Genomic DNA, 115343 nt, shown 5'->3' with positions numbered 1-115343 from the left:
GTTTCGTCCTTCTCTGTATATAGACGATTTCGCGAGCAATTTGGTTCCCTGCCAATATGTCTTGTTCGTCACTGACTATAGTAGACGACATCTTTTCCTTGCTACTATCATACACGCACATATGTTCGAAAGAAAAGTGAAAAATAGTGTGAAAATAGCTACAATATTGGCGCCGAACTGCGGTTTAGAGATCGTTTCCAAATTCGCGTTCGATTGGAATTCGAAACTCTTCACAGATCGCACGCCAGACACCACTTGGATCAATGCCAGCTTCCAGCGCCTGAGCTGCCGTCATATTCAGCGACAACAACACATGCGAGTCCAACATCCACGTGCCTTGCAAACGTCCAAATTCGTCAGTCACAAGGCGATCAAATTCCGTCATACGCATTGTGCCAGTCTATGCCAGCACTCCCCCAAAGATCATCTTTTACATGCTCACACCTATAATTTTTCCAAGAACTCTTTTCTTGAACACTGATCAACCGCTACACTTGAACCATGTTCAATTCTTCTTCCCGCGTAAATGTTTATGATCTTGCATATATTGCAGTATTTGCTGCTTGCATCATCGTTTTGGCGTTTGTTGCTATTCCAGTAGGTGGCGCAGGTGTGCCAATTGTACTGCAAAACGCCGCTGTTATTCTTGCCGGCCTTGTGTTAGGCGGTAAACGCGGTCTGCTGGTCTCAATACTCTTCCTCGGCATCGGCATGCTGGGACTTCCGGTCCTTGCAGGTGGACGCTCTACCTTGGCAGCGATTGCTGGACCAACAGTTGGATACTTAGTTGGCTATATTTTTGCGCCACTCCTTGCAGGTACCGTTGCATATTTGGCACCAATCGGCGCGAGTAAAGCAAAGCTGGTGGCATTTTTATCAACCGGTGGTGTGCTTGGACTTCTTGCCCAGTATGGTTTCGGAATTATTGGCTTAATCATTCGCGCTGGCATGGATCTTCAATCCGCGTTGGTTGCGCAAACACCTTTTATTCCTATTGATATCATCAAACTTGTCGGCGTTGTGCTGATAGCAGCAGCTGTTCACGCTGCATTTCCTGACTTGCGCGCAGGCACTCGCACCCAGTAGCTGCACCCTGTGCGCACTCCAGCCAACCACCGCACGCAACCGCAACTGAAATCAATCAGCCCCGCGATACCAAGCACTTCACCAGAAAGGTCATCGATGAGTCAGATCCGTTTTGAACATGTGTGCTTGCAATATGATCAACGTCTGATTCTGGATAATATTTCCATCGAACTTAATGAACCACGTATCGGTATTATCGGCCGAAATGGTGGCGGTAAATCGAGTTTCATTCGCATGATCAACGGACTGACCAGGCCGACGTCAGGCACCGTGGAAGTGCTTGGTAAGGACGTCGCAAAGCAGGCAAAACAGATTCGCCAACAGGTGGGTTTTATCTTTTCGGATGCCGAAAACCAAATTATTATGCCGACAGTGCTTGACGACGTCATGTTTTCTCTCAAACAGCGAAAAATTCCTCGAGGACAGCGTCGTCAAGCTGCTGAGCGCATATTAGAGCAATTTCATCTTGCACAACACAACAATCAGTCACCGCATCTGCTTTCCGGCGGGGAAAAACAGCTGCTTGCATTAGCTTCTGTGCTGGCGTTAGAGCCTGAAATTATCATTGCCGATGAACCCACTACCCTGCTTGACCTTGGCAATCGCTTATATTTGCAAGATATTTTTGCAAATCTGTCGCAACAATTAATTGTGGTTAGCCATGACCTTGAGTTTTTACGCGGGTTTGACCGTATCCTGTGCATTGATAACCATCACATCGCAGCCGACGGCATGCCGCATGAAGTGATCAGGTTTTATCAAAACTCCTTTATCTCAGGTGGCCGATAATGCGTACGGTACCAATGGGGCTATTTGTCCCTGGCAATTCGATCGTGCATCGCGTGCCACCATTGCTAAAAATCCTCATACTGATTAGTTATATCGCAATTACAAGTATAGTTTCCATCACAATACCAATCGCACTTGTCTGCACCGTCGCATGTCTTGGCTGCTACGTGTTTGCCCGAATTCCTTGGAAAATCATGCGGGGACAACTCGGCCTTACACTGCCGTTGGTGCTGCTCATCGGCCTGTTCCACTGGTGGGCACATGACCGTACCACAGCAATTATTTTCACCTTGGTACTTTTCAGTGCTATCAGTCTGGCAATTCTAATTACGTTAACCACCGCTTTGCAGGCTATGACTGATGCCGTTGAAGCGCTCTTGCGGCCTCTGGCACGCTTTGGCCTCCCGGTTGAGACAATCACACTGACAGTTGCAATGACATTGCGATTACTACCACTAATCCTTGCAATGGTTTACGAGATCCTTGATGCACGCCGAGCACGAGGTGCAACGCTATCGTTGCAAGCCTTTGGCATCCCATTTATGATCCGGGCGATCCGTCGTGCGCGCGGGCTTGGCGACGCCCTGTATGCGCGCGGTGTTGGTTCTTAATACAACTGCTCATTGTTGCAAAATGCTCAACAGTTGCATTGCAACTTGTGAAAGGTTTCGAAAACCTTAAGTTCAAGTGACCGTGGAAACACCTCACTCTAATTAAGGTGTTTCTATGGATTCACGTTGGAAACCACATGAGGAAAAATTACTCAACTATGCGGCCTTGATCCAACAAGGCGAATCCGTACGATCTATAGCAGCATAATTGCACATAGCCTTATCAACGGCATATCGCATTGTCCATGAACGTGGTTTATCGTTGCACTCCAAAACCAGGATTAGTCCACAACAACGCACCAGCAGTGAACGAAACCAAGACCACCAAAGCTTCCCAGCACGGTGATTGTACTGGGCGCTTATGTCAGGGATTGGTTGCCAACTTTCATTTACTGCTACACACCGACAGACCACCACACGCGCTGCACGCCCTGATCAAGACACATATCTAGACATACGCAACTTACCCCTATATGGGTACACTAAGGGCGTTTATACAAATAGGTTTGTAGAAGTATTTTTTGCTTTTTGTTACCCTGTACCTACCCCCCTATCCGTCATCACAACTAACACAAGGAGTGAGCGTTCAGACAATGAATAAGAAACTCACCACCAACCTTGTGTCAGTTACCCTGGCGATAACAATTCCGTTCGCAGGCATGCACATTGCTCACGCGGAAGAAACCACACAACTACAACCAAACGCCGTCATCCAAAATCTACAAACTATCAAAGACCCAGCACTAGCCAATGAAGCTGACGACTTCGAGCAAGCGCTTGAACTCATATCAACTCCATCCCGGATAGCGTTCTACAACAGGGAGACGAAGTGATCCAAAAGTGGATCAAGGAACATCAAACAATATCCGTCCGCTCAAGCATTCCGGGTTGCACTGCCGCCCCCCCCCTATTCCTTGAAACCAACCTTGTTGGTGCTTCAAAGATTCTCAAGATCAAGCGTCTCATCAGGGACCTTGGAGGAGTTAAGCACACCGTTCAACTCATGTGGGGTGCCAGCTTCTCCTACGAAAAGATGCACGAAGCTGGTGCTGCCCTGGCCACACTGGTTGGAGAATTCTTCGGCATTACCAGCATCCGCAACGAATGCTTCAACTAATCCTTATACATCTACTTAGAATGGGAGTGAAATAGTGAAGAAGATACTCACCCTAAGCAGCGGATTCCTATTACTCATCGCAGCTTTATTATTCGGATTCACAGGAGAGTACCTCATTGCCTCGGGATGCTCACTGGCGGCAACGCTCATTTTCTGGTTCCCGAGGTTTTCCCCCGAAGCAAAGACGGGGGCGGCCAATGCAGCCGATATTCCCACTCCGCAGGAAGTTAAGCAGTATCGTCTAGACAATCCAGGAACTACCATCCATCAAGCTGTACTGAACCTCAAAGAACGGAAATAGTCTTATCTTTGGTTGGTTCCACCACCCACCAAGGTTCCTAGCCTGCCACAACACAGGCACCTGGGAACCTTTATTTTTTCCAGGAGTTGCAGTGGGGTTGCAGCAAGCGTTGTAGCAGTTTTTTGGGGTTCCTTGAAACCGCCCAATAGTCGTTGTAGTGAAAATCCCCATTGAGATACCTCAATGGGGATTTTCACAGTTATAAACGCTTATGCGTTATCGCGGAGCTCTTGAATCTTGCGCATGACGGCATCATCAGCAGCAGAATTTTCCTGCTTTGATGCTTCCAAAGACTCTTGTGTCGCACCCTGACCAGGGTTCAGTGCAGCGCCGCTCATTTCAGCACGGATCTGCTCCAAACGAGAATGACCAGCAAGCTGCATACCGGCTTGTTCAACTTCATTCATACGGCCGTGAACTGAAGTTTCTGCGAGTTCTGCGGTACCGAGTGCCTTGGAATAACGACGTTCAATCTTCTCACGTACTTGCTCCAAGCTTGGCGTATCGCGAGAAGTAATCGCATTCATAGATTGCAACGACTCAGCAACCTTTTCTTGCATCTTGGCCTGCTCAAGCTGGCTCAGCAACTTGGTACGTTCTGCAACCTTTTGCTGTAATGCCATGGAGTTGCGCTCCACAGCTTTCTTTGCAGCCGTTGCCTGCTGCAGAGCTTGGTCGTGCAGTAACTTGGTGTCTTCGACTGCTTGTTCTGCAGTCACAAGCTGTGCCGCGAATGCTTCTGCAGCATTTTCGTATTCAGTCGCTTTTTGAACATCGCCAGCGGTACGCGCATTATCAGCCAATTGAATTGCTTGGCGAGTATTGGCCTGCAACTTCTCAATTTCAGCCAAACGACGATTCAACTGCATTTCAAGCTGACGCTGGTTGCCGATAACTGCTGCAGCCTGCTGCGAAAGTTCTTGATGCTGACGCTGAGCTTCTTCGATAGCCTGCTGGATTTGGATCTTTGGATCGGCGTTCTCTTCGATTTTGCTATCGAAAAGCGCCATCAAATACTTCCACCCTTTAACAAACGGATTTGCCACGAAAAGCCCCTTTCAAAAAACTCTCATTAGGCTTGAGAAAAATATATATACACCAGTCTAGCCCATTAGAAGCAAAAACTAATATGCCAGCGATGAGATTATGTGCGATTACACACGCGCGAAGCTTACATCTGCATGATTAATAGCCATGGTGCCGGCTGCTTCAATGAGAACATCGGACACAGGAATACCAAGCGCCTGACATACACTTGCCAGAAGTTCTGATGAAACTTCTTTCCGACCGCGTTCAAGTTCCGAAAGATAGCCTGGTGAGACGCGCGACGCCTCGGCAAGTTCACGAAGTGTTATACCACGATCAGCACGAAACGCACGCAAAGCCGCACCAAGTGCCTGCCGAAGCAAGGGCTCAGGTGACTTGCGGGTAGATAAACCTACCGGCTTTTCTAAAACTGCTGTGTATTTCATCATCACTTTCTTTAACGAAAGATCTTCTAGTTTTGTTCCCACACGAACTACAATCTTGAGTCTGCTCGACTCAATTTTGTGGAAACTTAGCATAGCCTACCAATTTTTCCATGCAATGCAACTTCGCATTACCAACCGACGTCTTTACTCATATAACGAAATGTGCTCGCCCCATCGCTCCAACACCGCAGTTACAGCATCATTATTACAGAAAAACAACGATTAGCCGCACACCCGACGAACACGAACCTGACGAGTACGAGGTCACAGACTGGCTAATGTCTACTACCCGAAAGCTCGCATACGTGAGCGTGCTTATACACTGCGAATACAAAGATTCAAGCAAATTCACGATTCAATGCTTCGCTCAATAATAACAACGCAGCGTGGACACTCTTTTCTCGAATCTCGTGACGATTACCGGTCAAGAATGTTTCCATACCCAGCAATGAATGTGCTTGAAATGCTGCAGCCGATCCGTCTGGCTTACTGATTCCAACCCACACTTCGCCGATTTCATGGCCATCTTGTGGACTTGGACCCGCAACGCCTGTCAAAGAAACACCATAATCTGCATCACAGCGCAGCCTGGCTCCTTGTGCCATTTCAATTGCAGTCGCTTTGGCAACTGGCCCATAGGTTGTTAAGACCTTCAGATTGACGCCAGCTAAGCTATGTTTCAGATCAGTAGCATAGGTGATCAATCCACCACGAAACACTGCACTTGATCCTGGAATCTGAGTGATTTTCGCCCCAAGCAGTCCACCAGAAATTGATTCACATACGGCAACCGTGTGATTGTGTGCATGTAAAAGCCTCACTACATCTGCGGCAGCATTATCAAAGGCATGATCCATGCAGGTACTCCATTATTTCTTCAATTGCGCGGAATCATAGAGGTACTGCATACCCGTGACAGCAGTAATCACTACTGCCAGCAGCATGAATCCATATTGAATATTTGCAAACCCAACTGGTAGCGGAAGTAAATACAATGCGACGGCAAGAGTTTGGACCACTGTTTTTAACTTGCCGCCTTTCGATGCTGGTACCACATTTCCTTTGCGCAGCTCCACCATGCGCCAAAGCGTAATACCGATTTCTCGAACTAAAATCACAACGGTGATCCACACCGGCACGAGCCCGAGGATATTCAAGCTGATCAAGGCTGAGCCCATGAGTGCTTTATCAGCAATCGGATCCGCGATTTTACCGAATGTCGTGACAATATTATACTTTCGCGCAATATCGCCATCGAGTTTGTCGGTAATCATTAAACAGGCAAAACACGCAAATGCAGCCCATAGCCAAGAAGCTTTCGTACCTTGGCTGCTCAGCAGCAACCACACAAATAACGGAATTAAAATAATCCGAATACTGGTGAGAATATTAGGAATATTCACATTGCTGGTCGTAGCAGATTGGGTTGATGCATCACTCATAATGTCATAGCCTACCAGTGTTTGAACGTGATGCGCGGTACATTCCACCAATGTGATTCCTGCGCTACGATCAAATCATGACACATTTTGCTATTTTGTACAGCTATGATCCAAACAGTCCACTCATTGCAGAAATTCGCCCAGCACACCGTGAGTTTCTTGGGAAACTCAAAGAAGATGGCATTCTGGTTGGCTCCGGCCCATTTACCGATGGTGATGGCGGTGCGTTGATTGTCATTCGTTTGTCCGACACCGCAACCTTGGCAGACGCGCAGGCATTGATGGATCAAGATCCATTCTTTACTGGCGGCGCACTCGGAGAAGGCAACGATAATCGCCAATTCAATACTTGGAATCCGGTGCTCAACGTCTTCCAAGATTAATCACGATACATAAAACGTCGCGCATGTACTTCGAAAAGTATCATGCGCGACGCTTTTGGTTTTAGAGAAGCTTATCGACGCCGGTATGCATTTCGGTGTCGCTACGCCTCATGTACAGGTGATGATGCTTGATCTTCTCGAGACGATGAAAACAACGATGCCAATACTGAAATAACCAAGATACTGACAATTACAATCAGCGACCAAATCGTTGGAATCTCAAATACGTGCACTGGTTGGCCGTCATTTATGAAGAATAGTTTATTTTCATGCAGCGCGTGAAGTAAGAGTTTGACACCAATAAAGCCTAAGACGGCACCAAGTCCATATGGCAAGTACACCAGTTTGTCGAGCAAACCATCAAGAAGGAAGTACATTTGGCGTAGACCCAGAAGTGCAAATGCGTTCGTGGTGAACACGATATATGGTTCAGTTGTAATGCCATAAATAGCTGGGATCGAGTCGAACGCAAACATCAAATCGATCATGCCAACTGCCAGCAAGGCAACAAATAATGGAGTCAAGGCACGCTTATTGCCAACTTTGGCAAACAAATGATCATTGTCATACCCTGCGGTCACTGGAATAACTTTGCGGATGACGCGAATCACCAGCATATTATTTGGATCCTCTTCTGGCACATCACGGATCTCATCAACAATGAGCTTGACAGCGGTATAGAGCAAGAAGATACCAAAGAGGTAGAACACATCGGACCACAAGGAAATAACCGCAGCGCCTGCCAAAATAAAGATTAAGCGCAAGAACAATGCCAGACCGATACCGATGAGCAGGACTTTTTGCTGATATTCACGTGGGATTTTAAATGCTCCCATGATCAACGCGAAAACGAAAAGGTTATCAACGCTCAACGCTTTTTCAGTGATATAACCCGTCAAAAATTCAATGCCATGCTGATGCGGATTACCAGGCTCGCCCCATACTACCCACAATACCGCACCGAAAATCAGTGCTAAGACCACATAAAATAGCGACCAAAAAGCAGATTCTTTGAGTGTCGGTGCGTGCGGGGTGCGCACATGGGAGAAAAAGTCAAAGGCAAAAAAGCCGATGACAACAATAATTGTTAGAATCCAAGTAAAAAGAGTTACTTCCATAATAATATAAAGACCTCCGGTCTCATTCGTAAAAATTCTAGCGTTCGCGAATTGAGCCAGAGGTCTCTCCCAGTCCCAAGCAACGCACACCACCTGGGTGTTGTCGTTGTTGCAACCCAGCGCTACCGGATCGTCGTAAAGCTTGTTGTGCTCTACGCATCACGTGTTGACGATAGTCACTGATTATGGGGTACTCCCCTCCAACATCCTTGAATGCTACCACAGCTGAAATTTTTCGCCACTGAACTTGCATTGCGGCAAGAAAAAACGTGGTAGCACAGCGTTTTTCTGCACTACCACGCAAAGATCACGCAACAGGTGAACGATTATTGTTTAAAAGGCATTGCCCGTGGGATTATATGTTGCTTGAACCGTGGTTGGTTCGGCGCTGCCTGGATCATCTTGCTCTTTCGGGGCGTCTTTCGGATCTGCGCCTTTGAGCATCCACAAGATCGTATCAAGCTCTTCTGGGCGCACAAGCACTTCACGTGCTTTGGAGCCTTCCGAAGGGCCAACAATCTCACGGCTTTCCATCAGATCCATCAATCGACCTGCCTTTGCAAAACCGATGCGCATCTTGCGCTGCAGCATCGACGTTGAGCCAAGTTGTGCAGTAATCACCAATTCCACAGCTTGTAACAGGTCTTCTAAGTCGCCGCCGATATCGTCGTCAATCTCGCGCTTGTTTTCAGAAGCTTTATCCTCAGTGACACCTTCGGTATACACTGGCTCGCCTTGTGACTTCGCAGCTTCGACCACGGCTTGTACTTCTTCGTCAGTGACAAACGCACCCTGCAGACGTTGTGGGCGTCCACCTTGTGGAATGAATAAACCATCGCCCATACCAATGAGCTTTTCAGCACCAGCAGAATCGAGGATCACGCGAGAGTCTGTTAATGAGCTCGTCGCAAAGGCAAGACGTGATGGTACGTTAGTCTTAATTAAACCTGTCACCACATCCACGGATGGACGCTGTGTTGCCAAGACTAGGTGTATACCTGCAGCACGTGCTTTTTGGGTAATGCGCACAATAGAGTCTTCGATTTCTTTTGGCGCGGTCATCATCAAATCGGCAAGCTCATCGACGATACACACAATATACGGATACGCTTTGTATTCACGCTGCGAGCCTGGTGGGGTTTGGATTTCACCAGAATGGATCTTGCGATTGAAGTCCTTAATATGACGCACGCGAGCTGCCTGCATATCCATATAGCGCTGTTCCATTTCCTCAACCAACCACTGCAACGCTGCTGCAGCTTTTTTCGGTTGAGTAATAATTGGCGTAATCAAATGCGGGATACCCTCATATGGAGTAAGTTCCACCATCTTTGGATCAACCAGAATCAAACGCACTTCTTCAGGTGTTGCGCGCGTAAGCAAGGACACCAGCAAAGAGTTCACGAATGCAGATTTACCAGAACCGGTTGAACCTGCAACCAGCAGGTGTGGCATCTTCTGAATTGAGTGAGAGACGAATTCTCCTTCGATGTCTTTACCCAAGCCGATGAGCATTGGATCAGTATCATTACGAATCGCTGGATTATTCAGCACATCGGCGAGTCGTACCATCTCACGATCCAGATTTGGCACTTCAATACCAACTGCAGACTTACCAGGAATTGGAGTCAGCAAGCGCACATTATCGGTGGCAACCGCATAGGCCAGATTGGATTGCAGATTGGTAATTTTTTGCACCTTCACACCTGGACCAAGTTCCACTTCATACCGTGTTACTGTTGGGCCACGGCTAAAGCCTGTGACATGTGCATCGATCTTGAACTCATCAAAGACAGCACTAATTGCTTCGATCATACGATCGTTAGCATCCGAGCGTCCCTTTGGAGGTGCGCCAGGAATCAGTAATTCGGTCGAAGGTACTTCGTATTCAGCATCCACGCTCCGCACGGTTGCTGCTTGTGCAGTGGCGAATTCATCTTGTTCTTGGTCCTGGTGAGTTGGCGCAGGTTGCGCAGCAGCCTTTGTTGCACGTTGTGCCATACCTGCCGCAGCACCGACGATTCCAGCACCCACGGCACCAGCCACACCAGCGACGGCACCGATACCACGTGTGGTCTCAGACAACTGTGCAGTGTGCGACTCATTCGTTCGAGTATGTGAAACCGGTACAGACGGAAGGGCCACGTCTGTCTTGGCCGATTGTTGGTCTGTAAATTGATCCGCAACAAGGTCATGACTGACCGGAAGAACCATAGTGGAATCCACCACAGGAAATTCGTCAGTCTGGTAGTCCTGTTGTGCTCGACCGCGCGCTGGCGATATGCGAGAATCACGTGTTCCTGGCTGCAGCAATTGTCCGCGGCCAGCACTTGTTGGTTCATCTTCATCAACAGCTTGTGAGTGAGCCGTAGTGTCAAACATGACGTGCCCAGTCATCTCGACGGCATCATCAGTACCAATTTCCACTGGATACGGTATTGCACTTGATGCTTGTCGACGTGCTCTGGCAGGGCGTATCTCGGCAGAATAATCTTCCTCAAGGCTGTGTTCTGCTCCACGAGTGCCTGCTACACGAGGTTCTGCAATTCGACTCTTGGCAACTCCATGATTCTTCGGCCGACGTTGACCGCTTGCGATCGCATCAATTTCTGCATCTGCCGTGGCATAATCATCATCGTCCAGGTCTGCTTCATCGGCGCTTTGATGCGCGTCGAAAAACAGTTTGCAGGCGATAAATAATTCTTGCAGGCTAATGCCGGTGACCATCAAGGCGCCATAGACAATCACAAGCACCAACAGTGGTGTTGCGACATAGGCGCTAAAGCCGGTCGCCAACAGGCCACCTGCATAGGCACCAATTAATCCACCAGCTTCCATACGAGTTGGAAGATCAGTCGGCACACCTGCGAACACATGGATTAATCCCAACATCGCGATAACGATCAAACCACTACCGATGCCAACGTGAAGACTCCGCTCTTTCGGCGGCAGATAATCCACCATCAGTGCAATTGCTAGGCATACAAGCGCCACAGGCAATACGAGCGCACCTGCGCCGATGACCACATGCACGATTCTGTCAATAAATGCACCAACAGGCCCTGCCACGCTTAGCCATGTGGAACCACCAAGAATAATCGCCAATGCAATCATTACTAGGGCTAAGGTGTCGTACCGTCCAGCTCCAGCAGTGGCAGGTGTGGTTTGCTCGGTGTCAAAATCATCATCGTCATGCAATGCGTCTACCTCAACTTTGTATCGCGCGCCTTTACGACGTCGCCCAGCTGGCTCAGTCTCGTATTCGTCGAAACTGTCTCGAGCATCGACGAAGTGTTCATCATAGGAATCCGATTCACGACGCGAGGCCAAGGTTTGTGCTTTTCGAGTCAGCGCTCCCACACCATGGGAAATACTTTTAAACATTGCACTGATGCCGCTGCCAACGACTCGAAACGCACTACCGGTACGTTCATCGGCGGTTGTTGCAGCTCGAAGTGCGGCAGTTTGGGGTGAAACTTGGGGACGAGAGGTGTTGCTATGTCGGGCAAGTGACCCTGCTGCGGTTGGTCGAGTTTTTGCTCGATTCCGTGCAGCAGACCCTCGTGCTGGTGTTGAGGCTTTTTTGACAGACATGCCATCTAGCATAGTCTCATTAATCACATGCGTCGCATTAGGCACGCTGAAACACTATTCTTATTATGAGTCAAGCTTAGAAACTGGACAATTAAATCAATGACTCTTTCTATGAAACTCAATATGTGTCCGCTGCCAGTATCAAACCAAGACAATATTGCTTAAAGCATACTGATGAGTGACAGCGTCGATAAGCATTCTGCAGGCAGACATCGCCTGCTGCGACTCCTCCCCTGCACTACGAAAGATCCACTCATTTCCCTCTGTTCTGCGTTTGCTAATGTATGCGAGCCACATACCGTGCAGATTTGCAAGGCACGTGCGAATGACTCGAACATACACAAGAGGCTGGTCGCTTCAGACACGAAACGTCATAAGCAACCAGCCTCTTATGAGACTACAGAGCGTAGCAATGAGATTTTAGAGACTTGGACGACTCTTTCGAACGTCATCGTCATCAATTGGAGCATACTGATCAGAACTCATTGGTACGACCGTCGGCATGATCATTGGCTTGCGTCGCCACGTTTGCTCCACGAACCGTGAGACTTTGCGTCGTAAATGCTGCACCATGCGATATGGATCATTTTCGCCTTCGGCGGCAAGATCGTTCATGGTCTTTTCGACGATCTCCGTGACTTGCGGCATCATTTCCATTGCATCTTCAGAGAAGCCCTTTGCCTGAACAGCTGGGTGCTCCAGCAGGCGGCCGGTGCGGTTATCGATAACTGCAGTAATTGCAATCAAACCACCCTCGCCTAATGCAGTACGATCATCGAGCACTTCTTGATCAATATCGCCCATGGTGACACCATCAACGTAGAGATGGCCAATTGGAATCTGGCCAACCACACGTGCACGACCGTCGATCAGATCAACGACCACACCGTTTTGCGCTAACACACAGTTTTCAGCAGGCACACCCGTGGCAATTGCGAGCTCTTTATTTGCCCGCAGATGGCGCCACTCGCCGTGCACTGGCATGGCGTTCTTTGGACGCGCTGCATTATAAAGGAACAACAGTTCACCAGCATAGCCGTGACCAGAGGTGTGTACCTTTGCATCTTTGCCGGTGACCACTGTGGCACCAATTTGAGCAAGCATATTAATAACACCGAAAACGGCCTCTTCATTGCCCGGAACCAGCGAGGAAGACAGAATGATCAAGTCGCCATCACGCACCGTAATTTGACGGTGTTCGCGGCGTGCCATACGCGATAATGCGGCCATTGGCTCACCCTGAGTACCAGTGGTAATCAACATCACTTTATGCGGCGCCATCTTCGCAGCTTCGTCCATAGGCACGATCACGCCGCGAGGTGCTTGAAGGTAACCGAGCTTTTCTGCAATATCCATATTGCGAATCATGGAACGGCCATTAAAGGCGACTTTGCGACCAGATGCCACAGCAGCATCCACTGCTGCTTGCACGCGATCAACATTTGAGGCGAAGCAGGCAAGAATTACGCGTTGCTTTGCTTCACTAATAAGCCGTTTCAAGGTTGGGCCGATTTCTGATTCGGAACCAGAAATACCAGGTGTGGTTGCGTTGGTGGAATCGCAAAGGAACAGATCGATTCCTTCATCACCAAAGCGTGAAAGCGCAGGAAGATCAGTTGGACGACCAGAAGCAGGAGTTTGATCCAGCTTAATATCACCAGTCATCACGACTAAGCCGGCACCAGTTTTAATAGCAACGCCGAGGCAATCAGGAATAGAGTGGTTAACATTCCAGAAACGAACGTTAAATGGTCCGTGATTGATATTTGAATCAGCATTGACTTCAATCAACTTTGGACGTTGGCGATGCTCGCGACATTTCGCCGCAATTAAGGCACAGGTGAACTTCGATGCCACAATTGGCAGATCTGGGCGCATCTTGAGCAACCATGGGATTGCACCAATATGATCTTCGTGACCATGTGTAATCACCAAAGCCTCAACGGCTTGCAATTTATCTTCAATCGGACCGAAATCAGGCAGGATCAGATCCACACCAGGTTCATCGGACGACGGGAATAACACACCACAGTCAACGATCAGCAACTTGTTGTTGTATTCAAAAACGGTCATGTTACGACCAATTTCAGAAATACCGCCAAGTGCGTATAACCGCAGACCATTGCGTGGTGCTTTCGGTGGCAAAGGCAAACGCTGGGTAAGATCAGCGCCTTGCATCGACTTTACGACGTTGCGCTGTCCACGATTTTCCTTCGCTGCTTTGCCATTATTGTTGCTGGACTGGTTTCGTCCGTTAGTGCCCCCATTATTTGCACTCTCTTGAGACGAACGGCGACCACGGCCATTATTATTGCCGCGGCCTTGCTTGGTTGAACGACCCTGTGTTGGCTCTACAGCCTCTCGGGTGTTCTCTTGTGCAGCCTGGTTATTAGCATCAGTTGATGCCTGAAACACAGGTGCGTCTGCAGTCTCCGGCAGGCCAGCCTTTCGGGTAGCCCGACGGGTACGACTACGAGATTCACTCATTATTTAATACTCCAGCATTTTTCATATCATGGCGTAATGCTTCAAGCTCTTGTGCATTTGCCGCAAGTACTGGTAGTCGAGGTTGTCCAACCTCAATACCCTGTAAATGCAATCCTGCTTTGGCAAGCGTCACTCCACCGAGTCGTGCTTGGGCACGCATGAGCGGAGCTAAAGAAGCATGTATTTGGCGCGCTCGCACCAAATCGCCGTTGTTAAAACATTCATAAACTTCGCGTAACTGTCGTGGTGCCAAATGTCCAATAACTGAAATAAATCCAGTTGCACCGACAGATAGCCACGGTAAATTCAACGGATCGTCACCAGAAAACCATGCCAGCCCCAATGATTGAATCAAAGGAAGTGCTTGTGCAATATTGCCTTTGGCATCTTTCACCGCAGCTACCGTTTCAAATTCTGCGATCCGAGATAACGTATCTGGTTCGATTGCAATGCCTGCACGTCCTGGAATGTCATAGACGCAGATCGGCAAAGGCGTTGCTTTCGCAACAGCAGCGAAGTGTTGGTAAATACCTTCTTGGCTCGGTTTCGAGTAATACGGTGTTACCACTAAAAGCGCATCGGCACCTGCATCTGCAAATGCACATGCGCCTTCGATAGAACTACGAGTGTTATTCGTACCGCATCCCGCAATCAGCGGAATATCAGGACCAACTTCCTCGCGTACAGCTTTGAACAGATCAAGTTTTTCAGCAAGAGTTGTAGTCGGTGACTCACCAGTGGTTCCAGAAAGAACCAAGGAGTTCACACGATTGTCGACAAGATGCCGTGCGAGTTTGACGCCTGCATGTATATCAAGCGCACCGTCTTGCGTAAAGGGGGTGACCATTGCAACGGAGACTGTACCAAAGGTCTCAGCCCCCGTCTTCGTTGCCAAACCTGTGCTCATAACCTTCTAGACTACCTGTTTTCAGCGAAATAGTTTAATTCACAACGCAAGTTTGGCACGAATATGTCACAAGTTTGGGCAGTTTCATTACATATTTTGCCGCAAAAATTTAAGCGTTGTGGCGAAACTTTGACTGCCACAACGCTTATTGTTCCTATTATTTCTATCGCGTACTTTTATAAACTCGGTGGTTATCCTGTTAAAAGTCGGTCACATACGGGCTAATCGCCATTTGTGAACCATCAGCAAGTTGTGTGATCTCAAAATCGCCAAACACAGTCGGTGCTTGTTCTTGCAAAATTTTCAAGCATTCCACTGCAACTTGGCGAATTTCGACATCAGCATGTTCAGTTGCACGCATACCAATAAAGTGACGCCAACTTCTGAAATTGCCAGTAACCACGATTCGCGACTCGGTGGCGTTCGGCAAAATGGCTCGTGCCGCTTGACGTGCTTGTTTCTTGCGCAATAAGGCATTTGGTTCGTCGTCAAGCTTGTCAGCTAATGCCGATACCAGCTCATTGTAGGTAAAACGAGTCTCATCCACAGCGGCCATAAATAACCGCAGCAATTCCTCATCTGCAGCAATCATTGGTGGTACCACTACCTGCGCATCGTCAATATGGACAAAGCGTTGGCTTAATTGCGAAAAACTAAAGTGGCGATGGCGTACCAATTCATGTGTTGCCGAGCGTGAAATTCCGCGGATATACAGCGTCGCGGTTGGATGCTCCAGCAACGCAAGATGGCCGACTTCCATAATGTGGCGGATATAGGCTGCATTGGTTGCTGTACGAGGATTCGGTTTATCGAAAGTCTCATAGCAGGCTCGACCTGCAAATTCGATTAACGATTCGGCATCTTGTGCATCGGTGGACCATGCAATATCCGCTGGTGGATGAAAGGTGCTACATGCCAACAGTTCAACAGAAAGAGATGCTTCGACTGCCATTATACCAAGTCCAAATAGTGCTCGAGGCCAACGGTCAAACCTGGGTGCTCAGTAATATTACGCACGCCAACTAATACCCCTGGTACGAATGAAGAACGATCATAAGAATCCTGACGAATCGTCAGTGATTGCCCTTGGGAACCGAAAATGACTTCCTCATGCGCAACCATGCCACGCATACGCACTGCATGCACTGGAATACCAGCAACAAGAGCTCCGCGTGCACCTGGCAGGCTCTGATCGGTGGCATCTGGCATTGCACCAAGACCAGCTGCCGCACGAGCTTCGGCAATACCTTCGGCAGTATGAATTGCGGTACCAGAAGGAGCATCGAGTTTATTTGGGTGGTGATATTCCACAACTTCGGCAGTTTCAAAGAATTTGGCTGCAAGCTTTGCAAACTGCATGGTCAGAACTGCTGAAATAGCAAAATTTGGTGCGATGAGGCAGTGTGCTTTGCCTTCTTGGCACCACTTATCGACCTGATTCAAACGCTCTGCAGTAAAACCAGTTGTGCCGACGACGCAATGAATACCGCGTGTTAAACAAAACTGCAAGGTATCCATCACTGCATGAGGCGTGGTGAAATCAACAATGATCTCAGTGCCAGTGGACACCAGTTGTTCTAAAGAATCATCGCGATCGATGGTGCAGCTTAATTCCAGATCATCAGCTTGCTCGATACCAGCCACCACTGCTTGTCCCACACGGCCTTGTGCGCCGACGACGCCAACTTTGAAAGTCATGTTTTTACACCCTTCAGCATTCTTCACACAGCAACTCGCACCTTTGGTGCTCGCGCGAGTAGCATCTGTACTCGATTTGTTCTGTGCACCATTGTAGTCTGCGCAGTGGCAGAAGTGTTGCACGCTCATGCTGGCAAATGCGAACTGGTATGGCGAGTTTTATATTGCACTGGATGTTCCTGATTAGGGCGGCGTCAGAAGCGCTCAAAATACGTGGCAGAACTGGCACGGCGTTAGGAGCCAGCGCGGCGTTAGGCGGCAGTGCTGTGCGACGGCAGGTGCGGCGCCGGTACTGTGCTGCGTTAGGTGCGGCGCCAGCGCTGCGTGGCACAAGGCCAGCAAAGGCATCGTGACAGCCGCCAACGCTAAGCGCCAGCAACAATACACAGCAACCAGCTCCTCCGATAACCTAAACTACTACTCACCCACTCCATCTCGACGCTGCTATATGCCTGACTGCTATGTGTACATCACCTCTGACACTTACCCACGAGAATAAGCTCCACACAGCACAACGCCCTTGTGATGTTCAATGTTCATCACAAAGGCGTTGTAGGTTTCGAAGGTTTAATCCTTTACAAGTTTACTTCTCTTCTTCTTTTACCAGGCCAAGCGAGATCTTGCCGCGGTTGTCAATATCAAGGATTTCAACCTCAATCTTGTCACCAACGTTCACAACATCTTCAACCTTTTCGACACGCTTACCGTTGCCCAGCTTGGAGATATGTACCAAGCCGTCACGACCTGGAACCAGGGACACGAATGCGCCGAATGCGGTGGTCTTCACAACGGTTCCGAGGAATCGCTCGCCAACCTTTGGCAACTGTGGGTTAGCAATGCCGTTAATCAATTCGATCGCAGCATCGGCAGCTTCACCACCGGTTGCTGAGATATAGACGGTGCCGTCTTCTTCAATGGAGATATTTGCACCAGTCTTCTCGGTGATCTCATTGATGGTCTTACCCTTTGGACCAATGATTTCACCGATCTTCGAAACAGGAACCTTCACCGAGGTAATACGTGGTGCAAATGGGCTCATCTCATCTGGGGCGTCGATAACTTCTGCCATCGTGTTCAAGATTGCCAAACGAGCTTCCCGAGCCTGTGAAAGAGCTGCAGCCAAAACCTCAGAAGGAATACCATCAAGCTTGGTATCGAGCTGCAAAGCAGTCACGAACTCAGCGGTACCTGCAACCTTGAAGTCCATATCACCGAATGCATCTTCTGCACCCAAGATATCGGTCAACGCAACATAACGAGTTTCGCCATCGACCTCGTCAGATACCAAGCCCATTGCAATACCTGCAACTGGAGCCTTCAGCGGCACACCAGCGTTGTATAGCGACAAGGTGGAGGCGCAGACAGAGCCCATCGAGGTAGAACCGTTCGAACCAAGTGCTTCAGAAACCTGACGGATCGCGTATGGGAATTCTTCACGTGATGGGATCACTGGAATCAAGGCACGCTCAGCGAGGGCACCATGACCAATTTCGCGACGCTTTGGTGAACCCACACGACCTGTCTCACCTGTGGAATATGGTGGGAAATTGTAGTGGTGGATATAGCGCTTCGAGGTTGCTGGGGTCAGCGAATCAATTTGCTGCTCCATCTTGAGCATATCCAAAGTGGTCACACCCATGATTTGAGTTTCGCCGCGCTCGAATAAAGAGGAACCGTGTGCACGTGGAATCAGATCAACTTCCACACCTAGGTCACGAATATCCTTCACACCACGACCATCGATACGGAAGTGCTGCGTCAAAATCATGTGGCGCACAGTCGATTTCATAACCGCGTTATACGCTGCACGAATTTCCTTCGATGCGTTTTCATTATCCTCGAAGTCTGGCAACAACGCTGCTTCAACTTCTTCCATGTATGCGGTCGTAGCGTCGTCACGCTCTTGCTTAGACTTAATGGTCAAAAGCTTGCGCAGCTTATTCGCGCTGAGTTTGTTCACTGCCTCATAAATATCATCGGTATATGGTGGGAACAGTGGGAACTCTTGGGTTTCTTTTGCAGCACGCTTCGCTAAACCGGCCTGAGCACGGCAAAGTACTTCAATAAATGGTTTCGCAGCTTCCAAACCAGCTGCAACAACTTCTTCAGTTGGTGCAGGTTTGCCTTCGCCGATCTTTGCAACCACATTTTCCGTTGCGCCTGCTTCAACCATCATGATGGCAACGTCTTCAACGGTCTTGCCCTTTACCGTCTTTTCGACGATACGTCCGGCAACAACCAGTTCAAATAGTGCAGCCTCATGTTGTGCATGGGTTGGAAATGCCACCCATTGACCCTTTGGATGCTGCTCATCAGCAATCAATGCCACACGAACGCCACCGACTGGGCCAGAAACTGGCAAGCCAGACAATTGCGTTGCAGCAGAAGCACCGTTGATAGCAACTACGTCGTACATGTCTTCTGGGTCTACGGATAATACAGTGACAACAACCTGTACTTCGTTGCGCAGACCTTTGACAAAGGTTGGGCGCAATGGACGGTCGATCAAACGACAAGCCAAAATAGCTTCAGTCGATGGGCGACCTTCACGACGGAAGAAAGAGCCCGGAATACGTCCTGCGGCATACATGCGTTCTTCAACGTCAACAGTTAATGGGAAAAAATCAAAACCCTCACGTGGCTGCGAAGATGCAGTCACAGTTGAGAGCAGCATATTGTCATCATCTAAATAGGTGGTGACAGAACCGCCAGCTTGGCGTGCTAACTGACCAGTTTCAAAACGGATGGTACGAGTACCAAAATCACCATTATCAATGGTGGCGATAGCTTCGGTAATTCCGAATTCTTCATCGTGATTGAAAGAAATATTATTCTTCGCGTTGCTCATTCGTGCACGTTCTCCTCTTTGTTACGCGTGCTTATCGACGGTCTTCGGTGCCGTCTTGCTCAAATATTTTGATTTGTTTTCTTCATTAGAAAAACGCAACAGTTTGTAATCCTATCACGTTTCAGTATCCTAATCAGCTACTTATGAAAAATACTGTGGTTTTCTTTTTCTCATCCCATGTCTTTGTAGCTTTCAGCTTCTGCTATGAGACGTAAGCGCAGCTGATACCTTCCACCGAATGTTACTCAGCGTGTCTTGGTTCAAACCTTCTTAATACACTTCTCATCTATAAGCTGAGCTGGCTAAAAGGAATGCAATATGCAGTTTGCTGTTTCTCGCAGCGGTGACAGTCGGTGATAGCGTGTTCTTACATCATGGCTCACAATATTGCAGAAATACCCACAAGCCATGCCGCAGTAGTAATGACAAGAAAAATCCTGGTAAAGGACGAAAATTGTCTTTTACCAGGATTTTTTGAGAATAACGCGCGTGGCGCTGATTCTACAATCGCACTATTAGCGACGCAGACCCAGACGAGCGATGAGATCGCGGTAACGATCAACGTTATTTGCAGCCAAGTACTTCAACAGGCCACGACGACGACCAACCAGAAGCAGCAGGCCACGACGTGAGTGGTGATCATGCTTGTGGAACTTCAGGTGCTCGGTCAAGGTGTTGATACGAGAGGTCAGCAATGCAACCTGTGCTTCTGGTGATCCAGTGTCGGTCTCATGCAAACCGTACTCAGCCAAAATAGCTTTCTTCTGCTCAGCATTCAGAGCCATGGAATTCTCCTTGATATTTCAGTCCACATAAACAAATACCTCAAGTTCAAACTTGAGCGATTCTCAACTGCTGTGGACCGCAGTAAAAGAAACTTTCCAAACTATAGCACACCTTTTGTACACACGGCAGCACCATACATATAGCAACAAGCGTTCCCGGCGCGGCGCTTGCTCTTGGCAGCAACGCTTGACGACGCAGTCAAGCTTGCAGCGATACAAGCTACACCGGTGCAGTTTTAATGCTCAGGAGTGGTGTCAGCTTCCAAGCGCTGAAGAACTTCCTCGACATCTTGCTTAATAGTGGATACCAGTTCATCAATACTTGTAAACGTCACCATTTCGCGTATGAAGTCAACAAACTCCACCACAATAGAATGGCCATATAAGTCGGCATGTTTGCCAATTACATAACTTTCCACGCTGCGTCGTTTATCACCGAACGTGGGATTATCGCCAACCGAGATTGCTGCTGGATAGCGTGTTCCGCGTTGCATGTCTCCTTCAATTGGTGCTTGGGAGATAATCGTGAGCCATCCTGCATAGACACCATCTTTTGGTAGTGCCACGCTGTCTGGGAAATACAGGTTTGCTGTTGGGAAGCCGAGTTCTTTACCTCCTCGACCGGCGCCACGAATGACTTGCCCATCAATGCTAAATGTGCGCCCTAATGCCCAGTTGGCGTGGGCAACATTGCCAGCTGCGAGGCTTTGGCGAATCAGGGTGGAACAAATAATTTCACCGTCTTCGCTCAGTAATGGCTGTTTGATAACTTCAACACCATAGCGTTGTCCAAGTTCGTGCAAGGTGTCGACGTTGCCAGCGGCGTGTTTCCCAAAGGTGAAGTTCTCTCCTACCACTACAACTCGTGCATGCAGGACGTCTATCAAGATGGTTTTGAAAAACTCCTCCGGGCTTAACTGTGCCATATCGGCGTTAAAGCTCATTGGCCACATATAGTCAGCACCAAGTTCGTGGGCATGAGCTGCACGTTCTGCAACAGTTGCCAGCATTGGTGGCATCAAGTCTGGTCGTAGAATTGCAAGTGGGTGTGGATCAAATGTCAAGACAACCGTTGGGAGCATAAGTTTTTCACCCCAAGTTTTCGTCACATCTAATAAGCTGCGGTGACCTCGGTGCATACCGTCGAAGACACCGATAGTGACGACGGTTTGTCCGAGTGTTGTGGGAATGTCTTGAATGTTGCGCCAAATATTCACGGCTACCAGACTACGTTATTTTTTCTCAAACAGCATAGACTAAGCACTATGTCTTTTTCGCCTGTTGATTCTCTTGCTACTTCTGGCCTCGTGATCGTCGATAAACCCAGCGGCATGACCTCCCATGACGTCGTCGCAAAGCTGCGTCGGATTTTTGGTACTCGTAAAATTGGGCACGCCGGGACGTTGGATCCGATGGCTACCGGTGTGTTGATTTTAGGTATTGAGCGTGGCACCAAATTTATGGCCCATATGGTGCATGAAACCAAAGCCTATACCGCCACAATTTTGCTCGGCCAGGCTACGACCACCGATGATAAGGAAGGCGAAGTGCTTTGTACTGCAACGCCTGAGGAGCTCGCGGGTGTCACTGATGCGGCGATTGCACAAGCGGTAGCTGATTTAACTGGCGATATTTTGCAACGTCCTGCGTCGGTTTCGGCGATTAAGATCGATGGCAAGCGTGCGCATCAAAAAGTGCGCGACGGGGAAACTTTTGAAATTCCGCCTCGCCCGGTGCGTGTAATGCGTTTTGATGTGCTGGAGATGCGTCGGAATGCAGACAGCATTGAGCTTGATGTGGTTGTGGAGTGTTCTTCTGGCACCTATATTCGTGCGCTCGCGCGAGATCTTGGACAAGCGTTGCAGGTAGGTGGGCATTTAATTGCGTTACGACGCACTGAGGTCGGCCCGTTTTCATTAGCAGATGCCAAGACTTTAGAGCAGCTTGCTGAGCAGCCAAGTTTGTTAATGTCATTGGATCAAGCGTTGATTCGTACTCACCCGGTATTAGAGGTCACTGCTGAGGAAGCCTTTGCGCTTTCGCAGGGCAAGTGGTTAGCCCCGCGTAAGCTCAAAGGTGTCTATGCTGCAGTAGCACCGAATGGTCAGGCAGTAGCACTCGTGAAAGAACAGGGCAAGCGTTTAGCCACGGTCTTTGTTGCGCGTCCTTCAACTTTGTAATTGCTTGGTTTGAAAAAGTTTTCTAGGCGAACGTCTACAAGTCAAGCCACCTGCAGCGCATGGCAGGTGGCTTGATCTATATGGATTATAGAGGCGTGGATTATGCCTCAGGTTGATAGTTAGGATCGGCAAGCACGCTCGGTAGCTTCTTCGACCACTCTAAGGAATCGCGGATGCCATCTTCAATGCTTAAGGTTGTGTGCCATTGCAATAATTCACGCGATTTTTGGACATTCGCAAAGCCACCAACCACATCGCCTGGACGCGATGGTCCTTCACTGACCTGAATTGGGGTTGGTAGCACCTTATTCGCCAGCTCAACCATTTCGCGTACAGTGGTACCCTGCCCTGTACCGAGGTTAATCACTGCAAATTTTCCTTCTGCTGCAGCAATATCTGCTGCATGATGTAAGACCGCAACGTGCGCTGCGGCAAGATCCCACACATGGATATAGTCGCGGATACCTGAGCCATCACGAGTTGGCCAGTCGGTACCAGTGATCGTAAACGTACCACCTTGAGAATATGTTTCTAAGATCTTACCCAAGACGTGGCTTGGCTTTTCAATTTGCAAACCGGTGCGATAGTTCGGATCGGCACCAATTGGGTTGAAATAGCGAAGCGCTACGACTTGTAGGTCACTTGCAACAGAAACTGCCTTGAGCAAACGCTCAAAATCTGCCTTGGTTTGTGAATACGGGCTGTGTGGATCAGTCGCGGTGTGTTCATCAAATTCGTAGCCATCAGCTGCCGAATAGATTGAGCCAGAGGATGAGAATACAAAAGTCTTTACTCCGTGTGCCACGACTTCTTCAAGCAATACAATGCCTTGGGCAATATTATTTTCGTAATAGGCCAATGGCTGTTCGGTGGATTCTGGGACCACGATTTTGGCGGCACAGTGAATCACAGCGTCAATTGTGTGCTCGGAAAAAATCTTGCGGAGTAATTCCCTATCGCCGACTTGTCCTTGGTAAAAGGTACGACCGTGGGTGAACTGTACAACACCGGTAGAAAGATCATCGAGGATAATTGGCTCGAGACCTTCGTCTAAACACCGGCTGACAATTGTTGATCCAATAAAACCAGCACCACCAGTAATAAGTACAGCCATGAGTATCCTTTCTCGAACAACTTTTGATCTGACGTCGCTATTTTCCGAAATACTGCAACATGTGTGCAAGCGCTTGTCTTCGAAACATATTCTTGTACGTCTGTCGTTCACGGACGATGAGCATAGTCTCGAGATGTATACACGCAAACGGCAGGTATCAGATCCTTTGGTGTTTATGTTAGCCCACAATCAACATGTCACTGCGATAACATGCACCTTTATTATCTGAAAACTGCCCCCACTTGCACCACCTGTGGCAAAGAAGGATCGCATATCACAACGCACGACCATTTAGGTCACACTGGTCACAGCGATAATAAAACCATTGACAATCGCCCAGCGACCTTCAATGGCAGCAAGTGGTGTTGGGCGCGCTAAAAGATAGGACATAAACGTGCCATCACTGCGAAGATCAATTTCTGCTTGATCAAACCCCAACCAACGATGTGTCAGTGGAAACCACGCCTTATAGGTGGCTTCTTTGGCCGAAAACAACAGTCGATCCGCACACTCGAGTCCTTCAGCTTGCAATCGCTGAATTTGACTGCGCTCATTTTCTCGTGAAATCGATTCTAAGACCCCAGGTGGTAGCGGTAATGCCTGTTCAGCATCTAGCCCCATTGAGCGCACAATTAATCGAGGTGCCACGACAGCAGCGCGAAGACCTTTAGTATGTGTCAGAGATCCAGACACGGATGCCGGCCATAAAGGAACCCCACGTTCTCCTCGTAAAATTGGTTGCGAGGAATTGCGTCGTAAAGCTTGCAATGCTTGGTGAGCACACCAGCGAGCGTCGCCAAACTCTGCTTTCCGCAGATCTACGGCATGTGCCACCAGCGCACGCTCAAGCGGATGCAGCTGCTCGTATCGCCGTAAATCGACGCTATCGGGTTCGACTTGCAACGAAACACATTTCGCTGACGGTGGGAAGAGTTCGGCAGGTATCATACCACGCGCTCCGCCATAACAGGATACGGCCACTGCCCGAGATGGCCTTGCCGATTCCACTCGCGCGGATACCCTAAGGACACTTCGATATGGTCAATGCCATCGACGTTCGTAATCCCAGGAGTATGCAAATGCCCATACACAACCGCTTGCGCAGAATAGCGCTTCGCCCATTCCCTGGTATGCCGAGTGCCACACCACAATCCGATTTCGCTATAGCGCAGCTTAGTTACCGGCTCAATGACCAGCGGCCAGTGATTGACCAAGATTGTCGGGCCTTGAATACGACTGAGCCGCTTAATGGAATACGCAAGTCGGTCCCAACACCAGGCACGAACATCGACAAACGGCGCTATGGCAAATTCGTCGGTGAGCATAATGCCTTTATCACGTGCAGCCTGAATCGATTGTTCTACGCTGCTGTGTTGGCGAAACGAATAATCATACAGCGTAAACAAGGGCACGATTGTGACCCCATGAAAGATCGGATAGGGATCTTCCGGTGTCAGCACGCCAATGCGACGGCAACCACGAACGAGTTGCTCATATTTTTCTCTACCTTGGTAGCGATCTGTTGATCGCGAAAACAACTCATGATTGCCAGGTACCCAAATGACCTTGGCGAAACGCTTGCGCAAACTATTAAGAATCGACAATACGACTTCGGTTCGTTCCGCAACATCACCAGCAACAATCAGCCAATCAAAAGGGTCGCGTGGTTGAATGAGATCAATCATCCGCGCATTCTGTTTCACTGCGCCATGAAGGTCAGCCACTGCCCACAATGTTTGTGCCATTGTGCCTCCTTCCAGGTCCTGCTAGACCCTGCTAGTCGCGTGAACAAATATGCGTACGTTTTATCCTAGCTCACAGTTGCATGTGACGACGCTATCAGGTTGTCGCACATGCCAAATATTTAATATTTCAATCGAGTGTTGCCCATTTCATGGACTGAAAACGGTAGACCACAGCAACCAGGCGAATAGCCATAAATGCTAATAATCCCCACCATAATCCGACTAAACCAGTCTGCAAGAAATACGCCAACCACACACCAGGGATAAAGCCACCAAAGACGGCAAGTAAGGTAATCGAGCGCAAAAATTTACTATCAGATGCTCCCAACAACACCCCGTCGAAAGCAAACACGACTCCCCCTAGCACAACCAACGCCACCAGTTGCCACCATGGTCGAGCAAGTTCTGCAAGTAGAACCGGATCCGTACTAAACAGTGCAGGAATGTGAGAAGCGCCAATGCTTAATCCTGCGGCAAGGATGAGCGCAAAGACGGATGAATACAGCACAATTCGGTGGCCAATCATCCGAGCAGCTGTCACGCTATTGGCCCCAAGTGCCGCACCAACGAGTGTTTGAGCAGCGATTGCCAAAGAATCTAAAATCAGCGACATAAAATTTTGCAGTTGCATAAGCACTTGGTGTGCACCGAGCGCAGCTGGGCTGATTCTACCTGCAACAACGGCTGCAGAAATCATAGCAATTTGGAACGACAATGACCGCAAGATTAAATCTTTGCCCATACTCAGTTGGCTACGAATGATTGCTGTATCAAGCGCCCAACTTCCCTGATGCGCGCGAATAAGCGCAATAAGAAAACAAAGTGCGGTAATAGCTGTCCCGATCAGCGTGGCCCAAGCAGAGCCTAAAATACCAAACCGATTGACCAAAAGGACCACTAATATCGCGCCGGGAATCACTCCTGCCACCGTAAAATACAGTGGCAATTTGGTATTTTGAATCCCGCGCAGCCAACCGTTGCCAGCCATGTCCAGCAGTACCAGCGGAATCCCGAAACTCGTGATTCGAAGCCAAGCGGTGGCAAGTGTTGCAACTTGTGGATCATCTGCAATTAACAGCGTAAAGCTTGGCGCACCTAGCCACATTATCAGCGCTAATACACTACCAACGCACAGAGCGATCCAGGTAGCTTGCACTCCTTCGGCAATTGCGGCGGCACGTTGCCCCGCACCAAATAACCGTGCAGCGCGGGCAGTCGTGCCATAGGATAAAAACGTCAACTGCGTGGTGACAATCGAATACAACGTCGTACCAGTTGCAAGAGCGGCCAGTAAAACTGCACCACCATATTGGCCGACAGCTGCGGTATCAAGTAATAAAAAAATTGGGGTTGCTGCCAGCACCCCTAATGCAGGAAGTGCGAGAGCAAGAATGCCAGCCATGGTAGGTTGCGATGGTACCGCTGGCATTGAGGTTTCAGCTGAAGGATTCACAAGATTCTTTTCACATATATGGAGCTTAACTAGATCTGTACGCCACAAGCGCTTGGTTTTCTCACCTATGGCGGAAAATATCCAAGCGCTTGTCACTGTGCGAATTCGTGTGAGTCGATATCACTCATCATCAGTCTTATACGGATTTGCATCACCTGCAGGCACCGCATTCTTCCGCAATTCTTGCAGTTCCAGATCACGTTGGCGGGCGCGCGCAAGCAGATCTTCCATGCGTGCAGACGTCTCAGGAACCGTATCAAGTTCAAACTTTAACGTTGGAGTAAAGCGTACGGATAGTTGCTCACCGACGATACGCCGAAGTGAACCGCGTGCTTTTTCTAATCCGGCAGCTGCTTGTGCAGTATCGGCAGGCTGATCGATGCTTGTGCCTCGAACCGTGTAGAACACAGTTGCATCGTGTAGATCACCTGTGACGCGGCAATCAGTAATGGTGACAAATGCTAAACGCGGATCTTTGATTTCACGCTCGATCGCAAATGCGACGATTTGTAAAATACGCTTTGCCAAACGTTGAGCACGAGCATTATCGGCCATGAAACAATGACTCCTTCGTAGGATGATAGAGAATGTGATTTCTATCGTAGTCGGCTGTCTGGGAAAAACCCATTGGAGATGAACAAGACCCCAACATATGAGTCTGTTGATTCCTGATATGTTGGGGTCTTGGTTTGAATCAGCTTCAGATACGTAGGAATGGAATACTCCTACTCACCTTGGCTTATTTATTTCGAGGTACCTCGATTTGTTCGAAGGCTTCGATGATATCGCCGACCTGGATGTCAGGATACGACAAGACCATACCGCATTCGTAACCAGCTGAGACCTCGGTTGCATCGTCTTTTTCACGACGCAGCGAGACAATGGTGGCATCGGAGGTGATAACGTTGCCATCGCGTACCAAACGGATCGCAGCGCCACGCCGCATCTTGCCTTCTTCAACCTTACAACCAGCAATCAAGCCGATTGCAGACGCCTTGAAGAGGGCTCGAATTTCTGCCTTACCAACTTCGCGCTCCTCGAATACTGGTTTGAGCATACCGCGCAGGGCAGCCTCAACATCTTCAATGGCACGGTAGATGACGGTGTAGTAACGAACGTCGACACCCTCAGAATTGGCTTCTTCGGTAGCTTTACCTTCAGCGCGAACGTTAAAGGCAATGATGACAGCATCCGAAGCAGCAGCCAAGGAGACGTTGGTCTGCGTCACAGCACCAACACCACGATCGATGATGTTCAGTTGTACTTCATCGTCGATCTCGATCTTGAGCAATGCTTCTTCCAGAGCTTCCACAGAACCTGCATTATCACCCTTGAGGATGAGGTTGAGGGTGGAATGTTCCTTCAAAACTGCGTCCAGATCTTCCAGGGATACGCGCTTACGGCTACGTGCTGCTAATGCGTTACGTTTACGTGCATTGCGCTGGTTTGCAATCTGACGCGCCACACGGTCGTCTTCGACCACCATGAGATTATCGCCTGCACCTGGCACACCATTGAGGCCTTGCACCTGAACTGGACGTGATGGGCCAGCTTCTTCCACATCATGACCATGCTCATCAACCATGCGACGAACACGACCATAAGCGTCACCTGCAACAATGGAATCACCAACGCGCAAGGTACCGCGCTGCACAATAACGGTAGCCACTGGGCCACGACCACGGTCAAGATGGGCTTCAATTGCCACACCTTGAGCATCCATGTTTGGATTTGCACGCAAATCCAAGGATGCATCAGCAGTCAGCAGTACCGACTCTAACAGTCCATCGATATTGATATTTTCCTTTGCGGAAATATCAACGAACATGGTATCGCCGCCGTATTCTTCTGGCACCAAACCGTATTCAGTCAGCTGGCCGCGAATCTTATCCGGAGACGCACCTGGCTTATCGATCTTGTTTACAGCAACCACGATTGGCACATCTGCAGCCTTCGCGTGGTTAATTGCTTCCACGGTCTGTGGCATTACACCATCATCGGCTGCGACAACCAGCACTGCAATATCGGTAGATTTTGCACCACGAGCACGCATAGCAGTGAATGCCTCGTGACCTGGGGTATCCAAGAACGTAATCTTGCGGCTGGAGTCATCAACGGTGACCTTCACCTGGTATGCACCAATGCCCTGGGTAATACCGCCTGCTTCGCCGGAACCAACATTCGCAGAACGAATGGTATCCAGCAAACGGGTCTTACCGTGATCGACGTGGCCCATAACGGTAACAACTGGTGGACGGGAAGCCAAAGCTTCTTCGCCGCCTTCGTTTTCACCGAATTGCAAGTCGAAGGATTCCAACAGCTCGCGGTCTTCGTCTTCTGGGGAAACGACTTCCACAACATAGTTCATTTCATCGCCAAGCAGCATTAAGGTTTCTTCGCTGACCGATGCGGTCGCAGTTACCATTTCGCCTAAGTTGAACAATGCTTGTACTAATGCTGATGCTTCAGTATTGATTTTCTCGGCAAAGTCCGACAAAGATGCACCACGAGCGAGACGAACAGTTGCACCACCACCATCTGGCAAACGAATGCCACCAATGACGTTTGGCGCCTGCATTGCCTCATACTCATTACGCTTTTGACGCTTTGACTTACGGCCCTTACGTGGAGCACCACCTGGACGACCAAATGCGCCAGCAGTGCCACCGCGACGTCCACCGCGACCACCTGGGCCGCCACCTGGACGGTTGAATCCACCCTGGTTGTTATCACCAGATTGTCCACCGCGACCACCGCGACCACCATTACCACTTGCACGGGTTGGCATTGCACCTGGTGATGGACGCTCAGGCATCATTGCTGGTGATGGACGACGTCCTCCACCTTGACGCTCTGGAGCGCTCGTGCGCTCTTGATTACCGTGTGAACGTGGTGAACGCTCTGGGCGATTCGCGCCTTGACCGCCTCGTGCTGGACGTGCTGGACGCTCTCCATTATTGCTACCTTGACCTGGTCGTCCACCAGCGCGTCCACCTGGACGTGGTGCTGGGCGTTCCGAAGATCCGGTTGAGAATGGGTTATTTGCCACACGTGGTGCTCGACCACCTGGTTTTGGACCTGGCTTTGCCTGTGGACGTGGCATTGCACCAGGATTTGGCGCACTGCTCTTTGCCTTCTCAGGTGCCTGGAACGCAGGCTCTGCTGGCTTTGCTGCAGTGGTTTTCGCAGCTGGCTGAGTTGCCGCAGGCTTCGGTGCCGCTGGCTTTGGTGCAGCTGGCTTCGCAGCAGCTGCTGGCTTTGCGGCTACAGGCTTGGTTGCTGCAGGTTTCGCCGCAGCTGACTTCGCCGCAACAGGCTTTGCTGCAGCAGGCTTTGCTTCAGTAGTCTTTGCTGCTGGTTTTGCCGCAGCTGACTTCGCCGCAACAGGCTTTGCTGCAGCAGGCTTTGCTTCAGTAGTCTTTGCTGCTGGTTTTGCCGCAGCTGGTTGTGGTGCTTCATCGCTTGCTGGAATTCCGAGCGAAGCGTAGTGCTCCTTCATCTTCTTAATCACTGGTGGTTCAATGGTTGAAGATGCTGTTTTCACGAACTCGCCTTTGTCTTTCAAAGTTGCGAGTAGTTCTTTGCTGGTTACACCAAGCTGTTTTGCCAACTCGTGTACACGTAGCTTTCCGGGCACTTTTCTCCTTGTGTTGCGGTAGAAAAGTCATACGAGTTTTGCCCAATCAGCTTCCATGTTTCACAAGTTGTGAAAGGTGTTCTGCAGTGATTGAGAAAAATCAGGTATTCATTTCTACCTTGATTGCCATGACGTTCATCGCTGATGCTTCATCGTGTGCTCATCAGTGTTCGGTCTCTTTCTTATTCTCGTTCAGTGCTGTTCGTCAGTGTTGCAAGATACTTCCGCACAGCACCAGTATCAACGGGTGTTGATACCCTCAACGCACGCTCGAAAGCGAAACGTTGTTGTGCTATTTCCAATGCGCTCATGCTTGGAGTGATCCAACAACCCCTTCCGGGTAAACGCCGCTTGGGGTCGGGAATCAACTGCGTTGGAATTCCGGGAGCTGCAACTACTCGAAGGAGTTGAGCATCCGGGTACTGGGTACGAGTAGCAATACATGTTCGCATTCGAATATTCGAAGCTTTGCCCTTTGCATGAGGTGCAAATTTCGGAACTGGTACTACCAACGTACTCCCTTATAAGCGCAGTGATTCCTAGCTAACTTGAAAGATCGTGTATGTATACCTTCAGTTTCCAAGGCATGCGTGACACACAATACTACCCAAGTCCGTTACTCATCCTAGCCGATGAATGTTCAAAAGTTAAGTTTGACAAGCGTCAGGGGCAGAATCTCAACAAAACCAAACATCGACATTACAACTCATATTTCTCTAGAACCACAACAACCACATACTCCCCAACAGATGCTGGTTGGTACGTGGTTGTAAGGGTTCTTCTGAAGGACGTGCTTGTTAACTTTTAAGAGGCATCCGATCGAATATCGATCTTCCAACCGGTCAGACGTGCAGCCAATCGGGCATTTTGTCCTTCTTTACCAATTGCCAACGACAACTGGTAATCAGGAACGGTCACTCGCGCAGTTTGTTGTTCAAGATCTAGGATCTCCACAGCAACCACCTTAGAAGGTGCAAGCGCATTGCCAACATAGGTAGCTGGGTCATCGGAGAAATCAATAATATCGATCTTCTCGCCATTGAGTTCGCGCATCACGTTATTCACGCGCTGCCCGCGAGGACCAATGCAAGCACCTTTGGCATTTAAGCCTTTGACTGTGGCACGAACAGCAATTTTCGAACGATGACCTGCTTCACGCGCAATTGACAAGATTTCCACGCTGCCATCAGCAACTTCTGGAACTTCCAATTCAAATAAGCGGCGGACCAGTTCTGGGTGCGTACGCGAGAGATTAATATTCAGTGACCGTGGCGTGTGAGACACACCAACGACATAACTTTTCACCCGGTCACCATGCTTGAGGTTTTCGCCCGGAATCTGCTCAGCTGGTAATAAAATACCGTCTTGACCATCGATTTCGGTACCAAGCTGCACAACTACAATGCCACGTTCTTTGGCAATTGCATCTGCTTGCACGATACCAGAAACAACCGTACCTTCATGCTCAGCATAAGCAGTATATGCTTGGCGAGTTTCTGCTTCACGCAGGCGACGCACAATAGCATCGCGCACAGCTTGCGCACCCATACGGTCGAAATTACGCGGAGTGTCATCATACTCAGATTCAAGATTGCCATCTTCATCGAATTCCGAGATAATCACCGCAACAGAACCAGATGCAATATCAATGTCCACACGTGCTCGCGTATTTGGTGCTGCTGGTGCATCTTTAAATTCGCGGTAGGCATGCATCAAAGCATTCGCAATGGTCTCTACGAGGTCCCTTACCGCAATGCCTTTTTCAGATTCAATTGCCCGCAAAGCTTGTACATCGATATTCACTTGTAGAATATTCCTTTCTGGTTCTTCTTCATTGTTTTTCTTCGAGTCGGGAGTGAAGAAAAGACCACCCAACTCTATTTAATTATTGATAGCTTCGTCAAAACTGAGCTGTGAAATGGCGAATTCTTGCTCTGGTGGCGCGTTAAATTCGATCTCAACAACCGCTTGTGGATACTCTTGCCACGCGATTGGGACAACCGAAAGCTCTTTGCCTTGACGACGAATAGCGACAACTTGAGTCTCAGTTCCATCAACGGCACCAATTCGCACAACATCTTTTTTATTATCAGGCGAAAGGATGACCAACCGCCCCTGATTGCGCTTCCAGTGGCGCAGCAATGTCAGCGGCGAGCCAATTCCTGGCGTTCCAACTTCTAAGGTATACCCTGCCCCGAAATTTAATCGACCGGCTTCCTCTTCTGCGTCGAAAAGCTTGGAGATTTCTACGCTTAATACTTCCAAGACATCAGAATTTGGGCGAGTATCTGCATCGACGGCAATAATGACGGCAGATTTTTTGCCTGCGCGCGTAATGGTAATGCGTTCGAGATCCATGCCATAAGACTCGGCCAAAGGTGCGACGAAAGTGGTTAATTGTTCTACTGTGGGGAAAGCCATGCCTATATGCTAGTACACTTAACGACTATGAACCGCTTTTATTCGATGAGCATCCTTGTGTCGCTGTGCTGGTGTTTGGGTGCGTGCAGTGCGTCGCCAACACCAGAACCGAGTTTGTGGGGGCTGTATAACGTCTCTGAAGGTGAAGCAAAAACACAGCTTGCAGCGGAAATTTATCGACTCTGCGGTCATGATGAACACAATGCGGTTGCACCATCGTGTCAACTTGAACAAGCAGCGCAACGTGATGAAGATGCACCTGCACCGATTGCGTTTGCGAATGCTTCTGCTGCGGAAATTTTGGCGCATCTGGCAGAGTTTCCGCAAGCATCGATGCCAGTTATCATGCCGATTGTGCAACAAACTGCGCAGGCAACTCAGTTTCAGCCGGATTTGCAGGCCTACGAATTACAATTCTCAGAGGATGAGCGCTTAGCAGCGGCAGCCACAAGTGTGCAGGCCGCGGATGAAGAAACTGTACCATCGACAGCTCCTGCCCTGCCCGAATCAGATCTGCAATGGTATCGCACTGGTTTAAGTTATGAGTACGGAGTGCTCTATGGATTACAGGTCAGTCGCGCATACACCAATCCAGCACAAGATGCCCAAATTGATGCACTGATCAAGGTCCATGAGACGATCATTGATGCGCTCGAAACGCACGTAGCAACTACCGGTGCCACACCGATACCAGAGCCAGGTTATACATTTACCACTGCCGCACAGCCCACCGATGCACAGCAAGCAGAGGCATTTGTGCGCGAACTGCACACGACTATGGTCAATTGGTGGCTCAGTGTTCCAGCACATGTCACAGATCCACAGCATCGCGTGGTGGCTGCCGCAATCGCATTGCTGCTTGATGCTCATACCCCATAGCGCTTCACCTTTTTGACAGCTAGTAAACAAATTTTCGCATCACAGTGCTTGACGACGCTGCTTGGGACACAGCGTGTCATAATAGGCGCAACGCTGGCGCATCGAGTGTTTGATAGCACAAACGTGCTGGCCATCGTTATTCGTCGATGTCCAGCACGTTTGTTGTTATTGTTTTCGAATTCTCAGTGGGATGATCTTAGCTGCGAACCTTTTCAATGACAGTTGCAACGATCTGATCAGCAGGAACTTCAAGTGTTTCGCCATTGCGAATACGCAGCTCCACAATGCCATCTTGGAATGCGCGGCCAACGACAACCACAAATGGCATGCCCAGCAGCTCTGCATCTTTGAATTTCACACCTGGGCCAACTTTTGGACGATCATCGAAGAGCACTTCAATGCCCTTAGCATCAAGTGCTGCCACAATATCATCACCGGCTGCCAACGCAGCTGCATCTTTATTTGCCACAACTACATGTACATCGAATGGTGCAACTTCACGTGGCCAGTTCAATCCGTATTCATCATGACGCTGTTCTGCAAGCACTGCCATCAAACGCGACACACCAATACCGTATGAACCCATCGTTGGGATCGCACGCTTGCCATTTTCGTCCAGAATCTGAACGTCAAAAGCTTCCGTGTACTTGCGTCCAAGCTGGAAAATATGACCAATTTCGATGCCACGCTCAAGGGTCAAAACGCCTTCACCATCTGGTGCTGGATCGCCTTCACGAACTTCTGCAGCCTCAATGGTTGCGTCAATGGTGAAATCGCGGCCCGCAACCATGCCAACAGCATGCTTTTCAAACTCATCAGCACCTGTAATCCAAGCAGTACCTTCAGCAACGCGTGGATCAGCATACACTGGCACACCATTGGCCAGCAGTGCCTTTGGACCAACATAGCCTTTTACCAAGAAAGGATTGGCTGCAAAATCAGCCTCAGTTGCCAATTCCACTTCTTTTGGCTCAAACGATGCTTCCAGACGCTTATCATCAACTTCGCGATCGCCAGGTAATAAAATACCTGCCAATTCCCATTCTTCGGCACCAGGAGCACGGGTCTTGACAATTAAGCATTTCAGGGTGTCTTCTGCCGTAATGGCATGACCATCTAGTTCGATGCCTGCTGCATTCGCCCAGGCCACCAGATTGTCAATGCTTTCAGCTGCTGGAGTGTCATATACAGCTGCTTCTGGCTGACCTGCAATCTCACGTGGAGTGCCAGCTGGGGTGATCACAGCTTCGACGTTTGCGGCATAGTCACTTGCTGTGGAACGTACGAAAGTATCTTCGCCATTTGGTGAAACCGCCAAGAATTCTTCTGAAGCAGAGCCACCCATTGCACCTGAGGTTGCCTTACAAATGGCGTATTCCACACCGAGGCGATCGAAAATAGCTTGGTAAGCACGACGGTGTGCTTGGTAAGACTGCTCAAGACCTTCGTCGGTCATGTCGAAGGAGTAGGAATCCTTCATCACGAACTCTCGGCCACGCAGAATACCTGCGCGTGGACGTTCTTCGTCACGGTATTTGGTTTGAACTTGGTACAAGGTTACTGGGAAATCTTTGTACGAGGAGTACAAATCTTTGACCTGGGCAGTAAACATTTCCTCATGCGTTGGGCCAAGCAACATATCTTGGCCTTTGCGATCTTTCAAGCGGAACAGCGAGGCGCCATATTCGGTCCAGCGATCAGTTTGTTCATAAGGCTCGCGTGGCAATAGTGCAGGAAATAACAATTCTTGTGCGCCGATCGCGTCCATTTCTTCGCGTACGACTGCTTCGATCTTCCGCAAGGTGCGAAGACCCAATGGCAACCAGGTGTACACGCCTGGTGCAGTGCGGCGAATATATCCGGCACGAACGAGTAATTTGTGGCTTGGAACTTCAGCATCTGCTGGATCCTCACGCAAGGTGCGCAGGAACATGGTTGAAAGGCGTGTAATCATGGTTGGTTATTCTAGCAGCAACGGCACCGAAATTTCTGCTTGCCATTGCCACAGAACAATTCCGGGCTTACCAACGTGCAATATTTGCCACGAGTGAACGCACTGCTTCAGCATCAGTAACTTGGACTGGATCAGCCGCGCCACCGCCTGGGCCAGTCGGGCCACAATCTATGAATTTCGAGCATGATCCATGTACTGCATGCACACCTGTAGTCTTCAGAGCGTCAACGGTTTCTGGGCTAATACCACCACCTGCCATAATCTGCACTCCGTTACTTGCGGCAACCAATGCGGCCAATTCTGCGGCACCTTCAGGTGCTTTCGGAAATCCACCTGAAGTCAAGATTCTGGTAATACCCAAATCTCGGGCTACACGCAGTGCATGCTGCCGATCAGGAACCACATCAAACACGCGATGAAGGGTAACCTGTGCATCCCCTGCGGCTGCAATCAAGCGTCGCAAAGCAACGGTATCAAGGCTGTTATCCGCTAAGGCTGCGCCAATCACGACACCATGTGCGCCTAGTGCAACAGCGCGAGCGATATCATCAGCCATGATCGAAATTTCTTCATCTGAATAACAGAATCCGCCAGGACGAGTACGAATGAGCACATGCGTTTCGAGAATCTGTGCACATTGAGCGAGAGTTGCTGCTGATGGGGTCAAGCCACCTGTCGCACTTAACCCTGCACACAATTCAATTCGAGTTGCCCCAGCATCACGGGCAATCCGTGCACCTGCGGGATCTTGCACAGCAATTTCAACTGCTACGGCAGTCATGGATTCATCTCCTTTTCCAACAATGAATCGACATGCAGCTGCGTGAGCATCGAATCTCACACGCATCTTGCGCAACACTTAGCCATAGTACTTGGCACCAAGCTTGACGACGCTTACCGGTAGCTGGAATTGTGCTGGACAAATAAGCGAGCTTCACGCAATGTGATGCTTTGCGATGCTCTCGCGATACTGACTTAAGGTATCAGTTTTAAGCCTAATCTAGAAATGATGCTGTGCGAGACGACACTACAAAAATATGTCACGCGGCAGTTGTATCGATTGCGAGATGCTGGCACCACATACAACTGCCACCTTGGTAGACATCAGGCTCTCTACCAAGGTGGCAATCAAAATAATGGTGATAAACGTTGGTTAGTTACAAGAATCCGACTCAATGCGACGATGGTTTGCCCACTGCTGCAACGCATTTTCGATGGTATTAGTATAACGGATGACACCTTTATCATTTGGGTGAATACCGTCTGAATATAAAATGCTTGCATCACTTTGTGCTTGGCTACACCAGTCAGCCATATACACATTGGAATACTTTTGTAGAACTCCACGAATCGTGTCATGCGATTGTGAAATCCAACTGCGATCGCCATATGGCATCACGACAATTACCACACGCTGCTGGCCAATAGTCTGCATCATCTGATCAAATACATCTGGATCAAACCTAGCATTGGTACCAAACCCTAACACCACAAAAGGATCCAGAGCGCCTGCGTTATGCAGCTGCGTTACAAGATCAGGCGCAACGAGCAGAGTACGGGAAACTGCAGCATCAACATAGATGCCTGGGAAGCGCTGATCGAGTTCAGGCTTTGCGCCCAGCATCACTGAATCACCGAGTGCGGTAATTCGATCACCCGTTGGAAGCAATTGCGGACCTGGAATTGGTGTAGCCACATCAGCTAATTCAGCCACTGGCACGGCACTAATTTCTGGAATCTCAGCTTCTGATTGCGTTGCAATCTTTGTTAATCGTTCTTCCAAAGCAGTCGTTGTTGGAGCGCGGAAAATCGCAACGCCGCTCAACGCTGCTGCTACCACCACGCTGATGACAAGGAGAATTTTACGCATCACAAACTTCTTCGGCCATAATACGGAATAACCACGACGCCGGATTGGTGTTTCAATCCAAATAAAACTCATATGGGATAACGGCAGGCTGACGAGAAATGCTGCTGCTCCAACCAGCACTGGCGCATACCCATAGCTATACTCAAAGTTCAGTTGCTTCAGGAAAATCACAACTGGCCAGTGCCATAGGTAGAGCGAAAATGAACGCTCCCCTAACCAGCGAAGTACTTTCAGGCGCAAGAGCACATGAACGAAACCTGTTTCGCTGACCAACGCGGCAATTACAATGGCAGTCAAAAACGAGGCAATAAAGAGTCCACCTCGATAAGTAAATGCTGAAGTATCAGGCATCACCATGATCATAAACATCAGCAAACCAAGGCTAAGCACGCTGAGATAATTCAGTGTTGTACGCCAAGGGTGAAGTTTGTCTTTTGGCCAGGATTCAGCGGCCTGATCTGGAGAATTACTTGTCAGCAAAGCTGCTAAAGCCACGCCGATCAGCAACCCGAAGGAGTGCGTATCTGTACCGTAATACACGCGAGTCGGATCTTGTTGTGGATCAAAGGTATACAGCATCAACCCAAAGGACAAGACTGCCAACAAGGATGCCCAAACCACAATGCTTCGATTCGACTTTTTGCTCATACGCGCTAATACGATAAAAAGCAGTGGCCAAACTACATAAAACTGTTCTTCAACAGCCAAAGACCAGTAGTGGGCAAATAATTGCACGCCGGATTCAGCAAAATAGCTCTGACTGCTTGCAATTTGTGTCCAGTTATTCGCAAAAAACCAAGTGGATAGGAACTGTTGACCGAGTTGAACTGAATAGTCACCTGGGAGGAATCCTGCCACGATCGTACATATGACTAATACGGTAATTGCTGCTGGTAAGATACGCCTGACACGACGAATCCAGAATTGACGAAGCCGGATCTTTCCTTCCAAAGCACGTTCTCGGATAAGCAATGAGGTAATCAAAAAACCCGAGAGAACGAAGAAAATATCAACGCCTAGGAATCCACCTGGCACGCTTGTGCCAAAAAAGTGATAGAGCATCACCACAAGTACAGCAAACCCACGCAGCCCATCTAAGCCCGATACGCGAGCAACTCGAACCTGTTTCTCAGCAACCGTCACAGTCGAATTGGTCTGTTGTTTTTCGACAGCTAAACAACAAGGTCTTGTCATCGTAAGGGAAACCTCACCCAAATTTGTTGCTGAGTCCACACAATCAACGCTCTCCCATCGGACAAAAATCTGTTCTTATAATCTTGTAACACAAGATCGTGACACATTTGACGGCTGTGTATCATCGCAGCTACAAACATGAGTTTTCGCTCATCTCTGTATCGCGATTTCAATGTAGACTCAGCTCGTACTTTGCCATCCCGTGCAACCGTTTACATTGTCACACGCTTCGTGTCTGACAACATCTCACCGATCCTACAAGAGGATACCAGATGGGCTTGTTGAAACTCGACATGCATGCAAACTTTACAAGATTTTTTCAAAACTCAGAAAAACACAGCTTATTCTCCCCCACAAGTGGCGCATGTCTGTGAAAAACAGGTAGGTTTAGCACCATGTTAATCATTCTTCCTCCGTCTGAAACCAAAGCCCACGGTGGTCACGGTACGCCCTTAGATTTTTCGACGTTAGCGTTTCCTGAACTATCGCCCATCCGCGAGGATATTGCCGCCGATCTAGCGGCGTTAGATGAAGATGAAGCACTGATTGTACTGAAAATATCTGAAAAGCTTCGTCGCGAAGCAGCTTCGAATCGAATGGTGTTGCACTCCCCTACAATGCCTGCAATTGAGCGCTTCACGGGCGTATTGTACGACGCTTTGGATGCCTCTAGTCTTGACACTGCGGCGCGCAGTCGACTCGTAATTGGCGACGCATTCTTCGGACTTGTCATGGCAGAAGATTGCATTCCACATTATCGTCTTTCTGGCAGTACGAAATTGCCTCGACGAACTTCACGCGAACCTGCTCCAACGATGAAACGACGCTGGGGCACTGCAATTTATGATGTATTACACACCTATGAAGGGTTAATTGTGGATCTGCGTTCTGGCACATACCAGCAACTTGGTAAAGCGCCACAAGCCTTCACGGTGCGCGTAGAATCCATTCAGCCTGATGGTTCACGGAAGGTGATCAATCACTTCAATAAGCACTATAAAGGCGTGTTGGCACGTGTACTGGCGCAGGCTGAGAAACCGGCGCAAAATCAGGACGATATAATACAGATCGCCGCCGATGCAGGCTTAATCTTGGAAACAACAGGTAGCCAAGAACTTATTCTGGTGATTCCTAAACCATAAAGTATTGGAACATTTCATTATGATGCTTCAGCACAGCTATGCCGCTGCCATTCCTACTGCTGCAGTTGCATGGCAAGCCGATCAGTTTCCTGATCTCACTCAGGTGTTTTTCAATGATTCTTTAGCCACGCAGCTGGCAATCACTAACAAAGATATCGAGACATTACTCCAACAGCCTGGGTTCGCATTAGGCTATGCCGGTGATCAATTTGGCAACTATGTCCCACAGCTTGGAGACGGTCGAGCGATACTCTTAGGTGAATGCCAAACATCGAATGGGCTTATTGATTTGCACGCCAAAGGTTCTGGCCGTACGCCGTTTTCACGCGGCGGTGATGGAAAAGCACCAGCTCAAGCAATGCTGAAAGAGGTGCTCTATTCCGAGGCGCTGTTTCATCTACATGTGCCAACCACCAGAGTGTTGGCGATGTATCACACCGGTGAAACGATTCTGCGACAGCATCCTGAACCGGGAGCCTTGGTTGTTCGTACTGCTGCAAGCCATATTCGAGTCGGGACGTTCCAATACGTCAGCGCTCAAGGTGAGCAGCAGTTACAAGCACTGGCGGAATATGTTCGTAATCGGCATTTCCCAGATGCTGCTACCTATGCTGATATGTTTATCGAAATTGTTCAGCGCCAAGCATCGTTAGTTGCCAAATGGATGCGATTGGGATTCGTTCACGGCGTGCTGAATTCAGATAATACGCTTGTCTCTGGTGAGTCGATTGATTATGGTCCATGTGCGTTTACCGATTGGTATGATCCACACGCAGTATTTAGTTCAATTGATTACATTGGCCGTTATGCATTTGGCCGACAACCAGAAATGGTGGGCTGGAATCTTGCGCGTCTCGCACAAACCTTGATTCCACTTTGCGGGTCGGCCTGGGTGCAAGAAGCAATTCATCTTTTTGCAGCTGCCTATCGTGACGCTTTTACACAAGAGTTTGCCACAGCTCTTGGAATCACACATGTCGATCAAGGCATTCAAGCCGAGTTAATTGCCGATTGTCTTGCACTACTCACGCTCACACACGGCGATAGTGTGCAATCATTACGTGCCTTAAGCGAACAAAACTACGAGTATTTCCCATCTCAATGGCAGCCGTGGTTACAACGTTGGCGCTTCGTTTCACCTGATTTTGCGTTAATGTGCCGTATTAATCCAGTCTATATTCCACGCAATCATATCGTTTCCCAAGCCATGCATGATGCAACAGTGTGGGAAGACTTACTGACAGTCGTGCAAAACCCGTATACACGTAAAACTGGCAAGCGCTGGGAAAAATTTGAGCAACCCACTCCTGCTGAATTTGGTCCTTATACAACGGTATGCGGCACCTAGGAACGTTCATGTGGTAAGTAATGACTTTTTCCAACGGTAACATGAAAGCTTCGCCAACGCTTCTCATTCATATCGATGGCCTATTCATTTTTGCGTAGCAAAAACGGCCAATCTCACACCATCAAGCGTATGAGATTGGCCATTTTGCGCCTGAATCTTCTGCAGCTTAGTCTTCAAGCCGCAATGTTGTTTGGGTGTATTCCCACATCTTTTTAAACAACGCTTCGTCAGTAGAAAGTTTCACACCATACGAAGGCATCATTTCCTTAATCATTGGTGCCCATTTCACCATATATTCACCGAAACAGCGTTCTAGGACTTCCACCATTGCAGCTGGTGCAATAGACGCACCAGGGGAAGCACCAAGCAAGCCTGCTAGTGAACCATCAAAATGGTTGACCAACGTTGTACCGAATTCCAAACTTGCAAAGCGCGGACCAACTATTGGCTTAATCACCTGTACGCGCTGGCCGGCTGTGACTAACTCCCAATCCTCATCTTTGGCAGTTGGCATATACTCACGCAGCGATGCCATCTTTGCTTTTTGATCCTTCAAAAGCTCAGTAATCAGATACTTGGTCAGTCCCATTTCTTGCAAACCAACAGCTACCATCGCTGGCAAATTAGTCAGTTTCAAGGATCGGGGTAAATCAAACCATGATCCTTCTTTTAAGAACTTTGGCGTCCATCCAGCATAAGGGCCGAAAAGCAAACCTTTTTCACCATCAATCACACGAGTGTCAAGGTGCGGTACAGACATTGGCGGAGCACCAACGGAAGCTTTACCATAGACCTTTGCACGGTGCTGCTCAATAATCTCTGGATTGGTACAACGCAACCATTGACCTGAAACTGGGAATCCACCAAATCCACGAATCTCTGGAATACCTGACATTTGCAGCAGACGAATTGCCATGCCACCTGCGCCAACAAACACAAAGTTCGCGCGGAATACGGAAAGATCACCAGTATGGCGATTTTTCACCGTGATCTTCCACTTCTTGCCATCTTGACGTAATCCCACGACTTCATGTCCATAACGGATTTCCGTACCTTGTGCTGAAGCATCTGCCAAGAACTGCTTCGTTAATTCACCATAATTAATATCTGTGCCGGCATCGGTCCACGAAATTGCAACTTTGGTTGCGTGTGAACGGCCTTCACCCATAAGCGGAAGTTTCTCGTCAAAAACTTTTCGATCATCAGTATATTCCATGCCGACGAATAACGGATGTGCTGCCAATACTTCATAACGCTTACGCAAGTATTCAACTTGGTCATCACCGTGACCGAAAGAAACATGGGGAACTGGGTTGATAAAATCACGTGGAGTTGGAAGGACCCCTTTGCCTACTTGATACGCCCAGAATTGGCGCGAGAGCTGAAATTTCTCATTCACCCCAATTGCTTTGGAAATATCAATCTTGCCATTGCGTTCAGGAGTGTAATTCAATTCACAAAGTGCAGAGTGGCCAGTACCAGCATTATTCCAAGGTGAGGAAGATTCCTCCGCAGGAGCATCAAGACGTTCAAAAACAACTTGCGACCATTCTGGTTCCAAGGTACGTAGCATGGCGCCGAGCGTGGCACTCATAATACCGGCACCGATCAGGGCAACATCGACTTCATCAGTGACTAATTGTGCTTTTTTGGTGGAATCTGACATCTCAACTTCCCTATTTCCGCTTAAACCTGTGTATTGGTTGCTGTAGGACAACGCAGGTTTTGTACATTCCTCGCGGCCAACCATCACAAGCTGTGAGCTACAAAACACTGTGTTACAACAAACCAGAATAGAACGAGTCATTCATTCGTGCGAATTTTTTCATTGTGTATGAGTCTACGCCCGATTACTGGCACAATGCTTTGAATCTCAAAAGTTTTTGCATTTGCCCTCGTCCTCAAAACAAAACACCAGTTTATTATCAATGTGAGTTTTCTAACGTCCGAGGTGAATAAGCCGGAATCACTACCCCCATATGTGTGGATCGCACGGCCGTCAGTAATACATTCCACTCAATCCTTCGACTCCCACTAGCCTTCCAGTCTTCACTACCGCAGCTATCGTAAACACTTGTGTCATTTACAACCGCCCACGCATCCACTTTTGACAGTATTTCTGTTGAGAGTGAAACCGTAATTGAAAATAGTGTTCAATATCGTAATTGCAAGATTACCGTGAGGTGAATCAACCACGCGGAAATATAAATATTCACTAGAATATGAAAACATGACAGCATTGCCTGCAGATAAACACTTTTGGCAGCCAGACATTCTCGGTGCCGATTATCAATGCCATGAATTCGATCTCGGCACTGATCCCGATGGTGAATCCCCCATCGTTGCAACGCTTATACGTCATCAACCATCAGCAGAAGACGCCTCAAAACCTGCAATTTTATATATTCATGGCATGACTGACTATTTTTTCCAGTCTCATATGGCACAATATTTCGCGTCTCATGGTTACGCTTTTTACGCTGTTGATCTGCGAAAATGTGGTCGGTCACGCCGCGAAGCACAAACGTGGCACTACATTTCCGATATTCGTCTGTATCGAAAAGAGTTGTCCATCATTGCGACCCATCTTCACAATGCACATCCAGGTGTCATTGTACTTGGGCATTCAACTGGTGGACTCATTGCAGTTGATTGGGTTCATTCACTGCGAACAAATGATCCGAAGTTATATCACAGTATCCAGGCCATAGTATTAAACTCCCCATGGTTTGACTTAATGGGGCCAAAATATCTGGTGCCATTGATCAAGATATTGACTCAAATTGTAGGTAAGTTTCAGCCACTCCGGAAAATCAATGGTGGTCCACTTGGTGTCTACGGGCGCACCATGCATATTTCATTAAATGGCGAGTGGGAATACAACACCGAGTTCAAGCCAATTTCTGGGCACAACAAATATTTTGGCTGGTTAAGAGCAATTTTAATCGCACAGCGCCGCCTTCATAAAGGCGCTTTCACCACCGATCTTCCAGTACTGACCCTTTGTTCGGATGCATCGCGTTTGGCGAAGCCATATTCCCAGCAATCACATATTACCGATACCGTACTTGACGTCGATCAAATTATCCGCTGGTCGGCCAAGACTTCTACTGATGTCACCACGATTCGCATTCCACAGGCCACGCACGATGTCTTTTTGTCGCAACCTCACGTCCGTAAGCATGCCTTAGCTTTAACGATTCAGTGGCTGCAAGCGAAATTAGCACAGCCGGAATCATGAAAGTTGTTGTCTACCTACTCTAGGCACTTTCAGGAATAAAGTCCCACCATTTGCTGTTGTAGAAAGTAACACTTCCTCCCCTATGGAAGCCGAAACCTATAACAGCATTATTTTATAGAATCGAAACGAGTAAGGACACAGTTATGACCTCCCAGAAGCATTACGACATCATTATCATTGGTGGCGGATCCGGTAATTCCATTCCAACTGCTGACTATGCTGACAAGTCCATTGCCATTATTGAAAAGGCAAAATTCGGTGGCACCTGCTTAAATGTGGGCTGCATTCCAACCAAGATGTTCGTCTACGCTGCAGAAACAGCTGAGAATATTCGAAATGCGAAGAAACTAGGCATTCACGCCACTGTTGACCATGTCGATTGGCAAAGTATTGTCAGCCGTGTCTTTGACAATCTCATCGATCCGATTGCCGAGTCTGGCGCAGCTTATCGACGCGGGCCAGAAACCCCAAATATCGATGTGTATGACCAGCATGCCACCTTCATTGGCGAGAAGCTTATTCGCACTGGCAATGGTGATGAAGAAGTCATTATCTCTGCTGATCAGATCGTCTTAGCAGCTGGTGCTCGACCAATGATTCCGGATTACGTTGTGGAATCAGGTGTGCAGTACCACACCAATGAAACCATTATGCGGTTGCCAGCTTTACCAAAATCGATGTTGGTTCTCGGCGGCGGCTTTATTGCCTTGGAGTTTAGCCATGTATTCCAGGCATTAGGTGTGGATGTACATTTGGTCAATCGTTCTGCGAAGCTCTTACGCCAACTCGATGCTGATATTTCCGATCGCATTACCGATCTCACCAGCAAGAAAATGCATACCTATCTTGGTCAAACTGTTACTTCCTTAACCCAAGATGAGCACGGAGTCCATGCAGTACTGTCGAATGGTCAAACCATTGATGCTGAAATTGTATTGGTAGCAACTGGTCGTGTGCCAAATGGTGATCAGTTGAATCTTGCAGCTGGTGGTGTTGAAATGCGAAATGGTCGCGTAGTCGTGGATGAATTTGGCCGGACCACTGCTGATGGTGTGTTTGCCCTCGGTGATATCTCCTCCCCATACCAGCTCAAGCATGTGGCAAATGCAGAAGCACGTGCCATTAGCCACAACCTCTTGCACCCAGATGATCTGATTGCGTTTCCGCATAAGCATGTCCCAGCTGGTATTTTCACGCATCCACAAATTGCGACAGTAGGCCTGACTGAAGAACAAGCTCGCCAGCAAGGCTTCGATATTACCGTGAAAGTACAACAATATGGCGACGTAGCCTATGGTTGGGCAATGGTCGATACTGACCACTTTGCAAAGCTCATTGCGGATAAAGCAACCGGTAAATTGCTCGGTGCACATATCATTGGCCCGCAAGCTACCACCTTGATGCAGACACTCATTACCTTCATGGCCTATGACATTGATGTTCGCGAGGCAGTGCGCACTCAGTATTGGATTCACCCAGCATTACCTGAGTTGCTTGAAAATGCGTTACTCGGTTTGGACTTCTCTTAAGCCCGCACTGTCAGCTGCTAATTAGCTCATAGCTCTTCACGCCAAGATCGCTGGTTCATACCAGCGATCTTGGCGTTTGGTGTCTATTGACAGCAATACTCTGTGCTCATCAGGGCGTTATGCCAAAAACTCGTGACGGCTCGCACGTTCCCAGTGCTAAGCATCACGAGTTATGAATCTTTGGACGAGATTATGACAGATACTCTTGATCAGGCATGGTCAAAATTTCATTGCCGTCTTCGGTAATCACAATGGTGTGCTCGAATTGTGCAGTCCAACCACGATCTTTGGTTTGTACGGTCCAGCCGTCATCCCAAATTTCATAGTCAATAGTGCCAAGATTAATCATCGGCTCAATCGTTAAGGTCATGCCAGGTTCTAATACGGTGGTATACAGATCAGAATCAAAGTGCAACACCACTAAACCGTTATGGAAGGTTGGGCCAACCCCATGACCGGTGAAATCGCGCACCACATTATAACCAAAGCGCTTCGCGTAGGATTCAATTACACGACCAATCACATTGACTTCACGGCCTGGTTTTGCCGCACGAATTCCGCGCATGGTGGCCTCTTTCGTGCGCTCGACGAGCAAACGATGTTCTTCTGCGACATCACCGGCAAAGAAGGTGGCGTTGGTATCGCCATGCACACCATGTTTAAAGGCAGTGACGTCAATATTGACGATATCGCCATCTTGGATCACAGTGGAGTCTGGGATGCCGTGGCAGATAATTTCATTGAGCGAAGTACAGCACGACTTCGGGAATCCACGATAGCCCAAAGTGGAAGGGTACGCGCCATGATCCAGCATATATTCATGAGCAATACGATCAAGCTCATCGGTGGTCACTCCAGGTGCAACTGCCCGACCGGCTTCCATGAGAGCATTTGCGGCAATTTTTGATGTTTCCCGCATAGCTTCAATCACTTCTGGCGTTTGCACAAATGGCTCACCAATATTTTCTTGGACTGTTTTCTTCCAGGCATACTCTGGTCGTTGAATGTGCGCTGGCACAGTTCGAATCGGAGTTTGTTTACCTGGAACCAAAGGACTACGTACAGACATAGCAGTCATGGTACTGAAGAAATGAAGAAAATGATACCTGCAACACATGCAGGTGCGACTGGCATTACTGATTGAGCTCGTCGTACCGCACAAAGAAATGATTGGTTAATGCCACAGCCGATTCCGAACCGCCGCCTAAAACGATCAACGTGGCAAAAGCAATATCATCGCGATACCCAGTAAACCAGGCATGCGAGCCACCGTTGATTTCAGCTTCACCAGTTTTGGCAAAAATCTTACCACCAGCAGTTATCCCACCTGCGGTACCACCTGGCTCGGTCACCGCAGACATTAAACGACGCAGTTGTTCAATCGTTTCCGGTGCAGGTGGCGGGACTGTTTTACTCACTTTGGTATCAAATCCACTCAGCAAACTTGGCACTGGTGTTGATCCTCGTGCCGCCGTAGCAGATACCAGTGCTAGTCCAAACGGACTCACCAACGTAAGGCCCTGGCCATACCCTGCTTCAGTTTTTTCTAACGCAGTTTCTCCCGTCGGAATTTGACCAGTGACTGAAGAAATACCTGGAATTTCGTAGTCAATTCCTAACCCAAATTTCTCACCTATTGCTTGCAGCTGTCCTGCATCTAATTGGGTAGAAATATCTGCGAAGGTGGTATTACAGGAACGCGCAAATGCGCGTTCCAGTGGGACGTCACCTAGTGCGAACGTATTGTAGTTCGTCACCATTCGACCAAAAATATTCATCGTGCCAGGACATGGCACAATCGAATCTGCAGTTAAGCCACGATCTTGAATACCAGCTGCTGCCGTGATGATCTTAAAGGTTGAGCCTGGCGGGTATAAACCAGACATTGCCAGATCACCATGTTTGTCCGCTTCATCAGTCTGAGCCACTGCAAGGATTTCACCAGTCGAGACGCGCAATGCCACCATCACAGCCTGCATTTCCGGACGCAGATTCACGGCTTCTTCAGCTGCTTGCTGAACCTTATGATCCAAACTAATGCGAACAGCTGGGGCCACGAACGGTTCGTGATACTCAACGTCGTCGATAAGCGCTCCGTCGTGTGTGACTGCAGCAACTCGCCAACCATTATCACCATCAAGCCGTTCGTTGACAACAGTTGCCACACGGGAGACGATATCGGGCGCAAAACCTGGATCTTTACTGACCATCGCGCCTTCTTCGTTGAAGATCACGCCAGGTTTTCCAGCTAACAGCTCACGCACTTTCGCACCTGGCAACTTATTCACCGTGGTCACAGAGTATACGCCGCGAGCTTGTCGGAGTTGCTCGGCAAGCTCGTGTGGATTAAGCAACCGCACGGATTCATCAATGCGTTTAGCTTGTTCAAGCGCGCCTACAATAGCAAAGGCAAGACTATTCGGATCACCAATTTGCGTGACATCGACCAGTAATCGATCAACAACGCCCGGTACTAAAATTTCTGCACCATCGGAAGAAATCACACTTGCGCGCTGCGCTTGCACAGCACGCAGTTCCAAATGTTGATTCGCACCTAATTTTGGGTGCAAAGCAGTCGGCTGCCACCGAATCGACCATGCATCATTGATTTTATTCAATGTCATTTTGGCTTCGTAACTTAATTCGCGATCTTTTGGCAGATCCCAATTCAGTTTATAGGTGGCCGTAGCAATCGTATTACGCGCTTGAATATCGAGGATTTCAGCAGTCAAGCCTTCTGCCTGGAGTCCATTCCAGGTTTGTTCTAAAACTTGCGCAACAGTATCGGCTTGGTCAGTGCGCGCAGCGGCGGCATCAAATTCATGGTTGACCAAATCTGTTAAAAACAGTTCGACTTCTGGTTCTGCCGAGACTGGTTTGGGAGTACAGCCAGTAATGCTTGGCACTGCACAAACCATGGCCAACACCATAGCGCCGTTACGCAGGACTGCTCGCTTCATGTGGCAAACAGTATCACTTCCTCACCGTATTGGAGGGTTACCACACCGACGAGACCTGCTTATCGACGCTCCTTGCTACCCAACCGTGCCTGACGCTGACGGGTGCAGGCACGGTTAGCGAACATCAGGGGTGCAAAGCACTACCGCTATTTGGTAATCGAAACCTTCGCGGTTGCGCCTTCTTTGATTTCCAGGCCTTCAGCTTCGGCAATCTTCATGGCTTCTTCAATTAAGGTTTCCACAATTTGTGATTCTGGCACAGTCTTAATGACTTCACCTTTCACAAAGATCTGGCCTTTACCGTTACCTGAAGCCACACCAAGATCAGCATCGCGTGCTTCACCAGGACCATTGACCACACAACCCATCACGGCTACGCGCAATGGAAGATTCATACCTTCTAATGCCGCAGTGACTTCTTCTGCCAAGGTATACACATCAACTTGCGCACGACCACATGATGGGCACGATACGATTTCCAAGCCACGTTCACGCAGGTTCAACGATTGCAAGATCTGGTCGCCAACCTTGATCTCTTCTTTCGGATCTGCTGATAGAGAAACGCGAATAGTATCGCCAATGCCTTCAGAGAGCAACGCACCAAAAGCCACTGCTGATTTAATCGTGCCTTGGAACGCAGGACCTGCCTCAGTAACACCGAGGTGCAATGGATAATCGCACTGTGCAGCAAGTTGGCGGTAAGCCTCAACCATAATTACAGGGTCATTATGCTTGACAGAAATCTTAATATCGCCAAAGCCATGATCTTCAAAGAGCGATGCTTCCCACAAAGCAGATTCCACCAGTGCTTCTGGCGTGGCTTTGCCGTATTTTTCCAACAGACGTTTATCCAGCGAGCCAGCGTTTACTCCAATACGAATTGGAATACCAGCATCGCGAGCAGCGTGCGCAACTTCTTTGACGCGACCATCAAATTCCTTAATATTGCCAGGATTCACACGCACCGCAGCACAGCCTGCATCAATAGCTGCGAAAATGTACTTTGGCTGGAAGTGAATATCAGCAATCACTGGAATTGGTGATTTCTTCGCAATAAGTGGCAGTGCTTCTGCATCAATCGTTTTCGGACATGCCACACGAACAATGTCACAACCACTCGCGGTTAATTGTGCGATTTGCTGCAAGGTGGCATTGACATCATGGGTTTTTGTCGTGGTCATCGATTGCACAGAAATCGGATGATCTGAACCTACGCCAACGTTTCCGACTTTTAACTGACGTGTTTTCCGACGCGGAGCTAAAAGTGGTAGCGGTGCTTCTGGAAGGCCAAGACCAATTGGGGTAGACACGAAACAAAAACTCCTTGAACAAATGTAAATACCAACGAGATGCTGATCAGATGGTCGTCGTCAAGCAAGCGCCATTGAACAGGGGTTGGAACAGGTGCATGATCACTTGTATGCCACGATAGTACCACTGTTGGTGAGTCGAAGATCGCTAGGTGAACCTAAATTCTCCAACTCACCAACAAAACACTGCTGTTAAATAAACGTTCGCACCTTGGCGAAGATCTCTGGATAGTGCCCTTCTACTCGACGAATCGCAAGTTTCATTGCAAATGCGTAGAAAGCCAGCACAATGATCAACGAAACTATAATTGACACAGCAATGAACACGGTTTTTCCGGTGATGATCGCATAGATTCCAAGAGCGATACCAGGAATTAGCGGTGGCCAAATAGCAAATAACAAAATGAGGGCATTGAACAATGCAGATCCTGATGCACCCGAGCGGTCATGAAATGGATTTGTACCAGGAGTCGCCGTTGGGAACGGATTATACGTGCTGAGCAACAACCCAATGCTTCCACCAACAAGGCATGCAGCAATGCCATGGCCAATGACCATGATTGCGACCTTTGGTTCAAATAACGCAACCGTTGCCAGAAGATAGATGCAGGCATAGGTATACGGAATCACCACGGATGCGAAATGACGAGCTGGCACTAAAACTCGTGCTGGGACGCTACTGGTTAAATGGATCCAGTTTGCAGGGCCATCGTAGCCATAGTCGTTCATGGCCAGTGTTGCAGTGACATAGACCAACACAAACACGCCACTGAATCCAAAGGCTGCAGATTGGCTGAACCCGAAGTAGAAAAACACCATACTCATCGCACCTAGCATGAACAGCTGCGTGTTTTGCCTGGAATCGTGCAAGATATTGCGCAGCGATCGTGAGAAAATTGCACTACCTGGGGTGGCGGGTAATCCTGGGAGTAGCAATTTGCGCTGCTTGGCGCCACTGGTATGGGTGCTTCGCGTGGTTTCAACTGCAAGCGGGGCAATGAGATGACGTGCGGTATTCCAATAGAACACGATCACGATGGCGCAAACGGTGGCAAGTGTGAGGATAGTTCCATAAGCAGCGTGTCCATACTGCCCGTTGAGGATTCCCACAATGCTAAGCCCGGGTGCTCCAAGTGGTGTCCACTGCAAAATCGCGCCAATCTTGCTAAAAGATAAAAACGAAGATTGCGGATCTGCCACAACTTTCAAATACAACACGAATAACAGCAGCATTGCACCGATTGAGAGATAGCTGCGCTTATCTTTGACCGTTGAGGCGGTACTTGTGCTAGTCAAACTTCCAACTAAGACTTCACCTAATCCTAAAGTCAAAAAAGCGCTGGCGATCATAATCACAATCGCCCCAATGAGCAACGGCCAAGAAAATAAGCCTTGTGAAATGCTCAAGACTATGGTGAGCACAAGTGTTGCGGTCGTGCTGATAATCACCAGGACACTGCGAACTTGTAGCAGTTGAAGCAGCATTAATCGAGGTGCCAATTCGCGCACTGAAATTGGATATGGCGATAAAGCCTCGGGAGTAATTTGGGTTTCACCGGCTGGGTACATCACAGCGGCAATCAAATAAATAAGTATGCCAAATGCAATAATGCCTGGCAGCGCTTGATGCTCACCATTGAGGAATTCAGTGCTAAACGAAAAGAGGAAAAACGCAATGCCAATGCTGCCATAGAACAAGAGAATGCCAGCCATGACCATTGCGGAAGTATTCGAGCGCAATGAGCGCCAGAGTAGTTTCAGTTGCAGTGTGACTAAAAGTTTGGTCAGCCCCTGATGGCGCAAAGTGTTCGTGCGTGGCATTTATGATGCCTTTCCATCGTTGGAGTTTTCTTTCTGCAACCATTCCAAGGCTTGTGTATCAAGATCGTGGCCGCCAACTGCACGCACAAACAGATCAGTGAGTGAGCCTTCGCCACGCAGCTGCGCAACGGCACCGGTTACGCACACAGCACCTTGATGAATAATAGCCACATGGTCGCACAGGTTTTCCACCAGTTCCATGACATGCGAACTTAATACGACGGTGCCGCCACGTGCTGCGTAATTGCGCAGAATTTGTTGAATAATCCGGCTTGAAACGGGATCAACTGCTTCAAGTGGTTCATCGAGAATCAGGACTTCTGGATTATGCAGCAATGCACCAGCTAATAAAATCTTCTTTGTCATACCTGCTGAGTAGTCAGCTATACGACGATCGTGTGCTTCATCTAATTCCAGTGTGGCTAATAATTCAGCTGCTCGTGTCCTGGTTTCTGCTGGATCAAGGCTATACAGAGCACCAATATATTCCAGATATTCTTGGCCAGTCAGGCGATCAAATACCGGTAAACCGTCGGCAAGCAATCCCATTGCAGCCTTGGCAGGTATTGGATCAGTCCAGATATTATGTCCAGCGATAAATGCCTCACCTGCATCAGGGCGCATCAGTCCGGTTGCCATATTCAGCATGGTGGTTTTACCTGCACCATTTGGACCCACAATGCCAAAAAGTGAGCCGCGTGGCACGCTGAGATCAAGGTGATTCACAGCGATAAAACTGCCGAATTTTTTACACAGGCCGCGGACTTCAAACGCAGGGGTAGTCGCGTCGTTGATCATCGTTCAAGCTCCTTTTCAGACGCAAAACGGTGTTTGAGCATGTAGTTTTATGAGATGTTCGTGCTGTTGAGAGTGATTGTGAGCGCGTACAACAGGTGCGCATGAGGGGTCCTTTTGCGCCTCGTTGGTAAGCGACTGCAGCATCGGCGAGAGACTGCTTCGTCGGCAAGCTCTTACAACAGCAGAGCACCTACGAGACGCACTTTCTTATTGAACATCAACGCAAATTATACAATAGTCGCTGCGCAGCGCACTGTAGCTGCAGAGACGAAACGCTGTATTCCAAGCAATGTACCGTAGGTTCGCAGTAGTAAGAATTTGCTGCATCTTAGGCGTGCATCATGGCTACTTCACTGCGCATACGTGATGGCAGTAACGGTAACGTTGCAGAGAAGAACGCTACGGTTACTGTCATACGGTACACACGTACAAATATTTAGCCGAACATGCGAATTGGATTCACCAGGTCTGCCAAAATAACCAATACACCAACGCCCATGAGCAGTGCTACTGCAGCTACCGTTACCGGCATCAGCTTTTCGTAATTCACAGGTCCTGCTGGTGCAAGTCCTCGCAGCTTACGGAATTTATCGCGCACATATTCATAGAGCACAACGGTAATGTGCCCGCCATCGAGTGGCAGGACTGGTAATACGTTGAAAAATGCGAGGAAGAAGTTCAAACTCGCAAGCATGAGGAAGAACATCGGCCACATGGAGCGTTCAACAAGTTGTCCACCGACATGCGTTGCGCCAACAACACTAATTGGGCTTTCAGTGTCGCGTTCGCCACCGATGATACTTGCTACCACACCTGGAAGTTTTGCAGGGAATGCTGCTAAACCGCGTGCAGTGTCTTGCACTAAGGCACTGCTAAATTGAGCAGTCGCTCCAACTGCTTCGAGCGGATTATAACTCCGGAAGAACTCTATCTGTGCGCTGGTGACGCCGATCGTACCGATAGTGGTTGCCGTACCTTCAGGTGTTTGCAATTGGGTTCGATGCGGAGTCACGACCACCTGACGTTGTTCACCTTGGCGTTCAATGCGAAACGCGATTGGTGTGTCAGGGCGTTCACGCACATACATGACAAGATCGGCAAATGATTCAAGGTGTTGATCATCCGCTGCGAGAATGCGATCGCCAACGTGTAGACCGGCTTGTTGTGCAGGACTATCCTGCTGGCAACTCTGAGCTGCCGGATTACGTTGCTTGTCTTGCTGAGCTGCGATCGTATCGCGAACACAGCTAAACTCGCCGACCACTGGGGTGAGATCTGGATGAGGATCAGGTAATCCAGAACTTACAGCCAAGCCATATAAAATAGTAATGGCGAGCACCACATTCATAATGATGCCACCGAGTAAGACGATCACCCGCTGCCACCAGGGCTTATATAACATGGCAAATGGGCGTTCTGCCTCGGTGAGTTCATCTTGGTTTGTCATACCAGCGATATCGCAAAAGCCACCAAGAGGAATCAGTTTATACCCATAGACGGTTTCCCCGCGTCGCCAAGCAAACACGGTTGGACCAAAGCCGATGAAAAAGCGGCGAACTTTCATTCCGAAAAATCGTGCTGCAGAAAAATGCCCAAATTCATGCAGGCCGATGGTAAGCGCGATACCAACGGCGAACAGCACGACACCTAAGAGATATGACCACATAGCTGAGTTACACTCCTACGAAGCGATGCTGTCAAGGTATTGATCGGCAAGCAGACGCGCCTGCGTTTCACTGTGCAACACATCAGCGATCGACTTTGGCGCCACTGCAAAACTTTCAGCGTGTGACACGACGTATGCGACTGTATCGACGATTTGTGGGAAATGAATTCGACCAGCTAAAAATGCTGCTGCAGCCTGCTCATTTGCCGCGTTATAAATCGCAGGATATGTGCCGCCGCGTGCTGCGACAGTGCGGGCAAGTTCAACTGCTGGGAATGCTTCATTGTCTACTGGGGCAAATTCCCACGTCGCAGCCAATGAAAAATCCAAAGCTGGCTGGGATTCTGGCACACGTGCTGGCCAGTTCAAGGCAAGGGCAATTGGCAGTTTCATCGATGGCGGCGAGGCTTGTGCAATCGTCGCACCATCGACAAAGGTGGCCATTGAGTGCACGATCGACTGCGGATGGACCGTGACGTCAATGTCATAAGGATCAATATTAAACAGCAAGGTGGCTTCGATAAGCTCGAGGCCTTTATTGACTAAGGTCGCTGAGTTTAGGGTGTTCATCTGTCCCATTGACCAGGTTGGGTGCGCTGCTGCTTGTGCTGGGGTAACGTCCCACATCTGCTCGCGCGTCCAACCACGAAATGGTCCACCTGAGGCAGTTAATACCAAGCGTTGTAGCTCGCCGCGATCTCCTGATCGGAGGCACTGCGCCATCGCGGAGTGTTCAGAATCGACAGGAATAATTTGACCAGGTGCGGCTTGTTGCATGACCAGATCACCACCGGCCACCAGTGATTCTTTATTCGCCAACGCCAGATACGCACCAGATTCTAAGGTGGCCATAGTTGCAGCCAACCCAAGTGATCCAACAAGGGCATTTAATACGATGTCGGCCTGAATGGTTTGTACCAGCACTGTTGCAGCATCACTGCCACTGATCACTCCAGTTCCAAGCGCTGCTTCAACTTCGCGAGCTGCACCAGATTGTGCAACCGCAATCTGCGAAGGCGTTAAACCCAACGCCCTAGCTTGGGCAATAATTGCAGCAACATCGCGCCCACCAGCAGCAATACCCACGACTTCAAAACGATCAGGGTTAGCATGGATAACTTCCAACGCTTGCGTGCCAATCGAACCGGTTGAACCTAAAATCAGAATTTTTCGTGTCACAGTTTCTATTGTTCCATTATTTTGCCAATCATGTCAGCTAGCCGATCATAATTGCAGTAAGAACCTACTTCTGATGAAAGTTGGAAGTTCTCATACCTTCCTGCTTTTCGACGCCTGACGCCTCCACCTATCGCGGAAGGAATAACAGATAGCAAGATAGTTGCACCAAAGGCTTCACACTTACCCCCTTTCCGTGTATCAACTTTCGTAGCATGTTTCCAGAAAAATCGCGGAAAATGCAGCTTTTTACCATAAAATACCCTCGTTTAATGTGTGCTACAACACACATTAGAGTTTACAGTCACGTTATCTCGCATTTAATCTCGTGTTATGCCAAAATAGTAAAGGATTCTAGATGTGCTGATCATTGACAAACTTCGATCAGTTGGCATTATCAACCACACTTTTGTCTTGTGATAAGTTCTTATCCTTGACGAAAGCATGAGATAAGGAGAAGAACGTGGCAGGTTCCCACGCGATCGCCCCTGAAGTACATAATGGTGTCTCTACTTTGGATGAGCCTTCCGCAGCTTGGGGTTGGCACCATATTGGACTAGGCGCTACCCAAATTGCAGGTTGGGTTTCTGTATTCATCTTGCTCGGTTACAACTTTGGTAATCACAAGGGTCACGTCGAGACTGTCTTCTTGTTCCTGTTTGCAGCGTTGATTGCAGTTGGGTTGCTACTACAGATGTTCCCTCTCAGCGGAACCCAAGTCAAGACTGTGACTGCACGCAACAAGCCAGTTGGCCACAAGGAGCCAGATTGGACTTACCTGCAGGCTACCTGCACTGGCCCATATGCAGAACTTACCGATGATCAGCTGCGCGCATTAAACATCGACCCAGCTCGTGTCGCACATCTTCGTTCTTTGGAAGCATAAACTTCGACGTTTGTTCTTAACTTCCCTCTTTGCCATAGCGCAAAGAGGGATTTTATATCTATGTATACGCTTAAGTTGCCGACCTCTTAGGCCCTTATCACGTATTACAGCTGCCACTGATGACTGATACCCATACGCTGCTATCACTCAATACATAGGAGGGTTACTACTCACGATCACCATAATAATCGTGAGCATGTGCTCCTTAATATGCTGATTCAGTAGCCTTGTTCACCAAAATCTGAAAATAATTCAGACCGCTGTATTCAATCACGCTGAGCACTCGCTCACCACATGTAAACGCACAAGTTGCGCGAGTACTTCAGTATGCATCACAGTTGTTGTTGCGAGACGCGCACAGTTATCCGTCAGTTCGTTCTTCTGCTGCTAACTGACCACAAGCTGCCGCAATTTCTTGGCCTTTGGTATTACGAACAGTACACGTCACGCCTTGTGCACTCACCCGTCGCACAAACTCATCTTGCTGCGCTTGTGGCGAAGCGTCCCATTTCGAACCTGGGGTTGGATTCAGCGGAATCAGATTCACGTGAACCTTCGCCCCTAAAGCCTTGTGCAATTTTTTGCCAAGCATATCAGCACGCCAGCCTTGATCATTCACATCACGGATCAATGCATATTCAATCGAGACGCGTCTACCGGAACGATCAGCATAATATGCTGCCGCATCGAGAACTTCTGCAACCGACCAGCGATTATTCACCGGCACGAGAGTATCGCGAAGTTCATCATCAGGAGTATGCAGCGAAACTGCTAAGGTCACCGAGAGGTCTTCGTCGGCAAGCTTGCGAATTGCAGGCGCTAAGCCAACAGTCGAAACGGTAACATTGCGCTGTGAAATGCCGAAACCATCTGGTACCGGTGCAGTGATTTGGCGCACTGCGCTGACAACGCGCTTGTAATTGGCCAGTGGCTCACCCATACCCATGAAGACGATATTCGAAAGGCGACTTCCTTCTGCTTCCATGGTTGCTGCAGCAGCGCGTACCTGATCAACAATTTCGCCAGTCGAAAGGTTACGATCTAAGCCACCTTGGCCCGTGGCACAGAATGGGCACGCCATGCCGCAGCCGGCTTGGGAGGAGATGCATAATGTCGCACGATTTGGATAACGCATCAGAACGGATTCTAATAAGGTTCCGTCGTGAAGCTTCCATAAAGTTTTTTGGGTTTCTCCATCATCAGCTTCAACAACCCGAACTGGTTGCATAAGTTGTGGAAACAGTGCTTCAGCGACTTGCTCACGCGCTTGTGCTGGCAGATCCGTCATGGTGCGAGGATCTGCTTCCATCCTGCCGTAATAGTGTTTTGCGAGCTGATTCGCCCGAAACTTCGGAAAACCGAGTTCTTGGAGGGTCGCAATGCGCTCGTCTTTGGTGAGGTCAGCAAAATGTTTCGGCGGCATGCTGCGACGCGGAGTGGAAAAATTTAAAGGGATGGAAGTAGCCATAATCTTTACATCATTCCATGTTTAATCTGAAAAATCGATTTAGGATGGCCTTGGTTTGTACAGAAAATGTGAAAATACGAACTGCTGAGAGATTTGATAGGGCAAAAATATGATTTTCGTGTGACAAGGTTGTCTTTATGGATATTTTGCCGTTGAATAGAAGTTATGACTGAAAACATTCAAAGCAATAGCGATGACCATACTCCCGCAACACCTGAGGCAACTGAAGACGTCGTAGCTGTTCCAGCAGCCTCTGCTACTTCTCCAGCAGCCTCTGCTGCTTCTCCAACACCAGCTCTTGAGGAATTACAAGTCAAAACTAGCTTCGCTGGCGGCACTTGGATTGCGCTGATTGCTGGCGCATTACTGTTAATCGCGTTGTTGGTGTTTATCATGCAAAATCAGCAGCAGCTCGATCTTACAATTTTTGTGTGGCAGTTTACCTTGCCAGTTGGTATTGGCTTCCTCTTAGCTGCTGTAACAGGCGCACTGATCATGGCATTCGTTGGCGGTGTTCGTATGTTCCAGTTGCGACGCCAAATTAAGAAAATCCGCGTACAACTTGCCGCTACGCAAGATTAATCCACTATTTCGCACATCGAACGCATACAGCCGCATGATAGCACCGATACATACCGGTGCTATCATGCGGCTTGGCTGTACGTACACTGTTGCACAGGTTCTACGCGTATACCTTGCTGGATATGCCTTGCTTTACGACGCCGCTTCAGCGTTGTGAGCTGCTAAGGCTTCCATATTACTGTTGGACTAAGGTTGTAGCCATGCACGATATTCTTGCTTGAGCATGGCGTGCATTGCTCGAATTCACCACAGTCTTCATCCATGTACGCATACCATGAGCACATTGCAGTAGCAGCGTTACGCGGCAATAGCGCTCATGAGCAACCATGTCACCATTGCAGATGGCAGCATGCCATCGAGTCGATCCATCAGGCCACCGTGTCCTGGAATCATTGCAGACATGTCCTTAATACCAAGTTCTCGCTTAAATTGCGATTCGACCAGGTCTCCCAAGGTGGCACAAATAACTAATCCAAGGCCAAGTAACAGTCCTTCATACCATTGATGCCCGAGGAAATACCACACCATTCCAGCACCAGTGAGTGTGCCAAGAATTACTGATCCGGCAAATCCTTCCCAGCTCTTTTTCGGACTCACCGCTGGTGCCATCGGATGCGAACCAAACATCACCCCTGCAATATATCCGCCGGTATCTGATGCGATCACACAGGCAATAAAGCTGATGATAAACATCGTGCCGGTGACACCGTTTTTATCGGTTAGTTGCGACATCATGGCGGCAAACGAGCCAAATAACGGAATCCAGGTTAATACGAAGATACCGGTTGCAGTATCGCGTACGTAATTTTGTGGAGTTGCTGTTCGCCCTTGCACAAATAATCGGGAGAACATCAGCAACAACACTGCTGTGACGAATCCAGACACCAGGCCTTTTGCACCGAATGGCAAACTCATCCACACCATCAGCTGGCCACCAAGTAAGAGGTTCCAGCGCTGGATCACATAGCCGCGTTCATTGAGCCTGGATAAAACTTCCCACATTGCCAAAAAGATGCCAATTGAGACCAGTGGATACCAACCATGTGGAATCACAAAAATTGCGGCAAGCACGATCGCAACCAGCCCAATGCCTACAGGTATTGCGACTTTTAAATCCCTACCGGCGGAGTTTTTCGGACGTGGCAGATGCCTTGACTGTTTCGTCATAAAATACGAGTACTTTCTCATTCCTAATCCAAGCACAACGATTACGCGAACACTTGGCCAGGAGATGTATTCTCACTTCCCTATTTCAGCATTCAACTCTGATATAGGTATAACCTCACGCTTGTCACGTGAGGTTATAAGTGCAGCGGTCAAACTTTAAACTTCCAGCAGTTCCGCTTCTTTTTTCGAAACAACTTCGTCAATCATCGCAACATATTTCGCGGTGATTTTATCGAGTTCCTTCTCAGCTGCGTTGACTTCATCTTCACCAGCAGCGCCATCTTTTTGAATCTTCTTAAGCTGATCCATGCCTTTACGACGCACGTTGCGGATCGCAATCTTGCCATCCTCGCCTTTGGCTTTCGCAACTTTCACCATTTCTTTACGACGCTCTTCGGTCAGCTGTGGAATGGTCACACGCAACACATGGCCGTCGTTGGTTGGGTTAACACCAAGGTCGGAATTGCGGATAGCATTTTCGATCTCTTGCATCATGCTTTGCTCATATGGCTTGATCAGCAACATGCGTGCTTCAGGAACCGAGATGGTAGCCATTTGAGTAATTGGAGTTGGAACACCGTAGTAGTCGGCAATAACACCATTAAACATTGCTGGATTTGCACGTCCAGTACGAATGTTTACCAAGTCTTCACGAGTACGATCCACCGAGGTAGACATGTGTTCTTCGGACTCAAACAGCACTTCATCAATCATGAAATATCCTTATAGCTCAATACTTTTGCAAATTACGATCTACACCTGGCTGCTTCATTTATATCAGTGATATATTCCGACAGATATAAAGTTGCAAACCATCGCAAGAATACATAATTTACTTGGTTCTTTGTTAACAATATCAGTGCTGCCCAGTCTTTCCTACCTCCAGCACCTGGTTTGCTGGAGAAAAAAGACTGGACACCCCCTTTATATCAGCGTTTGGCCCAGTTTCACCTGAACATTTTTGCCGATATCAGACTGATATACGAAAACGTGAAATTCGATTAGGACTGAACCAGCGTACCAATACGTTCGCCAGAAACTGCACGTGCGATATTGCCTTCAGTGAGCAAATTAAACACCAAAATTGGCATATCGTTATCCATGCACAGTGAGAATGCGGTAGCATCTGCAACCTTGAGTCCACGCTCGATAACCTCACGTGGGGTAATCTCATGGAACAGCTCAGCATCTGGGTTCACACGTGGATCATCAGAGTATACGCCATCTACACCCTTGGCCATAAGCAAAACTTCGCAATCGATTTCCAAGGCGCGCTGTGCTGCAGTGGTATCAGTTGAAAAATATGGCATACCCATACCGGCACCGAAAATAACCACACGTCCCTTATCGAGGTGACGCTTGGCACGAAGTGGCAAATATGGCTCAGCAACCTGTGCCATATTAATTGCTGTTTGTACACGGCAGTCAATACCTTCCTGCTCTAAGAAGTCTTGGAGTGCCAAACAGTTCATCACAGTGCCGAGCATGCCCATATAGTCGGAGCGGTTACGGTCAAGGCCACGTTGTTGTAGTTGAGCGCCACGGAAGAAGTTACCGCCACCGATAACCACAGCTACTTGTACACCATCGCGTGCAACACTTGCGATCTGGCGTGCGACGTTGGACACTACATCAGGATCAATGCCTACAGCTCCACCGCCGAACATTTCTCCTCCGAGTTTAAGCATGACTCGCTTGTAGCCATTTCGTGTAGTGCTGGTATCAGACATCGTGCTTAGCCCTAGGCCTTTCTGAAATTGAAGGATTTTTTCGAACCTTTGTAGCTTGCAGATCACTGTCATGTCTATGACTGTCAGTCATGCCACAACAATAGGAGTCTGCATACGTGATCGCCACAACTGATCTCAAAGTCAATATTCTACCTTAGAACAACAGGAAAGTATGGTTTGCATTGGAGTACAACATAGGTTGTCATTCGAAATAACCTGCATAGATCTCTGGAGGTGTGAGAAACATCAAGCAGTACCGTAGAAACGTTAAAAGATTTTGGCATGCAAAAAGCCAGCAAGTGTTTTATTGCTTGCTGGCTTAATGGTTGAGCCTAATCCTGACTATAGAAACTCAGGCAGGCGCTATGAAATTAGTGCTGACCAACTTCGAAGCGAACGAAACCGGTGATGGTGACACCAGCTTCATCCATAAGCTGCTTGACGTTCTTCTTGCTGTCAGAAACAGAAGGCTGCTCAAGCAAGGTAGCATCCTTGTAGAAACCATTGAGGCGGCCTTCTACGATCTTTGCGATTGCAGCTTCTGGCTTGCCTTCCTGGCGGGTGATTTCCTCAGCGATGTTGCGCTCTTTTTCAACAACTTCAGCTGGAACATCTTCGCGAGACAGGTAAGCAGCCTTCAATGCAGCAACCTGCATTGCAGCGTTGTGTGCAGCAGCTTCAGCAGCTTCGCCTTCACCGGTGTATGCAACCAAAACGCCAACAGCTGGTGGCAGGTCAGCGGAACGGTGGTGCAAATATACCGAAAGCTTCTCGCCTTCCAAGGTTACTGCACGACGCAGCTCCAACTTCTCACCGATCTTTGCAGACAGTGCCAAGATAGCTTCACCAGCGGTGGTGCCATCGACCTCAGCTGCAAGCAACTCTTCCTGAGAATTAGCCTTAACAGCAGCAGCTGCCTCAGCAACCTTTTGTGCGAATGCCTTGAACTCAGCGTTCTTTGCAACGAAGTCAGTCTCAGCGTTGACCTCGATCATGGTGTTGCCAGAAACAGCAATCAGACCCTCGGAAGCATTACGCTCAGCGCGCTTTCCGACGTCCTTAGCACCCTTGATGCGCAAGATTTCAACAGCCTTTTCGAAATCGCCAGCGGTCTCTTCGAGAGCCTTCTTGCAGTCGATCATGCCGGAGCCGGTGATTTCGCGCAGCTTCTTAACGTCTGCAGCAGTGTAGTTCGCCATGTGGGGGCGACCCTCCTCTGATATTAGGGGTAAATGAAAGTTTTTCTCATTCAGAGTACTGAATTTTCATGTACTCCGCGCGCAATTCATAATCATGACAATTTTTTCGCTCATAATTATGCTGCGCTCGCAGGCAAAAAGACCTGCGATACCAAGCCTATGCAATGCAAGACTTTCACTGTTTAATTCGCATACCCTTGAAACAATTATGTGCAGAAAGCGCCCAATTCCCCTTAAAGACCCTCGCCTATGCGATAAGGGGCATTTTAAGAACGAACTGAGCGCTTCAACATAGCGTAAAGGTATACGTCAAACTAAAAAGTAGTGATGAAGTGCAGCACTTGTAGATAGAAGTATCACTGCTGCACATATCGTTATTTTACTTTTCAGCCTCAACAGCGGCCTCAGCAGCAACCTCAGCTGGTGCCTCAACCTTTGCAGCTACCTCAACAGTCTCGGTCTTAGGATCGCCAGCTGCTTCTTTTGCAGCAGCCAACGCGCGCTCTTCACGAGCTTTCTTGCCCTCGATAACAGCGTGAGAAATTACACGAGTCAAAACAGAGATGGAACGGATAGCGTCGTCGTTGCCTGGAACTGGGAAGTTCACGACATCTGGGTCACAGTTGGTGTCGAGCACAGCAACAACTGGGATGTTGAGCTTGTGTGCTTCGTTTACTGCAATGTGCTCTTTGTTGGTGTCAACAACCCACAAAGCGGAAGGAACCTTGGTCATCTCAGCAATACCACCGAGAACGCGCTCAAGCTTGGTGCGTTCGCGGGTCAGCATGAGGATTTCCTTCTTGGTACGACCGTCGTAACCGTTTTCAGCCGCATCCATTGCCTGAAGTTCCTTCATGCGGTGCAGACGCTTAGAAACGGTCTGGAAGTTGGTGAGCATGCCACCCAACCAGCGGTGGTTCACATATGGCATACCAACGCGCTCAGCCTCGGTAGCGATAGGCTCTTGAGCCTGCTTCTTGGTACCAACATACAAAATGGTGCCGCCGTGAGCAACAGTTTCTTTCACGAACTCGTATGCCTGATCAATGAAGGTCAAGGTCTGCTGCAAGTCAATGATGTAGATGCCGTTACGCTCAGTGAAGATGAAACGACGCATCTTTGGATTCCAACGACGGGTCTGGTGACCGAAGTGAACACCAGAATCGAGAAGCTCGCGCATGGTTACAACTGCCATGGTGCTTCCTTTCTATAGTAGGCTTTTGGTTTTCTTCTATCACAGGCTTTCCCTGTGTCCTAGCAATCAACACCGCCACATCACACCACAAACAACTTTCAAGCAAGAAGAGTGGACCACGTGATGCAGATATCGGCTCTGTACCAAACGCATCAAAAACGATGACGTTGAGGCACACGATCGTGACTGCGCGTAGTCAATGTATTCTTTTCACATTTGATCGAGACTGATAAATTGCGTCAAGACACACTGCCATCTGGGTATTCTAATGGAGAAATCCGCGGTGAACAAATGCACCACCATAGATCACAGAATTTCTTCATCGACAACAATCTACAAGGCTGTAATTTTCAATACACATCACGTCGCTCACAGTGGTATCAAATATGCTGCTCGCAACTTGAGTGAGTTTGACGTGAAATATATAACCATGCATCAGCGTCTCTGGTTTTCGTACATATTTATAGGCATCTGGCTTTTGTGCACTATACACATAGCTCTGATCTCACCCATTTCTGTTCATGCACAAGCACATCAGGTAGCCGAATTTGTCAATCCAGTAACTGGTACCCAACGCCGACCGGTAGTCTTACGTCGTTTTCAGAATCCTGCTCAGCGTTGGCTTACTGGACATCGAGGCGTTGATTTAGCAGCACCTCCTGGCAGTATCATATATGCAGCAGGAACCGGCACAGTACTGTTTGCAGGCGTGATTGCAGGTACTGGAACAGTTTCAATTTTGCATGCAAATGGTTTACGTACCACCTATCAACCGGTATCCCCTATGGTCGCCGCTGGTGATGCAGTTGCTGCAGGAGAGCCAATTGGATTGTTACTCGCTTCAACGACTTCGTGGCCTGGATTGCAATGGGGTGCAAAATACGGAGCAGAAGACTATATTAATCCCCTCTCACTGCTCCCGATTCCAATGATTCGTCTCAAACCTGTTGCAGGTTATGCTCGCGGGTGAGCTTGTTGGAAGGCTTGACTTAATCGCTGAGCAGACACATGCGTATAGATTTGGGTAGTTTGTAAGGACGCGTGTCCAAGCAGCTCTTGTACGATACGTAAATCTGCACCGCCGTCAAGCATATGCGTTGCAGCGCTATGGCGCAGTGCGTGTGGACCAAGACCATCAATATGAACTGCACTGCCAGCTTGTTCCACGATTGCTCGTACCACTCGAGGATTGATTCGACTGCCGCGAACCCCTAAGAAAAATGCTTGAGTGGGACGTTCTGGTTTGAGAAAGTGGCTGCGACTGTTGTCTTGCCATTGCAGCAGTGCTTGGCAGCACGTTTGTCCAAATGGTACCACTCGCTGCTTATTACCTTTACCGGTCACCACTACAACTTTGCGTGCGAAGTCAAAATCGCCAAGATCAATGCCACAAAGTTCGGAGACACGAATACCCGTGGCATAAAGTAACTCTAAAATGGCACGATTTCGGATATATTCTGGCCCTTCAGTGTCATGAGAGGCGTCCACGAGCGCGTCAATTTTGTCGACCGGAACGACTTTCGGCAAAGTTCGGCCAACTTTCGGGGTTTTCAATCGTGCTGCAATATCGACCTCGATATAACCTTGCCTCCTGCTCCACGCTGAAAATGCTCGTGCTGAAGCGCTCCGCCGTGCAATCGTGGCACGGGATTTGTGCGCTTCAACAGCGGTTGCCAACCAGTTGCGCAGATTTTCCAACGTGAAATCCGCATAGGTTGGATATTGCTGAGCAAAATCAAGTAAGTCTGTCCGATAACTATGAATTGTCGCGGGAGAACGTCCAACAATCAGTTCCAAGTGGCGTGCAAAATCTGCGATCGCTTCTTGTAGTTGTCCCGTGGCACATACAGCGTCATCAGGGCGGCTCTTGATCATGGTTGTTAGCTTAGTGGCGCATGCTTTCAAACCACAATTATTTGCTCACAGCACCAACTGCTGCCCAAGAAGATCTACAGTGCTGCATTATTCTTCTACGTGTTCCAAACGTTTCCAATATTCTTGTTCACGAATCACCAAACCTTTTCCAGCTAATTCCATTAGTATATGAACCGTTAAACCAATAGTTAGCCCACTCCTCGTTGCAATTTCGCTTGCTTTTGCAGGGCGCATGCTTGTTGCATCATAAACTTTGAGTTCTGTCTGAGTAAGTTTTTGCACATCACTTGCGGCGTAATCGAGCTCATACTGGCCATCGATATCTATGGCACCGATTTTATCCAGCAAGGCTACGATTTCTCGCGCACTCAGCACCATCGTCGCCTCACCATCACGAATTTTAACGAGACAGCCTAAACAATTGACATCTGTAATTGGACCTGGCACCGCCATTGTTACTTTGCCCAGTGCGGCAGCCCATTTCAAGGTGTTCAAGGCTCCAGAACGCCACGCGGCAGAGGTAATTACTGTTCCTTGACTCAAGGCAGCAATCAACCTGTTTCGTGTTAAAAATCGATGTCGTTGTGGTGGAGTTTGGGGAGGATATTCACTAATCAGTGCGCCTTTACCACTGGTTGCAATGCGTTGAAATAGGCGTGCGTTTCGAGTCGGGTACACACGATCAAGCCCATGCGCAAGCACAGCAATCGTCGTACCACCAGATTCCAAAGCTTCTTGATGCGCTGCACTATCAACACCAAATGCACCGCCTGAGACAATCGTATATTGTTGCTGAACAAGCTCATGAGTAATCTGGCGAGTCACGCCAAGACCATACTCACTTGCCGCACGTGTACCGACAATGCTGACACTTTGTTGGCATAAACTTGCAATATTTTCACCACGTACCCATAGAGCATGCGGCATTTCTGCATCGTATTGGTGTGTTTTGCTTTCCTCTTGACCTCGTAGTTTGGCAAAACCAAACGCCCGCTGAAACATCTCAGTGGGCCATTCTTGATCATCGGGAGTCACGAGCCTGCCACCTAATTTGTAATGTAACGCTAAATCTTGTTCGCAACGATCATAGGTATACCGTGCTTCGGTTGCTGCCAAAAGTGGCCCTAACCAAGATTCTCGTTTACGAATGGCATATGCCAACTCTGTTGCAGTTTTCCCTTGTTGGAGGTGCTGTTGCAGATGACGATTCGGACCTTCGATCACACGTGATAGATAAGCCCATGCAAGTAACTGTTCCATAGGTTATGCTTCTCCACTGTTTGTATTTGCGGTGCGTAGTTGTAAAGCGCGATAGACATGATCCAAGGTTGGAATTGCACAAGCTTCTAGATCTGCCAATGTCCAAGCAAGTTTGATGGCTCGATCAACGCCACGTTGCGTGACTGTACCTTGCGCTAAATAATGGCCAATCAGTGCCAATCCTTCATCATTCGGAGGGAAATTGCGCCTTAAGAAACTCGGAGAGACCTCGGCATTCAGCACGGTATCTTGGCCAGCGTTTTGCCAACGAAAACGAGCTCGATCACGTGCGGCTGCTGTACGTTGAGCGATCGTGGCTGAAGATTCGATGTCTTCATCAGTACCTAATGTGCCACGCGGATATGTCTTGGCGAAGATGTCGATTCTATCGCGTAGTGGTCCAGAAATATTGGCAAAATGAGTTTGCCGTTCGCGCGGTGAACAATGACATTGACTTGGATCTGATGCTTCACATCGACATGGGTTTGCAGCTAATACCAGTAAGAAATTTGCAGGAAAGACAATACATCGATGTTGCCGCTGCAACCTGACTTCACGTTGCTCAAGTGGTATACGTAGAGCGTCTAATACACGTGCTGGAATTTGGGTCACTTCATCTAAAAACAACACGCCGTGGTGCGCTAGGCTGACTGCACCTGGTTTCGCTTTACCACTGCCACCACCTATGAGCGCAGCTTCTGATAAACGATGATGTGGCGCAACAAATGGTGCCATTTCGCTTAAACTGTGCGTGCCCCATGCAATGCTTTGATGAATAATTGCGGTTTCTAATTGTTGCTGCTCTGCCAGCGGCGCCATAATCGTCGGTAAGCGTGCAGCAATCATAGACTTGCCGCTTCCGCGCGGACCGATAAAAAACACGTGATGGCCACCTGCTGCGGCAACTTCAGCTGCGTGTTTCGCTTCTGCTTGCCCTGAGATTTGATTCATATCCAGTTCTTTGGTGCGCATCATGTGCAAACTGCGCTGCTGACCTGGAGTAGGAAGATCTTCAGCGCCGCTAAGCCAACGAATCACACTTGCCAAATCAGGTGCTAAACGGACGTCAATTCCATGAAATCCCGCAACATCGGTTTCATTCGCTTGCGGTACAACGACGACGCGGCAGTGTTGCGCATGCGCGTGGACACATGCTGCCAATGCACCTGGCACACCGTGGAGCTTGCCGTCGAGACCAACTTCACCCATAAAAACAATTGAATCGAGATCGATCACAGGCGAAAGTCTTTGTTCTGCGACAATGATGCCAACAGCAATTGCAAGGTCAAAATGTGTGCCTTGTTTTGGTAAATCTCCTGGTACCAGGCTGACTATGACTTTGGTTTTCGGCCAGGCAAGTTTTTGGTTACGTGCTGCGGTTTTAATCCGGTCTTTTGCTTCATTGACGCCAGTCGAGGCCATGCCCACCATATAGACTCCTGGTAAGCCTTGACCGATATTAATTTCGACATGCACGCTATGAGTACCAATACCTTCAAATGCCACCGTTTGAGTTTTAGCAAGCATCTTGATCGACTCCTTGAAACCATTCCAATTGAGGAATCTGATAATCAGAAAACACAATGGTAATCAGATCAAAGCGCAGGTCGACGTATTCTTCATCCGCTAGCCACTGCATCGCGGCTTTGCGAAGATTGCGAAACTTGCGTGCATCGAAGGCTTCTGCCAATCCAAAAGCGGTGCTGCTACGAGTTTTCACCTCGACGAAGATGCGTTCATTACGATGAGGGCGTTTGACAATAATATCGATTTCACCGTTTGGGAATCGTGCGTTGCGTGCAAGGATTTCGTAGCCGTTATTCACCAGGTATTGCGCTGCAAATAGTTCTCCTCTTCTTCCAAGTTGATGAGCTTGGCGCGCGCGTTTGATTGTATAGTCACACAGTCGAGTTGCCGTCATAGATAATCACTCCACATAAAAGGCGAGAAAGGTGCATGCAACCGCAAATGCGATTACTACAAGCCGTTGTGTATTCAAGGGTGCGACGCAACAAGAAAACCGGCAAGCAGCACTTGTGCTACAAGTGGAAAACTGCACGGTATACGCATATTTCTGGAACGATTTCAGCAACAGTATCGTAGGCAGGAAAGTGAGATGAAAACGCACGTTGGGTGGGCAAAGAGAAAACCCTTTGGTTGGAATACCAAAGGGTTCTTAGGACAATACGTATGTATGTTTGAAGCTGGTGGACGACAGCAGCGTCGTCAAGCAGTCGCAGTTGATTATTCTGGAATCACAAATTCAGGTTTATCGAGCTCTTCGATATTGACGTCTTTGTAGGTGATCACGCGCACGTAGCGAACGAAACGCGCAGCGCGGTACATGTCCCACACCCATGCATCCGACATGCGGACCTCGTAATATACATCTGAACCATTGGTATGCGGAATCACTTCTACGGCATTTGCTAAGTAGAAACGGCGATCAGTTTCAACGACATAGGAAAACTGGCTTACCACATCACGATATTCGCGGTAGAGCGCGAGTTCGACTTCTGCCTCATAGTTTTCGAGATCTTCAGCACTCATATGGTGTGCTCCTCCCCTACCTTCATATCTTGCTTAAGGTTCGTCATGCGACAGCCAATGCGCATGTGCACTGGCGACATTGGCATAACTATATCTGTGATACGGGCTTGCGCCATGACGGCGCACCGCATCAAGGTGAATCTTCGTGCCATAGCCTTTATGTTTTGCGAAGCCATACTGTGGATATTGCTCATCAAGATCAATCATGAGCGTATCGCGGGAATGTTTCGCAAGTACTGAGGCTGCTGCAATACAGCGTGCTGTGTAGTCTCCACCGATGAGCGGTAAATGTGGTTGGACTAATCCTGGCACTTTCATAGCATCGGTTAACACGTATCCTGGGATCACCTCAAGCTGTGCGACGGCACGGCGCATACCGGAAATATTGGCATGTTGCAGGCCAAATGTATCAATATCGGCGGCACTAATATGGACGATTGACCATGCGAGGGCATGTTGTTGGATTATGGGAAATAGCTGTTCGCGTTTGCGCTCACTGAGCTTTTTCGAATCGGTTAAATCTGCCAGTTCGGCTATGGGTTTTGGCGGCAGAATGCATGCTGCAATCGTGATTGGCCCAGCGCAACTACCTCGCCCCGCTTCGTCGACGCCGGCAACTGGCCCAAATCCGGCTTTGTCTAAATAAACTTCAAAGGTTCGAAGCTGTTTGAGTTTTCTCATCGATAGATCCCTCTCTCAACTATTCACCGGATTTGGATGTATGTCACGGCAGGTTGCATATCGCGGTAGGTTGCGTGTTACGGCAAGTGGCTGATCGCAACTAGTGGCTCTCGTTCGTTCCTCAGAGAGCCACTGTCACACTACGCGCGACCTTCTCAACCGCCTGTATTTTCACACGCAGCAATGGCAGCACCTGCATACCGCAAAATGTACAACGTCCTTCATTACTGAGCTGGAGTAGCTTGAATGTCGAAGTCTTCGATAAAGCCGATTCTACTGAATGGATAGACAATCGCTTCAACTTTGCCACGAACATTTTCTATTGGAATCGTGCCGCTCGAAGTGTCATTGAGGTGATAGCGTGAGTCTGCGGAGTTCGTGCGGTTATCGCCCATCATGAACAGGTGACGATCAGGCACAGTAATCGGACCAAAATAATCACCACCGCAGGCTTCAGATCCATGATCAGGATTCACCGGATATTGTGACGGCTGCTCAATAAAGTGTGAATCAACTACAGCTCCGTCGACAGTAACACCAGCATCGCCTGGCAAACACTGTACGGTTTGTCCACCTGTTGCAATCACACGTTTGACCAAGATATTTTCGTCAGGAACTACCAAACCTGCGAAGGCACCAACAGTTTGGAGTCCACGAAGTACTGGATTCTCAGAACGTTGCGAAACATAGTTTTGGTTCCACGATTCAGTACCTTCAAAGACAATCACATCGCCTGGCTCAGGATCGGAAAAATAATAGCTGATCTTTTCCACGAAAATGCGATCACCGGTACAACCTGCACAGCCATGCAAGGTTGGTTCCATCGATTGCGAAGGAATGACGTAGACGCGACCGACGAGGCCTTGTACTAACGCCATAAAAATAAGTGTCAGAACAATGACCATTGGGATTTCTACATACCAAGGAGTTTGTTTCTTCTTCTCGTCTTGCGTACGACGCTGTTCAACTTCTCGTCGATGCTTATCCGATTGAATTGCACGGATATTCTCTGCGTTGTCCTTCTCATTCACAATAGTCCACCTTAGCAGTTCTTCAGCTCACCCCGCATGCACCAACGCACTACCCGCATGCACCGATATTCCTTGCCATATGGGCTCACGACCCGTGCAGCAAATCGAGTTGCCTTACGTATCAGATAAGGAAAACACCGCTTACGTAAATATTTACGTAAGCGGTGCCAAATTAAGAATTGGGGAAAAAGATTAGCGCTTTTCCTTGATCTTAGCAGCCTTACCACGCAGGTCGCGGAGGTAGTACAGCTTCGCACGACGTACAGCACCACGGGTTACAACTTCGATCTTCTCGATGTTTGGGGTGTGTACTGGGAAGGTACGCTCTACACCGATACCGAAGGAAACCTTACGGACGGTGAAAGTCTCAGAAATGCCTGCACCCTGGCGACGAATAACAACGCCCTTGAAAACCTGGATACGGGACTTGGAGCCTTCGATAACCTTTACGTGCACGTTGAGGGTATCGCCTGGGCGGAATGATGGAACATCATCGCGCAAGGAAGCTGCGTTTACTTTATCAAGAATGTTCATGGAACATAATCCTTTACTTTTCAGGAAAGAGGACCCGAGCGGCATTTCCTTGCATATAACAAGGCGCTTCGTGCTGGTTCATATCCATTACAATGTCTCGAAGCTGACATGAAGCCAGACAACTGAAAAATTATCCCACATCACCACTGGTATTTCAAACTTTTCAACATTTTGCGCCAGTAGACGGCGTCGTCAAGCTTAGAAGCTTCATTTTGATGCTCTACGTGCTGCAATTATCAAAAGTTGCGCCACCGCACAAACGGCTCTAGTGTAAAAGACAAAATTTAACCTCCACGGGTGCCCTTAAAAGCTAAGAAAAGGGCTGAGATCTGTTTTCAAGCACTGATGCTGTGCGCCAGAGACCGTCCGAACCTGCCCCAACGTTCATGTTGGGCGAAGGAAGTGAGTGCACATGACATCACCTCGTCAGCTGATTCGCGACCAGAAGATCATTGATCTGCGCACCTATTTAGTCACCGGCGAAAATCCTGTTGAGACTGTTCGTGGCGCAACCCATGCCACCTGCATTCAAGTTCGATCCAAACCAATTTCCAGCCGCGAACTCTACGCTTTAAGCGTTCGCATCGCAGAAATCATCCAACCTTGGCAAACCCTGCTCATTGACGACGATATAGGCGTTGCTCTAGCCCTGCATCACCAGGGATATCGCATCGATGGGGTGCATCTGGGACAAGATGACCTCCCGGCGCGGGTGGCTCGGCAGCTGCTCTGGCCTGGGGCGATTCTTGGGCTTACCACTGGCACTGCGGAATTGGTGGACAAGGCAAATGAGCTTGCCGATGTGGTGGATTATATTGGCGCCGGGCCTTTTCGACGCTCGCCCACGAAGCAATCTGCGCGTCCACCACTAGGAATCGATGGTTTGCAAGCGCTTGTGCAACGTTCTTGTCTGCCAGTTGTTGCTATTGGTGATATTTGGCCGGAGGATGCGCCTGCGGTTTTTGCAACTGGGGTTAGTGGTATTGCGATGGTGCGAGCCTTTGAGCGTGATCCAGGTTTGCAGCTGGCTGGCCCATGTTTGCCTGAAGTCGAACACTTGTAATCATGATGCGGATTTGTGCTTGGCTTCGGCGCAGGTAGCTGTTGCTGTCACTGTCGCAACCGTCACCGGCGCTGTGACCGAAACCGCCACTACAGTTCGACACAGCTGCAGGTAAGAACAACCCGCAACAGCCGCCGCACAGCAAACCGTCACTAACCTCACTCCCCTCACCTTGTACATTCTGCTGTTTACCTTCTTAAAGATTCCTATGACACAACCTTCTTCCCCGACGATCGTCGGCGCTGGCATCATTGGGCTCGCTACCGCCTTTGAACTCACCGAGTTAGGGTTCACGCCAACGATTTACGATCCTGATTTCGCAACGCGCCGCCAAGGTGCTTCTTATTTTGCAGGTGGCATGCTCGCACCTATTGCTGAAGTGCAGTATCAGCAGGAAGCGCTATTCCCCTTGATGGATGAAAGTGCGCGACTCTACCCTGATTTTTTGCAGCGTCTGCGCCAAGCAACAGATTGCCCATTCGGATACGACACCACCGGCACGTTGCTGGTAGGCGTCGATCAGGCCGATAAGCTGCATCTTTCGCAGTGGCAGTCCTACTACTCGCATACCGCTCGAACCTCTGAGCAGCTTACGATTCGCGAAGCGCGTGCGCTCGAGCCGGGTTTACATCCACAGATTTCTACAGCTTTGCGTATTCCGGGTGACCATCAACTGCATCCGCGCCTGCTGCTCGCGGCTCTTGAAGATGCTTTACGACGCCGCGGGGTGCGTTTTGTTGCTGAAGCTATCGCTGATGACCACATTGGTGATATTCGCTGTACTGGTTTAGGCGATTCTCATCGTTTTCCGCTTCGGCCTGTCTATGGCGATATTCTTCGCGTGCAAGCGCCTCGGCCACTGGTAAATCATGTGATTCGTGGTGTGGTGCGTGGTCGTCCGATTTATATTTTGCCGCGCCCAAATCTTGAAATTGCAATCGGTGCGACTTCTCGTGAAGATGGCATTTCACAGCCAACTGTTGCTGATATGTATCAATTACTGCATGATGCCCAAGAAGTGTTACCTGCATTGGAAACTTGTACCTTCCTTGAGGCCCATACCGGTGCCCGTCCTGGCACGTTTGATGATCTTCCGATTTTTGACATTGTGCATACCAATAGCGGCATGCAAGTAATTTCTAATGGCTATTTCCGTCATGGCATTCTTTTAGCTCCGCTTGCGGCGAAAGCTGGTGCTCATGCTTTCAGTACCGGTGAAATATTGCCAATTATGCACCGCTGCCAGATGTCTCGTTTCTCTTCTTCTCTCTCATCGAAAGGATCCTAACTTATGGCTCGAACTGTGGTGTGTAATGATCTGCCGCTGACAACTAACGCCACCACAATTGCGGAGTTTGTGATCACACATATTGGTCAGCGTGATGGCGTCGCGGTTGCCCAAAATGGTGTTGTGGTGCTGCGCTCTGCGTGGGACCACACGGATATCCATGATGGCGATCAACTCGATGTTTTAACGGCTGTTCAAGGAGGCTGATTGTCATGATTATTGCGCAGAAAACTTTTACGTCTTCGTTAATCATGGGCACTGGCGGTGCAACCAGTTTTGATATTTTAGAACAAGCATTACGCGCTTCAGGTACTGAAATGACAACTGTAGCCATGCGTCGTCACGCTTCTGGCACTGCTATTTTCCCGCTCTTGCAGCGCTTAAATATTGCACCATTGCCAAATACTGCAGGATGCCGCACCGCCCAAGATGCAGTTTTAACCGCGCAACTTGCTCGCGAAGCTTTGGGAACCAATTGGGTCAAAGCAGAAATCATTGCCGATGAACACACCTTATTACCTGATGTCACCGAACTGCTTGACGCTTGTGAGCAGCTAGTAGCCGATGATTTTGTGGTGCTGGCCTATACCAATGATGACCCGGTTGTTGCCAAGCGTTTAGAAGATTTGGGAGTTGCTGCGGTGATGCCACTCGGCTCACCAATTGGCACGGGTTTGGGAATATTAAATCCGCATAATATCGAACTGATTTGTAGCCGAGCACAGGTTCCGATCATTTTAGATGCCGGTGTTGGCACTGCAAGTGATGCAACATTTGCGATGGAACTTGGGTGCAGCGGTGTGCTGGCAGCTTCTGCAATTACTCGCGCGCAAGATCCTGTTGCAATGGCAACTGCGTTACGGCATGCGGTCATTGCAGGTCAACATGCCGCAAGCGCTGGGCGCATTCCACGTCGTGAACATGCACATGCGAGTTCTCCAAGTGAAGGTTTTGTGTCATGGATGTAGCCAACACCGATCCATGTTCTTCTGAATTCGAGTATGCACGTACCGCGCGGCATCGCAATTTAGCAGGTTTTGACCAAGATCTATTAGCCGCATGTCATGTGCTGGTCATTGGTGCTGGTGGGTTAGGCGCTCCAGTGCTGCAATATGTAGCGGCAGCAGGTATTGGTACGGTGACCATTGTTGATGATGATGTGGTCAGTCTTTCCAACTTGCAGCGACAATTGTTATTTACTGCAGCTGATATTGGTCGGCCCAAGGTGGAAGTTGCAGCTACACGCTTAGAAGCATTGCAACCGGGGATAACGGTGACAGCTCTCCAACAACGTGTTACCGCCAATAATCTTGGTGCGCTTTTAGATAGCCAACAGCCAGATATCGTTGTGGATTGTACGGATCAGTTGGCAACGAAATATCACATCGCGGATGCTTGCGAGGCCTTTGACCTGCCTTTAGCGTGGGGAACGGTAGTAGAGTTTGGTGGCATGATGGCTGTGTTTCAGCCAGGTTTGGCACATTTGCGTGATGTGTTTCCAACCGCACCACAAACATTAGCAACGTGTCGCGAGGTTGGGGTTTGTAATGCAGTGGTCGGAGTGATTGGTTCTTTCATGGCAACCGAGGTGGTCAAATATGCTGCAGGGATGGAGCTTCAATCAGAAGTACTACTCTCCTATGATGGGCGCACGCAACGTATGGTGCGTGTGAAACTCCAACGCGATCCTGCACGCCCATCCGCCACGCGGGCAATCACCACAGATTAACGCGACTCATGAACGCTGCACCGCCCATCCGACATGCAAGCATCCGCCACACATGAACGCTGCACGACAGCCCCGCCCTATGCTGCACAACAGCCTCGCCCTATGCTGCCGCATGTGCTGCGACTGCGCAATCATCCTTGGTGTTTCAACGTTGATATTGATTGCGCAGCCACCAGAAACGTATGCCTTTAAGCCCCACGGCTTTGTGGTAGGTACTAAGGCTTAAACCCGGCGCGTCGTAAAGCATCTGCCAGCGAGCCGGACTGTGCAGAAGTGTTGCGTTGCTCGCGGCGTTTCGTCTGCGCGCGCTTTGGTGCAGGTTTACTAGTCTTCGCATCTGCTGTGGATGCTGTTGGGTCGTCGTCAAGGCGCATGCTTAAGCTAATGCGCTTGCGGGCAACATCAACTTCGAGAACTTTTACCTTCACGACTGCTCCTGAATGCACAATTGTGTGCGGATCCGCAACATAATTGTGGCTGAGCGCCGAAATATGCACCAGTCCGTCTTGGTGCACGCCGATATCAACAAACGCACCGAATGCGGCAACGTTGGTCACGGTACCTTCCAAAATCATGCCAGGACGCAAGTCAGCGATGGTTTCAACACCTTCTTGGAAAGTAGCGGTGGTAAATTCTGGGCGCGGATCCCTACCTGGTTTTTCCAACTCGGTGAGGATGTCGGTAATGGTTGGAATACCAAAATTGTCATCGGCAAAAGTTGCTGGCTGCAGTGTGCTTAATACTTTCGTGTTGCCAATCAGCGTTGGAAGTTCCAAGCCGGTATGCGCAGCTATACGACGCACAACTGGATAGGCTTCCGGGTGCACTGCCGAAGCATCCAATGGGTCTGTACCATTGTGGATTCTTAAGAATCCGGCACATTGCTCAAAGGCTTTTGGCCCTAACCGTGGGACTTTCTTTAATTTCGCGCGGGTGTCGAACTGGCCGTGTTCGTCGCGGTAGGCCACAATATTTTCAGCCAAGGTGTGACTAATACCAGCAACTTTGGCAAGCAGCGGGACACTGGCGGTATTTAAGTCCACGCCTACGGCATTCACGGCGTCTTCGACAACATCATCCAAGGTTTTTGCCAATGCAACTTGGTTCACGTCATGTTGGTATTGACCAACACCAATTGCTTTCGGATCAATTTTGACCAGTTCGGCAAGCGGATCTTGGAGTCTACGCGCAATTGAAACAGCCCCACGAAGTGAAACATCCATGTTTGGAAATTCTTTCGCCGCAAGTTCAGATGCCGAATACACCGACGCACCTGATTCCGAAACAACCACTGGAATTGGGCGTTTGCCGCCTGCTTGATGAATCAGCGCAGCGACTTCACGGGCAAGTTTTTCAGTTTCGCGCGATGCAGTTCCATTACCAATTGCTAAAAGCTCAACCCCATGAGTGGCAACCGCTGTTGCAAGACGTTGTCGCGCTTGATCCCATTGTTGTTGCGGTTGATGTGGGTAGATAATAAAGGTTTCTAAAACTTTGCCAGTAGTATCAACCACCGCACATTTCACACCGTTGCGATAACCTGGGTCAAGACCCAAAGTGGCACGCTGACCTGCTGGTGCTGCAAGTAATACGTCGCGAAGGTTACGTGCAAATACTTCCAGTGCACCGGTTTCTGCGGTTTCTTTCAGCCGCATCCGGATATCAAGTGCTGCAGAAAGATAGAGCTTGGTTTTCCAACCCCAAAGTACAGCATCTGCAATCCACGGACAGCACAAATCGACGTCTTGACTACGTGCAATTGCTGCGAGATAGCCGGCTTCCTCGCCTGCATCAAGGTTTAAATGCAGCACGCCTTCTGTTTCACCGCGAAATAACGCCAAGATCCGGTGAGACGGCAAGCTCGTGACTTTTTCTGCGAAATCGAAATAGTCTTGGTATTTCACTCCTGCCTCTTGACCGGCAATCACACTCGCGCGCATATGCGCTTGCTGATACGCCATTTCACGTAGTTCACCGACGAGATCGGCATCAAGTGCGCAGCGATCGACAAAAATTGCGCGAGCACCTGCTAATACTGCCTTTGCATCGGCAAAGCCTTCGGTGATAAATGCTGTTGCAAGTGGTTCAGGATCATTCGGGCACTGTTCCAAGATTTGATCCAGCAGCGGTTCAAGCCCTGCTTGGCGGGCAATATCGGCTTTTGTAACCCGGCGCTTTTTATATGGCAAGTAGAGGTCTTCGAGTCGTGATTTCGTGTCGCAGGATACGATCAGCGAACGTAAGGTATCGGTGAGTTTGCCTTGTTCCTCAATAGCTTTTAGGATCGCCAATTTTCGGTCATGCAGTTCCATAAGATATGCGGAACGTTGTTCGATCAGGCGAAGTTGGGTGTCATCAAGACCGCCGGTTGCTTCTTTGCGGTACCTGGCAATAAACGGAACGGTATTACCTGCAGCCAAAAGCTCCAGTGCTGTTGCAATATGGGAAGCTGGAAGTGCAAGTTCCTGTGCCAAAGCATCTGCAATGCGAAATTCAGTCATTGCATCAAGTTTAGTAGAAGATGCTTGCGTTGTTGGCAAGCATCTACCGTGATCCGCTGTATTCGCCTCGCACACACCGCGACAATTGATGCTCTTCACTGCACTATTGCTCCAGTGGCGTGCCAGAAACACAAGAAAACCGCAACCAGAAAGTCAAAGGGAATAAACTTTCACTCTCTGGTTGCGGCGTTCTTACACAACGTGCTTATCGACGATTATGCGTTACCATCGTGTCCTTTTAATAAATCAGCAAAGCTGCGAACATTGACATCAACACCGGTGTTCGAAGAACGCTTTGGCAAACTATCATAGTCTGGACCAAAACCTACGACCCCACCTTGGGTGGCAACAATTGCTTCTGCAAGTTCGATTGCTGCACGCGTGACGCGATGTTCGAGTTCGGAGTCGGTGCCGAAGTCTTCCGTGGCAGCAAATACTGCAGTTGGCATCACAATTGCTCGAAGGTAGGCAAACAGTGGACGCATCGCATACTCCAATGCAAGAGAATGGCGTGCGGTACCTGCGGTTGCAGCAAGTAACACTGGCATTTTATTCAGTGCATTTGGATCAAGGGTATCCATAAATACCTTGAAGATACCTGCATAGCTGGCTGCGAAAATTGGCGTTGCCGCGATAATCGCATCTGCTTCACTGACACTATCTAATACACCTCGCAGTTTTTCTGTATACACACCAGTAGTCATCACGGTAGTGAGATCACTCATGAGTCCTAAAATATCGATGTGTATAACTTCTAAGCCTTCACCGCGTTTAGATACTTGCACAACCACTTGCTGGGCAATCTGCTCTGCCAGCATCTTGGTGCTAGAAGGGTTGGAAAGCCCTGCGTTCAAAACAACAAGCTTTTTCATAATCCGCTACATCCCTTCTTCTGTGTTAGTGAGCTTCGGCTGGAAGCACTAAACGGTGACGCGACTGTGGGCCTTCTGCAACCAAGGACGCATGCGTTGGCGGATCGGAAGGAACGTGTGCTGGACGACGCAGTTCAAATTCCTTGCGCAGGGTTGGCACAATTTCCTTACCCAAAATCTCGATCTGCTCAAGTACAACTTCTTGTGGCAAACCAGCATGATCAATCAAGAACAGCTGACGCTGGTAATCGCCAACTGCATCGGCATAGCTTAAGTAGCGATCAATGATCATTTCAGGTGTGCCAACAGTCAATGGTGTCATCTTGGTGAATTCTTCAAGCGATGGGCCGTGTCCATACACTGGCGCATTATCAAAGTATGGACGGAAGAAGTCTTTGGCTTTCTTTTCAGTTTCTGCGGCAAAGAACTGGCCACCAAGACCAACGATTGCTTGATCAGCTGCACCATGACCATAGTGCTCGAAACGCTGGCGATACAGATTCACCATGCTGGCGGTGTGCTCGATATTCCAGAAGATGTGGTTATGGAAGAAACCATCACCGTAGTAGGCCGCTTGTTCTGCGATTTCAGTGGAGCGGATGGAACCATGCCAGACGAATGGCGCTACCCCATCAAGTGGGCGTGGAACAGAGGTGAACTGTTGCAATGGTGTGCGGAATTGGCCTTTCCAATTCACCACATCTTCACGCCATAACTTACGCAAGAGGTGATAATTTTCAACGGCAAGTTCGATGCCCTTTCGGATATCTTTGCCGAACCATGGGTAAACCGGACCGGTATTGCCGCGACCCATCATTAAATCAACGCGGCCATTAGCAAGATGCTGCACATATGCATAGTCTTCTGCGATATTGACAGGATCAGTGGTGGTAATCAAGGTGGTAGCGGTAGTCAGCTGGATCTTTTCGGTTTGCGCTGCGATTGCCGCCATCAAAATTGGTGGAGTACCTGGTGCGATAAATGGTGGGTTGTGGTGCTGACCGGTACCAAAGACGTCAAGCCCGACTTCTTCAGCCTTCTTGGCAATTTCCACGGTTGCATGAATGCGCTCATATTCCGTAGGAGTCTTGCCGGTGGTTGGATCTGTGGTGACGTCGCCGATTGTAAAAATTCCGAATTGCATAATGTTTATCCTATTCTCGTTTTGTTGATATATCAACAACTTTAGCAAAAATTCGCCAAAAGTGGAAATCTTCAAAAAATACTGGCCTGGTACGTCGAGGTACTTACCCTCGATACATTATTGTGGTGGCCACGCGCAAGCAGCTTGCACTCCTGGAGTGGCAGTGCCTTCATGGCTGGTGCCATACCAGTAGGTGCCTGGTGGGAAAAACTTCACCACCAGTTTCGTGGCCTCCACTAATGAGATATCTGAACGGCCTTGGATTACGACTCGATGCAAGACTTCAGTAATTGGCGAATGACCTTCATATTGCTCATACTGCGTGACCAGCATGTTATCCGGTTCGCAGCTGAGCACTATTTCATCAGCATGAATGCTGTCAACCAGATAACCTGCATCAGTTAATTGCTGAGGCAGCTTTGCGACGATCTCTTGCCAGTCAGCTGGGTGGATCAAAATATTTATATCAGTTGCAAGAGCACGCATAGTCGCTATCCCTTAATGGTTGTGGATCGTGTTGGAAAAGCACGATCGTGGTAGTGGTATCGCTCTATGTAACAGTGCCGAATGACAATCTATTCCCAGCCTAGAACTTTGCGGTCCGTGCGGTCGAGTTCTACAGATGCTAATAAGTCTGGACGTACTTTTTGAGTACGCAATAATGCTTGATCTCGTCGATAGCGTGCGATTTTCGCATGGTTACCCGAGCATAATACTTCTGGAACCTCCAGTCCACGCCAGGAACGTGGTTTGGTATAACTTGGCCCTTCTAATAAACCATCAGAAAAACTATCTTGTTCATGGCTTAAGGTGTTGCCGAGTACGCCAGGAATCAGACGCACCACCGCCTCAGCGATGACCAGTACTGCGACTTCCCCACCGATGAGCACATAATCGCCAATCGAGACTTCTCGTACGCGATAGCGATGAGCTGCGTCATCGATCACACGCTGGTCGATACCTTCGTAGCGACCACACGCAAACACCAGATGCTGTTCATTTGACCACGCTTGTGCATCTTCTTGGGTAAATGGCTTACCTGCTGGAGTTGGCACAATTAATAATGGCAAATGCTGATTCTCATCAGAGTCTTCGGTTGCGGCATACCCACTGGCAATCACACCAGTACGTTCATCGTGGCGCGGTTGGCTGCGATGTTGGGTCGCAGAGGTTAATGGTGCAGTTTCAGCTGCATATCCCGTACCTGTTGCAACATCATCTAAGGCTGCACCCCACACAGTTGGTTTCATCACCATACCTGGACCACCACCATACGGGGTATCATCCACAGATTGATGCACATCATCGGCCCAATTACGCAGGTTATGCACGCCCACTGTCAAAATATTTTGCTCAATGGCTTTGCCTACCAGTGCATGGCGGAGTGGTTCTAAATAACCAGGGAAAATAGTAACAACATCGATGCGCATTACAGGTCCAATAATCCTTCCGGAGGGGTAATAATAACCTGCTGTGCGTCAAGATCGACCTCTGGCACGATATCGTGCACAAATGGAATCAATACCTCGTTGCCAGCTTCCAAGCGTACTTCTAAAAGCTCACCAGCCGGGCCATGGAGTACACCGATAACTTCACCAATGTTCTCCGTGTTATGGATAACGTGGAGCCCGATAAGTTCGTGATCATAGAACCCTTCTGCATCGGCATCGTCGTCAAGCTCAAGCGGTGGCGCCCAAAATTGGGTTCCACGTAACGTATCCGCGGTGGTGCGATCGGCAACTTCTTCAAATTTCACCAGCAGACGTTGTTGATGCCAGCGGGCAGCTTGAATTGTCAGCGTATGTTGCTTTGCGCCTTGCTTGCCATGCAACACTTCACCGATAGCAAAGCGAATATCCGGTTCATCGGTGGTCACTTCCACCGAAACTTCGCCTTTAATACCGTGAGACTTCATGACTTTGCCAATGAGTAATTCCATGCAGATGAGATTACCGCAGATCACACCTAGCAGTCATGTTTGACCTCCCACCTGCGAAACAGAGCCCAAAACATGCAGTAATCGAAGCAAGTGGGAGGTGTTAGCGTAATTTTTCCAGCTGCATAGCAGCAAAAGCTGCAGCATTAGTTGTGTCAATGGCATCGAACTCGCCGTCGTCAAGCAATTGCAAAGCCGTTTCGTATTGTGTCATTGCCATTCCTTGTTCCCCAATGGATTCAAAGACCATGCCAAGTTCTAATGTCGCTAAGACTTGAATCCAGGCATCAGCGGGGTCTAGAGAGTCTTGCGCTAAGATAATGCTGCGCTCCAGATATCTCCTGGCACTATCGAAATCGCCTTCGTCATTGGCCAATTGGCCACACTTGCAGAGGTAGGAAATTGCCTCAGAAATTGTGTGATCCGGATCCAATTCAAATCGCATAAGCTGGATGTTCGTCCAGACTGCATCTACCATTGCTTTCACTGCGCCGCTTAGCTCACCAAAGCTACGAGTCTCGCGTAAATCGGCAAGTGCACCCTCGACGTCGCCGAGGATATTCCTGCGCTGTGCTCGGTGCGCGAGCAATAATGCTGCCACCAAACGCTGCCGAGAGTCAAGTGCTCGACGTTGTGCAGGGGTGAGTATCAGATATGCATCAAGTTGGTCGGTGAGATAGTCGATCTCTAACTCGAAATTGTCGTCAATCAGATAAAGCCCACTGAGGACAATTTGGAGAAGCTCTCCGTATGCGGCGATATCGCCGGTGTGGCGTAATGATTCAAGCAGCTGTTTACCAGTATCTGTTGCAGCATGCGGATCCATGTGGCTCAAAGCTTCCAAGCGCAGCAGCCGTAATTCTTGTTGTTCGGCGCTAAAAAGCCCCTGCAAACTGCGATGCGCAGTGATAAACGCATCACTTTCAGTTTCGGTATCCACCCCAGCTGCGGCTAAGAGATGATCATCTGGATTCACTCGGTCCGAGAAATTCTCGAGAATCCGATCAATTTGCAACAGTGCTTCTGGATACTTCCCCAATGCCAAAAGTGCTCGCACTATATATTTCCGCGCCAACACTTCTAGATCTGGCGCATCATGTAAAAATGCCAAGTCTGCCATTTTTTGAGCGTGCATATATAATTCCTGCGGCATGTGCGGATGCCGCAATGAATCGCCAATGCAATATTCCACAAGTTCGTTATAAAAATCCAGTGCAATCGGATGCGTCGCGATTTGTGGCCATTGCACGACTTTCAAATACGCCTCGTAGCGTTTGCGGCCGAAGAGAAGAAACAGGTTCCGCTCAAGTGTTGCAATAATGCTATCGGGCACCATGGTAAATAATATTTCCAGCCGCTCTTGCACCCACGGCAAAAAGACTTTCAAGAACTTCGCACCTTGCCAGGTGTTTTCAAGCATCGTCAAGACTTGTAGACCAGAAAATTCTAAACCTGGTTCTTGGGAAACTTCTTGTAATTTTGGCAGCAGTTGCGCGGCTGGGATGAAATAATCAGGTTGCGTTTGCAACTTCACGTATTCCGACCAGCACCATGCACTCGTAGAAACATACGGTAGTTTCAGCGCTTGCTCACTGTGAATCCGTACCTTTTCCCACCTGCCAAATTCGGCATGCATTTCACATAAAAAGATATGGATACGCCCCTGTTGAATCAAATCAACAGTATCTACTAGTGCCTCCAATTTCTCAATAGCTTCTTCAATATCAGCTTGGTTGCCACTAGCTGCAAGCCTTAAACATTCTTCTATTGGATCGAGCATAGAAATCTATGCCTCCTTTCCACAAGCGGTAAACGGGTAACGGTTGTCTCCACAGTATTCTAAACTACAGAAACTTCAAAAGCCCTTTCCAAGATCCGATTCAACGATCTTGGAAAGGGCTTTTCAACGATGCTCTAATAACAAGAACATCATAAACTTTTAGAAGTTTTTACTCAGCTGCTTCTTCCGCAGGTGCTTCTGCCTCAGCTTCAGCAGCTTCTGCTTCTACCTTTGCAGCAGCTTCAGCTTCAGCGGCAGCCTTAGCAGCAGCTTCTTCCTTAGCCTTGCGCTTCTTCTCGGTGATAGCCTCTGCAGTTGGGCCTTCATTTGCCTCAGCAAGAGCCTTGTTGAACAGGTCAAGCTTGGATGGCTTTGGCTCTGCAACCTTCAAGGTACCTTCAGCACCTGGAAGACCCTTGAACTTCTGCCAGTCACCGGTAACCTTCAGCAATGCAAGTACAGGCTCGGTTGGCTGTGCGCCAACACCCAACCAGTACTGAGCGCGCTCAGAATCGATCTGGATGATAGATGGGTCACTCTTTGGCTGGTAGATACCGAGGTTCTCGATAACCTTACCGTCGCGACGGGTGCGTGCATCAGCAACAACTACGCGGTACTGAGGGGTACGGATCTTACCCATACGCTGGAGCTTAATTTTTACAGCCATGATGGCTTCCTTTCAGTCACTGGACCGTTCAGACATTATGTATGCTTCTGAAACATAACCGGTTGCGATCCTTTTTGAGTTTTACCTGCGATGTGACATACCGTTCGGCCGTGGCCGGAGGCGGTGTAATCAACAGGAGATGTTGCCAAGTTACGACAACCTGGAAAATTTTACGCGATTTGCCGTCTATACGTCAAGCGCATGCTACACACACGTATGCAGCTGTACTCTCACCCCACTCTGCGTCCACGCCACATCACACCACCCTGCCACATCGACAAATATTTTCTTCACCGTTTATCGTTACAGCATGGTTTCTTTTCTGCATGCAACACCAGATACGATTCGCCACAACATCATGCAACGACTACCAGGTTTAGGCGTGTGCGCAATCGGCGCAGCTGTTGCCTATGGCCTGAACATCATCAGCGAACACATCTTGCATATGAGTTCATTACTGCTGATCGCATTAATCATTGGTGTAGCTGTTGGCAATTTCATCACCTTTTCTTCACGTGTGCGCATCGGTGTGCAATACGCCAGCGGACCGCTGTTAAAGGCAGGTGTTGCACTGCTTGGTTTTAGCATTATCTTTTCCGATATCCTCACCCTCGGCGTTGGCACATTAGTCGTACTTGCAGTTGTAGTAGGCGTTGGGTTGATCAGCAGTGTGCTCTTTGGCAAATTATTACGCCTTTCTACCAGCCAAGCGCTCTTAATTGGTGCTGGATGTTCCATTTGTGGAGCATCTGCCATCGCGGCGGCACATGCAGTGTTGCCAGAAAAACGTGAGCATGAGTTTGCGACGGCGATTGCAGTCATCTCAGTGTTGGGCACCATCATGATTGGGCTTGGGCCAATCATGATTAGCGGAATGGAACCACACACCAGCGGCATTATTCTAGGTGCAAGTATTCATGAAGTTGGTCAAGTTGTTGCAGCTGGCGGTATCGCAGGTGCTGCCATCTTACCTATTGCGGTCACCGCGAAACTTGGTCGCGTCATACTGTTGGCACCTGTGATGATGCTTCTTGCAAAATTCGTTGCTACTCGCGATACCACCACTACGCGAGTGCGCATCTTGCCAACATTTGTCGTGATGTTTTTGGTATTCGTTGCACTACGCTCGCTGGTTCCGATTCCCACATCTGTGTTGCAGGTTATTGATCTCAGCAAAACTGTGCTGTTCACAATGGCAATGTTTGGACTTGGGACAGGCGTGACTATTGCTGCTTTACGACGCTCAGGGCTTAAACCTTTTCTCCACGGATTGCTCGTGACGTTAGTTGTGATTGTCACTGCAATCAGTGGTGCTTTTATCGTTGGATCATAACAACGTAGAACTGAAAAAAAGGAGGGGTGCAAGCACCCCTCCTTTTGAGCAAGACAATTATTTGTCCTTGCCGAAGTCTAAGTTATTCAAATCAATGCCTTCTAAACCTTTTGGCAGATTTGGCATCCCAGGCATACCTGGCATACCACCGCCGCCGAGTTGTTCTTGCATCTTTTGCAGTTCAGCCATACCTGGCATGCCTGGCATTCCGCCTAGACCTGGCATGCCGCCACCATTATTGCGCTTTGCTGGCTTTCGCTTGCCATTTTTACCTTTGCGTCCTTTTGGCTTCTTTTTGGTAGCACTGCGGCCAAAACCACCCATTCCCATCTGGCCAGCCATTTTGCCCATCATCTTCTTAGCTTCGAAGAAGCGTTCAATCAGCTGGTTCACCTCTGACACTGCAACACCAGAGCCAAGTGCAATACGCTTGCGTCGTGAAGCATTTAAGATCTTTGGATCTTGGCGTTCTTGTGGCGTCATACCGCGAATAATGGCTTGAATACGATCAAGTTGTTTTTCATCAACCATATCCGCCATCTTCGACATTTGGGAACCACCTGGCAGCATCTTTAACAAATTGCCAATTGGGCCCATCTTGCGGATCATCAGCATTTGATTCAAGAAGTCTTCCAGGGTGAGCTCACCGGTCGACAGCTTCGCTGCGGTATCAAGTGCTTGCTGCTGGTCCAGCGTTTTTTCTGCATGCTCAATCAGAGACAGCACATCACCCATGCCCAAAATACGACTGGACATACGATCTGGGTGGAAGACATCAAAATCTTCCAGCTTTTCACCAGTCGAGGCAAACATAATTGGTTTACCAGTGACTTCACGAATCGACAGTGCTGCACCACCACGCGCGTCGCCATCTAATTTGGTCAGTACCACACCAGTGAAATCAACACCATCGCGGAAGGCTTCCGCTGTCATCACTGCGTCTTGACCAATCATGGCGTCGATGACAAATAACACTTCGTCTGGCTCAATCGCATCACGAATATTGCGAGCCTGCGTCATCAGTGTTTCATCAATACCCAATCGACCTGCGGTATCGACGATGACAATATCGTGTTTCTTTGCTTGTGCTTCGGCAATACCACGACGTGCAACATCAACTGGGTCACCATGAGAGGTACCCATTTCATGTTCGAGTGTGTCAATGGAGGTACCTGGATCAGGGGCAAAGGTTGGCACACCTGCGCGTTCACCAACAATTGTTAACTGTTGGACGGCTCCTGGACGCTGCAAATCGCAGGCGACCAGCATTGGCGTATGGCCTTGATCTTTTAAGTATTTTGCTAATTTACCGGCCAAAGTGGTTTTACCAGCACCTTGCAAACCTGCCAGCATAATCACCGTCGGAGGGTTCTTTGCAAGGTTCAAACGACGTGTCTGACCACCTAAAATCGCCGTTAATTCTTGATCGACGATCTTAATAACTTGTTCAGCTGGGTTTAATGCTTGCGAAACCTCAGCACCGAGTGCGCGTTCCTTAATACGGGAAATGAATCCGCGTACGACAGGTAGCGAAACGTCGGCATCAAGTAAGGCTAAACGGATTTCACGAGAAACAGCGGTGACATCAGCTTCGGTAACTTTGCCTTTTGACCTTAAGCCAGAAAGCGCTTGGCCTAAGCGATCTGATAAAGATTCGAACACTGGTGTCATCACTCCTTGATGCGAATAATTTCTCGAATGTCACACACCTATTGTGTGTAGGTGAACATTACTTCACGTAGATTGTATCTTTCTACCTTAGTCAAAGGTGGAAACAGAACATAACTTCCTAAGGTTACCCCGTTGCCAGTGCCTTGGTAATATCGCGCTCAATTTTGCAACGATCAACATTTCCGACCATTGAAACCTGCACAATCATGGTGGCACCTGGGGTGTGCATATTGATCCATTCCCATTCAGGCAATACTCCGATTAAGGTGCCAAGGGCTGCTTTTCTATCGGTTGTGCGCACTTCTAAAATATTGTCGTGCCAAAAGGTTGCCACTGCACCAGGTTCGATAGTGGGCAATGCTGAATAGACTCCTGATTTATACGCTTGTATAAACTCACGTTCATCAAAACCAGTGCCAAGCATGTTATACACCTGCATTTCCGCTGAAACACCATCGGAATCATTCACAAACGCTGCTGAGATGATATTCCAGTTTTTCGCAGCTATTAAGGCAAGTGGGCGCACACTTTCGCGAATATAGCTGCCAGACCAATACACCACTGCCGTTGAACCTAAGTTTTCATACACAGCGATTTCACCACCATAGCGAACCACTGGTGGGCTTGGCGGTGTGGTGGTTAACTGTGCCCGTGCACGCTGGCATAAATAGTTCAAACCAGCTTGCAATTTTGGTGACCACACTCCAGGGCCTGTAGCACGAGCATCCGCTTCAACCAACACTTCCATAAGCGTAATGGCCAGTAGGTTATAACCTAAGGCATCTAAAATTTCAGCCACGACTGATGCAGATTCAATATCTTTCGTTGCCACCAATTTGGGAATAAACGTATGGTATTTCACCAACGCTACAACCACTTTTTTATCTTGCGCCGATAATCCCAATTTATTGGCCATATCTGCCACCATCGCTGCTCCTACAAGCGAATGAGAATGGTTGTAGCCTTTGCCAATATCATGAAACAGCGCTGCTAATAAGAGCAGATCAGGACGCGCAACAGTGACACTACTTGCCGCACATAGTTCGACCGTAGCCAAAATATGCCTATCGACGGTACGGATATGGGTTGGTTCTCGTGGCATCAGCTGACGGATATGTTCCCATTCTGGAACCAAAGGAGCCCAAAGTCCATGCTCGTCGAATTCTAAAATCACGCGAGCGGTATGCTTTGCCGAGGATAGTACTGTGAAAAAATCACTGGCTGCAGTTTTCTTCCAACGTCCTGGCGGCATCGGTGGCACTTTGGCTAGGCGTTTCCATACATGCGGATGGATAGGCAAACCAGTACGCGCACTTACCGCTGCCACGCGTAGCGGTAGACCAGGGTCGGTGAGATCAGGCGTGCGCGAAAGTGTGATTGCATCATCGACGGCAACCACATCTACATCTAATGGCCGGCGGATCCGATATCTGCGATGTACTGGCCTTGGTAATAAATGACGTGCTTGATCAAGGGCATGGGTTAATGCTTCATCGATATCACGTGCTGCAGCAGCAATCGCACTGGCTAAGGCATAGCGATCCGAAAAGCCGAGATCTTCAGCAACATCGAATGCAAATTCTGGGTCCAGAACATCTCTGGCTCTGCCGGCATGTTCATGCAACATCGTCCGAACATCGCAGAGAAGCTTTCGCTGGGTGGATAAATCTGGCAGATCAACTAAGTTGCCAAGTGCGAGTGCTTTTAGAAATTCATGATCGCGTAATCCCCCACGGCCGTGTTTAATATCAGGATGGGTCATTGCAACCACTGAGCCGGAGCGACGCCACCTAGCAATGGCGAGATCCACAAGTTGATTAAAATTACCGATTAAAACTGCTCGCCATTGTTTTAAGATCCTTTGCCGGGCCAACTGTGATAATTCAGCATTGCCTGCCAGGTGATGTAATTCTAAAAGCGATAATGCAGCGATTGGATCTTGTTGCACAATTGTTGCGCATTCTTCGGCAGTACGCACGGCATAGTCAAGACGCAATTTCGCATCCCAGATCGGATACCATAATGATGCCGCTGCTTCTGGATCCAGGCTGCCGTCGTGAAGCAAAATTAAATCGAGATCCGAGCGCGGTTGTAATTCTCCTCGCGAGAGTGATCCGACCGCTGCTAAGGCTGTTCCAGGAGGAAGTTCCAGGCAGTTGATAATTTGCGACACTCGCTTCAATGCAGCGGCGCGAATGTCTTGAGCGCTAAATTGCGTCGGTGCCACGTTCGCCTGTACGCACTCGAATCACGTCGATGACTTCTGTCACCCACACTTTGCCATCACCGATTTTGCCTGTGTGGGCAGCATCGACGATCGCGGTGATAACGTCGTCAAGCATATTATCGTCAATGACGACCTCGATTTTGACCTTTGGCACAAAGTCAATGGCATATTCTGCGCCGCGATAGACTTCATTATGGCCTTTTTGCTGACCATAGCCTTGGGCTTCGGTCACTGTCATGGCATGCACGCCGACTTGTTCAAGGGATTCCTTGACGTCCATGAGTGTAAAAGGCTTGACAATAGCTGTGACAAGTTTCATCGGTACGCTTGAACACTTTCTTGTTGGACAAATGGTTTCTGTACCTGTCTACTTTAGCCTATCGGCACTTCCAGCTACACACTTCAAAAGTGTGAGATGAGGAAAATGTTATGCACACGAAAAAACTCAGGTTGGAACAAAAACGTCCCAACCTGAGTGGTAAAAAGCTTGCGATGCAATTATGCAAGCAATGCGTCGACAAAGCCTTCGACTTCAAATGGCGCTAGATCATCTGCACCTTCGCCTAAGCCAACGAGCTTGACTGGAACACCAAGATCTTCTTGGACTTGGAACACGATGCCACCTTTCGCAGTGCCATCGAGCTTGGTGAGGACAACACCTGTAATTTTCACGACTTCGCTAAAGACTTTGGCTTGGTTCATGCCGTTTTGCCCGGTTGTGGCATCCAGGACTAACAAAACCTCATCAACTTCAGTCTTCTTCTCAACCACACGCTTGACCTTGCCAAGCTGATCCATCAAGTTTGTAGAATTATGCAAACGACCTGCGGTATCGATCACAACGACATCCGCGTGGTTGTCAACACCACGGGCAACTGCATCAAAGGCAACAGATGCAGGATCCGCGGCTTCTGGGCCACGAACTACCTCAGCGCCGACGCGACGTCCCCATGCTTCAAGCTGGTCAGCAGCAGCGGCACGGAAGGTATCTGCTGCACCAAGCAAAACTTTGTGTCCCATAGACACCAATACGCGCGCGAGCTTACCAGTGGTTGTTGTCTTGCCAGTGCCATTGACACCAACCATCAAAATCACTGCAGGTTTGCCCTGATATGGGATTGCCTTAATGGAACGATCAAGTTCTGGTTTACATGCTTCAATTAAGCAACGACGCAGCATTGCACGCGCTTCTGCTTCAGATGATACGCCTTCAACTGCAACGATCTCGCGCATCTGATCAACCACTTGCATGGTAATTTTGACACCCAGATCAGCTTGGATCAGGGTTGCTTCAATATCTTCCCAGGCGTCTTCATCCAGATCACCAGCAGATAAAATACCTAAGACTGATTGGCCAAAGACGTTATTGGAACGTGCCAAACGAGAACGCAACCTGCCGATACGTCCAGCAGCTGGAGCGATTTCATCGAGTTCATGTGCTGGCTGCGCTTGTGCAGCTTCTTCGGCAGCTGGTGCAGGAGTTTCCGCACGCGCGGTGCCTGCGCTTGCAGCGACGGCACCTGCCACAACTGCTGCTTCAACAACATGGTCTGGTTCGGCAGCATCTGGTTGATCATCAACAGCTGGTTCTGCAGCTTCTGGTGCTTCTGAGGTTTCTGCCGCTGCTGTGTCTGCATGTTCCGGCGTTTCAGGCTGAGCGACGACAGTTTCATCAGCTTGCTCAGCAGTTTCGGTTTCAGCAGATTCTTCAGCAGATGCTTCTGCCTCTTCAGCTATAGTTTCTGCTTCGTGAGACTCATCGGTGATCTCGTGGAATTCTTCAAGCTCACCAAATTGTTGTTCAATATGCTCAGCTAATGCTTCAGCTTCAGCCGATGCTTCCTCAGCATTCGCATCATCGGATTCGCGAGCATCGTCACGCTCAACATCTGTTTCATGTGAGCCATCATGCACAGTTGCCGCATCACTATCAATAATTGGTTCAACAACAGCTGGGGTTTCTGCCAAATTATAAAACTCTTCAGCTTGATCATCTGCTGGTGTTTGCTCATCCGCAGGCTCTTCTACGGCCTCATCTGCGGACTCAACGGCTGGTTCGTCAGCGACCTCATCTACGGTCTCAACGGCTGACTCAACTACTGCATCAACTGCCTCAACAGCTTCTACTTCAACCGCCTCGACAGCAGTCTCAACAGCAGCCTCAGCACTCACATCAGTAGTCTCGGCCGCTGCTGCAACATCAGCAACAACGCCTGCTGCGACAGCTGTCTGTGCGCCCAAATCACGAGCCTGAGTGGTGGCATCATTTGCGAGTTTCTGATCATTCCGCAGGACTGGTTCTTGAGTTTTTGCTGGTGCAAATTGAAAGCCGCTTTGAGCTTTATAATTACCAGATTTTTCTTCTTGGGTAAGTTCTTTTACTTCCTTTTTAGGTTCTTGCGAAAAGCTCACGGTCTTTTTCTTTTTCATCGTTAATCCAACGATTACGATGATGGCCAAGAGCGCAAGAACAATTAGTGCAGCAAGAACAGGAAAAGAGATAGTCATAGTTCTATCTTGGCAAATTTTGCTGCAAAGCACACTCTGGGCGCGAATTTATTGCAGAAAAACTTGCCAAACTACCCCTTAAGTTTTTCCTCGTCGCAGCCTAGCCTGTCGACGCTATACACCAAGCATCTCATTCCCACAACAACGACCTCCTTTCGTGCACAATACGATCAAGAAGGCCGTTGTCAGTTCTGAAGCGATGCTCCTCAAATATTACGCAATCCCTGGTTTCTTCAATGCCAAGATAATTGCTTCAGCTGCAACTAAGTCAGAGGTGACCAGATCTGGCACGATATCGGCAAGCTTGGCCCAGCCTTGTGTTGCAGCATCAAGTGTCTTCGAAGAAGAAATAATGCCATGAGCAGCCATTCGTGCAGCAAGCGCTAAGACGAGTGAGACGACTGGCGCTAATGCCCAAACGTTATCCTTATTATCTGTATCAACACCATCGAGCTTGTCGAACCGAATACGTGCTAAGGCATAAATTGTCTTATCCGTGCTGCGCAGGGTGCGTAATAAGGTCACTGCAGAAGCAATGAGTTGTTCTTCAGCAAGCAGCTTCTTTAATGCTTGTCGAGTATTAAACGCCTCAAATACCGCTAATAACCGGTTACCATCATCAAGCACAGCTCCTGGCACAATATTGCTGGAAGCAAAAAGCTGCTGCAAAATTGCTTGCTGCTGTGCTGGATCAAGACCTGCGATCATCACGGTTGAACGATCAATACACGCGGTATCTAACGTGGTATCACGACCAGTTTGCAGCACCTGAAGAACATTTTTACCAGCAAGGTCTTGTAGTTGTTGATAAATATCTTTTGCCAACGGGCGTTGTTCGGCAGTGATGCCATCTTCACCATAGAGCGTCGATAAGCTGCCGAGTAACTCCAGTGCCCCAATCCAAGCTGCTCGATGGTAGCTTTCGTCAGTATTCAGTGGAGCGTCGAACACGCAGCGTACTAAACCGGTTTCAATCACTCGTCCTGGCTGTTGATGCGATTTCACCAACGATTTGGAAAGACCGAGCAGCGCTTTGTTCGGATTAGCAGTAAAGACCGTGCGAACTGCCTGCAACGATTCTTCGCGACGCCCGCCGGCCGCCAACATATCCCAAAGCACCGGCATCACTGCTGGATCCGATGGAACTTCATCGGTTTGACCAGACATAAACGCACTTAAGGCACCAAGGGCGGTGTCTTGGCTACCGAAGAAGCCTGGTTGTTCAACCAGCAATGCCGCACTTCCCGGCGCGGCTGGGGTGCGCATCACGGTAAATGGGTCACGATCGTAGACTTGCACAACGAGGTTGCCAGCATTGACGAATGTTTCTGGCAAGACCACTGTGTTGTCGTGGACAACGAAATTATGCGCTGGTTCCCAAGGCGCGGTTGCAGGCCATACCCACACACCAACGTTGGTGGAATCGGTATGAATGTGCAGTTCGTTTTCTACCAATTCAACCGTTGCGGGTTCCGTGGTTGCAACATCGGCCAAGACAACTGAAATACGCTTGTCACTTGCAGGGTCAGTCCATTCAAACCGGACTTGGCCGCGTGGCAGCATATTTGTTGCAGAAATGAGCTTCGCTATTGGCGCAACAAACGTCGTGTCTGCATCGTTACTGATCAATTTTGCAGTTGCCACTGGCTGACCGTGATGATTGATCACCGAAATACGTGGATTTCCAAGCACACCAATACCACGAATGCGGATGAAGCCTGCTGGGTCTACGTTTCGTGGATGCACGGTCATGCGCGATGCTCGCCATGCTAATGGCTCAGTGAGCAACGGCATTTCAAAGGTTAAGCGTGGTGGGCTAAACCGTAGTGGTAGAGCGTCGCCTTCTTCGGTGCTAATAACAAAATCCACGCCAGATTCGGTTGGTTGTACCAATGGGTGTTTCGGTTCCACCTGAAATGGCTTCAGGCTCGGTTTCACAATCAACGTAGATTCAGATAAGCCACCACCTGAAGGGATACGGAATGATCCCGATAAACCAGCATAGGTAATGGTGGTACGGATACCTTCGACAATGGCGAACTCGTGGCGGAATGATTCATTGCGTGGCCCACGCATCCGCACAAGGTACTCGCCTACCCACGGAGCGTCATAGAGTTCAGGATCGAAGACTTCAAAAATGCCGCCTTCTGCTGGTACCTCCAATGGTTCAGGCTGGATGACTTCTTCACCTGCAGTACCAGCACCTGCATACGAGGAAATGGCTAAGTGCCAAATTTCACTCGCCCCTGAAGGCGTTGGTGGAAATTCTGCGAGCAGTGACTGAGAGTGAACTTTTAACCCTCCCATGGTTGTCACACCTGCGACTGCATCATCTGGAGTTCGGAACATTACGCGCGCACGTGGATCTACCGAACGTGTGCGCCCAAGATCAATATGCTGGCCATTTGGCACGCTGTCAAACGAATCAATACCTTCGAGGGTTACTTCGTGCAAGGTCCAGCCGTTCCAGCCTTCAATTTCATAAGAATTGGTTGGGTGGATTTGGCGATTATGGACAGCGTCGTAAAGCGTGTGTTCAGCTGGAGTGAGCACACGTAAACGTTGGTGGTGCAAGGAGCGTTTGTCGGTGACCGAGCCGCCGCGCTTGTTAAAGAGCAACACAGGATCGTCTGCATGCACGACTGGCACTGTCCAGGTGATGCCGTTAGCAAGATCTTCTACTGTGACTTCGCGAACTGGGTGGTCCAGTGCAATATCGAGCGGCTCTGCAAAACCGGTCACATCACCCCAGCTACGCGCGGTGCGATAGACGGTGGTTGAACCTTCCAAACTGACTCGCCACGTAATTTCGCCGGTTACTGGCACTTTTTGCTCTGGAAGGCGCAAATATACTTTGCCACGATCTGCTTGGAATACCACGCGTGGACGCAGCTCACGATTTGCCACGCCAACAGCTGCTTGCCTATCGACGGTGCCAACTGGGCGCTCACGTAGTTCAGCAACAATTGCCTCTGCAAGAGCTGGTGGCAGCTGTGGGCTTAAGTGGCTATGGGAACGATCAACCCAGGACTGTGGATGTGCCAGCGAAAACTCGCGCAAGGCGGCAACGCCTGCTAACAGTTCTGCTCCATGTTCAGGCAGTTGCTGGACTAAACCCGCAAGATACTCAGGCAATTGTTCAGCAGTGCCATCATGTTGATCATAGGATTCGAGCAACAGCGGTACTTCGTTGGCAATAATGCCCGAGTGATAGGCCAGCGCGGTAACTGCGTCAGTGTCGAATACGGCAAGGCCAAGCTGTTGGCACATGCTTGAGAGATGCTCATCAAGATAGGTGGTGAGCGCTGCTTGCAGTCGCTCATCTGTATCTAACCCAAGACCAGAGAGATAATCCGAGGCAAAGCACTCTGGATCAACCAAGTGGTGGGCGCGACGCACTAACGTTACAAGCGCCATGGCAGGACTAATTGCTAACAGTGCATCGAGAGTGGAACCAGCGGCAATCTGGCGAGCAAGGAAAATACCGTAGAATTTTTCAATTTTTTCCCACTCGTCACTTGCAATTCCAAGTTCAGCCACCAAGGTGAGCGATTCAAGTTTTTGTTGCAACTCCACGTCATAGTGGGAAGCCCACCCCAGAAGTGAATCAGTTGGATCTGCGATGGGGTGAACAGTGTCACTCATGAAAAATACGTTTCCTTCCTTAACTATAAAATCTCAAGTTTTTTGCGATTCATACAGCTTAAGACTAATGATCAACACTTTGGCTATGGTCGCTCAAACAGTGACACACAGCAGCCAAACTCGTACTGCCCAAAACTGAAACACTACGAGTTCTGCGTAGTTTTCTCAACTTAGCACCAAGCATGCATCAACGACGCGCAGCTAAATTGCAGGGTATTTCAGTAAAGATGCATGCCGAAGGAGCTTAAAATCACACTAGGGTTAAAATTGCGGTACGTCAGTGGCGATTAAGAGACATATCATGGAGCTTCTCGCTGGCATAGAAATGCCAACGCTGCAGTTGTGCATGCGCGCAGCACGGTTGCAGCACATGAGCACGGTTGTCGGCGCATGCAGCATGGGGTTGTATGTGCGCAGGCACGCTTGTTGGAATGCACTCTCGCGTCAGTTTGTTATGCCCAACTCGTAGGCCTACGTCGCCTCTGTATGAGCGTTCGCAGGATTCATGCGTTGCGAAATCACCTTCGTAATACCGTCTCCTTGCATGGTCACGCCATATAAGACATTGGCAATATCCATCGTTGGCTTTTGGTGTGTAATCACAATTAATTGTGATTCCTCGCGCAGCTGCTCAAATAATGCAATTAAGCGACGCAAGTTCACATCATCAAGAGCTGCTTCGACCTCGTCCATAACATAAAACGGCGACGGACGCGCTCTGAAAATCGCAACTAACATGGCCAAAGCCGTTAAAGATTTCTCACCACCAGAAAGCAGCGACAATCGCTTGACTCGTTTCCCAGGCGGACGCGCTTCAACTTCAATTCCTGTTGCAAGCATGTCATCTGGCTCAGTTAATACCAGCTTGGCTTCACCACCAGGGAACAATGTTGCAAAGACCTTCGGAAATTCCTTCGCAACATCGGCATACGCATCAGTAAACAGCTGCAAAATATGTGCATCCACATCTTCAATCACACCAGCTAAATCTTTCCGAGCCTGTTGCACATCATCAAGCTGCGTTGCCAAAAACTGGTAGCGTTCCTCTAATGCCTTGTACTCCTCTAAGGCCAACGGATTGACTTTGCCTAGCCGATTCAAAGCCTTTTCTGCTGCACTAACCTCCGCATATGCTGCCTGTTGATCAAAATCCGCGGCAGGTTCGTAATCACGCAAAATATCCGCCGCTGGAACTTTCAGCGTCTCACTTGCAACAAGTTGTGCTTGCTCAAACCGAACAGCAGCTTCTTGTTCTTGTAATTCATTGGCATGCTTGCGTTGCTCATTAGTTGCCACCTGATGCTGCAGTTGTTGCATCTGGCTGCGAGTTTGCTCCAAGAGTCGTTGAATCTCAACTCGTTGTTGCTTCGTAGCATCACGTTGCTGTGTCGCAGTTGCTAATGCCACTGTTGCACGTTCGAGTACATTTTCTGTGAGTTCAGCAATCGTTGCCGCAAGTGCTTGTTGTGCCCGCCTGCGTTGCATCAACTGGTCATGACGTTGTCGAGCTTGTAATTCATGCGTTGCTTGACGACGTAGCCCAGCGGCTTTACCCGAAAGGTTCTGAATATCGCTTTGTAAACTTCGCAGTTGCAAACGCGCTTCAACTTCCATTGCTTGTACCTGGGCTAATTGTTGTTGTGCCAGGTCTCGCTGCTGCGATGAAACTGGTTGAGTATCAGCATCATCGTCATAATCTTCAACCAGTGCAACGCGAGCAGAAGTTTCTTCCAGTTTTGACCGCAACTGTTCCAATCGTTGTGCAGTCATAACTGCTTGTTGGGTGACACTTTGATGCTGCTGTGACACTTGCGCAACTGTTTGCTTGGCGCGTTGAACTTCTGCGCGAACTTGGCGAAGTTGCACTTGGTGCTCATTTTTTGCAGCTGTGGCACTTGCTGCCGTCACACGTAAGGTATCTGCACTGGTTCGTGCACCTTCAAACGTTCCAATGATTTCATCAAGGGCTGCTTGTGCCGATTGCAATTCTTCCGTTGCCGCAGTAATCGCACCTTGGGTTTCAATGCTCGTTTTCGTTCCTGGCGTTCCCAGAATATACCAGCCTTCACCTGCCATTTCTCCATCAACCGTGACAGCTTTCAACCGTGGATCTTCCTCCACAACAGCACGTGCGGTGGCAAGATCTTTGGCCACCACAACATCTGCTAATAAACGCGACAATGCTTGTTGATACGCAGGTTCGATCCGAACGACGTCGAGAAGCCAGTATGTTTGTGCTGGTAACGTCGCACTGACATGCCAAGGCTTGGCCGCTGGTTGCGGGTACAACACAATTTCACGATCAGCACCAATATGATCTAAGTTGCTTGGTGTTGGCAGTTCACCAACGAGCGCATGCTGGAAATGCCCTAATGCGGTTGCCAGTGCCAATTCTATGCCGGCATCCGGGTGAATCACAGTAGCAATATCTGCAAACGTCGTGTTCAACGCCGTGGCCAAACTTCCCTTTGGGATCGTCATGGTAGCACGCAGCGTTTCAATTCGAGACTCTAACCGCGAAACTTCTTTTTCGCCTTCTCGCTGCTGCTGACGCAATTGCTCTAAACGTGCTTCGGCGGCTTTCGATTCCGCCTGAGCTTGGGTGAAGCGCTCTTGAATCGAAATTTCTTGTTCTTCTAACACCTGCGCGCGAGCCTGCACATCTTGTAAGTGCTGTTCAGCTTCTACCAAACGCTCATAACTTTGGTTGATCACCGCATCATACCGCTCAACCTCGTCTTCTGCAGCGCGCAATTGGCTCCGCTCGGATTCCTGCTGCGCTACTAATCTCACAATGCCTTCGCGACGATCCGCTACTGCTCGTACTTGGGCAAGATGTGCGGCATCGGCAGCTTGCAGTTCTTCGGCAGCAACCTCAACTTGCTCTTGTAGGGCTTCCAATCGATGTTCAGCAATATCATGTTCAGTTTGCAGCGCCTGAAACTCTGCTTCAGCACGCACCGCAAGTTGTTCTAAATGCTCCGGATCCGGACCCGAATACGGAGTAATACTCACCGAGGCTTGACGATCTTTCGCAATACGCAATGTCGCCGACATCCGCTCAACCAAACTCGAAAGATCAAACCACAACTGCTGAGCTTTTTCTGCTGCCGGCAATGCGGTAGCCAAATTGGCTTCATACTCAGCCAATTGCGCGGCAACCTGCTCAGCTTGTGCCACAGCAGCCGCATGATCTGTGGCACTGACCAACGTTGCTGCATGCGCCTGCTGCAAACGCGTCGCAAGCGTATGCAATTCAAAACCAGCAACTTTTAACCTTGCATCACGTAATTCAGCTTGCACAGTGGCAGCTTTTTTCGCCGCCTGCGCTTGCCTGGCAAGTGGTTTGAGTTGGCGTTGCAACTCATTGGTAAGATCCGTCAGACGATCAAGATTGACCTGCATATTGGCCAATTTTCGCTGCGCTTTTTCTTTACGGCGTCGATGTTTTAATACGCCTGCAGCTTCTTCAATAAACGCACGACGATCTTCTGGTCGTGCTTCTAGAATTTGCGCAAGCCGACCTTGTCCGACAATAACGTGCATCTCACGGCCGATGCCAGAATCGGAAAGTAATTCTTGAATATCCATCAACCGGGCTTTTGTGCCGTTGATTTCATATTCGCTGGCCCCGTCGCGAAACATGCGCCTAGTGACAGAAACTTCGGAATAGGCGATATCTAGGGCACCATCGGCATTATCAATTGTTAAGGTAACTTCGGCGCGCCCTAATGGTTTGCGATCGCCAGCGCCTGCGAAAATTACGTCTTCCATTTTGCCGCCGCGCAGAGTTTTCGCACCCTGCTCGCCCATGACCCACGCAAGAGCATCGACGACATTGGATTTACCAGAACCGTTTGGGCCAACGACGGCACAAATACCAGGCTCAAATTTCAGTGTCGTCGCGGAAGCAAAAGACTTAAAGCCTTTTAATGTCAGCGACTTCAAATACATTATTGTGAGTCTAGCAGAAACTTATCTCACAATCGTACGATTTTTCTACCTTCACCCCACTGCTGATATCGCTGCCTTCACAAAAGATGTACGGTGGCCGATCGGCGTGGGCAGCGTGCACAGAGCAGGTTTAGTGGCGAATGGAAAAGTCACTGACACCTTTAGGCTCCTGATAAAGTTCCACCACAGTTTTCACTCGTGCTGTTGCAGGACCACATGCTAATCGACGCTTCAACTCAGCAAGATCAACACGCGTGCCTTCGGCAACTACACATACACGACCATCGCGGAGGTTTTTCACCCAGCCGGAAAGATGTAATTCTTTTGCCTGGCAATATGTCCACCAGCGAAATCCCACACCTTGAACTTCACCGTGAATCCACGCTGTCATACGAATAATCTGCATGTTCCAAATCGAATCTCGTAGTTCCTACCGTAGACGACAACCTCGGATACGACACGAATCGTATCCGAGGTTTTTAAGAAAAATATCGTTCAACTGTGAAGACTAGACTTCACGGATGATCTGGCCACCGCGCCGGGTGACAGCATCAGAGCCATCCCAGCATTCGATGTTCTTTATTTCCGGAAGCATATCGCGGTGGAAGATTGGATCCAAGCCCTTGACCTTTTGCTGGTCGTAGTTCTTCAGCAGCTTCACTGCCACACCACCAAGTGGGATGATCGCAACGAGGTTGATCAAAACCATCAATGCTGCGAAGGTATCACCCAGTGCCCAGACAACTGGAACAGAGCCGATTGCACCGAAGAATACGAAGCCCATAACCACGAGACGGAAGATATTTAAGACGACCTTGGATTCGGTAAAGAACTCCAAGTTTGCTTGTGCCAAGTAGTAGTTACCGATCACAGAAGAGAACGCCAAGAAGAATACGATGATGGTCACGAAGTGAATACCCCATTCACCAATGGTGTTTGCCAATGCTACTTGGGTTAATGCAGCGCCTTGTACGTTGCCGTCGAGAGTTGTGATGTCAGTACCGAGCAAAATGATAAACGCGGTAATTGAGCAGACCAACAGGGTATCGAAGTACACGCCCAAGGTCTGTACCAAACCTTGCTTAACTGGGTGAGAGACAGTTGCGGTTGCAGCAGCGTTTGGTGCAGAACCTTGACCTGCTTCGTTCGAGAACAGACCGCGGCGCATACCGTTGGTAAATGCCATACCGATGGTTGCACCTGCTACTTCTTGCAGACCAAATGCATGTTTGAGAATCAGTGCGATCATGCCTGGAACTTCGGTGATGTTCATAATGACCACGATCACGCCGACGACTAAGTACAGCAATGCCATAAATGGAACGATCACTTGGGTGAAGTTAGCGATACGCTTCACACCACCGAAAATGATCAGGCCAGTAATAACTGCAAGAACTGCACCCACACCGGCACGGAACAAACCGTCGTTTTCGCCAATGGTGATACCTAATGAGGTACCAAATGCTTCGACGATAGAGTTCGACTGGATAGCGTTGTAGACGAAACCGAAAGTGAAGGTAATTGCGACTGCGAAGATCACGGCAAGCCAGCGCGCATTTAAGCCTTTTGTGAGGTAATACGCTGGACCGCCACGATAGGTGCCATCACCTTCACGAGTTTTCCAAAGCTGCGCCAAGGTAGACTCTACGAATGCGGTTGCGCCACCGAGTAATGCAATGACCCACATCCAGAACACCGCACCTGGGCCACCTAACGTAATTGCCACAGCAACACCAGCGACGTTACCAGTACCAACACGAGAAGCTGCAGAGATAGTAAAGGCCTTGAACGATGAAATGCCTTCATCGTCAGCCTTTGTCATACCTTCTGGGCGTCGATCGCGCACAGAATGGAACATTTCAGGGATCATGCGAACCTGAACAACCAATGTACGTACTGCAAAATAGAGACCAGCACCAATGAGAAGGTATGGGATTACCTTCCAAATCTCACCATTTACAAGACCAATATATTTTTCGAAAACGTCCATGTTCTGGAATGCTACAGTTTCAAAGAACTTTAGGAAACTTATTTTTACGTCTGACTACAGGCCCACTACCCGCAGCATTGCTGCGTAGCGCACACAAAAACCTAAGATTGTAATCATTCTGAAATAATTGTCGAAATCATAATTAATGCAACTCTAAACATTGCCCGAAATAAAGACAATTATTGCATGTAATGGATTTTTTATATCGTATTTTATAGCCAAAGCACATCTCGAGTCGTCACAATTATAGGAAACAGTGTCTTAGCTGTTCTTTTCGCAACACTAAAGACGATTATTTCAACTACTCCCCTCGTCCATCCCCGATTGTAACCATACAAAAGTATGAGATATTGAATTTCTATAGAGCAATCAAAATAAACTTCCGTGACGCGACGCACGGGTAGAAAAATGCCAAAAATAACTATTTGGTCACAAATATCGGATGTGTGTGCGGATGTACATCAATCTTCAAAACGTGTCCCATCTCACATGCTATGTATGGAATAGACTTGCCTTCTCACGCAAGAAAGTCTTAACGTTTCCGCTGACATTTTGGACAATAATGGCTTGAGCGCTGTGCAATTTTCTTCCGCGCGATACTATACCCACATCGCTGACAAGGCTTGGCAGTTTGCCCATATGCTTGTAACGACACTGCGAAATAGCCAGATTCGCCATTGACATTCACATAGAGTTGATCAAAACTCGTCCCACCTTGTGCCAACGCAGCTTGCATCACAGCTTGGCCAGCTTCTAACAAATTGCAAAGTTTCCGCGTCGATAAGCTGCTGGCAACTGTTTGTGGATGAATCTTTGCTTGCCACAACATTTCATCGGCATAGATATTGCCAATGCCACTGACAATGCTTTGATCTAGTAACAATGGCTTAATCGCAGCCGATCGTGATTTGAATGCTGCAATGCAGCGGGCAAGATCGAGATCTGGATCTAACAAATCCCGCGCAATATGCACGATACTTTCCGGCACTCTGCCATGTGGAGTATCAACTAACGTATCAACGCGCCAATAGCCAAACGTGCGCTGATCAACGAACCAAAGCTCAGCAGCGTGATCAAGTTCGGCTTGAATCCGAGCGTGACGATAGCTGGGATGGGATTGATCAGCGCCTAATGGTTGCATTAGCATTTGCCCGCTCATACCAAGATGCACCACAATGCAAGCATCTGGCGTAATGGAATCGGCAAGTTCAAGCCACAAAAACTTTCCACGGCGTTGCACATCGCTGACATGCGCACCGATAGCTGTGACTCGTAGCTGCTCGGCACCTGCTAGGTTATGGCGCACTGCACGTGGGTGATGCACACGAAGCTCAGTGAACTGGTGCTGTTTGAGGTGCGTGAGCAGTCCGCGCCGAACAACTTCTACTTCTGGGAGTTCTGGCATTGCTGCAGATTTTGGCGCACGGAAATATCATTGAGCGATTGCAACGACTGCTTCGCGGCAGCTTGTTCGGCAAATTTCTTCGAAGATCCTTGCCCTGTGCCAAGCAATGTGTCATAGACCGTGACTGTGGCTGTGAAGAGTTTTTCATGCTCCGGGCCAACACTGGTTGCATCATATTGCGCCATTGGAAGCTTGTATTCTGCCAAGCGCTCTTGCAAGCTGGTTTTCCAGTCTTGGTAGCGGCCAACTGCTGCGGCAGTTTGAATCTTTTTATCGAACAATCGCAAAATTACATCGCGTGCAGTTTCATAATTGGACGATAGGAAAATTGCGCCGAATAATGCTTCCATTGTATCGGCCAGGATCGAATCTTTATCCTGACCATTGGTAAGCATCTCGCCTTTACCAAGCATGATGTGCTCGCCAAGGGAAATTTCTCGCGCAGTATCAGCAAGGGCATATCGCGAAACAATGCTGGCACGCATCTTCGAAATCACACTTTCAGGGTGCGTTGGATAATGCTGATACAGCTTGGTGGAAATCGAAAGCCCGAGTACAGAATCCCCTAAGAATTCCAGACGTTCGTTATTAGGAAGATGACCATGCTCATTGGCAAACGAGCGGTGTGAAAGTGCAAGTTTGAGAAGGTCTTCTGGAATATCTACCCCAAAAACATCGAGTAATGGCTGGTGATCAACAGCATGAAACCGCTGATCTAAAATCTCTTCATTACTTAATTTTGGTTTCTTGCTCATAGAAATTTCTCCAAACCAGCCCATCTCGGATCAACGCGCTGTTCTTCCATTTCTTCAACGACACCATCAGGAGCTGGAACATCACCCTCGTCGCAGCCGTTTTCACACACTGGGTTAAATGGTAGCGTCACGCCAGCCTCATCGATGATAGCTTGCAGCATATCGACGCTATCACCGTGCACCAATGGGATCTCTTCTTCTTCGCTGGCTGCTTCGTCACCGGTAATAAAATCTTCACTCAACGCAAAAACCTGGGTGGCTGCAATTGTGGCAGGCTGGTGCAACGGTGCCAAACAGCGAACACACTGGCCACTGAGTTCTGCTGAAACTTCAACAGTCACCATAAGGCCTTCACCAAGTGGTACAAGCTGCGCATCAACTGAAACTTCTTGCCCTTCGGCAATTCCAATCATTGCCGGACCAATGCGCGTTGGGCTTGGACCAGTTTGATTCAAAAACGCAGGAGAATTGCTGCGAATAACGGCATTAATATCAAAAATAAATGGAGACTGTGTGTTCATCGTGTTCGTATCCTACTCTGTTCCAACGGTAATGGTGAAATACACCAATACCGTTTGTCTGTGCCTCATTGTACACACCATAGTGCTCACGAGTGGAAGTATGAGCTTTACAGGAAATCTCTACTAGCTGCGATAACGCTCTCATCTATCTCAACAACGATAGCCAAGATCACCTGCTACATACCGCATCGCATAGCAGTGCAGCATTCAATCAGTATCCGTACCAAGATACCTAAGCTCGACAGCTACGCAATATATGGGGATCGCAGCCTACAGCAAGCATGCCTCCGCAGTGTTTCTGAATATATCAGTACGTTGAATATAAGGCCTGATAAACAGTATTAGCATCGTTGTACAACACTCGTATTGTGCAACGATGCTATACAAAGAGCCAGGTATACTCCTACTGCGCTGACCAACTAGATTATGAGGAGTAATGAGCAAATAATCTTGAGAGAGACATCGATCATTTATCGCTGGGTCTCTTGTATACCCAGCAAAAGCCAGCCGAGAGCGTTCATGCTTGCATCTGCACCATGAATCTTTTGTATCCAGGCAGCTATTCTGCCTGGATACAGTTGTGCGAATGACGCTGATTCTCTGAGTAAATAGTACGTTTATGCGTCGTAGCGGCGTTGTTGTGCACCAGCACCGTGACGCAGTGCGCTGCGATCGCGAGTAACGGTACGCAAGGTTTCTGTCAAGCTGTCTTCAAATTCTTTCAGTTTAGTATCAACGAATACATCACATTCTTTGCGCAGGCGGTCAGAATCAGCGTGTGCAGCATCAACAATCCGGTGTGCCTCTTCATTTGCGCGACGTACTAACTCGGCTTCGCTGACCAAACGAGCTTGCTCGGCAAGGCCTTCGTCGACGGCACGTTGATACTGTTCATGGCCATTTTCAACTAAACGCTTAGCTTCAGCATTCGCGCGCGCCACGGTAGTATCAGCATCGTGTCGAGCACGATCCACAATGGCAACTGCATCATCTTGAGCCTTTGCAACCGTGCTACTAGCGCGATCTGTTGCATCTTTGATCATTATGTCTGCATCGCGATGAGCAGTGGAAACTAAGTGCTCAGATTCAGCCGTGGCATGCGCAACTTGTTCCTGTGCTTGTTGTTCAGCAGTGCGAATAATCTCATCACGCTGATCAAGAACGTCTTGCGCATCATCGACTTCGATTGGAAGCGCATTGCGCAGATCGTCAAGGAGGGCGAGAACCTCATGGCGTGGAACCATGCAGTTCTGTGTCATTGGAACGCCATAGGCTTGGTCAACAATGTTTACGAGTTCATCGAGGCATTCAAATACGCGATACATAATTTCAATATACCTAAAAAGCATCTCACGCTGACGCGCAACGACGACGCTAAGTCTAAAAAATCTCGCACTGAAACTGATACAACCGCATCTAGGAAGGGATCAATAATCGTACTGAGGGTTCATTATGATTCTGATTCCGCACTCCACACATCTTCGTAGCACCACCACTACCCAGGCACCACCACACGCGTCGCAAAGCTACGGCCACCGACACCGCACGCGTACGCAACATCCGGCACCACCACACGCGTCGCAAAGCATTCTAAGCTCGCATATAGCAGCACAAAAGGCTGTGTGACGAAGTTAGAATCTTCGACGCACAGCCTTGTTGAGGTGTCAGAACTACTGACGGTTAGACAATGCCTTGTGCCAACATTGCATCTGCGACTTTCTTAAAGCCTGCGATATTTGCACCGATAACGTAGTCACCTTCGTAGCCATACTCACGAGCTGTCTTCTCACAGGTACGGAAGATCGTACGCATGATGTTGTGCAGGCGCTCGTCGGTGTATTCGAAGGTCCAAGACTCACGAGATGCGTTCTGCTGCATTTCCAGTGCGGAAGTTGCCACGCCGCCAGCATTTGCAGCCTTACCAGGTGCAAAGTGCACGCCGGTCTCGCGGTACACTTCAATTGCATCTGCGGTGGAAGGCATATTTGCACCTTCAACAACGAACTTACAGCCGTTTGCAGCAAGGGTACGGGCATGCTCACCGTTGAGTTCGTTTTGGGTTGCGCAAGGAAGTGCCACATCGCACTTAAGATCCCAGATGGAACCTTCAGAGTGGAAAGTTGCGCCTTCAACTTCGTCAACGTACACAGACACGCGCTCGCGACGAACTTCCTTGATGTCTTTGAGCTTTTCTACATCGACACCATTTGGAGTATGAACCCAACCGGAGGAATCAGAGAAGCCGATAACAGTTGCGCCCAGTTCCTGAGCCTTTTCAATTGCATAGATTGCAACGTTGCCGGAACCCGAAACAACAACCTTCGAGCCCTTCAGCTCTGCATTGTGATGCTTCATCATCTCTTCAACGAAATAAACAGCACCATAGCCGGTTGCTTCGGTACGAACTAAGGAGCCACCCCAGGTCAGGCCCTTACCAGTCAAGACGCCAGATTCGTGCTGGTTTGCCATACGACGATACATACCGAACAGGTAACCAATCTCGCGGCTACCAACGCCGATGTCGCCAGCTGGTACGTCGCGATACTCGCCAATGTGGCGGTGCAGCTCAGCCATGAAGGACTGGCAGAAACGCATGATTTCAGCATCAGAACGACCCTTTGGATCAAAGTCAGAGCCGCCCTTGCCGCCACCGATTGGCTGACCGGTCAAAGAGTTCTTGAAGATCTGCTCGAAACCGAGGAATTTGATAATGCCTAAGTTCACGGATGGATGGAAGCGCAGGCCACCTTTGTATGGGCCAAGTGCGGAGTTGAACTGCACGCGGAAGCCACGGTTCACCTGGACAACGCCGTTGTCATCAACCCAAGGAACACGAAAGATGATCTGTCGCTCTGGCTCACACAAACGCTGAATAAGGCCATAGTCTGCGTAGTGAGAATCTTTCTTCAAAACAATCTTCAAAGAATCCATGACCTCAGCAACTGCTTGGTGAAATTCTGGTTCACCGGCATTACGGCGCACCAGCGCTTCGTAGTAACCGTCAACAATGGTATCAATATCAGACATGAGAGTCCTTCCATGAGGTATGTATGAGTCTTGCAACAAGAAGATATCTGTTTTCAACTGTGAAGCACTCATAATGTAATACAGTCATTAATTCTACACCTCTATAGAAATTATTTTCTACTTGGCTATAGAATTTCACACACAGTTTTCCAATATCCCCTGTTCAGAACAATTATATTCATTTCAAAAATGTGTTGCCAAGTGCGATTCCTCACGCTCGTTTCTATAGTTTTATAGAAACTTTGACACTACCCCACCCGCAAATCAGTCAGGCATTGTTCTCAAGTTCCATCCATACCACTACCGGCCGCACCACTACCGGCCACACATCTCCCCCATCACACATCAACATCTGCCATACCGCTAGAACATGCTAGCTTGACGACGCTTCACACACGCCCCTTCACACACAAAACTCTGGATCAATTCCCAACAGATACAGCAAGCGCAGTCTCATGCACCGGAGATATTCTCCAACACTGCATCGTACGCATAGACACCTCTGAATCCTTGCACGCAGTCGCTAATAATCCACCTAAGTAAACGTTTGCGTGTTAGCATGTGACAGATCTCTAGCAGCAACACCATCAAGAATTGATCTCCAACGGCTTGTCTTTTCGCTGCATCTTTTAAGGTTTAGAAAGAATACTAGTTATGAGCATTTCCATCCTGATTGCACCAGATTCCTTCAAAGGCACTGTTTCTGCTAGTCAAGCGGCAACCTTGCTCCAGGCAGGCATGCAAGAAGTCTTTGCTGCTGCAGACGTCAAGATCAACTACATGCTACAACCACTTGCCGATGGTGGCGAAGGAACAGCTGCACTATTTCACGGTGAACGCATCTCATTACCAACTACAAACGCCAATGGTCGTCTCATCGAGGCAAGCTATATCTACGATGCAGCAACCACCACCGCCTATATCGATGTAGCTGCGGCATCCGGATTACCACTGATTGCTCCAGATGATCGTCGCGCACTCTTTGCAGATACTTACGGCACTGGCGTGTTAATCGCGGATGCGCAGACACGCGGCGCTACACGAATCGTCTTAGGATTAGGTGGCAGCGCTACCACTGACGCAGGTACTGGCATTTTAGTTGCGCTGGGGGCAACACCGCTCGATGCACACGGGCATCCTGTGGCCCAAGGCGGGCAAGGGTTAGCATCAATTGCCAGCATTGATACTGCTCAATTAAATATTCCGGCAGCGGGCGTGGAATGGGTGCTTCTCACTGATATCCGTAATCCTGCAACAGGTCCACACGGTAGTGCTACTGTCTACGGGCCACAAAAAGGGGCGACTCCAGAAGAAATCGAAATTCTCGATCGCGGTTTAGCGCACTTTAGTAGCCTTGTCGACATCGATCCAACGATTCCTGGCATGGGCGCTGCAGGCGGTGTTGCATTAAGCATTACCTGGCTCTCAAAGCTGCTCTACACTACCACCGAACACGTGCATATTTTGCCAGGCATCCATGTCATCGCTGATGCCGTTGAACTTGACCAGCAAATTGCCGCAGCCGATATCGTCATCACCGGCGAAGGCCGCTTTGATGAGCAATCGCTGCACGGAAAAGTCGTCGGTGAAGTATTACGCCGCGCAACTGCGACAACGAACTATATTGTTGCAGGTCAGTTTGTTACCACACCACCTGGCAATCACCAGTGCATCACGCTTTGCGACGCTGACCCTGAAGTACAATTTCACGAAGCCGGCAAAGCCATCGCCACAAGCATTCTTAGCCGCTAACTGCAAAAGGTTACGGACGCACCGCAACACTCCATGGGAATGTTGCAGGTACTTCATAACGCTGCTCCTCCATAGTTTCGATTGCGGAGTTCGGCAGTGTCGCTGGTGGAGTCAAAATACGCGCATACAGCATGGCAAGTTGATTCACCGAAGCTTTTGGCTCCACCACCTCGATTACTATCCGTGCTGGCAGCAATTGTTCCAGCGGATACACGCCATGATGGGCAAGCAAAGTTTCGTCATCATCGGCGGCATCAAATGCGTCTTCATGCTCACTGCGATATGACTGTTGCAGTTGCTGCACAACTTCGCCTGGAAACTGTGGGCTTTGCTCTAACGTTACTTCCAGTTTTGCTGCGTGAGCATCGCGTAGTAACAAAGTAGTCAATGCATCAAAACGCTGTTGGACAAGCGTGTGGGCAACACTTGGGGCAAGAAAGTCAAAAGTGATAAAAGCCATAGTCGCCATTATAGAACCATACCCTAGCTTTATTCCTCCTTCCTTAGGTATCACACAAGCGGTGGCCGATAACTGTCAATTTCACAACTTTTGTCAGGCATCACAAGCGCACTGATGGTTTGGCTATTACACTGAAATCATGAACTCAATGGCTGCACGCATCAATCCGATTCAAATTATGGCAGACGGTACTGTCAAACAACTCAATCCTTTTTCTGGTACCGAAGTATGGACTGTACCAGGACGCGGGAATCGGCCATTAGAAAACCCAAGCGCCGATACCAGCCCACTTTCTGCTGAAGAACATCATAATTACTGTGCGTTCTGTGCTGATCGACATCTCGAAACACCACCAGAAAAGGCACGTGTATGTGCCGACCAGCACTGTCAAACAGTGTCACGTGTAGCATTTGACCAGGTTGAAAATAGTCCAGCTGATTTTCGTCGCGTCTCCAATTTATTCGAAATTGTGACTTACGAATACTGGAAAGCAAATTACGGTTTCCACATGGATGCTGTAGCACAAGCTCATATGGATACTTATCTTGCAGATCCGCGCGGAAAAGAACACGTCTTGCGCACGATTCGAACCAAACGGAAAGCTGCCGGTTTGGATGTTGATATTCCAGAATCTGAGTTACTGGCACAAGCTGAAGGTTTTTTTGGCGGCGGGCACGATCTTATTATTGGTCGGCGTCATTTCACTGATGATGCAACTACACATGCCGATTTAGCTTCAGCCGGTACATTAACGCCAGATGAACACTATGCATTAACGAAGTTCACAGTGGAAACCACACTTGATCTCTATGAACGTAATCCATATGCCTCATATGTTGCGGTGTTTCAAAACTGGCTCAAACCAGCTGGTGCTTCTTTTGATCATCTGCATAAACAACTTGTCGCCATTGACGAGCGCGGACATCATGCAGATATTGAAATTCAAAAATTGCGCATGAATCCGAATATGTATAACGAGTGGGCAGTGAATTACGCAGCTTCTCGTAATTTAATCATTGCGGAAAACGACTACGCTATTGCATTTGCCGGTTTCGGTCACCGATATCCAACTCTGGAGGTATTTTCTAAGTCGGCCACCCCAGAGCCTTGGAACCAAAGCGCCGAGGAGATTCGTGGCATGAGTGATCTGGTACATGCGTGCCATGCCGCAGCTGGTCCACAGATTCCATGCAATGAAGAATGGCATCACAAGCCAATCGATCTTGATATTCCAATGCCATGGCGCATTATGATCAAGTGGCGCGTGTCTACGTTGGCTGGGTTTGAAGGTGGCACCAAGGTGTATCTCAACACTATTAGCCCGTGGCAATTACGTGATAAGGTGGTCAGCCGCTTGTTTACGTTACGCGCTGAGCAAAAAATTGCGAACATTCGTATCGCTGAAGAATGCAGCATCAAGCGCAATTGCTTGCTCTACAATCCTGTCTTACACACACGCTAACTTCTAGGTTTGCGAACAGTACGCTAAGCGCCTTATTTTATTAAACACCCTGTGCTGCGCTATAGAACTGCTCCCCTCCCTATATTCGGTATCTGGTTTCTCAGTCCAACTCATGGGGACTCGTTCAACATGCCACAGGGTGTTTATTTGTAGCTAGAACATAAAAAGGTGTACCTGCCGTATCTGACAGGTACACCTTTTGTGTGCTGTATTTCGCAGCTATGTCATAACTTACTTGTTACGACGACGGCTCCGACCAAGAACCGCGCCACCTGCTGCAGCCATAGCTGCACCAAGCAGACCCAGCAGGCCAACATTGGCACCGGTATTCGCCAATGCACCATTAGCCTCGTGCTTTGCAATTCCCTTTACAGGAGCCGCAGGAGCTGCAGGAGCAGCTTCATGCTTTGCGATTCCCTTCACAGGAGCAGCTGGTGCTGCTGGAGCCGCAGGAGCTGCAGGAGCAGGTCCTACTGGCGATGGCAGTACTGGCGTTGCTGTAGAAGATCCACCGTTGTGAATCAGACCAGCGATACCACCGATGATCCCGGCAGTAACTGCGCCACCGACGATCAGTGGAACCAGTGACTCAGGTGAGCTGGACAAACCTGGCTTTGGCTTCTCATTTACCGTCGGTACGTAGAAACCAGCAGCTGCGTTTTGGAACTGATCCTTCAGCGTGATCTTCAGCGGTACTGTCGTACCAACGAAACCAGCAGCTGGAATGAACTTGATCTGAACAGTGATCTTGCCGTTCTCATCTGGTTCAGACACACCTGTGATCTCATAGGTACCAACCTGCTTGGTTGGATCATTCTTATCGAAGGCAGCCAACTTACCAATTGCATCAAGCTGATCCAATGGATATGCCTGATCATTGATGTAGATTGTCGTCACATCAAACTTCACGCCAGGAGCACCCGGAGTAAAGACAACTTCACCAGTCTGTGGTTCGTCAACAAGACCCGTGGAAGTATCCGTGCCTGGCATTGGCTTATCGCTATTTGCCGTTGGATTCACTGCCTTGACGACCGGCTGATACAAACCAGCCACTGGTACACCAGCGTTGTCGAGTACACGAACCATAACTGGTTTTGGTGTACCAACGAAGTTACCTTCTGGAACGAAGGTCACAACACCAGTGTTTGGATCGATGGTGTAAGTACCCACCTTGTTGCCATCGTTATCAACAGCATCAAGTTTATCAACCAAGTTTCCTTCGGAATCTACCAGGTGAGCTGGGTTGTCTTCAGAAACTGTTACAACAGAATCATCAGAGTTCTTAAACTCAACTGTTCCATTTTGCGACGCACCCTGGATGCCTTCTGATGTAGCGTTCTTTGCCGCATTAGATGGCTTCAGCGGTGTAATCGTAGGCGCGTAGGTAGCAGTTGCGGTATTACCGTACTGGTCAGAGACCTGAACAGTTGCTGGAGCAACAGGACCTGAATATGCAACGTCTTCTGGTGTGTACGTCACAACACCAGTGACACCGTCAACCGAGTACCGGCCGAGAACCTTGCCGTTTTCGCCAAGAACCTCGTAGAAATCGACTGGCTGCTTGGTAGCTGGGTCGATCAACTTCGCTGGGTGTTCAGCCAGATTGAACGTCAGGTTCGGATCATCGTTACGGAAGGTGACCGTACCAGTTTGCGTCTGACCTGCAATACCTGTGGAGGTTGCAGATGTCGAGACCAGGTTGGAATCCTTCACGACTGCCTTAAATACAGCCGTTGCTGGAATACCGTCCGGATCATTGATCTGAACAACGGCATCTGGAGCCTTTCCAACAAACGTATCGACAGGTTGGAAGGTAACCGTGCCAGTCAGTGGATCAACTGTATAAGTACCGACGTTCTCAACGGTGTAGCTCTCAACCAAGTTGCCGTCCAGATCTACCAACTTCGCAGGATTATCCGCAGATGGGGTTATATCCTGTGGAGTAGTTGGATTCAGTGGATCGACGCCTGTCTTAAACGTTGGCGTGCCAGACTGTGGCTGACCTTGCGAACCAGTTTGTTCCACAGGGGTACCAACTGGAGTCTTCGCAAGAACACGCGGACGATACGTTGCGGTTGCAAGCGTGCCGTTAGCATCCTTCGCACCAATTACTGCTGGAACCGGAGTACCAGTAAACGTTGGGATTGGCGAGAAGGTCACAACACCAGTGGTTGGATCCATACGGTAGGTACCAATAACGTTACCGTCTTTATCCTTTGCATTGATCTCAAGTACAGGCGTTGTTGGATGCTGAGTTGGGTTTTCAGGATCCATGAATGACAGGGTATCGGTCTGAATTGGAACTGTTGGATCACCTTCAGTGAATTCAACAGTTGCAGTTTGATCCTTACCTTGAGTACCCAAAGAATCCACATTGTCGCCACGTGGGGTGACCTTTTCGATCACTGGGGTGACAGTCGCACGAACCTTGGTACCGTTAGAGTCCACTGCTTCAACCTGCAGTGCAGGTACCACACCGCTGAAGTCTTTTTCAGGTGTGAAGGTAACCTTACCGGTGTCATCAATGGTGTAGACACCAATCTTCTTACCATCTTTAACGACCTCAATTGGATCACGAGTCAAAGCACCAGTAGTTGGGTCGACCATCTTAGTCTGTGTTGGATCAACGGTAACTGGATCCGAGTTTTCCAATACACCATCTGGAGTAAATACTGGCGTCAATTCAACAGGGCTGCCTTGTGGGCTGGTACCTGTGACATCTTCACCAGAGAGATTCACACCAATGATCGTTGGGCTGAAGACGGCACGAACAGCAACATTATCGGCATTCTTAATCTCAACTGTTGCTGGAGTCGGGCTGCCAACATAGCTTGGATCCTTTGGAGTGAATGTAACTTCACCCGTTGCCGAATCAATGGTGTAGGTACCGACTTCAACACCGCCATCAAATGCTGGTGCTTCAGGGACACGTTCACCTGCATTATTGATCAACGCAGGCTTGTGCGTATCTGGCAACGCTGCAATATCAATTGGCGTGCCGTTTTCCGTGAAGGTTGGAGTACCCTTTGGCTTCGTACCTTGGCTGACAGTCTGGCTTGCATTATTACCCACCAAATCAGCTGCAGTGATTTCTGGCTGATACTTTGCACGTGCTGGAGTGTTGTTTTCGTCACGAGCTTCGACCAGAACGCCAGGAGGCGTACCAACGAAGCTAGTGTTCTCAGGATTTGGAGTAAAGGTTACAACACCATTTTCAATGGTATACGTACCAATTGCCACACCCTTAGCATCATTGACAACAACCGGCTGATCTGTAGCCACACCAGTAGTCGGATCAATCAACTTAGCCTTCGTCGCATCAATTGTGACCGTTGGATCACCAGGCGTAAACGTTGGTGTTCCCTGCTGCGTCTTACCCTGTGGTCCTGTGGATTCTGCAGGCGTTGCAGTAGGAGTCA

At 48.9% G+C, this 115343-nt stretch carries 97 protein-coding genes and 1 riboswitch; of the genes, 25 read left to right on the top strand and 72 right to left on the bottom strand.

What is annotated here, in order from left to right; translation table 11 throughout:
- Positions 1 to 184: 184 nt before the first annotated feature.
- Entirely contained in the window at positions 185 to 385 is a 201-nt protein-coding gene (locus tag NXS99_RS08280) for a DUF3046 domain-containing protein (protein ID WP_396124845.1), read from the bottom strand.
- A 116-nt stretch (positions 386 to 501) separates the two neighbouring features.
- Between NXS99_RS08280 and NXS99_RS08275 the strand changes: the two genes are divergently transcribed.
- From NXS99_RS08275 to NXS99_RS08250, 6 genes are all read left to right on the top strand, one after another.
- A complete protein-coding gene (locus NXS99_RS08275; protein WP_259288198.1) occupies positions 502 to 1086 on the top strand; it encodes a biotin transporter BioY in 585 nt (194 codons plus the stop codon).
- Between the two features lie 96 nt (positions 1087 to 1182).
- A complete protein-coding gene (locus tag NXS99_RS08270) occupies positions 1183 to 1875 on the top strand; it encodes an energy-coupling factor ABC transporter ATP-binding protein (RefSeq protein WP_259288197.1) in 693 nt (230 codons plus the stop codon).
- Positions 1875 to 2486: an energy-coupling factor transporter transmembrane protein EcfT gene (locus NXS99_RS08265; protein WP_259288196.1), complete on the top strand. Its 612-nt coding sequence runs from the start codon at positions 1875 to 1877 to the stop codon at positions 2484 to 2486. Before NXS99_RS08270 ends, NXS99_RS08265 begins: the two co-directional genes overlap by 1 nt.
- A gap of 593 nt (positions 2487 to 3079) precedes the next feature.
- Entirely contained in the window at positions 3080 to 3319 is a 240-nt protein-coding gene (locus NXS99_RS08260; protein ID WP_259288195.1) for a hypothetical protein, read from the top strand.
- Positions 3316 to 3603: a hypothetical protein gene (locus NXS99_RS08255; protein ID WP_259288194.1), complete on the top strand. Its 288-nt coding sequence runs from the start codon at positions 3316 to 3318 to the stop codon at positions 3601 to 3603. Before NXS99_RS08260 ends, NXS99_RS08255 begins: the two co-directional genes overlap by 4 nt.
- A gap of 34 nt (positions 3604 to 3637) precedes the next feature.
- Complete coding sequence (locus NXS99_RS08250) at positions 3638 to 3904, top strand: hypothetical protein (protein ID WP_259288193.1); 267 nt, start codon at positions 3638 to 3640, stop codon at positions 3902 to 3904.
- 209 nt (positions 3905 to 4113) lie between these two features.
- On the opposite strand, the gene NXS99_RS08245 is transcribed toward NXS99_RS08250, so the two are convergent.
- Complete coding sequence (locus NXS99_RS08245; RefSeq protein ID WP_259288192.1) at positions 4114 to 4950, bottom strand: PspA/IM30 family protein; 837 nt, start codon at positions 4948 to 4950, stop codon at positions 4114 to 4116.
- A 108-nt stretch (positions 4951 to 5058) separates the two neighbouring features.
- The gene (locus NXS99_RS08240; protein ID WP_259288212.1) at positions 5059 to 5379 is read right to left on the bottom strand and encodes a helix-turn-helix domain-containing protein; all 321 of its coding nucleotides are present in this window, start codon (positions 5377 to 5379) and stop codon (positions 5059 to 5061) included.
- Here NXS99_RS08240 and cas5 point away from each other — a divergent pair.
- Complete coding sequence (gene cas5 / locus NXS99_RS09200; protein ID WP_396124844.1) at positions 5366 to 5602, top strand: CRISPR-associated protein Cas5; 237 nt, start codon at positions 5366 to 5368, stop codon at positions 5600 to 5602. The two genes, NXS99_RS08240 and cas5, sit on opposite strands and share 14 nt — an antisense overlap.
- Positions 5603 to 5714: 112 nt before the next feature.
- Here the strand turns inward: cas5 and NXS99_RS08235 are convergent, their stop codons facing one another.
- Both NXS99_RS08235 and pgsA read right to left on the bottom strand, forming a co-directional pair.
- The gene (locus NXS99_RS08235) at positions 5715 to 6233 is read right to left on the bottom strand and encodes a CinA family protein (RefSeq protein ID WP_259288191.1); all 519 of its coding nucleotides are present in this window, start codon (positions 6231 to 6233) and stop codon (positions 5715 to 5717) included.
- 12 nt (positions 6234 to 6245) lie between these two features.
- Positions 6246 to 6818, bottom strand: coding sequence for a CDP-diacylglycerol--glycerol-3-phosphate 3-phosphatidyltransferase (pgsA, locus tag NXS99_RS08230; RefSeq protein ID WP_259288190.1), 573 nt, complete (start codon positions 6816 to 6818; stop codon positions 6246 to 6248).
- Between the two features lie 77 nt (positions 6819 to 6895).
- On the opposite strand from pgsA, the gene NXS99_RS08225 reads away from it, so the two are divergent.
- Positions 6896 to 7201: a YciI family protein gene (locus tag NXS99_RS08225; RefSeq protein WP_259288189.1), complete on the top strand. Its 306-nt coding sequence runs from the start codon at positions 6896 to 6898 to the stop codon at positions 7199 to 7201.
- 101 nt (positions 7202 to 7302) lie between these two features.
- On the opposite strand, the gene NXS99_RS08220 is transcribed toward NXS99_RS08225, so the two are convergent.
- The 10 genes from NXS99_RS08220 to NXS99_RS08175 all read right to left on the bottom strand — a co-directional run bounded on the left by NXS99_RS08220 (position 7303) and on the right by NXS99_RS08175 (position 21855).
- On the bottom strand, positions 7303 to 8319 hold the full coding sequence (locus NXS99_RS08220; protein WP_259288188.1) for a TerC family protein: 1017 nt from the start codon (positions 8317 to 8319) through the stop codon (positions 7303 to 7305).
- A 37-nt stretch (positions 8320 to 8356) separates the two neighbouring features.
- Positions 8357 to 8482, bottom strand: a complete 126-nt coding sequence (locus NXS99_RS08215; protein ID WP_259288187.1) for a hypothetical protein — start codon at positions 8480 to 8482, stop codon at positions 8357 to 8359.
- Positions 8483 to 8652: 170 nt separating this feature from the next.
- Complete coding sequence (locus tag NXS99_RS08210) at positions 8653 to 11913, bottom strand: DNA translocase FtsK (protein WP_259288186.1); 3261 nt, start codon at positions 11911 to 11913, stop codon at positions 8653 to 8655.
- Between the two features lie 420 nt (positions 11914 to 12333).
- Complete coding sequence (locus NXS99_RS08205; RefSeq protein WP_259288185.1) at positions 12334 to 14400, bottom strand: ribonuclease J; 2067 nt, start codon at positions 14398 to 14400, stop codon at positions 12334 to 12336.
- A complete protein-coding gene (dapA, locus tag NXS99_RS08200; protein WP_259288184.1) occupies positions 14393 to 15307 on the bottom strand; it encodes a 4-hydroxy-tetrahydrodipicolinate synthase in 915 nt (304 codons plus the stop codon). Before dapA ends, NXS99_RS08205 begins: the two co-directional genes overlap by 8 nt.
- 199 nt (positions 15308 to 15506) lie before the next feature.
- Positions 15507 to 16259, bottom strand: coding sequence for an FAD-dependent thymidylate synthase (gene thyX, locus NXS99_RS08195; RefSeq protein ID WP_259288183.1), 753 nt, complete (start codon positions 16257 to 16259; stop codon positions 15507 to 15509).
- A complete protein-coding gene (gene dapB, locus NXS99_RS08190) occupies positions 16259 to 17005 on the bottom strand; it encodes a 4-hydroxy-tetrahydrodipicolinate reductase (RefSeq protein WP_259288182.1) in 747 nt (248 codons plus the stop codon). Before dapB ends, thyX begins: the two co-directional genes overlap by 1 nt.
- A 583-nt stretch (positions 17006 to 17588) precedes the next feature.
- A complete protein-coding gene (locus NXS99_RS08185) occupies positions 17589 to 19853 on the bottom strand; it encodes a polyribonucleotide nucleotidyltransferase (protein WP_259288181.1) in 2265 nt (754 codons plus the stop codon).
- Between the two features lie 515 nt (positions 19854 to 20368).
- Positions 20369 to 20638, bottom strand: a complete 270-nt coding sequence (gene rpsO / locus NXS99_RS08180) for a 30S ribosomal protein S15 (RefSeq protein ID WP_259288180.1) — start codon at positions 20636 to 20638, stop codon at positions 20369 to 20371.
- Between the two features lie 236 nt (positions 20639 to 20874).
- Positions 20875 to 21855 carry a bifunctional riboflavin kinase/FAD synthetase gene (locus tag NXS99_RS08175; RefSeq protein ID WP_396124843.1) on the bottom strand — a complete coding sequence of 327 codons (981 nt, stop codon included), beginning with the start codon at positions 21853 to 21855 and terminating at the stop codon, positions 20875 to 20877.
- Positions 21856 to 21903: 48 nt separating this feature from the next.
- Here NXS99_RS08175 and truB point away from each other — a divergent pair, with 48 nt between their 5' ends.
- Positions 21904 to 22818, top strand: coding sequence for a tRNA pseudouridine(55) synthase TruB (truB, locus tag NXS99_RS08170; RefSeq protein WP_259288179.1), 915 nt, complete (start codon positions 21904 to 21906; stop codon positions 22816 to 22818).
- 100 nt (positions 22819 to 22918) lie between these two features.
- Here the strand turns inward: truB and galE are convergent, their stop codons facing one another.
- The 9 genes from galE to rimP form a co-directional block, all read right to left on the bottom strand.
- Entirely contained in the window at positions 22919 to 23932 is a 1014-nt protein-coding gene (galE, locus tag NXS99_RS08165) for a UDP-glucose 4-epimerase GalE (protein WP_259288178.1), read from the bottom strand.
- Between the two features lie 291 nt (positions 23933 to 24223).
- Positions 24224 to 24880, bottom strand: coding sequence for a 4'-phosphopantetheinyl transferase (locus NXS99_RS08160; RefSeq protein ID WP_259288177.1), 657 nt, complete (start codon positions 24878 to 24880; stop codon positions 24224 to 24226).
- Positions 24877 to 25677, bottom strand: a complete 801-nt coding sequence (locus NXS99_RS08155) for a metallophosphoesterase (protein ID WP_259288176.1) — start codon at positions 25675 to 25677, stop codon at positions 24877 to 24879. The genes NXS99_RS08160 and NXS99_RS08155 overlap by 4 nt, the downstream gene beginning before the upstream one ends.
- 127 nt (positions 25678 to 25804) lie before the next feature.
- The gene (locus tag NXS99_RS08150) at positions 25805 to 27106 is read right to left on the bottom strand and encodes an MATE family efflux transporter (protein ID WP_259288210.1); all 1302 of its coding nucleotides are present in this window, start codon (positions 27104 to 27106) and stop codon (positions 25805 to 25807) included.
- Between the two features lie 144 nt (positions 27107 to 27250).
- Positions 27251 to 27685 (bottom strand): 30S ribosome-binding factor RbfA, encoded by a 435-nt coding sequence (gene rbfA, locus NXS99_RS08145; RefSeq protein ID WP_259288175.1) that lies wholly within the window; start codon positions 27683 to 27685, stop codon positions 27251 to 27253.
- Positions 27686 to 27869: 184 nt separating this feature from the next.
- The gene (gene infB / locus NXS99_RS08140; protein ID WP_259288174.1) at positions 27870 to 30767 is read right to left on the bottom strand and encodes a translation initiation factor IF-2; all 2898 of its coding nucleotides are present in this window, start codon (positions 30765 to 30767) and stop codon (positions 27870 to 27872) included.
- A 182-nt stretch (positions 30768 to 30949) separates the two neighbouring features.
- Positions 30950 to 31219, bottom strand: a complete 270-nt coding sequence (locus NXS99_RS08135) for a YlxR family protein (RefSeq protein WP_259288173.1) — start codon at positions 31217 to 31219, stop codon at positions 30950 to 30952.
- A gap of 352 nt (positions 31220 to 31571) precedes the next feature.
- On the bottom strand, positions 31572 to 32570 hold the full coding sequence (gene nusA / locus NXS99_RS08130) for a transcription termination factor NusA (protein ID WP_259288172.1): 999 nt from the start codon (positions 32568 to 32570) through the stop codon (positions 31572 to 31574).
- A gap of 78 nt (positions 32571 to 32648) precedes the next feature.
- Positions 32649 to 33188, bottom strand: coding sequence for a ribosome maturation factor RimP (rimP, locus tag NXS99_RS08125; protein WP_259288171.1), 540 nt, complete (start codon positions 33186 to 33188; stop codon positions 32649 to 32651).
- A gap of 27 nt (positions 33189 to 33215) precedes the next feature.
- Here rimP and NXS99_RS08120 point away from each other — a divergent pair, with 27 nt between their 5' ends.
- On the top strand, positions 33216 to 34067 hold the full coding sequence (locus NXS99_RS08120) for a DUF4439 domain-containing protein (protein WP_259288170.1): 852 nt from the start codon (positions 33216 to 33218) through the stop codon (positions 34065 to 34067).
- A 196-nt stretch (positions 34068 to 34263) separates the two neighbouring features.
- Here the strand turns inward: NXS99_RS08120 and NXS99_RS08115 are convergent, their stop codons facing one another.
- The 3 genes from NXS99_RS08115 to NXS99_RS08105 form a co-directional block, all read right to left on the bottom strand.
- A complete protein-coding gene (locus NXS99_RS08115; RefSeq protein ID WP_259288169.1) occupies positions 34264 to 36021 on the bottom strand; it encodes a proline--tRNA ligase in 1758 nt (585 codons plus the stop codon).
- Positions 36022 to 36088: 67 nt separating this feature from the next.
- Positions 36089 to 36802 (bottom strand): copper homeostasis protein CutC, encoded by a 714-nt coding sequence (locus tag NXS99_RS08110; RefSeq protein ID WP_259288168.1) that lies wholly within the window; start codon positions 36800 to 36802, stop codon positions 36089 to 36091.
- A 372-nt stretch (positions 36803 to 37174) separates the two neighbouring features.
- Positions 37175 to 39085, bottom strand: a complete 1911-nt coding sequence (locus NXS99_RS08105; RefSeq protein ID WP_259288167.1) for an acyltransferase family protein — start codon at positions 39083 to 39085, stop codon at positions 37175 to 37177.
- Positions 39086 to 39480: 395 nt separating this feature from the next.
- On the opposite strand from NXS99_RS08105, the gene yaaA reads away from it, so the two are divergent.
- A complete protein-coding gene (yaaA, locus tag NXS99_RS08100; protein WP_259288166.1) occupies positions 39481 to 40227 on the top strand; it encodes a peroxide stress protein YaaA in 747 nt (248 codons plus the stop codon).
- A 19-nt stretch (positions 40228 to 40246) separates the two neighbouring features.
- The gene (locus tag NXS99_RS08095) at positions 40247 to 41575 is read left to right on the top strand and encodes a protein adenylyltransferase SelO family protein (RefSeq protein ID WP_259288165.1); all 1329 of its coding nucleotides are present in this window, start codon (positions 40247 to 40249) and stop codon (positions 41573 to 41575) included.
- Between the two features lie 166 nt (positions 41576 to 41741).
- Here NXS99_RS08095 and mqo read toward each other — a convergent pair whose 3' ends face one another.
- Positions 41742 to 43241, bottom strand: coding sequence for a malate dehydrogenase (quinone) (mqo, locus tag NXS99_RS08090; RefSeq protein WP_259288164.1), 1500 nt, complete (start codon positions 43239 to 43241; stop codon positions 41742 to 41744).
- A 564-nt stretch (positions 43242 to 43805) separates the two neighbouring features.
- Between mqo and NXS99_RS08085 the strand changes: the two genes are divergently transcribed.
- Positions 43806 to 44816 carry an alpha/beta hydrolase gene (locus tag NXS99_RS08085; RefSeq protein ID WP_259288163.1) on the top strand — a complete coding sequence of 337 codons (1011 nt, stop codon included), beginning with the start codon at positions 43806 to 43808 and terminating at the stop codon, positions 44814 to 44816.
- A 143-nt stretch (positions 44817 to 44959) separates the two neighbouring features.
- On the top strand, positions 44960 to 46345 hold the full coding sequence (gene mtr / locus NXS99_RS08080) for a mycothione reductase (protein ID WP_259288162.1): 1386 nt from the start codon (positions 44960 to 44962) through the stop codon (positions 46343 to 46345).
- A gap of 190 nt (positions 46346 to 46535) precedes the next feature.
- Here mtr and map read toward each other — a convergent pair whose 3' ends face one another.
- The 7 genes from map to dxr all read right to left on the bottom strand — a co-directional run bounded on the left by map (position 46536) and on the right by dxr (position 56088).
- Positions 46536 to 47414 carry a type I methionyl aminopeptidase gene (gene map / locus NXS99_RS08075; RefSeq protein WP_259288161.1) on the bottom strand — a complete coding sequence of 293 codons (879 nt, stop codon included), beginning with the start codon at positions 47412 to 47414 and terminating at the stop codon, positions 46536 to 46538.
- A 64-nt stretch (positions 47415 to 47478) separates the two neighbouring features.
- Complete coding sequence (locus NXS99_RS08070; protein ID WP_259288160.1) at positions 47479 to 49305, bottom strand: penicillin-binding transpeptidase domain-containing protein; 1827 nt, start codon at positions 49303 to 49305, stop codon at positions 47479 to 47481.
- Between the two features lie 146 nt (positions 49306 to 49451).
- Positions 49452 to 50615, bottom strand: coding sequence for a flavodoxin-dependent (E)-4-hydroxy-3-methylbut-2-enyl-diphosphate synthase (gene ispG, locus NXS99_RS08065; RefSeq protein ID WP_259288159.1), 1164 nt, complete (start codon positions 50613 to 50615; stop codon positions 49452 to 49454).
- Positions 50616 to 50807: 192 nt separating this feature from the next.
- A complete protein-coding gene (locus tag NXS99_RS08060; RefSeq protein WP_259288158.1) occupies positions 50808 to 52436 on the bottom strand; it encodes a hypothetical protein in 1629 nt (542 codons plus the stop codon).
- The gene (locus NXS99_RS08055) at positions 52437 to 53234 is read right to left on the bottom strand and encodes an ABC transporter ATP-binding protein (protein WP_259288157.1); all 798 of its coding nucleotides are present in this window, start codon (positions 53232 to 53234) and stop codon (positions 52437 to 52439) included.
- A gap of 436 nt (positions 53235 to 53670) precedes the next feature.
- Positions 53671 to 54900 (bottom strand): RIP metalloprotease, encoded by a 1230-nt coding sequence (locus tag NXS99_RS08050; RefSeq protein ID WP_259288156.1) that lies wholly within the window; start codon positions 54898 to 54900, stop codon positions 53671 to 53673.
- A gap of 15 nt (positions 54901 to 54915) precedes the next feature.
- On the bottom strand, positions 54916 to 56088 hold the full coding sequence (gene dxr, locus NXS99_RS08045; RefSeq protein WP_259288209.1) for a 1-deoxy-D-xylulose-5-phosphate reductoisomerase: 1173 nt from the start codon (positions 56086 to 56088) through the stop codon (positions 54916 to 54918).
- 451 nt (positions 56089 to 56539) lie between these two features.
- Here dxr and NXS99_RS08040 point away from each other — a divergent pair, with 451 nt between their 5' ends.
- On the top strand, positions 56540 to 56962 hold the full coding sequence (locus NXS99_RS08040) for a DUF2631 domain-containing protein (RefSeq protein WP_259288155.1): 423 nt from the start codon (positions 56540 to 56542) through the stop codon (positions 56960 to 56962).
- A 361-nt stretch (positions 56963 to 57323) separates the two neighbouring features.
- Here the strand turns inward: NXS99_RS08040 and rlmN are convergent, their stop codons facing one another.
- Entirely contained in the window at positions 57324 to 58430 is a 1107-nt protein-coding gene (gene rlmN / locus NXS99_RS08035) for a 23S rRNA (adenine(2503)-C(2))-methyltransferase RlmN (RefSeq protein WP_259288154.1), read from the bottom strand.
- Positions 58431 to 58595: 165 nt separating this feature from the next.
- On the opposite strand from rlmN, the gene NXS99_RS08030 reads away from it, so the two are divergent.
- Positions 58596 to 59012 (top strand): lipopolysaccharide assembly LapA domain-containing protein, encoded by a 417-nt coding sequence (locus NXS99_RS08030; protein ID WP_259288153.1) that lies wholly within the window; start codon positions 58596 to 58598, stop codon positions 59010 to 59012.
- A 297-nt stretch (positions 59013 to 59309) separates the two neighbouring features.
- Here NXS99_RS08030 and NXS99_RS08025 read toward each other — a convergent pair whose 3' ends face one another.
- The 5 genes from NXS99_RS08025 to rpsB all read right to left on the bottom strand — a co-directional run bounded on the left by NXS99_RS08025 (position 59310) and on the right by rpsB (position 64303).
- Positions 59310 to 60179: a phosphatidate cytidylyltransferase gene (locus tag NXS99_RS08025; RefSeq protein WP_259288152.1), complete on the bottom strand. Its 870-nt coding sequence runs from the start codon at positions 60177 to 60179 to the stop codon at positions 59310 to 59312.
- 156 nt (positions 60180 to 60335) lie between these two features.
- Positions 60336 to 60893 carry a ribosome recycling factor gene (gene frr, locus NXS99_RS08020; protein WP_259288151.1) on the bottom strand — a complete coding sequence of 186 codons (558 nt, stop codon included), beginning with the start codon at positions 60891 to 60893 and terminating at the stop codon, positions 60336 to 60338.
- A 287-nt stretch (positions 60894 to 61180) separates the two neighbouring features.
- Positions 61181 to 61909 carry a UMP kinase gene (pyrH, locus tag NXS99_RS08015; protein WP_259288150.1) on the bottom strand — a complete coding sequence of 243 codons (729 nt, stop codon included), beginning with the start codon at positions 61907 to 61909 and terminating at the stop codon, positions 61181 to 61183.
- 371 nt (positions 61910 to 62280) lie between these two features.
- Positions 62281 to 63108 carry a translation elongation factor Ts gene (gene tsf, locus NXS99_RS08010; RefSeq protein ID WP_259288149.1) on the bottom strand — a complete coding sequence of 276 codons (828 nt, stop codon included), beginning with the start codon at positions 63106 to 63108 and terminating at the stop codon, positions 62281 to 62283.
- Positions 63109 to 63487: 379 nt separating this feature from the next.
- Positions 63488 to 64303: a 30S ribosomal protein S2 gene (gene rpsB / locus NXS99_RS08005; RefSeq protein WP_259288148.1), complete on the bottom strand. Its 816-nt coding sequence runs from the start codon at positions 64301 to 64303 to the stop codon at positions 63488 to 63490.
- 478 nt (positions 64304 to 64781) lie between these two features.
- On the opposite strand from rpsB, the gene NXS99_RS08000 reads away from it, so the two are divergent.
- Entirely contained in the window at positions 64782 to 65273 is a 492-nt protein-coding gene (locus NXS99_RS08000) for a M23 family metallopeptidase (RefSeq protein WP_259288147.1), read from the top strand.
- Here NXS99_RS08000 and NXS99_RS07995 read toward each other — a convergent pair.
- From NXS99_RS07995 to rplS, 8 genes are all read right to left on the bottom strand, one after another.
- Positions 65258 to 66178 carry a tyrosine recombinase XerC gene (locus NXS99_RS07995; protein WP_259288146.1) on the bottom strand — a complete coding sequence of 307 codons (921 nt, stop codon included), beginning with the start codon at positions 66176 to 66178 and terminating at the stop codon, positions 65258 to 65260. The two genes, NXS99_RS08000 and NXS99_RS07995, sit on opposite strands and share 16 nt — an antisense overlap.
- 87 nt (positions 66179 to 66265) lie before the next feature.
- Positions 66266 to 67438, bottom strand: coding sequence for a DNA-processing protein DprA (gene dprA, locus NXS99_RS07990; RefSeq protein ID WP_259288145.1), 1173 nt, complete (start codon positions 67436 to 67438; stop codon positions 66266 to 66268).
- Positions 67439 to 67441: 3 nt separating this feature from the next.
- The gene (locus NXS99_RS07985; RefSeq protein WP_259288144.1) at positions 67442 to 68965 is read right to left on the bottom strand and encodes a YifB family Mg chelatase-like AAA ATPase; all 1524 of its coding nucleotides are present in this window, start codon (positions 68963 to 68965) and stop codon (positions 67442 to 67444) included.
- Positions 68955 to 69359, bottom strand: a complete 405-nt coding sequence (locus NXS99_RS07980) for a YraN family protein (protein WP_259288143.1) — start codon at positions 69357 to 69359, stop codon at positions 68955 to 68957. Before NXS99_RS07980 ends, NXS99_RS07985 begins: the two co-directional genes overlap by 11 nt.
- Positions 69360 to 69682: 323 nt before the next feature.
- Positions 69683 to 69988 carry a DUF2469 domain-containing protein gene (locus NXS99_RS07975; RefSeq protein ID WP_259288142.1) on the bottom strand — a complete coding sequence of 102 codons (306 nt, stop codon included), beginning with the start codon at positions 69986 to 69988 and terminating at the stop codon, positions 69683 to 69685.
- Positions 69989 to 70021: 33 nt separating this feature from the next.
- A complete protein-coding gene (locus NXS99_RS07970; protein ID WP_259288141.1) occupies positions 70022 to 70669 on the bottom strand; it encodes a ribonuclease HII in 648 nt (215 codons plus the stop codon).
- Between the two features lie 224 nt (positions 70670 to 70893).
- Positions 70894 to 71664 (bottom strand): signal peptidase I, encoded by a 771-nt coding sequence (gene lepB / locus NXS99_RS07965; protein WP_259288208.1) that lies wholly within the window; start codon positions 71662 to 71664, stop codon positions 70894 to 70896.
- Positions 71665 to 71892: 228 nt separating this feature from the next.
- Complete coding sequence (gene rplS, locus NXS99_RS07960; RefSeq protein WP_259288140.1) at positions 71893 to 72234, bottom strand: 50S ribosomal protein L19; 342 nt, start codon at positions 72232 to 72234, stop codon at positions 71893 to 71895.
- A 283-nt stretch (positions 72235 to 72517) separates the two neighbouring features.
- Positions 72518 to 72653: riboswitch (TPP riboswitch) on the top strand.
- Between rplS and NXS99_RS07955 the strand changes: the two genes are divergently transcribed.
- From NXS99_RS07955 to NXS99_RS07935, 5 genes are all read left to right on the top strand, one after another.
- The gene (locus tag NXS99_RS07955) at positions 72647 to 73297 is read left to right on the top strand and encodes a thiamine phosphate synthase (RefSeq protein ID WP_259288139.1); all 651 of its coding nucleotides are present in this window, start codon (positions 72647 to 72649) and stop codon (positions 73295 to 73297) included. Its footprint overlaps the riboswitch before it by 7 nt.
- 208 nt (positions 73298 to 73505) lie before the next feature.
- Positions 73506 to 74585, top strand: coding sequence for a glycine oxidase ThiO (thiO, locus tag NXS99_RS07950; RefSeq protein WP_259288138.1), 1080 nt, complete (start codon positions 73506 to 73508; stop codon positions 74583 to 74585).
- Positions 74586 to 74588: 3 nt separating this feature from the next.
- Positions 74589 to 74792: a sulfur carrier protein ThiS gene (gene thiS / locus NXS99_RS07945; RefSeq protein WP_259288137.1), complete on the top strand. Its 204-nt coding sequence runs from the start codon at positions 74589 to 74591 to the stop codon at positions 74790 to 74792.
- A gap of 5 nt (positions 74793 to 74797) precedes the next feature.
- Positions 74798 to 75553: a thiazole synthase gene (locus NXS99_RS07940; protein WP_259288136.1), complete on the top strand. Its 756-nt coding sequence runs from the start codon at positions 74798 to 74800 to the stop codon at positions 75551 to 75553.
- The gene (locus tag NXS99_RS07935) at positions 75544 to 76314 is read left to right on the top strand and encodes a HesA/MoeB/ThiF family protein (RefSeq protein WP_259288135.1); all 771 of its coding nucleotides are present in this window, start codon (positions 75544 to 75546) and stop codon (positions 76312 to 76314) included. Before NXS99_RS07940 ends, NXS99_RS07935 begins: the two co-directional genes overlap by 10 nt.
- 215 nt (positions 76315 to 76529) lie before the next feature.
- Here NXS99_RS07935 and NXS99_RS07930 read toward each other — a convergent pair whose 3' ends face one another.
- The 8 genes from NXS99_RS07930 to rpsP form a co-directional block, all read right to left on the bottom strand.
- The gene (locus tag NXS99_RS07930; RefSeq protein WP_259288134.1) at positions 76530 to 78815 is read right to left on the bottom strand and encodes a Tex family protein; all 2286 of its coding nucleotides are present in this window, start codon (positions 78813 to 78815) and stop codon (positions 76530 to 76532) included.
- Positions 78816 to 79030: 215 nt separating this feature from the next.
- The gene (locus NXS99_RS07925; protein ID WP_259288133.1) at positions 79031 to 79687 is read right to left on the bottom strand and encodes a CE1759 family FMN reductase; all 657 of its coding nucleotides are present in this window, start codon (positions 79685 to 79687) and stop codon (positions 79031 to 79033) included.
- Between the two features lie 25 nt (positions 79688 to 79712).
- Positions 79713 to 80831, bottom strand: coding sequence for an LLM class flavin-dependent oxidoreductase (locus NXS99_RS07920; RefSeq protein WP_259288132.1), 1119 nt, complete (start codon positions 80829 to 80831; stop codon positions 79713 to 79715).
- Positions 80832 to 80948: 117 nt separating this feature from the next.
- Positions 80949 to 81317: a hypothetical protein gene (locus NXS99_RS07915; RefSeq protein WP_259288131.1), complete on the bottom strand. Its 369-nt coding sequence runs from the start codon at positions 81315 to 81317 to the stop codon at positions 80949 to 80951.
- A gap of 89 nt (positions 81318 to 81406) precedes the next feature.
- Entirely contained in the window at positions 81407 to 82261 is an 855-nt protein-coding gene (gene trmD, locus NXS99_RS07910) for a tRNA (guanosine(37)-N1)-methyltransferase TrmD (RefSeq protein WP_259288130.1), read from the bottom strand.
- Positions 82261 to 82770: a ribosome maturation factor RimM gene (gene rimM / locus NXS99_RS07905; RefSeq protein ID WP_259288129.1), complete on the bottom strand. Its 510-nt coding sequence runs from the start codon at positions 82768 to 82770 to the stop codon at positions 82261 to 82263. Before rimM ends, trmD begins: the two co-directional genes overlap by 1 nt.
- Before the next feature lie 100 nt (positions 82771 to 82870).
- Positions 82871 to 84547, bottom strand: a complete 1677-nt coding sequence (locus NXS99_RS07900) for a hypothetical protein (RefSeq protein WP_259288128.1) — start codon at positions 84545 to 84547, stop codon at positions 82871 to 82873.
- A gap of 169 nt (positions 84548 to 84716) precedes the next feature.
- Positions 84717 to 85214, bottom strand: a complete 498-nt coding sequence (rpsP, locus tag NXS99_RS07895) for a 30S ribosomal protein S16 (RefSeq protein WP_259288127.1) — start codon at positions 85212 to 85214, stop codon at positions 84717 to 84719.
- Between the two features lie 310 nt (positions 85215 to 85524).
- Between rpsP and NXS99_RS07890 the strand changes: the two genes are divergently transcribed.
- A complete protein-coding gene (locus NXS99_RS07890; protein WP_259288126.1) occupies positions 85525 to 86547 on the top strand; it encodes a YeiH family protein in 1023 nt (340 codons plus the stop codon).
- Positions 86548 to 86604: 57 nt separating this feature from the next.
- On the opposite strand, the gene ffh is transcribed toward NXS99_RS07890, so the two are convergent.
- The 13 genes from ffh to gdhA all read right to left on the bottom strand — a co-directional run bounded on the left by ffh (position 86605) and on the right by gdhA (position 108250).
- Positions 86605 to 88209, bottom strand: a complete 1605-nt coding sequence (gene ffh, locus NXS99_RS07885; protein ID WP_259288207.1) for a signal recognition particle protein — start codon at positions 88207 to 88209, stop codon at positions 86605 to 86607.
- A gap of 133 nt (positions 88210 to 88342) precedes the next feature.
- Positions 88343 to 90445, bottom strand: coding sequence for a [protein-PII] uridylyltransferase (locus NXS99_RS07880; RefSeq protein WP_259288125.1), 2103 nt, complete (start codon positions 90443 to 90445; stop codon positions 88343 to 88345).
- Complete coding sequence (locus NXS99_RS07875) at positions 90426 to 90764, bottom strand: P-II family nitrogen regulator (RefSeq protein ID WP_259288124.1); 339 nt, start codon at positions 90762 to 90764, stop codon at positions 90426 to 90428. The genes NXS99_RS07880 and NXS99_RS07875 overlap by 20 nt, the downstream gene beginning before the upstream one ends.
- A gap of 179 nt (positions 90765 to 90943) precedes the next feature.
- Entirely contained in the window at positions 90944 to 92953 is a 2010-nt protein-coding gene (gene ftsY, locus NXS99_RS07870; RefSeq protein ID WP_259288123.1) for a signal recognition particle-docking protein FtsY, read from the bottom strand.
- A gap of 213 nt (positions 92954 to 93166) precedes the next feature.
- Complete coding sequence (locus tag NXS99_RS07865) at positions 93167 to 96598, bottom strand: hypothetical protein (protein WP_259288122.1); 3432 nt, start codon at positions 96596 to 96598, stop codon at positions 93167 to 93169.
- Positions 96599 to 97069: 471 nt separating this feature from the next.
- Positions 97070 to 100552: a chromosome segregation protein SMC gene (gene smc, locus NXS99_RS07860; protein WP_259288121.1), complete on the bottom strand. Its 3483-nt coding sequence runs from the start codon at positions 100550 to 100552 to the stop codon at positions 97070 to 97072.
- A 130-nt stretch (positions 100553 to 100682) separates the two neighbouring features.
- The gene (locus tag NXS99_RS07855; protein WP_259288120.1) at positions 100683 to 100958 is read right to left on the bottom strand and encodes an acylphosphatase; all 276 of its coding nucleotides are present in this window, start codon (positions 100956 to 100958) and stop codon (positions 100683 to 100685) included.
- A gap of 102 nt (positions 100959 to 101060) precedes the next feature.
- A complete protein-coding gene (locus NXS99_RS07850) occupies positions 101061 to 102542 on the bottom strand; it encodes a sodium:alanine symporter family protein (RefSeq protein ID WP_259288119.1) in 1482 nt (493 codons plus the stop codon).
- A 532-nt stretch (positions 102543 to 103074) separates the two neighbouring features.
- A complete protein-coding gene (gene mutM, locus NXS99_RS07845; protein ID WP_259288118.1) occupies positions 103075 to 103947 on the bottom strand; it encodes a bifunctional DNA-formamidopyrimidine glycosylase/DNA-(apurinic or apyrimidinic site) lyase in 873 nt (290 codons plus the stop codon).
- Complete coding sequence (gene rnc / locus NXS99_RS07840; protein WP_259288117.1) at positions 103926 to 104702, bottom strand: ribonuclease III; 777 nt, start codon at positions 104700 to 104702, stop codon at positions 103926 to 103928. The genes mutM and rnc overlap by 22 nt, the downstream gene beginning before the upstream one ends.
- Positions 104699 to 105223 carry a DUF177 domain-containing protein gene (locus NXS99_RS07835; protein WP_259288116.1) on the bottom strand — a complete coding sequence of 175 codons (525 nt, stop codon included), beginning with the start codon at positions 105221 to 105223 and terminating at the stop codon, positions 104699 to 104701. Before NXS99_RS07835 ends, rnc begins: the two co-directional genes overlap by 4 nt.
- Positions 105224 to 105840: 617 nt before the next feature.
- Positions 105841 to 106548: a DivIVA domain-containing protein gene (locus tag NXS99_RS07830; protein ID WP_259288115.1), complete on the bottom strand. Its 708-nt coding sequence runs from the start codon at positions 106546 to 106548 to the stop codon at positions 105841 to 105843.
- A gap of 355 nt (positions 106549 to 106903) precedes the next feature.
- On the bottom strand, positions 106904 to 108250 hold the full coding sequence (gene gdhA / locus NXS99_RS07825; RefSeq protein ID WP_259288114.1) for an NADP-specific glutamate dehydrogenase: 1347 nt from the start codon (positions 108248 to 108250) through the stop codon (positions 106904 to 106906).
- Positions 108251 to 108904: 654 nt separating this feature from the next.
- Between gdhA and NXS99_RS07820 the strand changes: the two genes are divergently transcribed.
- Positions 108905 to 110002 carry a glycerate kinase gene (locus NXS99_RS07820; RefSeq protein ID WP_259288113.1) on the top strand — a complete coding sequence of 366 codons (1098 nt, stop codon included), beginning with the start codon at positions 108905 to 108907 and terminating at the stop codon, positions 110000 to 110002.
- A gap of 10 nt (positions 110003 to 110012) precedes the next feature.
- Here the strand turns inward: NXS99_RS07820 and NXS99_RS07815 are convergent, their stop codons facing one another.
- Positions 110013 to 110462 carry a hypothetical protein gene (locus NXS99_RS07815; protein ID WP_259288112.1) on the bottom strand — a complete coding sequence of 150 codons (450 nt, stop codon included), beginning with the start codon at positions 110460 to 110462 and terminating at the stop codon, positions 110013 to 110015.
- Between the two features lie 139 nt (positions 110463 to 110601).
- Here NXS99_RS07815 and NXS99_RS07810 point away from each other — a divergent pair, with 139 nt between their 5' ends.
- Positions 110602 to 111924, top strand: a complete 1323-nt coding sequence (locus NXS99_RS07810) for a DUF4921 family protein (RefSeq protein WP_259288111.1) — start codon at positions 110602 to 110604, stop codon at positions 111922 to 111924.
- A gap of 231 nt (positions 111925 to 112155) precedes the next feature.
- On the opposite strand, the gene NXS99_RS07805 is transcribed toward NXS99_RS07810, so the two are convergent.
- A partial coding sequence (locus NXS99_RS07805; protein WP_259288110.1) for an LPXTG cell wall anchor domain-containing protein occupies positions 112156 to 115343 on the bottom strand: 3188 nt, incomplete at its 5' end.

The organism is Corynebacterium sp. HS2168-gen11, from assembly GCF_024834075.1.
Classification (GTDB): Bacteria; Actinomycetota; Actinomycetes; order Mycobacteriales; family Mycobacteriaceae; genus Corynebacterium.
The sequence above is the reverse complement of the archived record's forward strand: the minus strand, read 5'-3'. Positions and strand labels throughout refer to the sequence as shown.

What these genes read in the sequence shown, in the direction of transcription:
- NXS99_RS07930 (WP_259288134.1), bottom strand. Translation starts at nt 78,815, where the DNA reads ATGACTGAATTTCGCATTGCAGATGCTTTGGCACAGGAACTTGCACTT.
- NXS99_RS08030 (WP_259288153.1), top strand. Translation starts at nt 58,596, where the DNA reads ATGACTGAAAACATTCAAAGCAATAGCGATGACCATACTCCCGCAACA.
- NXS99_RS07935 (WP_259288135.1), top strand. Translation starts at nt 75,544, where the DNA reads ATGGATGTAGCCAACACCGATCCATGTTCTTCTGAATTCGAGTATGCA.
- NXS99_RS08070 (WP_259288160.1), bottom strand. Translation starts at nt 49,305, where the DNA reads ATGAAGCGAGCAGTCCTGCGTAACGGCGCTATGGTGTTGGCCATGGTT.
- NXS99_RS08135 (WP_259288173.1), bottom strand. Translation starts at nt 31,219, where the DNA reads ATGCGAACATGTATTGCTACTCGTACCCAGTACCCGGATGCTCAACTC.
- NXS99_RS08265 (WP_259288196.1), top strand. Translation starts at nt 1,875, where the DNA reads ATGCGTACGGTACCAATGGGGCTATTTGTCCCTGGCAATTCGATCGTG.
- tsf (WP_259288149.1), bottom strand. Translation starts at nt 63,108, where the DNA reads ATGGCGAACTACACTGCTGCAGACGTTAAGAAGCTGCGCGAAATCACC.
- yaaA (WP_259288166.1), top strand. Translation starts at nt 39,481, where the DNA reads ATGTTAATCATTCTTCCTCCGTCTGAAACCAAAGCCCACGGTGGTCAC.
- NXS99_RS08055 (WP_259288157.1), bottom strand. Translation starts at nt 53,234, where the DNA reads ATGATCAACGACGCGACTACCCCTGCGTTTGAAGTCCGCGGCCTGTGT.
- NXS99_RS07810 (WP_259288111.1), top strand. Translation starts at nt 110,602, where the DNA reads ATGAACTCAATGGCTGCACGCATCAATCCGATTCAAATTATGGCAGAC.
- dapA (WP_259288184.1), bottom strand. Translation starts at nt 15,307, where the DNA reads ATGAGCACAGGTTTGGCAACGAAGACGGGGGCTGAGACCTTTGGTACA.
- NXS99_RS08225 (WP_259288189.1), top strand. Translation starts at nt 6,896, where the DNA reads ATGACACATTTTGCTATTTTGTACAGCTATGATCCAAACAGTCCACTC.
- NXS99_RS08155 (WP_259288176.1), bottom strand. Translation starts at nt 25,677, where the DNA reads ATGGCACAAACATTGTGGGCAGTGGCTGACCTTCATGGCGCAGTGAAA.
- rimP (WP_259288171.1), bottom strand. Translation starts at nt 33,188, where the DNA reads ATGGCTTTCCCCACAGTAGAACAATTAACCACTTTCGTCGCACCTTTG.
- map (WP_259288161.1), bottom strand. Translation starts at nt 47,414, where the DNA reads ATGTCTGTACGTAGTCCTTTGGTTCCAGGTAAACAAACTCCGATTCGA.
- NXS99_RS08240 (WP_259288212.1), bottom strand. Translation starts at nt 5,379, where the DNA reads ATGATGAAATACACAGCAGTTTTAGAAAAGCCGGTAGGTTTATCTACC.
- NXS99_RS07995 (WP_259288146.1), bottom strand. Translation starts at nt 66,178, where the DNA reads ATGATCAAGAGCCGCCCTGATGACGCTGTATGTGCCACGGGACAACTA.
- NXS99_RS08205 (WP_259288185.1), bottom strand. Translation starts at nt 14,400, where the DNA reads ATGAGTGAATCTCGTAGTCGTACCCGTCGGGCTACCCGAAAGGCTGGC.
- rpsB (WP_259288148.1), bottom strand. Translation starts at nt 64,303, where the DNA reads ATGGCAGTTGTAACCATGCGCGAGCTTCTCGATTCTGGTGTTCACTTC.
- NXS99_RS07900 (WP_259288128.1), bottom strand. Translation starts at nt 84,547, where the DNA reads ATGCTCGATCCAATAGAAGAATGTTTAAGGCTTGCAGCTAGTGGCAAC.
- NXS99_RS08210 (WP_259288186.1), bottom strand. Translation starts at nt 11,913, where the DNA reads ATGTCTGTCAAAAAAGCCTCAACACCAGCACGAGGGTCTGCTGCACGG.
- NXS99_RS08050 (WP_259288156.1), bottom strand. Translation starts at nt 54,900, where the DNA reads ATGTGGTCATATCTCTTAGGTGTCGTGCTGTTCGCCGTTGGTATCGCG.
- NXS99_RS07815 (WP_259288112.1), bottom strand. Translation starts at nt 110,462, where the DNA reads ATGGCTTTTATCACTTTTGACTTTCTTGCCCCAAGTGTTGCCCACACG.
- galE (WP_259288178.1), bottom strand. Translation starts at nt 23,932, where the DNA reads ATGGCTGTACTTATTACTGGTGGTGCTGGTTTTATTGGATCAACAATT.
- NXS99_RS07920 (WP_259288132.1), bottom strand. Translation starts at nt 80,831, where the DNA reads ATGCAATTCGGAATTTTTACAATCGGCGACGTCACCACAGATCCAACC.
- NXS99_RS08275 (WP_259288198.1), top strand. Translation starts at nt 502, where the DNA reads ATGTTCAATTCTTCTTCCCGCGTAAATGTTTATGATCTTGCATATATT.
- NXS99_RS08095 (WP_259288165.1), top strand. Translation starts at nt 40,247, where the DNA reads ATGATGCTTCAGCACAGCTATGCCGCTGCCATTCCTACTGCTGCAGTT.
- frr (WP_259288151.1), bottom strand. Translation starts at nt 60,893, where the DNA reads ATGATTGATGAAGTGCTGTTTGAGTCCGAAGAACACATGTCTACCTCG.
- NXS99_RS08260 (WP_259288195.1), top strand. Translation starts at nt 3,080, where the DNA reads ATGAATAAGAAACTCACCACCAACCTTGTGTCAGTTACCCTGGCGATA.
- rnc (WP_259288117.1), bottom strand. Translation starts at nt 104,702, where the DNA reads ATGAGCAAGAAACCAAAATTAAGTAATGAAGAGATTTTAGATCAGCGG.
- NXS99_RS08185 (WP_259288181.1), bottom strand. Translation starts at nt 19,853, where the DNA reads ATGAGCAACGCGAAGAATAATATTTCTTTCAATCACGATGAAGAATTC.
- rbfA (WP_259288175.1), bottom strand. Translation starts at nt 27,685, where the DNA reads ATGGCCGATAATGCTCGTGCTCAACGTTTGGCAAAGCGTATTTTACAA.
- NXS99_RS08120 (WP_259288170.1), top strand. Translation starts at nt 33,216, where the DNA reads ATGAACCGCTTTTATTCGATGAGCATCCTTGTGTCGCTGTGCTGGTGT.
- dprA (WP_259288145.1), bottom strand. Translation starts at nt 67,438, where the DNA reads ATGGAACAGTTACTTGCATGGGCTTATCTATCACGTGTGATCGAAGGT.
- mtr (WP_259288162.1), top strand. Translation starts at nt 44,960, where the DNA reads ATGACCTCCCAGAAGCATTACGACATCATTATCATTGGTGGCGGATCC.
- rpsP (WP_259288127.1), bottom strand. Translation starts at nt 85,214, where the DNA reads ATGGCTGTAAAAATTAAGCTCCAGCGTATGGGTAAGATCCGTACCCCT.
- mqo (WP_259288164.1), bottom strand. Translation starts at nt 43,241, where the DNA reads ATGTCAGATTCCACCAAAAAAGCACAATTAGTCACTGATGAAGTCGAT.
- NXS99_RS08220 (WP_259288188.1), bottom strand. Translation starts at nt 8,319, where the DNA reads ATGGAAGTAACTCTTTTTACTTGGATTCTAACAATTATTGTTGTCATC.
- rpsO (WP_259288180.1), bottom strand. Translation starts at nt 20,638, where the DNA reads ATGGCTCTGAATGCTGAGCAGAAGAAAGCTATTTTGGCTGAGTACGGT.
- smc (WP_259288121.1), bottom strand. Translation starts at nt 100,552, where the DNA reads ATGTATTTGAAGTCGCTGACATTAAAAGGCTTTAAGTCTTTTGCTTCC.
- NXS99_RS08270 (WP_259288197.1), top strand. Translation starts at nt 1,183, where the DNA reads ATGAGTCAGATCCGTTTTGAACATGTGTGCTTGCAATATGATCAACGT.
- NXS99_RS07855 (WP_259288120.1), bottom strand. Translation starts at nt 100,958, where the DNA reads ATGCAGATTATTCGTATGACAGCGTGGATTCACGGTGAAGTTCAAGGT.
- rlmN (WP_259288154.1), bottom strand. Translation starts at nt 58,430, where the DNA reads ATGGCTACTTCCATCCCTTTAAATTTTTCCACTCCGCGTCGCAGCATG.
- NXS99_RS07955 (WP_259288139.1), top strand. Translation starts at nt 72,647, where the DNA reads ATGACATCACCTCGTCAGCTGATTCGCGACCAGAAGATCATTGATCTG.
- dapB (WP_259288182.1), bottom strand. Translation starts at nt 17,005, where the DNA reads ATGACTTTCAAAGTTGGCGTCGTCGGCGCACAAGGCCGTGTGGGACAA.
- NXS99_RS07970 (WP_259288141.1), bottom strand. Translation starts at nt 70,669, where the DNA reads ATGAGAAAACTCAAACAGCTTCGAACCTTTGAAGTTTATTTAGACAAA.
- ftsY (WP_259288123.1), bottom strand. Translation starts at nt 92,953, where the DNA reads ATGACTATCTCTTTTCCTGTTCTTGCTGCACTAATTGTTCTTGCGCTC.
- NXS99_RS08235 (WP_259288191.1), bottom strand. Translation starts at nt 6,233, where the DNA reads ATGGATCATGCCTTTGATAATGCTGCCGCAGATGTAGTGAGGCTTTTA.
- NXS99_RS07940 (WP_259288136.1), top strand. Translation starts at nt 74,798, where the DNA reads ATGATTATTGCGCAGAAAACTTTTACGTCTTCGTTAATCATGGGCACT.
- gdhA (WP_259288114.1), bottom strand. Translation starts at nt 108,250, where the DNA reads ATGTCTGATATTGATACCATTGTTGACGGTTACTACGAAGCGCTGGTG.
- NXS99_RS07975 (WP_259288142.1), bottom strand. Translation starts at nt 69,988, where the DNA reads ATGAGTGCTGAAGATCTCGAAAACTATGAGGCAGAAGTCGAACTCGCG.
- NXS99_RS07820 (WP_259288113.1), top strand. Translation starts at nt 108,905, where the DNA reads ATGAGCATTTCCATCCTGATTGCACCAGATTCCTTCAAAGGCACTGTT.
- NXS99_RS07985 (WP_259288144.1), bottom strand. Translation starts at nt 68,965, where the DNA reads ATGCTTGCTAAAACTCAAACGGTGGCATTTGAAGGTATTGGTACTCAT.
- thyX (WP_259288183.1), bottom strand. Translation starts at nt 16,259, where the DNA reads ATGGCAGTCGAAGCATCTCTTTCTGTTGAACTGTTGGCATGTAGCACC.
- NXS99_RS08280 (WP_396124845.1), bottom strand. Translation starts at nt 385, where the DNA reads ATGACGGAATTTGATCGCCTTGTGACTGACGAATTTGGACGTTTGCAA.
- NXS99_RS08105 (WP_259288167.1), bottom strand. Translation starts at nt 39,085, where the DNA reads ATGACAAGACCTTGTTGTTTAGCTGTCGAAAAACAACAGACCAATTCG.
- NXS99_RS07830 (WP_259288115.1), bottom strand. Translation starts at nt 106,548, where the DNA reads ATGTATCGCGTATTTGAATGCCTCGATGAACTCGTAAACATTGTTGAC.
- NXS99_RS08110 (WP_259288168.1), bottom strand. Translation starts at nt 36,802, where the DNA reads ATGACTGCCGTAGCAGTTGAAATTGCTGTGCAAGATCCCGCAGGTGCA.
- NXS99_RS08085 (WP_259288163.1), top strand. Translation starts at nt 43,806, where the DNA reads ATGACAGCATTGCCTGCAGATAAACACTTTTGGCAGCCAGACATTCTC.
- NXS99_RS08160 (WP_259288177.1), bottom strand. Translation starts at nt 24,880, where the DNA reads ATGATACCTGCCGAACTCTTCCCACCGTCAGCGAAATGTGTTTCGTTG.
- NXS99_RS07925 (WP_259288133.1), bottom strand. Translation starts at nt 79,687, where the DNA reads ATGAAAAAGCTTGTTGTTTTGAACGCAGGGCTTTCCAACCCTTCTAGC.
- thiS (WP_259288137.1), top strand. Translation starts at nt 74,589, where the DNA reads ATGGCTCGAACTGTGGTGTGTAATGATCTGCCGCTGACAACTAACGCC.
- rplS (WP_259288140.1), bottom strand. Translation starts at nt 72,234, where the DNA reads ATGAACATTCTTGATAAAGTAAACGCAGCTTCCTTGCGCGATGATGTT.
- NXS99_RS08060 (WP_259288158.1), bottom strand. Translation starts at nt 52,436, where the DNA reads ATGCCACGCACGAACACTTTGCGCCATCAGGGGCTGACCAAACTTTTA.
- thiO (WP_259288138.1), top strand. Translation starts at nt 73,506, where the DNA reads ATGACACAACCTTCTTCCCCGACGATCGTCGGCGCTGGCATCATTGGG.
- trmD (WP_259288130.1), bottom strand. Translation starts at nt 82,261, where the DNA reads ATGCGCATCGATGTTGTTACTATTTTCCCTGGTTATTTAGAACCACTC.
- rimM (WP_259288129.1), bottom strand. Translation starts at nt 82,770, where the DNA reads ATGGAATTACTCATTGGCAAAGTCATGAAGTCTCACGGTATTAAAGGC.
- NXS99_RS07835 (WP_259288116.1), bottom strand. Translation starts at nt 105,223, where the DNA reads ATGAACACACAGTCTCCATTTATTTTTGATATTAATGCCGTTATTCGC.
- NXS99_RS07915 (WP_259288131.1), bottom strand. Translation starts at nt 81,317, where the DNA reads ATGCGTGCTCTTGCAACTGATATAAATATTTTGATCCACCCAGCTGAC.
- NXS99_RS07865 (WP_259288122.1), bottom strand. Translation starts at nt 96,598, where the DNA reads ATGAGTGACACTGTTCACCCCATCGCAGATCCAACTGATTCACTTCTG.
- NXS99_RS08115 (WP_259288169.1), bottom strand. Translation starts at nt 36,021, where the DNA reads ATGATTACACGCCTTTCAACCATGTTCCTGCGCACCTTGCGTGAGGAT.
- pyrH (WP_259288150.1), bottom strand. Translation starts at nt 61,909, where the DNA reads ATGTCTGATACCAGCACTACACGAAATGGCTACAAGCGAGTCATGCTT.
- NXS99_RS08025 (WP_259288152.1), bottom strand. Translation starts at nt 60,179, where the DNA reads ATGACGAAACAGTCAAGGCATCTGCCACGTCCGAAAAACTCCGCCGGT.
- NXS99_RS07980 (WP_259288143.1), bottom strand. Translation starts at nt 69,359, where the DNA reads ATGACGGCAACTCGACTGTGTGACTATACAATCAAACGCGCGCGCCAA.
- NXS99_RS07850 (WP_259288119.1), bottom strand. Translation starts at nt 102,542, where the DNA reads ATGGACGTTTTCGAAAAATATATTGGTCTTGTAAATGGTGAGATTTGG.
- NXS99_RS08150 (WP_259288210.1), bottom strand. Translation starts at nt 27,106, where the DNA reads ATGCCAGCGGTACCATCGCAACCTACCATGGCTGGCATTCTTGCTCTC.
- mutM (WP_259288118.1), bottom strand. Translation starts at nt 103,947, where the DNA reads ATGCCAGAACTCCCAGAAGTAGAAGTTGTTCGGCGCGGACTGCTCACG.
- NXS99_RS07875 (WP_259288124.1), bottom strand. Translation starts at nt 90,764, where the DNA reads ATGAAACTTGTCACAGCTATTGTCAAGCCTTTTACACTCATGGACGTC.
- truB (WP_259288179.1), top strand. Translation starts at nt 21,904, where the DNA reads ATGTCTTTTTCGCCTGTTGATTCTCTTGCTACTTCTGGCCTCGTGATC.
- NXS99_RS07890 (WP_259288126.1), top strand. Translation starts at nt 85,525, where the DNA reads ATGGTTTCTTTTCTGCATGCAACACCAGATACGATTCGCCACAACATC.
- pgsA (WP_259288190.1), bottom strand. Translation starts at nt 6,818, where the DNA reads ATGAGTGATGCATCAACCCAATCTGCTACGACCAGCAATGTGAATATT.